This window comes from Anoxybacillus pushchinoensis (genome assembly GCF_900111795.1).
Classification (GTDB): Bacteria; Bacillota; Bacilli; order Bacillales; family Anoxybacillaceae; genus Anoxybacillus; species Anoxybacillus pushchinoensis.
Window position 1 is genome coordinate 1 of sequence record NZ_FOJQ01000004.1, and the last position, 89354, is coordinate 89354.

Sequence of the window (89354 nt, forward strand, 5' to 3'; positions counted from 1 at the left end):
GGAGGACGAAGTCCGTTCGCACTTCTGGGGAGTTGCAAGCCCCCGCTTCAAGCGTTAGCTAAGTGGGGGTAGTTGACTAGCAACGCCTCCCTTATTCAATTAAATGCTCTAATCCATATACGAGCGTTTCTAGTTTCATTACCGTTTCAACAGAAAAGCGAACGCCCGACATGAACGATGCGCGGTTAAACGAATCGTGGCGAATCGTCAACGTTTGGCCATCGCCGCCAAAAATGACTTCTTGATGCGCGACAAGCCCCGGCAAGCGAACGCTATGAATGCGCATACCATCATATAACGCACCGCGGGCCCCCTCGATCGTCTCTTTTTCAGCTGGATGCCCTTGCATAAATGAAGAACGGACTTGTTGAATAAGCTGAGCCGTTTTTAATGCCGTACCTGATGGGGCATCAAGCTTTTGATCGTGGTGAAGTTCAATGATTTCTGCATGTGGAAAATATTTTGCCGCCATTTGCGCGAATTTCATCATTAAAATTGCACCTATGGCAAAGTTTGGGGCAATGATCGCACCTATTTTTTTCTCTTCGGCTATTTGTGTTAACCGTGCTAAATCATCGTCTGTGAAACCTGTCGTGCCAACAACAGGACGAACACCGTAGCGCAGCGCAACTTCCGCATGACGTTTTCCGACTTCCGGCGTCGTTAAATCAATTAGCACATCGGCTTGCACCGTTTGCAAGCATCGTTCTAAATCAGTAAAAATTGGGGATTCAATGGCAGGAAAACCGTCCAGTTCAGCTAACGTTTTTCCTTCATTCACTCGGTCAACGACGGCGACGAGGTTAAAATGTTCTGTACGATGAACAAGGGAGACAGCTTCGCGCCCCATTCGTCCACGTGGTCCTGCGATAACAATTCGAATCATTGTTCCTCTTCCTTTCTTGTCCAACGATCGCGATCTCGCGTTTGAAATTTGTGCATAACCGCATCATGCGCCTCTTGTAAATCGATATGTAATGAATTGGCCATACATATAAGGACAAACAATAAATCTCCTAGTTCTTCTTGAATCGTTTTTTCTCGTTCCGTTTTCTTTTTCGGCTTTTCTCCGTAATAATGGTTTACTTCACGAGCTAATTCACCCAATTCTTCCGTTAAACGAGCAAGCATTGCCAATGGGCTAAAGTATCCTTCTTTAAACTGTCCAATATATGCATCGACCTCTTGTTGCATTTGCCGCATCGATTTATCCATCACTTTCACCTCTTACATTCATGTTAGCTAAAAGTGGGACATTTGACAAATGTTTTTGACGGACATCACAACATTCCTCTATAATAAAAAACGCAGTCATACTCAAGAGGTGAAGTTAATGAAGCTGAAAAATATCGCATTCATTTTGTTAGGTTCGGCTATTTTTGCATTCGGGCTCGTCCACTTTAATATGGAAAATAAATTAGCAGAAGGTGGGTTCACAGGTATCACCCTTCTTTTATACTTTATGTTTGGTATTGATCCTTCTATTTCCAACTTGGTGCTGAACATTCCTCTCTTTTTTATTGGATGGAAATTGCTTGGACGTACGACGTTCTTTTATACTATTCTCGGAACCGTTAGTTTATCTGTATTCCTTTGGATTTTTCAACGATACGGGTTTCATATTCCGCTCAATAACGACTTAACGTTAGCTGCGTTATTTGCGGGAGTTTTTATCGGAGTCGGTCTCGGTATTATTTTTCGATACGGAGGAACAACAGGTGGTGTCGATATTATCGCTCGCCTCGTCTACAAATATAAAGGTGTCAGCATGGGAAAAACTATGTTTCTGTTTGACTCATGCGTTATTTTCCTTTCTTTGCTCACATATTTACCGTACCGTGAAGGGATGTATACACTTGTCGCTGTATTTGTTGGTGCACGCGTCATCGACTTTTTACAAGAAGGAGCGTACGCAGCAAAAGGGGCAACGATTATTTCTGAAAAAAGCGATTTAATTTCAGAAAAAATTATGACAGAGATGGAGCGAGGAGTGACTATTTTAAAAGGAATTGGCTCATATACAAAGCGAGAACGGGATGTGTTATATTGTGTTGTTGCGAAAAACGAATTATCCCGTTTAAAATCGATTATTACGTCTGTCGATCCATATGCGTTCGTTGCGATTAGCGATGTACATGACGTACATGGTGAAGGGTTCACGCTCGATGAAAATAAGCGGCCGCTACATGAATAAAAGCGTCCAACACTGGACGCTTTTATTGTTTATCTCGCACCATTCTTCTTTCCATTTCACCGCGGTATTTCCGCCAACCAACATACGTTAACGTCATAATAATCATTCCACCAATTGACGTCATTACCCACCAAAGCGATGGAAGAGCTCTCTCTTTTTTTTCATCGGCGAATAATGCTTGTAAGTCTTCTTCCATTTGTCGCAACTCTTTCATCCGCTCTGTTGCATGCAATTGGCGAAAAGCAGGGGCTTCTAAAAGCGAAATATGGGCAGATACACGTTGCACTTGTTCACGATCCGCGTTAATTTTTACGCTCGGTTCAATAAGTTGATATCGCTGTAAAAACTGATGGAATGCTTGTTGAAACAATTGCTCGTCTTCCTGTTCCATCGCTTGTTTCATGCTTTCGAAAGCAGACATGACAGCGAACTTCATTTCTTTCCAAAGCGGTTGATGTTTCGCCTGAACTGCATCAACCGCGAGACGAAATTGCGTCAGTTGGTTAACCCGTTGTTCCATTGGCACGCTCGATACACTTACTGCTTTCAATGCTTCTTCATGCGTAGCCGTTAATACATATATGACATCCATCGAATGAATATCTTCACGAAATAACGAAAATTGTTGTTCGAAATATTCCAACAGTTGCTTCGCTTCTTGTAAACGGGCATTTTTTGTTAACTGAAGCGCTTCATCAGAAATTTGATCAAGTTTGTCCCACTCAAGTCCGTTTGCATATACTGTATACGGAAATAAACAAATCATGATAAACATCGCGACGAGTCGAATGCGCATCTCCTTGTCCCTCCTTATGATCTTACTATTAAACATATGATCATAAAAAGGGACATAGACCACGATTTATCGTCGATGCGAAAAAATGTACGCCACCGCAATCGAAGCAATGCTTAACCAAAATGTAAAATAGCCGATTTGTGGCGTATATTGCGCCAACATTTGATATTGTGGCATCATCCCAAACACATAATCAATAACATCGTTATGCAACGTCCAAATGGCTGCCACAACAACATGAATGAAGGACATCCGATAATAAGGAGCATACAACAACGCTTGCACAGCCATTGCACCGTGGGACACAACAAGCATCCATCCTGCCCAACCGAGCTGTCCTGTGATAACAAATACAAGCATATTCATCACAACAGCCCAAATGCCGTATTTGACGAGCGTAACAACTGCTAACGCTTCCATTAGCGGCCAATGTGTATGACGGAGCCATGCCATTAAAACAAAAACAAAAAATAAGCTTGCTGTTGGACTATCAGGGACAAACGGAAGAAAAACTGTTGGTGTTTCCGCTAGTTGCTGTCCATACCATATATACCCGTAAATCGTACCGATGATATTGACAATGAGCAGTAGTGTAAGAAACGAGCGATGCATCAACCATTCACGTATGTATAGCATGATGTTACCCCCCCACATGTACAAAAAAGCCGACTGATGTTCAGTCAGCTTTCACAAATTACTCTGCGTCTAAACCTGCAACGAACTCTGCAAGTTTTTGTAATTCTTCATCTGTTCCTTGGAAAAGACCGCCTGGCATACTTCCTACACCGTTTTTCGCAATATTAGCAACTTCTTCAGGAGATAAGCCTGTGCCAACAAGCGATGGCGCAGCTGGACCGCCTTGTAAATTTTCACCGTGACATGTTAAACATGTGTTCGCTTCTAAAATCTTATACCCCTCTGCATTCGTATCAATCTCTACTTCCGCACGAATTTTTCCTTGTTCAGCTGCTGCCTCCCAGTCATGTGTAACAACTGATTCCCATGTCAAGAAAACGATTGCAGCAAGTGTAAGCAACATCATACCAACGGCAACTGGGCGCTTCGACGGACGACGCTCCGGACCGCGATCTAAAAATGGTGCAAGTAATAACGCTCCAAATGCAAGTCCAGGAATGACAATAGCTCCGATAACAGTATAAGGTCCAGATGCGAACGAATACTTCAACAGCTGGTATAGAAATAAAAAGTACCAGTCTGGAAGCGGAATATAGCTTGTATCTGTCGGATCTGCAACCCGCTCAAGCGGTGAAGGATGCGCAACAGTTAAACTTAAAAAACCGATCAAAAAGACAGCACCGACCATCCATTCTTTTAATAAGAAGTTTGGCCAAAACGCCTCTGTTTTTCCGGGATATTCAGAATAGTCTTTCGGGATGTTCGGCTTACGCACAGCTGGCACGCGCGAGTCACCGACAAATTTCATTCCTTTTCCCCGATGCATAGCATTCCCTCCTTTATACTAAATTTTACAGTGGACCAGAAATTCCTTGTTTCCGAATCATTAAGAAGTGGGCTGCCATTAATCCTAATAATGCTGCTGGCAAGAAAAATACGTGAATAGCAAAGAAACGCGTTAACGTTTGAGCACCGACAATTTCAGGATGACCTGCTAACAACGTTTTAATTGCCGGACCAATGATTGGTGTTGCTTCAGCAATTTGCAATCCTACTTTTGTAGCAAAAAGAGCTTTCATGTCCCATGGTAATAAATAACCTGTGAAGCCAAGTCCCATCATGACCATGAAAATAAGAACACCAACGATCCAGTTTAATTCACGTGGTTTTTTGTAAGCACCTTGGAAAAATACACGCAACGTATGTAGAAACATCATCACGATGACGAGACTAGCTCCCCAGTGATGCATGCCGCGTACAATTTGTCCAAACGCAACTTCATTTTGCAAGTAATAAACGGATTCCCAAGCATTCTTAATATCTGGCACATAATACATTGTTAAAAACATACCAGATAAAATTTGAATAACTGTGACGAAAAACGTTAAGCCGCCGAAGCAGTAAACAAATGCTGAAAAGTGATGCGCAGGGTTTACGTGCTCAGGCACTTCATGATCTGCGATATCGCGCCACAAAGGCGTAATATCTAAACGCTCGTCAATCCAATTATAAATCTTGTTAAGCATGTATTACGCCTCCCCTCGTGGTTTCGCTTTGCCTAAATATAACGTACCGTCTTTTATTTCGTATTCATAACGGTGCAATGGAGATGTCGGTGGCGTATTTGGTACGTTCGTTCCATCCTTCTCATATAACCCATAGTGACATGGACAAAAGAAACGGTTTGGATTGTTTTTGTCGCCGTTCCAGTTCACCGTACAGCCAAGATGGGTACAAATAGGTGATAGGGCAACGATATCCCCATTTTCATCTTTAAACACCCAAGCTGATCTTGGCTCTTCCGACTCGTACCACGCATCTTTTACTTTTACTTTAAAGTCAAAGCGCTGTGGCTCTGTCGTAATGTCTTTCACTTGGGCTACAGCAACCATATCTTGCCCAGTTTCCTCTTTTAAAATCGGATCTAAAGCGAAGCGTACCATTGGTGACAAAATGCCGGCTGCCATAAATCCGCCTACACCTGTTAGCGTGTAGTTTAAAAATTGTCGTCTTGACACGCGATGCTTTTTCTCGCTCATCGTTTTCCCCCCTCTATACGAAGTTAAGTCCATTCGGACGAATTGTTATAACACATATATAAAACTAGGACAACCTAATGATATATCATGTTTCCACCAAGGTCAATATAATGATAGTGTAAACGCTATCTAATTTTTTAACGTCCATTTTGTCACTAATGCATCCATCACTTGCTCAACTTGTTGACGCACAATTTTTTGCTTATACGATTCATCGACATGTTCAAGCGGAAGGGATGGAATATAAATGAACGTCTCGTCTGAAACATCGGCATGTGACGTAAGAAAACATATATGTTGGAACCCGAATGTTTTAAACATGTTTGTCCATTCTCGTACACGCGATTGCACTTGCTCGTGTACGAAGTATGTTAACGGCGGAAATAGCATCACCCTCCCTTTAAATTGCCGTTCCACTTCATTTGCAATAAGCGACACATGCTCGCTCATTTCAGCAAACGCTTTCATGTTTGTGCCGCCAATCGGTATACACGGAATAAGCGCAGTGTCCACGTACTCCTTTGTTTGTTCATACATATCTACATCTTTTGCTGTCCATTTCATTGAAATCACTCCTTATGTTTCCATCTTACACGAAATACGTATGTATTTTTTTGAACATTTTTTGACATTTGTATAAAAACGAAACGTTGCGACACGGAAAAGTTATCGCAACGTTTTTAGCCGCTCCGTCAGCTCGCGAAACTGTTTCTCATCTTGACGGTCGAGAGCATCATCAATGAGACGCATAATTTTTTGTCGCTGAAAGCGATGAATGGCCTCCGCTAATACGTGCTCAGCAACTTGCTCGTCTTGCTTGTTCGTTTTATTAGGCATATACGGATTTTCCTCGAGCACCGCCACGTACTGCGGTGAATGAAATGCTCCACGAAAATTAAGCTGAATGTAAATATCCTCGTCACGATTTAAACGAATATCATGAAATGATTTTTCTGCATCTGTCGTGACAACATTTTGCTTATAAAACCGAAATGGCACATCATCAACGCAATGAGTCGACATCATCATGCCGCGCGGACAATATTCAGCATGTTCTACAAAGTGCACTTTCTCCATGAGCGCATCATGGCTTAATAAATAGTTTAAAATCCAAACACATTCGCGCCGCTTCAATTGATAATTGTTTAAAAACCAGCGAACAAACTCTTTTTTCTCCCGGACAGAAACCATTCCCTTCCCCCCTTGCATCCGAATGACAACTTCATTCAAACTGCAACATCATATGGGCAACCTCTTCGTTCGTCGGATCGAGACGCAATAGTTGTTCAAATATAGCCTTCGCTCTATCTCTTCTTCCCTCCTCAAATAAAAAATAGCCAAAATCATATAAAAAGTTTGGATCTTCTTTAAAAAAAGTATATGCCTCTTCATAATGATTTAATGCCTGATCATATATCTCAAGCTTTTGTTTTGCCTTAGCGAGCTCCCATTCAAATTGCGGATCGTATTCACCTTGATCAATTGCTTGTTGAATCGCGCGAACGACATCTTCGTAACGTTCCTCGTGAAACAGTAAACTCGTTTGAACAAATAGCGCTTCTAAATAACCCGAATCAATATCCAACGCTTGTTCAATGTACTTAAGCGCTTCTTCCCGCTTTCCAAGCTTTAAAGCTATTTTTCCTGCATAAAGAAGCAATTCTTTATTCCATTCATCAATCGTTAATCCTTCTTTTGCTATTTCGTAACTTTGTTGTATATCTCCTTCTTGTTCATACGATTTTGCTAAAAATAAATAAAGTGGTACGTACTCACGATCGAGCGCTTTTAACTCACTTAATTTCGTAATTGCCGTTTTATACGCTCCCGCTTGATATGCAGTAAATCCATATTGAAATAGCGTATGTGCATCGAAACGTTCTTTTAATGCTTGTTCGTAATAAGCTAGCGCTTGCTCAAATTCACCAAGCAGGCTGTATGCTTCCGCGATGCGTTGGGCGATGATTGTACCTGCTATTGTTTTTGTATTGTTTATGATCCGTTCATAATATGGTAAGCTTTTTTGATATTGGCCGGTCGTAAAATATAGCTCAGCTAATGCAAATTGAACAAGTGGTTCGTCAGGCATTTTTTCATGCGCTTTTAACAACTTTCGTTCACTTACTTCATCTAGCCCTTGCATTTGATAAAGGTCGGCCATTAATAAGCATGCTCTTACATAGTAAGGGTCGTCTTCTTCGATATCGATTAACAATTCAAGCGCTTCCTCGTCCTTATCCATTTCTGTATATATTTCTGCTAGAAACAGTTGCAGTTCACGTTCGTCTGGGTAACGTGTAACCAACATATGAACGAGCGACTCCGCCTCTTCTAACAATCCCCACGAAAATAGTTGATCAGCTAACATATATCGTTCTTCATCGCTTCCGTTTTGCTTCACTTGTTCAGCAAGCGCTAGTGCGCGCTCTACATCGCCTTGTTCAACGAGTTGAACAATTTGATTTAATTTTTCCATGAATCTCACCCTTATCATTCATATCATCACGCTTTATCATATCATTGAACGAATAAGCATGCAAAAAAAGAAGCTGATCCTCTTTAGAATCAGCTTTGCAACATGCGAAGATGGTCGAAAAATGTCGGATATGATACTGCAATGGCTTCCGGACGTTGTAAAGTCACATTTCCTTTTGCCACACACGCTGCGATCGCTAACATCATCCCGATGCGATGGTCACCATAGCTATCGACAATAACATCGTTCGCATGAAGTGGTGTTTTCCCGTGAATTATCATTCCGTCTTCCGTCGCCTCGATATGAGCGCCGAGCTTGCGCAATTCGGACACGACCGTCGCAATGCGATCTGTTTCTTTTACTCTTAATTCGCTCGCATCTGTAATCACTGTCGTTCCCTCTGCTTGTGTGGCTAAAAGGGCAATGATAGGAATTTCGTCGATTAATCGTGGAATGATATCACCGCCAATATGCGTTGCTTTTAATGTTGATGTCCGTACGGTCAGATCAGCTACCGGTTCACTGTCTTCGTTACGAACATGTTCAATCGTGATATCGGCTCCCATTTCAATTAATATATCAATAATACCTGTGCGTGTCGGATTAATTCCAACATGCTTCAACGTAATTTCACTATTTGGAACAATCGCGCCCGCTACTAAAAAGAAAGTGGCAGAAGAAATATCGCCTGGCACTTCTACATCGATAGCCTGGAGCGTTTGTCGTCCAATGACTGAAACGGATAGTCCATCAACATGCACATCTGCACCGAATGCCCGCAACATCCGTTCGGTATGATCGCGAGATTGATGCGGCTCAATGACTGTTGTTTTCCCTTCTGCATGTAAACCAGCAAGCAAAATAGCTGATTTCACTTGAGCGCTCGCAACAGGCGAATAATATGTCATCGGCCGCAATTGACCGCCGCGGATCGCTAACGGTGTGTAGCGCCCTTGCTCTCGTCCGTCGATGCGTGCCCCCATTTGCTTAAGCGGCTTCGTCACACGATCCATCGGCCGCCTAGCAATTGAATCGTCTCCTATTAAACAAGCGTGAAACGGGCAGGCCGCTAAAATGCCTAGCAATAAACGGGTAGTCGTCCCTGAATTCCCGACGTTTAATATATGTGTCGGTTCTTTTAAACCTTCAATCCCTTTGCCTTCTACAATCACTTCATTGCCGTTTTGCGTAATAGTCACACCCATTTTACGAAAACAATCAATCGTACTTAAACAATCTTCACCTGTTAAAAAATTCGTTACACGCGTCGTTCCTTTCGCAAGCGCTCCAAACATGACAGCACGGTGAGAAATCGACTTATCTCCCGGAACAGCGATCTCTCCTCGCAATGCATGTACATTTGTTTGCAATTTCACTTTTCCCACCCCTTTTACACAACATGCGTTTCATAGTTCGTGTTCGCTTCTATGCAATGCTTTGCCCTCTGACGATCATCTTCCGTTTGGAAACTTAAACGAAGCACCCCGTAAATATCTTCACGCGTTTCAATAATGCGGATATTTGTAATGCTAATACGCTCTTTTGCTAAATAACCTGTAATTTCAGAAATAACCCCCGGATAGTCTGGCACATCCACGTATAAATCGTAAAAAGAAGGGATCGCTCCTTTTGTACGCACAGGCAAGCCATCCCGGAACTGTTTTGCTTCATGAAAATATTGATAAAGACGCTCGCTATCACCGTCAGCAACGTACGTACGAATTTTTTTCATTTCTTCTAGCCAGCGATCAAACAATTGTAACAATTCTTCTTTATTATGTATGAAAATATCGCGCCACATTTCCGGATTGCTAGAAGCAATACGCGTAATGTCACGGAATCCTCCCGCGGCTAATCGACTGACAAGCTCATCTTCTCGTTCGTACTGCTGTGCTTGATGTACGAGGCTTGCTGCAATGATGTGGGGAAAATGGCTAATGACTCCAGCAATTCGGTCATGCTCTTTCGGTGTTAATGTAACAAAGTGAGCTTTCGTTCCCTCAAGCCACTGTTTTAATCGCGTAACGTCTTCTTCTTTCACATGTTTTGTTGGCGTTAAAATATAAAAGGCATTTTCAAACAAATGCGCACGCGCAGCCGCAACACCGCTCTTATGGGAGCCGGCCATCGGATGCCCACCGATAAACGCGATCCCTTTTTCTAATAGCGGCATCGCTTGCTCGACGATACGCTCTTTCGTGCTTCCTACATCTGTAACGATGACGTGAGGGCGTAAAGAAAGCTCGAGCAGTTCACAAAGCAATTGTTCTGTTTGGACAACCGGGGCGGCAAGCACGATTACATCCGCTTCTTGTGCCGCATGAGCAAACGACGGCACCGCTTCATCAATAACGCCGAGCGAGCGCGCTAAACGCAACGATTCGCTCGACACATCATATCCAAAAATCTTCACATCGTTATGGGCGCGCTTCATCGCAAGCGCGATTGAACCTCCGATTAAACCTAAACCAGCAATTAAAACGTTTCCCCGCAAAAACGCTCCCTTCTTTCTTTCAACATGTTCGTTAAAGCGTGAATAATGATTTCATTTTGTTCTGTCGACCCTACTGTTATGCGCACAGCTGTCGGAAAGCCAAGAGCGCATCCGGAGCGGACGATGATGCCACGCTGAAGCAAGTACGTAAACACTTCATCACCACTAAAGCCAAAATCAATTAGGATGAAATTCCCTTCAGACTTGTAGTAACGCAAACCGTGTTGATCGCAAAAAGAATAAAATTGGTTTAATCCTTGTTTATTTTTTTGGACACATTGCTGAATAAATGGTTGATCATTTAATGCTGCCAAGGCTGCGACTTGCGCAAGACGCGATGTATTAAATGGCTCGCGGGCTGGCTCGATCGCTCGTAAAACATGCTCGTGTGCCACGCCATATCCGATGCGAAGTGCCGCTAGTCCATACGCTTTCGAAAACGTGCGCAAAATCATTATATTTTCATATTGTTGGAGTAAAGCGACCGTATTTGGGTAATCTTCCGCTTGCACGTACTCATAATACGCTTCATCAATAACAACAAGCACATGTTTCGGCACGTTGGCTAAAAACGAGCGCAAAGAAGCGTCATTCACATACGTACCTGTCGGATTGTTTGGACTACAAATCCAAACGACACGCGTATTGTCGTCGATCGCCTCAAGCATCGCTTCAAGATGATGATGTCCGTCTCGCAAAGGAATCTCGCGCACTTCTGCCCCTTCAATGATCGCATTATGGCGATATTGTGGAAACGTCGGTGTAGCCATGACTGTATTCATCCCTTTTTGCAAAAATGCACGACAAATGATTTGAACGACCTCATCTGAGCCGTTCCCGAAAATAAGTTGCTTTCCCTCGACTCCCAAATGGACAGCGAGCGCCTCACGCAGCGACCGACTATATCCGTCAGGATATAAAGCTAGATGATCTAGTTCACTAATGATCGCATCGTGAACAAGCGGTGAGCATCCGTATGGATTTTCATTTGATGCAAGCTTAATAACCGTTTCTAGTCCATATTCCCGTTTCACTTCTTCAATCGGTTTGCCCGGTTGGTACGGTTTTAGTTGTTGTAATTGTTGTTTCACTTTCATTGTTCTCCACCTTCTTCAATGGTTCAATGAGCGCAGCAACATATTGCGAGAAAGCGGTGAGCGCACGTTGACGTGTATCGATATTGATTAATTCGTCTTGAAGCTGTTCGATTTTTTGTACGATCGCGCTCCCGATGACGATGCCATCGCATACATGTTGGAGTTGCTCCACTTGCTGGGCGTTCGAAATGCCGAATCCGACAACGACAGGGACGCGACTATATCGCTTTACTTGTTGTAAAAATTCGTGCAATTGCGTCGGCAATGAATCCCGAATACCGGTTACTCCTAACGATGATACGCAATATAAAAACGATTTTGCTTGTGATGCAATCATTGCAATACGTTCATGCGACGTCGGGGCGACAAGTGAAATGTATGGGATGTCATATGCGTCACCTAACATTCTCATATGTTCGCTTTCTTCAAACGGCAAATCGGGAATAAGTACGCCGTTTGCGCCATTTTGTTGCGCTAAAGCAAAAAAGCGTTCTTCTCCTAATTGTAACACAGGATTATAATACGTAAAGACAATAATCGGAATTTTTACACCTTTTTTTCGCATGCGACCGATGAGTTCAAGCGCTGTCGTCAACGTCATCCCCTGTTTTAACGCCCGGCTCGCCGCTCGCTGAATAATTGGTCCATCTGCAAGCGGATCAGAATAAGGAACGCCGAGTTCTAATATCGTCGCACCTGCTTGTTCAAGAGCAATCGCTAAATCAATCGTTACTTCTTCAGACGGGTCACCCGCAACGATAAACGGAATAAAATGTTTCATCTCGGCTCACTCCCTTCTAAGTAGTTCATTACCGTTTGCACATCTTTATCGCCTCTTCCTGATAAACAAACGAGAATGACTTCATCCGATGAGCGAAGGGGAGCAATTTGAAACGCTTTGGCGAGCGCGTGCGCTGACTCGATGGCAGGGATGATCCCTTCCGCTTCCGCCGTCATTTGCAGCGCGTTGATCGCTTCTTCATCCGTTACACTTTCATAGCGGACACGACCGATTGTAGCTAAATATGCATGCTCCGGTCCGACGCCTGGGTAATCTAGCCCCGCTGAAATAGAGTACGGTTCCGTAATTTGACCGTGTTCATCTTGCAATACGTATGTGAGCGAGCCATGAATGACGCCTTTTGTCCCTTTCGTTATCGTTGCGGCATGTTCAGTCGTATGCACTCCTTTTCCTGCTGCTTCGACGCCGATGCATTCGACGTCATCATCTAAAAACGGATGAAACATGCCGATTGCATTGCTGCCGCCGCCAACACATGCGATAATCACGTCTGGAAGCTTTCCTTCTACTTTCAACATTTGCTCGCGCGCTTCTTCGCCAATAATGCGTTGAAATTCGCGCACCATCATCGGATACGGATGCGGACCCACAACAGATCCAATCATATAAAAATGGTCATCACAATGCTCGACCCAATAGCGAATCGCCTCATTTGTCGCATCTTTTAGCGTTCGATTGCCGCTTGTTACTGGAATGACTTGCGCGCCAAGCAATTTCATGCGAAAGACGTTTAATGCTTGCCGTTTTACGTCTTCTTCGCCCATAAACACTTTACATTCCATGCCGAAACGAGCGGCAACGGTAGCCGCAGCTACGCCGTGCTGTCCTGCACCTGTTTCAGCGATAATTTTTCGTTTTCCCATTCGTTTTGCTAACAACGCTTGCCCGATCGCGTTGTTTATTTTATGGGCACCTGTATGGTTTAAGTCTTCACGTTTAAAGTACATTTTCGCCCCGCCTAATCGTTCTGTCAAGTTTTTTGCAAATGTTAAGGCGGTCGGACGACCTGAATATTCATACAAATGATGCATATATTCCGCATGGAACGAAGGATCAGCCAATGCTTCATGCAATTGGCGCTCTATATCAGCTAACGGACGCATTAATGTTTCTGGAACAAACTTTCCACCAAACATACCAAAGCGACCACGTTCATTTGGCAATGTCAACATATTTTCACCTTCTGTTCAATTTGTTTTATTTTTTGTTCACTTTTATGCTCGTTTTCTTCAATTCCGCTACTAATGTCTATACCAAACGGTTTATAGACTAACAATTGCTCAACATTGTTCGGCGTAATGCCTCCAGCAATGAAGCATGGAACACCTTGGCGGGTCGCTTCTTCCATGTAATACGGAACAACGCTCCAATCAAACGAGATGCCTGTTCCGCCCCACGCTCCTTTCCGACCGCTATCAATAACAAAGCCGTCCGCGATTCCTTTCCAAGCACGCATATATGTCCACGCCTCTGGGGCATGATGAATGACTTTCCAAACAGGAAGTTGAAACGTTTCTTTTAGTTGCTTTACCGTTTGCATCGTCTCCATTCCATGACATTGAATGATCGATAAAGGAACGTGTTCAACAACAGACGCGACAGACACGATCGTTGGATGAACGAAAACGCCAACGATTTTTTTCTCGCCAATTTCAATGCCAGATAGCCATCGTCTCACATTTTCCGGTTCGACTTTCCGCTTGCTTTCAGCAAAAACAAACCCGATATAATCTGCTTGGCTTTTGGCAACACGTTGCACATCTTGCAACGAACGGTTGCCGCAATATTTTAAAACGGTCATACATCTCGCTCCCCAAACAATTCATAAATAGCTGCACGAACATCTTGTTTTCTCATCAACGCTTCACCGACGAGCATCGCATGAGCACCCGCTTGTTGTACTGTCCGAACATCATCGTACGTATGAATGCCACTCTCACTTACAATAATGCAATCCGGTAAAAGCGGAACAATTTGTTTTGTTACATGAAGCGACGTACGAAACGTCGTTAAATCGCGGTTATTAATGCCGATCGCTTTCGGCGTGAACCGCTTTAAAATGTTCTCTACCGTCTGAGGAGCGTGTACTTCCACTAAACATTGCAATCCTATTTCGTGCGCTTCTTCATATAATTCGTGTAAAAAAGACGAATCAAGCGCCTCACCGATGAGCAAAATCGCATCTGCACCAATCCGAACGCTTTCTACAAGCTGTTTGCGGTCGATAATAAAGTCTTTACGTAAAATTGGTATATGAATATGCTTTTTCACTTTCGTCACGTATGATCGATGTCCCTTAAAATATTGTTCATCTGTTAACACCGACACGGCGTCAGCGCCCGCCCGTTCGTACGCACACGCAATATCCACGACGTTCATTTGTTGTCGAATAATTCCTTTCGATGGCGACGCTTTTTTCACTTCCGCAATCAGCCCTAAAAAGCGATGCGGCTTGGCTAAAGCGTCATAAAATGAACGACGAGGAAGGTGTTCGCATACCTCTGGCAATTGTAATGATGACACTTCTTCCCTTTTTGTTTGCAAAATGTGTTCAAGCATACATTTCACCTCTCAAACGTTGTAAGTACGCATGCGCGCAACCTGTTTCAATAGCGCGTTTCGCCACGTTCACTCCATTTGCAATGTCGGGTGCTACACCGGCAACATACAAAGCAACACCTGCATTGAGCAAAACAACATTTGTTGCACTTTCGTTCGCACAATTTGCAAACACACGTTCAATGAGTTGGGCACTCTCGCTTACGCTACCGACGCATATGTCAGATAAGCAACCGCGAGATAACCCGACATCTTCAGGAACAATAACGCGTTGCGACAGCTGTCCATTTTTCAACTCAATTAACAATGTTTCTGAAGCAACGCTACATTCATCTAAACCGTCACTGCTTGTGACAAACACTGTATGTTCTGTTCCGATTCGTTGCAGCGCTTCAGCCATTTTTAACGCATCTTTTGCATGATGCACTCCGATCACCTGTCTTGTTGGCTGAGCAGGATTAACAAGTGGACCGAGCAAATTAAACACGGTGCGCATTTTTAAACTTTGGCGAACAGGAGCTACATGTTTCATAGCCTCGTGGAAAAATGGAGCGAATAAAAAAACGAGACGATAGTTTTGCAACGCTTGTTTTGCCTCTTCCTCTGTTTTTGGCATCGGGATGCGAAAATGTTCAATCACATTGGCGCTCCCGCTCGCAGAAGAAACAGCGCGGTTGCCATGCTTCGCCACCGCAACGCCAAGCGAGGCGATAAGCAAAGCGACAGCTGTCGAAATGTTAAACGTTCCTTTGCCATCTCCTCCTGTTCCGCACGTATCGATTACCGGTTCATCAAAAGAAACGGTGTGCATGCGTTGACGCATCGCTCGAATAAATCCGACAAGCTCATCGACCGTTTCACCGCGAAAACGCAACAAAGCTAGCAAAGCAGCTACTTGTCTTTCATCCGCTTCTCCGCTCATCATTACGTGCATCGCTTCATACGCTTCTCGTTCCGTCAACGTTTGTTGAGAAGCACATTTATGCAACAACTGTTCAAACACGTTGCTCCCCTCCTCGAAATACACGTTCTGCTAGTTGAATCGCGTGAATTAAGGCGCTCGCCTTATTGCGCGTTTCTTTCCATTCCAACGCAGGCAGCGAGTCGGCAACAACTCCCGCCCCCGCTTGTACGTATGCTACCCCTTGTTTTAATACGGCCGTACGAATGGCAATACATGAGTCAATGTTGCCATCAAAGCCGATATATGCAATGGCGCCTGCATAAACGTTGCGCGCTGTCGGCTCTAGTTCTTGAATGATTTGCATCGCCCGAATTTTCGGTGCTCCGCTAACCGTTCCAGCAGGAAAAGCAGCGGTCAACGCATCAAGCGGATGAACATCATCCCGAAGCGTCCCTTTCACTTTAGAAATGAGATGCATGACGTGCGAAAATTTCCCAATTTGCATAAATTGCGTGGTGCGTACCGTCCCATACATAGCGACGCGCCCAATATCGTTGCGAGCTAAATCGACAAGCATATAATGTTCTGCCCGCTCTTTCGGATCATGAAGCAAATCATGCATGAGGGCCTCATCTTCTTGTTCATTTTTCCCGCGTCGACGCGTGCCTGCGATCGGATCGATTTCAAGTTCCCGATTCCGCACTTGAATGAGCTTTTCTGGAGAGCTACCGATGATTTGTTCTTCACCAAACTTTAAATAAAATAAGTAAGGTGATGGATTTAATAAACGCAACAAACGATATAGTTCAAGTCCGTCAATCGACGTTTCAATAGCAAACCGTTGTGATAAAACGACTTGAAAAACATCCCCGCTTGCAATGTATGATTGAATGCGCTCAACCGCTTCGTAAAACGTTTTTTTATTCATATTTGAGCGCACACGATCAAACGAGACAGGGATATGTCGGTCGAACATCATATGCGCCTGTTCATCACAACCGTGAACCATTTTGCGCGCCAACTTATCGATTTTTTGACAAGCAGCTTCGTATTTTTGAATGCACGTTTGCTCATCGTCTTTCTCGGTTAGCCGAACATAATGAATGAGCAGCAATTCCTTTTTTACATGATCGAAAGCAAATAGTGTCTCACAAACGGCAAAATGGATGATTTTCATTTGTAAATCGTTATAGGTATGATACGGAACTTTCTCAATAGAAGAAATAAAATCGTAGCTTATATAACCGACAGCTCCCCCACGAAACGGAACGTCCAGTGCCAACGGCTGAACGTTTACATGTTGTTGCATAAACGCGAACGCTTCTTTCATCGTCGATGTGCATGTAAGTGTGCGCTGCTGTTCTTTAACAAAAAACCGCTTTCCATCATCGCTTTCAATCGATATGAATGGCTGAATACCGATAAACGAATAGCGCGACCAAGGAGACATGTCATCTCCACTTTCAAGCAAAAACGCTGCCTCATCACGTAAAGCCGTAAATAGTTGAATTGGCTGAAACGTGTCGGCAAAAAATCGCCTCACAATCGGAATCGTTCGAAATTGGGAAGCTGCCTGTAAAAATGCAGTTATATTCATGATCGTTCTCCTTTCTTGGAGAATGAACATGAGGGGAAACAAAGAGGAAACAAAAAAGCCTAAAGACGGGCAGTCCTTAGGCGTACGTCACGTAACGATCCTCTGCTCCGCTCTCACTCATTCTCTACTCAACTCTTACTCTACTCAACTAACTTACAAATCATCATATTATATTTCTGACTTTTTTGTCAACTGTAAATCTGGTCGAAGCTGGATTGCATCGCGCAAATATACATGTTGAATGTCTTGCTGTGCCCGCTTCGTATGTACGGTCATCATGACGCGAATACATTTCGGCAATGCTTGTGGCACGTTAATTTCGCGCATGCACATGACGGGGACGTACGTCCAACCGTCAAGATGACGCATCGCTTTGGCGGGAAAGGTAGCGTTTAAATCATCGGTCATTGAAATCAACACGGATACGACATCTTCTGCACGAACATCATTTTGGCGTACCATTTCTACTAACAAACGTTCCGTTTCTGCTATAATTTCTTGCTCGTCATTATCGCTCACCGTCGTTGCTCCGCGAATCGCTCGAATCAACCTTGCCTCCCCCCTTCTTCGACAAACGCATATAGCCATTGCAATAATTCGTCATCACTTATGCGCTCGACGCATACAGTCCCGATCTCTTTCATTAGCACCATGCGCACCGTTTGCTCTTTTGATTTTTTATCTTTTTTCATTTTTGCAAGTAGACGTTCAGGCGATACGTGTGATGGGAGCGATGTCGGAAAACCGTAACGGTGAAATAACGCCCGGAACGACGAATAAAAAAGCGGTTGCTTGTAAAAACGTTCACTCACAAAAATCGCAAATAGCATGCCGAGCGCGACCGCATCTCCGTGCGTCATCACCCCATAACCGAGCTCGCTCTCTAACGCATGGCCGAGCGTGTGGCCGAAGTTTAAGTGCGCGCGAACGCCGTGCTCTTTTTCATCTTGTGCGACAACGGCCGCTTTAATTTCAATTCCTTTTTGGATAGCGTATTGTAGTCGGTCGCCACGCAAATCTGCTAGCTTTTGTATGTTCGCTTGTAACCAACCGAAAAAAGCGCGATCGTATATTAAAGCGTGTTTAATAATTTCTGCAAAACCCGACCGCATTTCCCGTTCTGGTAGTGTATAAAGCAAGGAAATGTCATAGATGACGAGTTCAGGCTGATAAAAAGCACCAATCATATTTTTTCCAAGTGGATGGTTAATCGCTGTTTTTCCACCCACAGCACTATCATGTGCGAGCAATGTCGTCGGCACTTGGACGAACCGAATGCCGCGCATATACGTTGCTGCAACAAAACCAGCTAAGTCTCCGACGACCCCTCCACCAAAGGCAACGATTAACGAATCACGGTCTAAATTGTTCGTTAACGCAGCGGTATGGCACGCATAAAATTGTTCGAATGACTTCGCTTCTTCCCCGCTTGGAATAATATGTGTATACACTCGATCGTACGTTTGACGAAGCGCATGCTGCACATCGGATAAATAAAGCGAAGCGACCGTTTCGTCTGCAACGACAAGCACAGCTGTAACATGTGGACAGACACGATCGATCATACGATCAATCATGTGCAACAGTTCATTTCCAATGACAACGTCGTATCGTTTCGACGGCGTAGCGATATGAATGCGTTTCATCGTTAAAACTCCTTTGCATACCGACGCATATGTTCAACATTTTCAATAATAAGATCAAGACGATCTTGTCCGAATTGTTCGACAATCGCATTTGCAATTTCCCACGCCACAACCGCTTCAGCGACGACGCTCGCTGCCGGAACAGCACAACTATCCGAACGTTCAATGCTTGCTGCAAACGGTTCTTTCGTTTCAATGTCGACGCTCATGAGCGGCTTATATAACGTCGGGATCGGCTTCATCACCCCGCGCACAACAATCGGCATTCCCGTTGTCATTCCACCTTCAAATCCGCCAAGTCGATTCGTTTTACGCGTATATCCTGTTTCTGGACTCCATACAATTTCATCGTGCACGTCACTTCCGAAACGGCGTGCCGCTTCAAAGCCGATACCAAATTCAACCCCTTTAAACGCATTAATACTGACAACAGCAGCGGCAATTTTTGCGTCTAACTTTCGATCGTAATGAACGTAGCTTCCGACACCCGCAGGAACACCTTCAACGATCACTTCAACGACTCCGCCAATCGAGTCACCTTTTTCTTTCGCTTCGTCAATGGCTGCCATCATCTTTTTCTCCGCTTCCGCGTCAAAACAACGGACAGGAGATTGCTCTGTCACTTGCTGCAATTGTTCAAGCGATGTATACGCCGTATGTTCCGCTTTTATCCCTCCAATTTCAACGACATGGCTTGCGACGCGAATGCCCAACTCCGATAAAATGCGTTTCGCTACCGCTCCAGCTGCCACGCGCACGGTCGTTTCACGCGCAGAAGAGCGCTCTAGCACGTTGCGCATATCGCGATGACCATATTTAATCGCCCCGTTTAAATCCGCATGTCCTGGACGTGGACGTGTCACCTTTCGCTTGACTTCCTCTGTTTCATCGCTGAGCGGCTCAACGCCCATAATGTTTATCCAATGTTTCCAATCGCGGTTTTCCACAACGAGTGTAATTGGGGAACCGAGCGTTTTTCCGTGACGAACACCGCTTAAAATTTTCACTTCGTCCTTTTCAATTTGCATTCGTCGTCCGCGACCATATCCTTTTTGACGGCGCGCCAAGTCTTCATTAATATGCTCTGCTAAAAGCGTCAATCCTGCTGGAACACCTTCAATAATTGTTGTTAATTGTGGACCGTGTGATTCACCTGCCGTTAAGTACCGCAATGTTCTCTCTCCCTTCAACTCTTTAAAGCGATTATGTATGAATATAGCACATTTTTCTCACCGACGTAACCCCTGAATTGCACAGAAAGCGACCGTGTTCGGTCACAACTATATTTTTCGATAAAAAAACGTGTCTTCTACTTCAAAGCCGTATGCTGTCGGATTAAAAATTTGTTCTGTGCTGCCGACAAAAAATATCCCTCCCGGACGAAGGGCGCGATTAAATTTGAAATACAACTCGTGTTTCGCCTCTTCCGTAAAATAAATAAGCACGTTGCGGCAAACGATTAAATCGAAATTCGTATCAAACGGATCAGCAAGCAAATTATGTTTTTTAAATGTGACCGTTCGTTTAATATCGCCAATAATTTTGTAATGAGATCCTTCTTTTATAAAAAACTTTTTCTTCACATCTTCTGGAACTTCTTGAAGAGATCGTTCCATATAAATGCCAAGTTTCGCCCGGGCCATCGCATTATCGTCAATATCTGTCGCTAATACAGACACTTGTGATAACGGCATGAACTTGGATAAAATGATTGCTAGCGTATATGGCTCTTCCCCTGTCGAACAAGCCGCGCTCCATACTTTTAGACGCTTGTTTTTCTCAAGCAACTTAGGAATGATTTTTTTCTCGAGCACTTCCCACCGTTTCGCGTTGCGGAAAAATTCAGATACGTTAATCGTCATGCGATCTAAAAACTCATGAAACAATGCTTGGTCATGATTCATCGCCTTGAAAAATTCATCGAAATTGTTAAACCCTTTTTTTTCATAAAGAGAAGTTAATCGGCGCTTCATTTGTGCCTCTTTATATAGCGCCAAATCAATTCCTGTTTTTCGTTTGACGTTCGCAATAAATTGTTGATAATCACTCATAAACAAACTCCTCTTTCCTTTTCTTTCATACATACAGTATAACGAAAATGCGAGAAAACAGAAATAAAAAAATAAAGATAGGCATACGCCTACCTTTATTTATAAAAAGTATACGATTTGCTACTACAGAAAAAAACTGTCTCTAAGCGAAATGGCAGCGCTTTGCGCTTTTTTTAATATACCCACTCGTTTATTAGCTTGTTGTAGGAGACGAGCTCTTCTTCTTTGAAAAACAGCTGAATTTCACGAGCCGCACTTTCTTTTGAGTCGGAACCGTGAATAATATTTTTTCCGACCGTTAAGCCAAAATCACCGCGAATAGTACCCGGCAATGCTTCTTGTGGGTTTGTTTTCCCCATCATTTGACGAGCGGTGGCGATGACGTTTTCGCCTTCCCATACCATCGCAAACACTGGTCCGGACGTAATAAACTCAACGAGCTCACCGAAAAATGGGCGCTCCTTATGCTCTGCGTAATGTTGCTCAGCAAGCTCGCGCGATACTTGCATGAGTTTAGCTCCAACAAGCTGAAATCCTTTACGCTCAAAGCGCGCGACGATGTCACCGATCACACCACGCTGTACCCCATCTGGTTTGACCATTAGAAACGTTCTTTCCATGACGAATTCTCCACCCCTGATACGTTATGTATTGGAAATAACTCCTCCGCAATTATATCATTTGTGCATGCAAATTAGCAACATTCGCCATGAAAACGATTTAATTTTTCTTTTAATATTTCCGCTTTCCAATGTATTTTGCGATGTTATAAAGTGCCGTCCAAGCGCGGTTGCGCGGCAACTTTTGAAGCATATCGAGCGCTTTTTGCAAGTAGCGGTCACCGAGTTCATACGATTTTTCAATGGCGTTTGTTCGTTTAATGCCATCAATGACATGAGCCATCTCACGACTTGTCGTATGTTCGTTTACTTTCATAATTTGCTCTTTTAACGTCCGTTCTTCCATCGCATATAAAACAGGGAGTGTCACATTCCCTTGCGACAAGTCGCTTCCCGCCGGTTTACCGAGCTGTTTTTCCGTCCCGATAAAATCGAGAATATCATCCGTAATTTGAAATGACATCCCGACGTAATAGCCGAACCAATACAACTTTTTATGAACAGCTTCAGGTGCCCCGGCGACGACGGCGCCAAGTTGACAGCTTGCCGCAATGAGTAAAGCTGTCTTTCTTTTAATTCGCTGTAAGTAGCGCCGCAAATTTTGGTCAAATCGATATTTGTCACTAATTTGCTCAATTTCTCCACGACATACTTCAACAATGGTGTTCGCTAAAATTTGATGGGCAATCGGGTCGTTAATTTCGCACATTTGTTCAAGCGCGCGGGCAAATAAGTAATCGCCGACGTACATGGCAAAACGATCTCCCCATCTCGCTTGAATCGTCTCTTTTCCTCGCCGCAATGTCGCCCCATCAATGACATCATCGTGAACGAGCGAAGCCATATGGATAAGCTCAAGAGCGACAGCCACTCGTTTCATCTGCTCAAAATGATATGTGCCAAATTGGCCACCGAGTAAAACGAATACTGGACGAATGCGCTTTCCGCCCGCCTCAAGCAAGTGCAACGACGCTTCATTGACGAGCGGATCGGACGCCTGAACCGTTATTTTTAATTGTTCTTCAATTCGGTTTAAGTCCCCATTTAAAAACGAATACATCGCCTTTAGTTTCATCACTATTCACCTTAATATTCATCAGGTTTATGTCCGAGATGCATCGCCGCTACTCCGAACGTATACGGTTTCACTTGTACGCGCACAAAACCAGCTTCACGAAACATGTCTGCCAGCTCATCCATTCCAGGAAACTCACGTGCTGATTCCTGTAACCATGAGTATTCTTCATAACTTTTTGCAAAAATCTTTCCAAAAAAAGGCATAATATAACGGAAATATGCGTAATACAATTGTCGAAAACCGATCAATGTTGGTTGAGATGTTTCTAAACAGACGACTTTTCCACCTGGCTTGGTAACACGATACATTTCTTTCAGTACAGTCATATAATCAGGGACGTTGCGCAATCCGAAACCGATCGTCACGTAGTCAAACGTGTTGTCAGGAAACGGCAAGCTCATCGCATTGCCGTGGACGAGGGTAACATGCTGGAAGCCACGCTCTCTTACTTTTTCTTCCCCAACTTTTAACATGTTGCGGCTAAAGTCGATCCCGTATACTTCTCCGCTAGGTCCAACAGCTTCTGCTAGCGCAATTGTCCAATCTGCCGTTCCACAACATACATCGAGCGCTTTCGTTCCTTTTTGTACGTTCATTCGTTTCATCGTATCTTTCCGCCATGCGACATGGCGTTTAAAACTAATGACTGAATTCATACGATCGTAATGATCAGAAATTTTTTCAAACACGCGATGGACACGTTCTTCTTTTGACTGGTGCATAAAAATCCCCTTCTTTCAACTGAAATCAAGCGAGGAGATGAGAAAATCGCTCTTTCACTTCTTCATGATGCAAATAAAAAAGGTCTTGTACTTTTCGTTTACAATGATCGGTATAATCGACCATTGCTTTCGATTTTGCCTCTTCGCGTTGAATGCGCTTGAGCGAAAACAAGTAATATGCAAGCTCTCCCCACTCATGAGCATGCACGTGTTCTGAAAGCTTGCGAAGCAATGCTGATTCGATTACACCGATACAATGAAAACGTTCAATGTCATCTGGCGACAGCTGTTGCAAACGAATCTTTTGTATATTGATTTCTTTAATCGCCTCGGCAAAGCGGCGAATAAGTGACACATCATGTCTTTTTGCTAAAAACTCGTAATACAATCCGCTATATAAGTCTCCTGCAAGCACTGTTAATTGCTTTTTTTGCATCATTTGCTGCTTATCTACTTCATCATGGGTATCAAGGGCGAGTTGAATTAACATCATGGCGAATACATAATCGAGCGCGATGCTTGTTTCCACTCGAGTTGAACGTAACATAGAAAGAGCAAACGATATGCGATCTTCGTCTATCGTGCGTGGCTGTATATAGCGATCTACATACGAATGAGCAATTGCGTGCTGAATGCGCGTTCGTACTTGTTCCATTTGCTGTCGTATATCCATGATTTATCACCCTTGCTTCCCAAAAACTCAAGCTTTATTATATCATAAACTACCTTCACGTTAACGATGATTTTTCGCATCAGATTGAATTTCGCCGTGCTGTGTTTGAATGAGCGCTTTTCCGCGCACTTTAATGGCCGATGTATGCTCTGTAAATTGAGCAATGAGCACTTCTCCTTCATCGAGTTTTTCAGAATGATGAAAACGTGTATCTGAACCACGCGTTAATCCAATTACGTTTACTCCATCTTCTAACGCTTTAATGACCACATAATCCCCTTGCATCATAACACCCTCCTACTTTATAAGTGCTAATATTTCAGCGCGCGCTTTTTCATCCTCTGCAAGCGTTCCGCGCACAGCAGTCGTAACTGTTTTCGCTCCTGGCTTTTTCACACCCCGCATCGTCATACACATATGTTCCGCTTCGACAACGACCATGACTCCGTGCGGCTCAAGCGTGTCCATAATCGCATCAGCTACCGTTGCCGTAATTCGCTCTTGTAACTGCGGACGACGTGCCACCGTTTCTACTGTTCGTGCTAATTTACTTAATCCTGTTACTTTGCCACCGCGTGGAATGTATGCGACGTGGGCAACACCAAAAAACGGAACGAGATGATGTTCGCACATCGAATAGAACGGAATGTCTTTGACGAGGACAAGTTCTTCATGGTCTTCACTAAACACCGTTTGCAAGTGCACTTTTGGATCTTCATTTAATCCAGCGAACACCTCAGCATACATTTTTGCCACTCGTTTCGGTGTGTCTAGCAATCCTTCACGATTCGGGTCTTCACCAATCGCCTCTAAAATTAAGCGAACCGCCTGTTCGATTTGTTGCGTATTCATGTACAGCATCCTCCTAACATTCAACTTCACGTAACCCGATTCTAGCATACTAAACGGAAAAAAGGCAAAAAAGAAGAGGCAGCTCGCAATCGGCTACCTCTTTCGCTGTATGTAATTGCTTACTTTACAGCATCCTTTAACGCTTTCCCAGGTTTGAAAGCAGGAACTTTGCTTGCAGCAATTTCGATTTCTTCTCCCGTTTGCGGGTTGCGTCCTTTACGCGCTGCACGCTCACGCACTTCGAAGTTACCAAAACCGATTAATTGCACTTTATCGCCGTTTTTAAGCGCTTCTGTAATTGCGTCAAAAACAGCATCAACTGCTTTAGATGCATCTTTTTTAGAAAGACCGCTTGCTTCAGCGACTGCATTAATTAATTCCGTTTTGTTCATGCCATTCACCTCCTCCCAAAGCGTATGCGCTATACGTTACTTTCAGTTGTTTACACTTTCTATTGTTTCTATACATTAACACGCCTTATATTAACTGATTCTTGCTTATAATTCAACATTTTTCAACAAAATCATGCAATTTGCCTATTATTCTCCAACGAGCCTAACATTTTCTGAATAAAGATTATCATATCGCTCTTTTTGACTGCAAGAGAAATTTTTCATCTAAAACAAAAAAAGACCCCAAATGGAGTCTTTTTATAAGATGATAGCAATTAATCCACCAGAACCTTCATTAATGATGCGCTCTAACGTCTCTTTTAATTTATAGCGCGCGTTTTCTGGCATGAGGGCGAGCTTCGCTTGAATACCTTCGCGAACAATAGAACTAAGTGAACGACCGAAGATGTCAGAATTCCAAATGGAAAGCGGGTCATCCTCAAAATCTTGCATTAAGTAGCGAACGAGCTCTTCGCTCTGTTTTTCCGTTCCGATAATTGGAGCAAACTCCGATTCAACATCGACTTTAATCATATGAATAGACGGTGCCACCGCTTTTAACCGCACACCGAAGCGCGATCCTTGACGAATAATTTCCGGTTCATCTAAGCTCATATCAGAAAGTGAAGGGGCGGCAATGCCGTATCCTGTTTGTTTAACCATGCGAAGCGCATCAGCGATTTGATCGTACTCTGCTTTCGCATAAGCAAAATCTTGCATTAATTGCAACAAATGATCTTTTCCTCGTATTTCGACGCCTACAACTTCTTTTAAAATTTGATCATACAACTCATCTGGAGCATACAAATCAATTTCTGCAATGCCTTGCCCCATTTCAATGCCAGCTAAACGAGCTTCATCAATAAAATCGTATTCGCTAAATTGTTGTACAACTCGATCTACGTCGCGCAATCGTTTAATATCTTTCACTGTATCGCGCACTGCTTCTTGATAGCTTTCACGCAGCCAATGGTTTTCGCGCAACACCATAACCCAGTTCGGCAAATTGACGTTCACCTCTAGCACTGGGAACTCATATAATGCCTCACGAAGCACTTGGTACACGTCTGCTTCACGCATTCCTTCAACGCTTAACGCTAATACTGGAATATCGTATTTTTCACTTAATTGCTGCTTTAGCGTCTCCGTTTCAGGATGTTGCGGACGCACCGTATTAATGATCATAATAAACGGCTTACCTACTTCTTTTAACTCATTGACAACTCGTTCTTCCGCTTCAATATAATTTTCGCGCGGAATTTCTCCAATCGTTCCATCCGTTGTAATGACGACCCCAATCGTCGAATGTTCTTGAATGACTTTTCTCGTGCCGATTTCAGCCGCCTCTTGAAACGGAATTGGCTCTTCATACCACGGGGTATGGATCATGCGCGGACCGTTTTCATCTTCAAACCCTTTTGCCCCTTGCACCGTATAACCGACACAATCGACGAGACGGATGTTCACTTCAAGTCCATCATCAACTTTCACTTTCACAGCTTGATTCGGAACAAACTTCGGCTCTGTCGTCATAATTGTTTTCCCTGCTGCACTTTGCGGCAGTTCATCTTGTGCCCGAGCTTTATCTGCTTCGTTTTGAATATTTGGAATGACAACAAGTTCCATAAACTTTTTAATAAACGTCGATTTTCCTGTTCGAACGGCGCCCACAATTCCTAAATAAATATCTCCGCCTGTTCGCTCAGCAATATCTCTAAAAAGATCGACCTTTTCCAACTGCCTTCCCTCCCTTATATTTAAAACATATGAGGACACTATATGCATATGTTGTTGTCCTATTTGTTTATGACTAAAAAAATCCCTTCTCTAAAATGTATTTGTTTAGAGAAGGAATCATGACTTATTTTAAGAGAAAAATAGGCTCTTTTTTCTTTTCATCAATTGTGTACGGAAGGGAATAAGCTGGTACAAAAAGGGAATGCTTCACAAGCAAGTCGCGAATATCGTCTCCGTAGCGATAATTGTGCGTCTCTGTTTGCAACTTTTCATACAAGTCGATGCGATAATCAATGTAAATTTCCCCTTTGCCGTCAATAATAAGCGGAAGATTTTTCCCTGAAAAAGGGCTGACGACGTGAGGAGGAGCATCTAAACGTAACTTTTTATAATCAAGCGTAAATACTCCTTTAGCAACCATATCTTTAAACGGTGGATAACCATGAGCATCTTGATACATGCGAATGCGCAACTTCAAATCACGAACGGCTTCCGCTAAACGAAGATCTAGCAGTTTCACCGTCGGATTTGTTTCAACATCAACGAGAACATATTGATATACGCCACCGCTTTCAAATGCATTGCCTGGCGGTTCAGCCATATATCTTGGAACGAGCATGTTAAAGTCAATCGGATATTTTTGATAAATCGGCGTCGACATGTCGCGCGTTCGAATAGGCAACAGTCCGCCCGTCGCTTGACGATATTCATTTACCGCTTGTTGAACGCGCTCGACTTGCTCTTTGTATGGAATTTGATTTTGTACTAAACGCTCTTGCGGATATAAGCATCCGGATAACAGCATCACTATACTAACGACCATTGCAGAAAGCAGCCACTTTTTCATTATTCATCCATCCTTTTATTCTTGCACTGGTCCACTAAATACGACAAACACAATAATAAGACCAGCAATTATCATACTTATGTACGCAATCGTCGCTAAAACGATTTTCAACACCTTATTTTTCACTTTATATCGGCTAAAATAAATGGAAAATACAGCTACAAACATTAATCCAATTCCTGTTAAAGAAATCCACATTTTTAATAGACCCGGTGACATCGCTCTCCCTCACTTTCTCCCATATTGATCAATACATAAAAAAGCTGAAGTAAAGCGGGGCTTCTTTACTTCAGACGATGACTAACTTGCACCATCCATTTAAGCCTGAGAATGTTTTCATAGCATTGTATGCAATATTCATAACAACGCACTCTTCACATGCCCATTTCAAACAAAATTATAACGAAATGTTTGCTAAATCTTCAAGTTCTGACGTTTTGCCACGCGCCATGAGGGAATCAACTGCACGCCTCACATCTTTGCCGTTAAATAATACATCGTAAAGCGCATTCGTAATCGGCATATCGACATTCATTTTTTTCGCTAATTGGTAGGCAGCTTTTGTTGTACGTACCCCTTCTACGACCATTCCCATGTTCGCTAACACATCGTCAAGCGCATGTCCTTTACCAAGCAAGTTGCCAGCGCGCCAGTTGCGCGAATGAACGCTTGTACACGTCACAATTAAATCACCGATGCCTGTCAATCCTGCAAATGTGAGCGGATTCGCCCCTAGTCGGCTACCGAGACGCGCCATCTCTGCAAGTCCGCGTGTCATAAGCGCCGCTTTCGCATTATCTCCGTAACCGAGCCCATCCGTAATTCCCGCTGCTAACGCGATAATATTTTTTAAAGCTCCGCCAATTTCTACCCCAATTAAATCCGGGTTTGTATATACGCGAAAATATTGATGGTTCATAAATAAATCTTGAATGCGCTCAGCAGCTTCCATATTTTGCGATGACACCGTCACCGTCGTCGGATGGCGTAAACTCACTTCTTCCGCATGGCTCGGACCTGACAAAACAACGACATCTCGCAACAAATGCGCTGGCATTTCTTCTTCAATAATTTCAGAAATACGTTTATTTGTATCGGGCTCAATTCCTTTGCTGACGGAAACGATGGTAATCGGCTGTTTCGCGCACGTTCGTACGCGCTGTAATACGTCGCGGATCGCTTTCGTCGGTACAGCTAATACGACCGTTTCCACTCCTTCAAGCGCTCGAGCAAGATCAACATAACCGACGATCGCTTTCGGAAGATGAATATTTGGTAAATATTTTTCATTTGTATGTTTTTCATTAATCTCATCAATCTGTTCCTGGCGCTGTCCCCAAAGCCGAACATGATGTCCGTTATCAGCAAGAACGATCGCTAAAGCCGTACCCCAACTACCAGCTCCTAATACAGTAACCATTGAATCCCTCCTTACTTACGCGGTCGTGCAATAATTTTAATTGGCGTTCCTTCAAACCCAAATGTATCACGAATTCGGTTTTCTAAAAACCGTTCATACGAAAAATGCATGAGTTCAGGATCATTGACAAATACGACAAACGTCGGGGGTTTTACTGCTACTTGCGTCATATAGTAAATTTTTAATCTTTGCCCGTTATGTGTCGGTGTCGGATTCATAGCAATCGCATCCATCAATACTTCGTTCAATACGTTCGTTTGGACGCGCATCGCATGATTTTCACTTACCATTTGAATGATCGGCAACAGCTTATGCAACCGTTGCTTCGTTTTTGCCGATACGAATACGATCGGTGCATAATCAAGAAATTGGAAATGGTCACGAATTTTTTTCTCAAATTCGATCATCGTTTTTTCATCTTTTTCAATTGCATCCCATTTGTTTACGACAATGACGACACCTCGACCAGCTTCATGCGCATACCCCGCAATTTTTTTATCTTGTTCAATAATTCCTTCTTCCGCATTAATGACAACAAGGACAACATCAGAACGCTCGATCGCCTTTAGCGCGCGCAACACACTATATTTTTCGGTGCTTTCATATACTTTTCCTCTTTTGCGCATCCCTGCTGTATCAATAATGACATATTCTTGACCATCGCGTTTAAACGTCGTATCGATCGCGTCGCGCGTCGTACCTGCAATATCGCTAACAATGACGCGTTCCTCACCTAAAATTGCATTAACGAGCGATGATTTCCCAACGTTTGGCCGACCAATTAAACAAAATTTAATGACATCGGCATCGTATTCCTTCGTTTCTCGCTTCGGAAAATGGGCGACGACTGCATCTAATAAATCCCCGATCCCTAATCCGTGCGTACCAGAAATCGGGATCGGCTCCCCGAATCCGAGCGTATAAAAATCATAAATGTTTTCACGCATTTCTGGGTTATCAATTTTGTTCACTGCTAGCACAACTGGTTTATTCGAACGGTATAAAATTTTTGCTACTTCTTCATCAGCAGCCGTGACGCCATCTCGACCATTCGTCATAAAAATAATGACGTCCGCTTCATCGATCGCAATTTCTGCTTGTTGACGAATTTGCATTAATAACGGTTCATCTCCGATGTCAATACCACCTGTATCAATAATATTAAACGTTGTATTTAACCATTCTGCACTACTATAAATTCGATCGCGCGTTACTCCTGGTACATCTTCTACAATGGAAATACGTTCTCCGACAATGCGGTTAAAAATCGTCGACTTCCCGACATTTGGGCGACCAACGATAGCTACAACTGGTTTCGTCATACGATCACACTCCTTCATTAAGTTTCGAAACCCGAACAAAAAAGAAGCCCTTCTACTGAAGGGTCTAGCTTTCCCATTTTATCAAAAAAATCAATGTTTCACAATAATGAGCAAATCATCGCTTAGTGCATGAGCGATGCCGTCTAAAATGGCTTCTAAGCTGGCAGCCACTCGTTGCATTTCCTCATTGTTTTCACAAATAAATGTCACGCCACCAGCCACTTTATGAGGTGACGTTGTAATGACGGCTAAAATCATTTTTTCTACAGTCATCGTAACACTCTCCCTGCTTGATTCGTTTTCGATTCCGTTGGCATGCGAATCGCATTTTCTAACGTCGGCACATTCCGAATAATTGCTTTTGCTTTTTCAACATCTTTTTCTTGCGGTAAAATAAAGATGCCAACTCGTCCATCGTCTAAATCCCGCTTGGCGAGGGGAACGAGCGCTGGCGTACCTGAATCACGATATACGCCCAACGCGGTCGAAATATCGTGCAAAATTGCCTGCCGTTGTCCAAGATTGGCAATTGTGGAGCGGGCATCGAAATTTTTTGGTTTCAAAATAAATCCCATGCCATAGCGTAAAATTTCTTCTCTCCTCGCTTCTAGACCGATGTTCATGATGTAAATGTCATCAACATATAATCCGGCTCCCTTAAAGTGAGGTTCCACATACTCCACCTCGACAATGTCGCCAAGCCGGCTGCCAGACATGAATTTACGAGCCATAATAAATGAAAGCGCAGCAGCCACGATCCCAAGCCATACGTTCCAAACTAAATATGCAAACGTACTTAAAAATGACGCAAAAATAACTAAATAATTTCTCCCTTCAAAGACGATGGCAATCCCTTCAATGTACGTCTTACCACGCGGTACAAGTTCATATTGATCGAGCTCATTTAACGTATTTCGCTCCATGTTTCTCACATCACGAAACTGAGAGGCTGCCAATGCTAAAAAGGTAATGGCAGCAAACTCTTTTTCCATAATGGCGGGCACCGCTACAGTTCCGAGGCCTGCCGCAATAAAGCCGAGCGCAATATGAATAATTTTCCCATGCAAATATGTTGGATATTGGCGATAATCTGTTTTTAGTAAATATAATCTCGTTACCACGCCGACAATGACACCAAATAAAATTGGATACGTATATTCGTTCACGTTTTAGCCTCCTTTGTCCGTTTGTAAAATCTTGTATCGATATACAGCGGTAATTGTTCAAGCCACTTCCATATAAATAAACATGCCGTTGCAAACGCCCACTCATCTAAAAATAGCAATGAGCCAACGACGTGAGGAAATGAAAATTGCTTTAACACAAATGCATACAAAAAGTCTCCTTGACAACAACCGACCGTCAAAACGAGCAAACGATCGTGAAATGTTCGATACAATGAAAACGATGCAAGCAAAAGAGCAAATGCGAGCAACCATGTTGCATCTGCAAATACCCAGATCGGATCAAACAATAACAGGAAATGAAAGGAAGCGTATAGCAACGTCATACTTGCACTTGCAAATGCAAAATATATGAACGTCATTCCCGTTTGTTTCATGACGAAAAAATAACTAACAAAAAGCATGAAGACGTATGCAAGTGAGATGTGAAACGAGTGAATTGTCACATTGTGGGCAGACAGTATAATTAACAACAAAGCACATACACAAATCCATAGGCGCGCACGATTTTTTGGGGCGAAGAACGTGTAAATGATCCATAAAAACCAAGAAAGCCAATAAAAATAACCTCCTTCCACCGTAACACCTCCACTCTCCATTATGTCTTATTTTTAAAAATTTAATCTCTGTATGTGAAAAAAAGGAATGGACAAAATAAAAAACAGAGGAGGGATAAACATGGGGAAAGATCGCCAAGAGAAAAAACTGAAACAATCGCGACGCGTTGAGTCCGATCGCGATCCAGCTAAAAATTTTAAAGGAAGTACAAAAACGGAAAAATAAGCGGAAAAGGTGCCCATTTAGGACACCTTTTCTTTATGATCGTCGACTATAATGCGTCGTATCAATGCCTCGCTCACGCAGCCAATGATGTGTTTTCCCTGTAATGACAAGGGGCGCGTTTTGCAAATCGGCAACTGTCGGAGTACCTAGCGCGGTCATAATAAGTGTTAAATCATTATGCAGACGCTCAATTTCCTCAATTAATGCTTCCACCCCTTTCTCGATAAGGAAACGCAACATATAGCCTGCCATTCCTACCGCAGAAGCACCAAGCGCAATACATTTAGCTACATCTAGGGCATGTTGCACGCCGCCGCTGCCAATAATGGACAATCGCTCGGTAGTTGTTGCCACTTCGGCAATCGATACGGTCGTCGTCATTCCCCATTCGTTAAAATAAGTCAATGGTTGTTTACGCCGCTCATTTTCAATTTGCGCAAAATTCGTTCCCCCAAAGCCGCCAACATCAACTGCACATATGCCGATCTGTTCTAACTTCCGCGCCGTCTCTTTGCTCATGCCGAAGCCAACTTCTTTTACAATGACCGGTACATCAACAGCAGAAACAATTTGTTCAATGCGTGAAAGCGCTCCACAAAAATCTCGGTCACCTTCAGGCATAACTAACTCTTGAACAACGTTTAAATGAATTTGGATGGCATTTGCTTCAATCATGTCGATTGCTCGCTTTGCCAGTTCGACTGTCGCTTCGCTACCTAAGTTAGCAAAAACAAGTCCATGTTTATTTACTTTCCGAATCACAGTAAACGACGAGCGTTCTCTCTCATCCTTTAAAGCAGCCATTTGTGAACCAACAGCCATAGCTATACCACACTGTTTAGCGGCGTAAGCAAGCTGTTCGTTAATTTTCGCCGTCTGTTCGCCTCCACCGCCCGTCATTGCATTAATAAAAATCGGCGAACGTAAAGAGAGTTCGCCGATTGTCGTTTGCAAATCAATATGAGCAGTGGAAATATTCGGCAAGCTATTGTGTACAAATGTTACATCTTCAAACCCGTGCAAGCGGTGCTGTCCTGTTGCAAGAGCATATTCAATATGTTGTAATTTCCGTTTTGCACGATCCACTGCAATCACCATTTATTTTAATTTTTTTAGCTGTTCTCCAATCACTTCACCAATTTGAAATCCCGTCGTCGTCTCTGTTGAGGTTGTATATTCACGATAGTCTTCTTGTACGTCATCTTCGAGCAATTCACGAATGCTTAACGATAAGCGTTTTTCTTTTTCGCTTACTGCAAGCACTTTCACTTTTACAACATCGCCTTCTTTTAACACTTCATGCGGTGTCCCGATATGCTTTGTTGAAATTTGCGAAATATGAACAAGACCTTCAACACCTGGTAACACTTCAACGAACGCCCCGAATGGCGCTAAACGTTTTACTGTCCCTTCTAACACATCGCCTTCTTTTATTTTTTGTTCGATATGATCCCACGGAGCTGGCAATGCTTCTTTCACCGATAAAGAAACGCGACCGCTTTGTTCATCAATCGCAAGCACTTTCACTTTTACGACATCGCCTTCTTTCACGACGTCTGACGGATGATCTACACGCGTATGGGCAAGCTGAGAAATATGTACGAGACCATCAATCTCACCAATATTGACGAACACGCCGAAGTTTGTAATGCGCGCGACTGTCCCTTCAAGCACTTGACCGACGTGAAGCGACTGCAATGCCGCCTTCTTTTTCGATGTTTCTTCTTCTTCTACAACAGCCCGATGAGATAGAACGACGCGATTTTTTTCTCGATCAAGTTCAATGACTTTCACAGCTAACGTACGTCCTTTATAGTCTGTGAAGTCCTCGACAAAATCTTTCTCAACAAGCGATGCTGGAATAAAGGCACGGACGCCGACATCAGCCACAAGCCCGCCTTTTACAATATCTTTCACGACTACATCAAACGTCTCGCCGTTTGTAAGTTTTCGCTCAAGATCTTCCCACGCTTGTTCCGCATCTGCAGCTTTCTTCGATAAAATGATTGCTTCATCTTCTACTTTTTTCACTTTTGCGATGACTGCATCCCCAACCGACAGCACATCGCTTGCTTTTTCGATATGAAGGCTTGACAGCTCACTAATTGGGATAATGCCGACAAGCTTGCTTCCTTCTACATCAACAAGCACTTGTTTGTCTTCTACTTTTGTTACTTGACCTTTCACTGTGTCGCCTACTTCATAGACGCGTACATCAACTTGATTCATCTCTTCCATAGCGAATACCTCCTTACACTCCACACCTGCTCGACGACAGAAATATATGTTGAATGGGCGAACAACGATGCGCTCGTCCATTAACCACAAAGAAAAAACTTCCTTTTTTACTAATCTGTATTAAAGTGTTGTTTTTGTCAAGTCATAACTACTGATGTTCATCTAAAAGTTGCTGAATATGCTCCATAATGACGGCTGTGGCCTCGTCAGCGCTCGCTCTTCTTTCCCGCCATGGAGCGAAATCAATTGGGGCACCGTATACGACTTTTAATCGCTTTCCGACACGATAAGGTCCGATGATGGCACACGGCACAACAACAGCATCGCTACGTAACGCAAAGAAACCCGCACCAGCTAACCCTTTTTTCAATTTCCCGTCTTTACTTCGCGTCCCTTCCGGAAATAATCCGAGCACTTTTTTTTCTTTTAATAAAGCTAGCCCTGTCCGCAACGCCTCTCGGTCTCCCATTCCTCGACGAACAGGAAACGCGTGCAGACGAGAAACGAGTTGCTTCACAATAGGTGTGTGAAACAGTTCTTCTTTCGCCATAAAATGAACAGGACGCGGACATGTGATCCCGACAACTGGTGGATCTAAGTTGCTAATATGATTGGCGCAAATGAGGACAGCACCTTCTTTTGGAATATGTTCTACCCCACTTACTTCTATGCGATAAAGCGGAGTAAGTACATGTTTAACAACTGTGCGAGCAAACATGTAAAAGTTCACTGTCCCTCCACCCTTTCATAAACAATGCACATAATACGATCAACGACTTCATCAATCGATAATGACGTCGTATCGATTTCAATGGCGTCTTCCGCTTTTTTCAGCGGAGCTACTGCACGTTGTGAGTCAATTTGATCGCGGCGAGCAATTTCCTCTTTTAGTTGCTCTAAGCTAGACGGAATGCCGCGCGCTATATTTTCTTCGTGACGACGTTTTGCCCGCTCTTCAACAGACGCAAGCAAAAAAATTTTCACTTCCGCATGCGGGAGCACGTTTGTTCCAATATCGCGGCCATCCATGACAACGCCGCCGTGTCGACCTAGCTCACGCTGGCGTTTAACCATTTCTTCGCGAACCGCTGGGTGTTTCGCTACATATGACACGTTGTTTGTCACATCGTTGTTTCGGATTTCTTCTGTAACATTTTCGCCATTTGCAAATACAAGTTGCCCAGCTGGCGAAGGTTTTAATTCAATATATGTATCATTTAGCACGTTCATTAATTGTTTTTCATCATGAACGTCTACACCGCGCCGAAGCGCACAATATGTTAAGGCGCGATACATCGCTCCCGTATCAATATAAACGTAAGACAACGCTTCAGCTAGTCGTTTCGCGACCGTACTTTTGCCAGCAGCTGCTGGTCCATCAATCGCGATCGAAATTTTCTTCTTCATAATGCCTCCTGTCAGTCGTTTTCGTTTCAACAAAAAAGCAGGGACGTTCCTGCTTCTATATTGTATCATACCGTTTATCGTTGGTCGAATGTTTCAATCGTTTTTGTTTCAGAATTTTTCATGACACCTTCGTAACGAATCACTTTCACGACGTAAGGTGCAAATGACGAATGGAAAACGACATATTGAGCGATACATAAAAAAATAAACTGTATAATAGCAAGCTTCCACAACATCCGTTCAATTGTCTTCATTCGCCTCTTCCTCCCTGTCATTTTATTTTTATTATGGGAGAAAATACGTATACTTATGCTTCAAATTGTTCCTTTTTTCTCGCTTCAAGCTGCTTTTCAAAACTATAGCGAATTAATGTGAGGCGATCAACATCGCTCACCTCTAAAAATTGCAAAGATGCTTTCGGGACTCTTTCTTCAAATATACGAACAACGCGCGCGGGAAAGCGTAAATAATGATAGTCCCCTGAACGCATATGAAGCACAAGCCAAATTTCAATTGTCATTCCATGTTTCAATCCCGTTTCATGATGCGGTAGCACAATGGCTGCCCCACCGGCACTCATGTCGCTTGTTACTGTCGTAAATGGAGCAAACTCTTCATTCAACGGATGAACGGCCACGTCCGTAATGGCATCGACACGCACGAATTGCCGACGTTGAATGCGAAGGAGCTGATTGTCTCCAGGATATGACAAAATGAGCAAGGGCACATTGCGTCTCGTTCTTCCTAACACTTCTGTTTCAAACGCATAAACCGCCTCATCTTCCCCGACGAAGCTCGCTTTTAATTGCGTTCCGTCTAACAAAAATGCGGTGCGATTCGTGCTCATATCAATCGGATAATCAATATAAATTTTCCCATCCTCCATCTCTGCGACTTTACATTTGTATTTTTCCATTTGCTCGCTATATTTCGGTTCAAGCGTCAATGGCACCCCGATTTTAATCAACGTATGTTCCCCCTCGCTAAAAACATTTCCTTCTTTACCTTTATTGCATAAAAAATATGCCTCAAAGCATTTTCAATTTGACAATAACATGATACCATCAAAATGAAAATAAAAGAATTGGGAACGAGGAAGAAATTATGTGGGCTATTATTTCTGCAGGGATTGCCCCGGGATTGGCTTTGCTCAGCTACTTTTATTTGAAAGATGAATATGAAACAGAACCGTTATCCCTTGTTTTGCGCATGTTTTTATACGGAACATTTTTAGTGTTTCCGCTTATGTTTATTCAGTACGTATTAAAAGTCGAGGATATGCTGCCAAACCCATTCGTCGAAGCATTTTTAGCGACAAGTTTGCTTGAAGAGTTTTTTAAGTGGTTTGTATTTTACTATGCGATTTATGATCGTTGTGAGTTTAATGAACCTTATGACGGCATCGTTTACGGCGTAAGTGTATCGCTCGGATTCGCTACGCTTGAAAACATTTTATACTTGTTAGCAAACGGGGTCGAGTTTGCTGTTACTCGTGCACTGTTGCCCGTATCAAGCCATGCCCTGTTTGGTGTAATCATGGGCTTTTACCTAGGGAAAGCTAAATTCAGCTTACCTGAAAGGGAAAAAGGGTATATATTGTTATCCTTTCTGCTTCCATTTTTATTTCATGGGATATATAACTATATTTTATTAACACAAGAACAGTGGATATATTATATACTTCCGTTTATGATCTTTTTATGGTGGCTCGCTTTACGGAAAGTAAAACTCGCAAGAATTATGACAATTGATATCACCCAATCATCAAGCCAAGCGTAACGCTTGGTTTCTTTTTTATGTATAAAAACGTTATTGTGACAAAAAATAGCGTCAAAAGGTATTGTTTACACATTCAAGGGAGGAGTCACAATGCGCAAATGGTTTATTTGCTTATTTCTTATCTTTTCGGTCAGTTATACGTCCCAAGCACATGCATTTTCACAACAAGTAATCCAACGTGGAGCGGTAGGTGACGATGTTATTGAGTTACAGGCAAGACTACAATATCTCGGCTTTTACAGGGGGAAGATCGATGGTGTGTTCGGTTGGCAAACATATTGGGCTTTGCGAAACTTTCAATCCAGATTTAAATTACCTGTGGATGGTTTAGCGGGGCCAAAAACAAAGCAAAGACTCGTTCGTGCTTCAAAATATTACAAATCGTTTGTCCATGAAAATTTACGGAAAGGAAACACTTTTACTCATTACGGGGGAGTTCCGCTAAGTAAGCAAGTAAAAGTCCGGCAGACAAGGACAAGCAACCGAACGGCTACTCAAAAAGCAGCCAATACACAACCAAAAAAACGGACTAATCCACAACAAACAGCATCAAGAAATGCAAGAACAGCGGCCGTCAACGTCCCAAATGGATTTTCACAAAATGATTTACAGCTTATGGCCAACGCTGTACACGGAGAGGCTCGCGGTGAACCGTACATCGGACAAGTAGCTGTTGCAGCAGTCATTTTAAACCGCATAAAAAGCCCTTCTTTTCCAAATACAGTGGCTGGCGTCATTTTTGAACCTGGAGCATTTACAGCTGTAGCTGATGGACAAATTTGGCTTACTCCGAACGAAACGTCGCGCAAGGCTGTACTCGATGCATTAAATGGATGGGATCCATCAGGTGGCGCGTTATACTACTTTAACCCGAACACAGCGACAAACGGTTGGATATGGAGCCGTCCACAAATTAAACGAATTGGAAGACACATTTTCTGTAAATAGGAGGGGAGTTTTTTGCTACGTATTTTACTTATTGCAGCACTATCTGTTGGCATCGCCGGAACAGCATATTGGGGATATCGGGAACATCAACAAAAAAACGCGATTTTAATTCACGCAGAAAACAATTATCAACGAGCTTTTCATGATTTAACTTATCAAATCGACTTACTGCACGATCAAATCGGAACAACATTAGCGATGAACTCCCGACAATCGCTATCACCTGCGCTTGTGGAAGTATGGCGCCTTGCTTCCGAAGCGCACGCAACTGTCGGGCAATTACCACTTTCTCTATTGCCGTTCAATAAAACAGAAGAATTTTTATCAAATATCGGTTCATTTAGCTATCGTGCCGCGATTCGCGATTTAGATAAACAACCGTTGAACGCTGAAGAATATAAAGCGTTACAACAACTGTACAAAAAGTCTGCTGACATTCAACAAGAGTTACGAAACGTCCAGCATCTTGTATTAGAAAACAACTTGCGCTGGATGGATGTAGAGTTGGCACTTGCGACAAATAATCGTCCAAACGACAACACCATTATAGATGGATTTAAAACGGTAGAGAAAAATGTTCAATCTTATAATGAAACTGATTTCGGTCCTTCGTTCACAAGCGTAGAAAAAAGAGAAAAAGGATTTGAACATATTTCTGGAAAAAAGATTACGGAAGCAGAAGCAAAACAAATCGCAAAAACGTTTCTCGGTTTAAAAGGGAATGAAAAAATTGAAGTCGTTCATAGCGGAGAAGGGGCAAGCGATGCCTTTTATAGCATAACAATAAAAAACCCAAAAACAAAAAGCGAAACGTATATGGATGTTACTGAAAAAGGCGGATATCCAATTTGGGTCATTGAAAATCGTCCTGTTAATAAACAAAACATCAGTTTAAACGAAGCGACGATGCGCGGGCTTCAGTTTTTAAAGCAACATAAATTCAACAACTTTGAATTATACGAAAGCACTCAATATGATCATGTTGCTGTACTCACATTCGTTACGTCGCAAAATGGAGTTCGTATTTACCCCGAGTCGATTAAAATGAAAATCGCACTAGATGACGGGAACATCATTGGTTTTTCCGCACGTGACTACCTATCATCTAAGCGCGACCGAACGATTCCAAAACCAGCAATTTCAATTGAGCAAGCGCGCAAAAAAATGAGTCCGAATGTTACCATTATGGAAGAAAGAAAGGCGATTATCATGAACAACATGAATGAAGAAGTGCTTTGCTACGAATTTTTAGGAACGCTCGGAGACGACACATATCGCATTTTTATTAATGCGCAAAATGGAATTGAAGAAAAGGTAGAAAAACTTCAAAATCCTGAACCGATATACGGTGAAATATAAGGGGCTGACAATTAGCCCCTTTTTTCTGTTGTTTCAATAATCGCCTCTTTCATAATAGCGACCATCGCCCCTAGTTGCTCAAACGTACTAGCTAACGGTGGCATAAAAACGATCACATCGCCGAGCGGGCGTGTTAACATCCCTTTTTCTCTCATCGTTAATGTCGTTCTATACCCCATCCGTTCCGTCCACGGATACGGTTCGTGTGTACGGCGATCACGCACAAGTTCGATGCCACACATGAGTCCAAGCTGACGTACATCACCGACATGATTAAGTTCATTAAACGATGCAAGCTGTTCAGCGACAAATGTGGCTTTTTGTTCTATTTGTTCTATCAGTCGCTCACGTTCAAAAATTTGTATATTTGCTAAAGCAGCGGCACAACCGAGCTGGTTTCCTGTGTAAGAATGTCCATGGAAAAACGTTTTAAACTCTGTATAGTCGCCATAAAATGCTTCATAAATCGCTTCGGTCGTCAATGTAGCAGCAATCGGCAAATAACCGCCCGTAATGCCTTTTGCCACCGTCATGATGTCAGGTTGCACATCTTCATGCTCGATCGCAAATCGTTTTCCTGTTCGGCCAAAACCGGTAGCTACTTCATCGACAATGAATAAAATGTTATATTGCCGACATAATTGTTCTACCCCTTTTAAATATCCTTTTGGCATGACATGCATACCACCTGCCCCTTGAATCATTCCTTCAACAATCATGGCGGCAATTTCTTCATGATGTTCAGCAAATAACGCTTCTAATGCACCTAACGCCTCATCGCGCACAACGTTCGGATCGTTGCTTGGATGGCGATAGACGAGCGGAAACGGTGCTTTATAGCTCGTAAACATAAGTGGTTCATATACGGTATGAAAAAGATCAATCGCTCCGACGCTAATGGCGCCGACTGTATCTCCGTGGTACCCATTTGTTAATGTGACAAATTTTTGTTTTTTATGTTCTCCGATGTTTCTCCAATATTGAAAGGCAATTTTGAGCGCAATTTCTACAGCTTCTGCTCCGCTGTCTGAATAAAATACGCGCGTTAAATGACTTGGCGTCCATTCGATTAGCTTTTCGGCTAATGCAATGGCAGGAATATTCGCTGCCCCTAACAGCGTTGAATGAGCAATACGTTCAAGCTGAGCACGAATGGCATCATCAATTTCTTTTTTTCGATGTCCATGAACGTTTAACCAAAGAGATGAATATCCGTCATAATATGTTTTTCCGTTTACATCCGTCAAAAAAATGCCTTCCCCGCTTTCGATAACGAGCGGATGTTGTTCATAATCTTTCATTTGTGTAAACGGCAACCATAAATATGTTTTACTTTTTTCAATCCACTCGTTCATTGCCACCATTCCTTTCTCCATACAATTTGTTGATGTGAAAAGTTTGTCATATGCGGAATTTCGCCGATCACCGGAACATGTGTCATCGCTTCAATCATTCGTATGTTTTCTTGTTCAATTTCATTTTTTGGTGTAGAAAAGCCGTTCATAATAATGCCAGCTATTTGTAAACCAAATGCTTTCGCATATTCCACTGTCAGCACCGTATGATTGATCGTTCCAACGCTTGCTCGCGCGACGATGATTAACGGAAGATGTAGCAGTTGAGCTAAATGGGCAATGAGAAACGACTTATCAACGAGTGGAACCGCAATTCCTCCTGCTCCTTCAACAAGCACGAAATCATAAGTTTGTTGCAGTTGATGGACGTGTGCCACAATGTGATCGGGCTCGATTGTCACTCCGTCGATTTTTGCAGCAAGATGCGGCGAACAAGGAGTTTGTAGTAAGTATGTACATCCATCCTCATCAGTCACATCAATCACTTTTCGGTACACGTCGACATCAGGCGCGATCCACTTCCCGTCTTGCCATTGCGCTCCACTTTGCACAGGCTTATAAGCTATCACACGTATACGCTTGTCAACAAGCGTGCGCAACATACAAGCAGTGACAAATGTTTTTCCTACGTCTGTATCTGTCCCTGTAATAAAAAAACCTTTCATTATGCTCCTCTCCCTCTTATTTGTCAACCTATATTTTATTACAGTTAACAATATAAAACAATAAAAAAAGCGCCCGAATTTTATTCGGACACCTTCTTCTCTCTTTTAGCAATGCATGCAGCAATGAGGTCACCGTGAAAACGACCGTTTTCAATGAAAATTTCATTTGCGTTATTTCCGGCCGCAATGACGCCTGCGATGAAAATACCTTCCACATTTGTTTCCATCGTTTCTGGATTGTACATCGGTCGCCCTGTTTCCTCATCAATGTGAACGCCCATGTTTTTTAAAAAATCGTGATCTGGATGATATCCTGTCATCGCAAAAACAAAGTCATTCTTTATTTTCTTTTCCTCGCCGTTCACTGTATAAATGACTGCATCTTCTGTAATTTCTTTCACATGAGCGTTAAATTCCATCGTGATAATTCCTTGACGTACGAGCGAATCAAATTCTGGCAAAATCCATGGTTTAATGCTCGGGGAATATTGTGAACCCCGGTATAAAACGGTGACGCGTGCACCTGCTTTAACGAGTTCTAACGCGGCGTCAACGCTCGAGTTTTTCCCACCGATCACGACACAATCTGTATTGTAGTACGGATGTGCTTCTTTAAAATAATGCGTCACTTTTGGTAAATGTTCCCCAGGCACATGCATATAGTTTGGATTGTCATAATATCCTGTCGCAATAATGACATACGTTGCTTCATACGTACGTTTGCTCGTTTCAACGATGAACATTCCACTCTCTCGTTTCATGACACGTTCGACTTTTTCAAAGGCATGAACACGAATATTTTTGCGCGTTACAACTTCCCGATAATACGCAAGAGCTTGGTTGCGCTTCGGCTTTCGGTTTTCCGTAATAAACGGCACACCGCCAATTTCTAAACGATCACTCGAACTAAAAAACGTTTGATGCGTCGGATAATGATATAATGAATTAACTATATTCCCTTTTTCAATAACGAGCGGAGAAACGTTCGCATGTTGCAACGCAATGGCAGCAGCTAACCCGCAAGGACCTCCACCGACGATAATGACTTTTTCTTTTTCCACTTGACAATCACCTCAGCAAAAAATCTCCTATCATACAATGATAGGAGATTTCGCTTGTTCATGCAAACATTAAATCCAGCCACGGAAACGGCACGCCTCTGCCATTTTGCGTACACCGACCATGTACGCAGCTAAACGCATGTCAACACGGCGTGTTTGCGCTGTTTCGTATACGTTATTGAACGCCTTGACCATCACTTTTTCAAGCTTTTCTTCTACTTCTTCCTCCGTCCAATAATAACCTTGGTTGTTTTGCACCCATTCAAAGTAAGAAACAGTCACCCCACCAGCGCTTGCAAGAACGTCCGGAACGATCAATACGCCTCGCTCTGTTAAAATTTCTGTCGCTTCTATCGTCGTTGGGCCGTTTGCCGCTTCAACGACAATTTTTGCTTTAATGTTATGCGCATTTTCTTCTGTAATTTGATTTTCGATGGCAGCTGGCACTAAAATATCACAATCTAGTTCAAGCAACTCTTTGTTTGTAATTGTATTTTTAAACAGCTTCGTCACCGTACCAAAGCTGTCGCGACGATCTAATAAATAATCAATATCTAAACCGTTCGGATCGTATAAACCGCCATACGCATCGGAAATGCCAATCACCTTCGCCCCTGCATCGTGCATAAACTTCGCTAAATAGCTTCCGGCATTACCGAAACCTTGCACAACAACACGCGCGCCTTTCAAGTCGATGCCGCGCTTTTTTGCCGCTTCACGAATGCAAATGGTAACCCCTTTAGCTGTTGCTGTTTCACGACCGTGTGAACCGCCCAACACTAGCGGTTTTCCTGTAATGAATCCCGGTGAGTTAAATTCGTCAATGCGGCTATATTCATCCATCATCCACGCCATAATTTGTGAGTTTGTAAACACATCAGGCGCAGGGATATCTTTTGTTGGACCAACAATTTGACTAATGGCGCGAACGTAGCCTCGGCTAAGTCTCTCTAACTCACGAAACGACATCGTACGTGGATCGCACACAATTCCACCTTTTCCACCACCGTACGGCAAATCAACAATGCCACATTTTAAACTCATCCAAATAGAAAGTGCTTTCACTTCACGCTCTGTGACGTTCGGATGAAAGCGAATACCCCCTTTAGTTGGACCGACCGCATCATTATGCTGTGCACGGTAGCCAGTGAACACTTTTACTGAGCCATCGTCCATGCGCACCGGAATTTTGACCGTTAACATGCGCAACGGCTCTTTTAACAGCTCATACACCTCTTCAGGATATCCGAGCTTTTCAAGCGCTCTATGTATGACGATTTGCGTCGCTCGTAAAACATCATGTTTTTCATCATTAGTATGCTTTTCGGCTACCATTTGTAAACCTCCCATAACCTTTTGTAAAATATTGTCCGCCTTTCATGTCATAGTATACACCTTCTATGCGCATATGCAAAGAAGTTTTTATCGATTTTTTGTAATCGTTTTCAAAAAAATCGATCATTCACATAAGAAAACGAAAGCGCTATAATGAACGTACGACAGAAAGGGGCGAAAGGGGCGAAAGAGATGAAAAAACGCATTTTATTTTCCTTTGCACATCCTGACGACGAGACGTTTACTGTTGGGGGATTGCTTGCCTCGTTAGCGAAACGAGACGATGTGGAAACGATCGTATATAGCGCGACGCCTGGTGATGCAGGGAAATGTGGAAACCCACCTGTTTGCACAAAAGAACAGCTACCGCAAGTGCGCAAAAAGGAATTAGAGCAAGCAGCGAACATTTTAGGTGTCGATCATCTCATTATTGGTACATATCCCGATGGAAAGTTATCTGAATATGAGGAGCCACTCGTTCGGGACATTTGTCACATCATTGAACGATATAAACCAACTGTTGTCGTTACGTTCCCACCGCACGGTATTTCTGGGCATCGAGACCATCAAGCGATTCAACGGGCGACATATCGAGCGGTGACAGCGATGGATCATATTGTCGAACAATTGTATTACGTAACTGTTGTCGGCCGACCTGATCGCTTTGGCGATCCGATAGAAAACATCGACATCATCTTCACATTCACGGAAGAGGAAGCAAAAAAAGTGCGCCAAGCTTTACTTGCGCACCGAACGCAACATTTATCCGTTGAGCGCGTATTCCCGTCTGTTCATAACGAGTCATTCCATAAGTTTCAAAATCGAGAGTATTTCATTCGTGCATGGTCAAAAGAAAACCACCTATCTTACCCGTTTTAAAAATAAAACCTTCGCCTACTTCGCGAAGGTTATTTTTGAACAAAATATTTATATAGCTCGGCAATCGCTTCATGTGCAATCAATTTTTTGCCGTACTCTTCAACACGATAAATCGTTAATGTAGACGGACTTCCATATTCCGCTAAAATCGCAACAAAGTCGTCCGTTGGAATGATAGATTCAGCGAAATGTAAATAAAAGCGTCCTTCATAACTGTAAAGCGAGCCGCCATGACAACCGAGCGAATAAAGACGCGTAGCTAACTGAATGACGTCTTCAAACGTTTGAAATTCAAAAAATATATCGTCGCTTTCATCTAGCGTGACTTGCATTTCAATATAATCATCGCCAAACTCGTCTTCCTCATCTGTCATCTCACCTTCGCTCGTTACGATCACGACCATGCCCTGTGCCGGTAAAGAGTACACTTCAACAGCGACCGACCCGTTAATTTCAAAGCCGAGCTCCTCACTTGCTTCCTCAATCATATCACGAAATAGTTCATGCACTTTAAACGTATCTTTCCATAAATCTTCCTTCGTTAAACCGCGCTCGACTAAATCGTCAAATGTGAGGAATATTTTAATCTTATTGTAGTTTAAGCGTTCAAGCCGCATAAACATCCCTCCTTACCTACACAGACTTTACTGTTAGCATATGATAAACGTGTAAAAACGTTCATCATATTAATAATGAGTTTACATCGTTTTCCCCCTTTTAGACAAGTATTTTTCATTGGATTTTAACCATTCATCCCATTGTTCTTTTGACTGTCCAAGAAGATGGTCACCATACTTCGTTTTTATTTGTTCATCAACTTCATCAAACGCCCGTCCTCCAACTCCAATACGAATATGAGGGCATGTTTGTTTCAATTCATCAACAAGTTGTAATGTCGCTGCGACATTTTGCTGCAACGTGCAAGACAAAAAGATGCAAGCAGGCTTCACTTCGTTAATAACGATCGGTAAATCGCGCTGGTCAACACCAGCTCCTAAATAAATCGTTTCGTATCCCTTTCTCCGTAAATATAATGTAAAAATAAATAATCCGATCTCGTGCCATTCGTTCGGTCCGCATACCGAAATCGTTTTCGGTAACAATCGATTAATTGGAAGCATAGAAAACGCCATACCGAGACGTGAACGCAAAAAAGCGGTGGCGAAGTGTTCGTGTGCGCTCGTAATTTTACCATGTTTCCATAAGTCCCCGATTCGCACAAGAAGCGGGGTTAATAAGTCGAGCGCAACTTTTTCAACCGTATATAAACTAAATGCCTCATTTAGCAATTCATGTGCCGTCCATTCTTGAAACGATAAAAGCGCCTGCAACAATCGTTCACGAAGAGCGGCGACGTGATCTTTCGCCTCGACGTGCACATCTGTATGGCGTTGTTCTATAAGGGAAATCGCCTGACTAATCGTGAACCCTTGATTCACTTTATCAACGAGCCATTTTAATATTTGCACTTGTTCCTCTGTATATAATCGGTGGCCAGCTTCATTGCGCGGTGGCGCGATAATTTGGTAACGGCGTTCCCACGCACGCAACGTCCCAGGTTGCACCCCTAACATATTCGATACGGCTTTTACATTATATTTTCCTTCTTGCGCTGACATAAAAAATCCTCCATATCTCGCGTCATTCTGTCAACATTATAGCGAATATGAAGGAGGTGTGTAAAATTTGTATAAGTTTTGCTTAACTTTTTTTATGTTTTAGCTCGATTACGTGTGTTTCTGCTCGCGCTCCTAAACGAAGGGGAAGCGTCGTTGTTCCGTATCCATTGCTAACTAGCAACATCGTGCCGTTTACGTTTTGTAAACGTCCTTTTTCATATAAACCGAATGGACCGAAACGAATTTGCCCGCCGTGTGTATGCCCGCTTAAAACGAGGGCAATGTGATGTTCTGGTGCTATTTTTTGAATGATTCGCGGATCGTGACTGACAACGATGCGAAAATTCGCATCTCCTGCGTCTTCTAAAGCAAGATCAAGACGCTCCCTTTCTTGATTCATATCGTCTACCCCAAGCAAAGCAATCCGATCACCTTGTTCACTTTCAAATATGACTGCTGTATTATCTAATATTTTCACACCGCTTTCAAGCAATAGCGCATCTAATTCATGGTAGTCTACTTCATAATCATTGTTTCCCCAAACAAAGTAAACAGGGCCAAGCTGCTTGAACAACTCAATATTTCGTTTGACGCGTGAAAACGGGACTCCTTTTTCTGTTAAATCGCCACCAATGATGACGAGATCCACTTTTCCTTTCAATGAGTCAATGAATGTTTCGGATACGCGACGACGATGAATATCAGAGATAAAAAAGATTCGCAGGCGAGAAAAGCTTTTTGGAAACGTGGGAAACGGTAACGAATGAAAAATAACACGATTGCGATGCGCTTCAATCCACATATATATAATGACCCCGACAAACGCTACTACAACATATACCATCTCAAATTTCCCTTTCTTTATATGCACTCATGGCCATCATACCATATAAAAAAGAAAAGAGGAAAAAGATTGCTGTTTTTTTCACATCAATCATTGCTAATACAATAAATATGAGCAACACACCGTATGACAAAAATTGTTCTTTTCGACCCGTTGCTTCTTTTCGCCATGCTTGCCACGTATGCCAAACGGCAGTGCGAATTAACACACCGTTAGCGATAAAACCGATAAAAAAGCTAACGAGCGCAAAAAATGTTTTTAACGGATCAAAGATCATATCCGTTAAAAACACTTCAAACACGAACGGTTCCACCATCGGCGTCCAAGCAATCATAAAATATCCACATACGAACCCGATTAATAAAAAAAGCCACATTTTATACTCCCTCCCGCCATTAGCATATGAAATGAGCGAGAGTGTGTTCACTTGTTTTCATGATAAAGTTGAATATCGTACGTTTCCTTCATCCACGTAAAAAGGAGATGTCGTTTTTTCCACGCCTCTTCTTGAAGCAATTCGCTACTTTTTTGAATAAATTCGCAACGAAGAGCATGAAAATCTTGTTCTGCTTTTTCGCTTTTCTTTTTATAAAAAGAAACAAGCCACCCAACCGAACTAACAAATGCGACAAACGAAAGCATGCGTTCATCACGAATGATTGCCCCAATCATTCGTTGTATCGATGTATGGTTCGGAATAAAAATAGTTTGATATGTATATAATCCGAACAAAATAAGAGAAAACAAAAACAAAATAAGTGCCCATTTCATTCTTTTTTCCATATCGCTCCATTCTTTTTTATGAGCAATTATGCGCTGTAAAATAACCTTCGTCACTTCATCTAAATCTATCGGGAAAATCATAGCCACCCCTACCGATCACGTTTTATTACGATTGTATGTCCATCGGTAGGGTCGTATACCTATTTTCCATTCATATTCGGGATTTTTAACACTTGGCCTTTTTGCAGCTTCGTACTCGTTAAATTGTTCCATTCTTTAATAAGATCCATCCCTTTTTCATTTCCATAATATTTCATCGCAATGCTGTATAGCGTCTCGTTTTCTTGTACGGTGTGATAAGTAAATGCCGACTCCGCTTCATCCGGCGCACGCTCCTCCTCTTTCGCTTCATTTTCAAGCGGCTTTCGTGGCGGAGCTTTTTCTTTTTGTTGATCGACATCGACCGTTTCGTAGCTTTCGCCATCAATCGTAACTACTTGAATCGGTCGTTTATCAACTAGGTGATACATGCTATAAATCGCAATAGGTAACAAAATGAAAAAAAGAGCAAGTATGCGAACGAGCGGATGTTTGATTTTCCATTTTGTTTTCTTCTTTTTATTATGCACTTGGCTACGCGGTGGCAAATGAAGTTCATCGCTCTCTTGTTGATCACTTATATTCTCCATTTTTTTACGTAAATTTTCTGCTTGATCTTCACGCATCGCCTTTCACCTCTTTCACACGATACCGGATGTGTAACGCTAAAATAAAATCAATGAGAAAGTGGGCAAAAATCGTCACCCATAAGTTGTTTGTCCACTCATATACGAATCCAATCCAAAAACTTAAACTAACGACAGCAATAAGAAGAAGCCACTTCCGCCAATAGCGAATATGCAACAAACCAAAAATAGCACTCGCGAAAAACAAGCCAGCATGCGTCTGAATGACACCGCGAAACAGCAGTTCTTCACAAAACGCAATGACCGCGGTCATCATAAAAATATGTGGGACTGAGCGAGAACGGAATAATTTTTCATTAATTCCCCCATCATCATACCAATGTTCAGGAGCATAGCGAATAAGTAAAAAATCGACAAAAAGAACGAGTGCGGCGCATCCACCACCATATAATAATATTTCCCGAACATCCCATTGCCATATCGCCATGAATGTATCTCGTGTAAATAAATATGAACCTAATGCTAATGCAATAAGAAAAATAAGCGCTTGTGTGATATATAAATGGTATACAATTTCTCGCTCGCTTATTTGACTAGCCATATCCATTTGTTTTTTAATCATTCCGTCTCCACCTTTATCGCAAACATTGAACGAAGCTCTTCGCGCCATGGACGCAACTGGATAGGTTGAATATGTGTTGTGGGAGCATTTACGTATATATGGGCGCCGCATCGGTCACAACAACGTTCATTCGGAAGTGGTTGTTGTCCAAAATAGGAAAGCATCGCACGTCGACGACATGTTTGTTCGTTCACCCATTGTTGCATAAATATCCATTTGTTCATTTTCTCTTTTTTTCTTTGTTCGATATGAACGTACAGTTGCTTTGCTAATATGTTCACATCTTCTTGAGTATCCATTTGTTCTAGCCAGTATAAAAGGAGACGTTGTTGTACGTCTGTTAATCCCGTCTCTTTTTGTTCACTTCGTAAAGCGTGCAACGCATATACAATTTGCTCTATCGTTGGGAATTCTATGTCGATCATCGCTTGTCCGAGTTGTTCATCACCTGGGGCATATAACAATACGGCTATGCTTTCGTTTCCATCTCGCCCAGCGCGTCCGATTTCTTGCCAATATGCTTCCGGCTGTGTCGGTAAATGAAAATGTATAACGAAGCGAACGTTAGATTTATTAATGCCCATGCCAAAAGCATTTGTGCAACAAATAACATCTAGCTGATCGTAAACGAACTGCTGTTGGATGAGGAGGCGCTGTTCACCATCCATTCCACCGTGATAATAACTTACACGGTACTCTCCGTGTAACGTTTGCGCTAACGCTTCTGCCCATTGACGACTCGATACGTACACAATGCCCGGCTTAGGCAACGAGGCAATGAGCTCTTTCAGCGCCTCGATTTTCTCTTCAACAGTATGAACGTATTGGACGTATAAACAAATATTTGGACGATCGAGCGGATATATATGATGTTTTACATGCTTAAGGTTTAACGTCTTCACAATATCTTCAACGACTTGACGGGTAGCTGTTGCTGTTAATGCTAAGCAAGGAGGATCGCCGAACATCTCCCGAAGAAGACCGAGCTTTAAAAAATCAGGGCGAAAATCGTGCCCCCATTGCGAAATACAATGCGCCTCATCTACAACAAACAACGAAATACGTATACGCGCTAACGCTTCAATAAGCATCGGGGACTGTAAAATTTCTGGGGAAGCGTAAATAAAACGGTACGATGCTAATTCGCGCAATACGTCTTGTTTTTCGCGATAAGAAAGAAACCGATTGAGCGCCACCACCCGTTTTTCACCACGGTTTCGCAACTGCTGCACTTGGTCTTCCATAAGTGACACAAGCGGAGAAATAATTAACACGCTACCTTCTAATATGTAGCCAGGGAGCTGATAACAAAGCGATTTCCCTCCCCCAGTCGGGAGCATAGCAACACAATCCCATCCGTTAAGCACATCTTCAATAATTTCTTTCTGTCCTGTACGAAATGAATCGTAACCGAATCGCTCCTTTAATACGTCAAACATCTTCCTTCTCCCATCTTGCTAATGCGAGGCGAATTTCAAAATAAGACACATCAGGAAGCGCCTCTTTTATCGCCCGCAATTTGTTTGTTTGTAATTGATATGCTTGCTGAATAATGCGTTTACGTTTATTTTCTTCCAAAAAAGGCGTTGTAACGAAAGATGGAACATATGTCGCGATTTCTACAATATGATCTTCGATTGTTCCTTTTTTCAATCGGCGTAGCTGCGCAATTTGTTCCAGACCATACCCTTTTTTTAATAAGTCCCATGTTTTTTTAGCTGACGTTGTCAATGGTATCTGTTTTTGTTCACGCAAGGAATATAAAAGCGGAAACGTTTCCTTTTCTTTTTCTATCGTCCCAAGTATAAAATGCAAAACGTTTTGAAACGATAGCCATACGGCTACATCTTCTTCTTTTATAGCGTAAGCAATTTGTTCGTTCGTCCATCCGATGCGGTCACGGGTCGTCAAACGCCAAACAAAAATATTTGCTTCTTTCTCTTCTACACGGCTAAGTAGCCCATACATTTCTTCATATAACGACCGAACGAGCGCCTGCATATGTTTATGTTGAAATAGCCAGCGCTTCACAAATGATTGAATGCGCTCATCGCGATGTACAGGCTCAAACGGCGTGCGATAAATAACGTTTGTGACCGTTTGAATAAGTAAAGAAAATCGCTTCCAAAATAAAGAAGACTCGTTCATATATTTCCATCCGTCCACGTGAGGAGGGAAGACAAAATAACGAAGCTCCTCTTTTCCACTTGAGGTTATGCAATATATATGCTCGTCCACTTCGTGAATCCATCCGTTCGCTTTTAATTGACGCGCAATATGAAGCAAACGAGAACGATCAATCGGCACTGTTCCAAACAGCCGGCTAACGTTGTACCACTTACTATCTTGTAACGTTTGCGCTGTTTTTTTTCCATTGAGCAAATGATCAATCGCGGCAATAGACCGCTCGCCGCGAAAACGATCGATACAAAATAAAACGATATGTTGCAACATGAAACATTCACTCCATTTTCTCTTTCATTTTACCAGATTAAGCGAGAAGGTGTGAGGGGAAACTATGTACTGATAAGCATTTTCAATGGAGTTTTTTATTGAAAAGTTACCGAAACACATTTATTATAAAAGTGTGAGGAATACGTTTCCAACGTTTCATACGAAGCGATTGGTTCCATATAATTAAGGAGGGTCATTGTATGCCAAAGTACACAATTGTTGACAAAGAAACATGTATCGCCTGTGGTGCTTGTGGGGCAGCTGCACCAGACATTTATGACTACGATGATGAAGGTATTGCGTACGTCACATTAGACGACAACCAAGGAATCGTTGAAGTGCCGGACGTCCTCATTGATGATATGATGGACGCGTTTGAAGGCTGTCCAACAGACTCAATCAAAGTTGCGGACGAGCCATTTGACGGCGATCCAAATAAGTTCGAATAAAAACAACGAGGGGCAAACTTCATGTGAAGCTTGCCCTTTTCTTTTCCTCTATCGTTGTCACAACTTGTCCAATCGACTATAATAAATAAAGTATACATAATTGAAAAAGGAGGAATTTGACATGGCGTTTGAAAATAAAGCTGTTGAAGCGTTTATTGAAATTCCAACAGGAAGCCAAAACAAATACGAATATGACAAAGAGCGCGGTGTATTTAAGCTTGATCGCGTGTTATATTCGCCAATGTTTTATCCTGCGGAATATGGTTATTTAGAAAATACGCTTGCATTAGATGGCGATCCGCTTGATATTTTAGTTATCGTAACAAATCCAACATTCCCTGGTTGCGTCATCGAAACGCGTGTGCTCGGTTACTTAAACATGGTTGACGGCGGCGAAGAAGATGCGAAATTAATCGGCGTTCCTGTTGATGATCCTCGCTTCGCTGATGTGCGCAGTCTCGAAGATCTTCCACAGCATAAACTGAAAGAAATTGCTCATTTCTTCGAACGCTACAAAGACTTAGAAGGAAAGAAAACAGAAATCGGCACGTGGGAAGGTGCGGAAGCTGCTGCGAAGCTTATTGACGAATGCATCGCACGTTACAACGAGCAAAATAAATAATTTTCATTTTCTAAGCTGGCCATATGCCAGCTTTTTGTCTTTTTTCCGAACGTTTATATATAAAAACGCTTTCATTTGTATGACCTTTCCGAAAGTTATTGACACGTGTATATCGTTATGTTAAATTATCAGAAATTTAAAAACTTGTTATTTGAAAGGAGCGAATATTTGTGGTGCGCATTTTAGTATCAGATGCAATGAGCGAAGAAGGTCTCGCGCCTCTCCTTGCTGATCCAACTATTGAAGTAGTGCAAAAAAAGGTAAACGAAGTAGAAGAAGAACTTCATCAATTTGATGCCTTGCTCGTTCGTAGCGCAACGAAAGTAACAGAACAGTTACTTCAAAAAATGCCGAATTTAAAAATTGTTGGGCGTGCCGGAGTCGGGGTTGACAACATTGATGTCGATGCAGCGACACGATACGGCGTCGTCGTTATTAACGCTCCAAACGGCAATACAATTTCTACAGCGGAACATACATTTGCGATGATGGCTTCGTTAGTGCGTCGCATTCCACAAGCGCACATCTCCGTGAAATCACGCGAATGGAATCGTTCCGCTTTCGTCGGTGTCGAGTTGTTCGGAAAACATTTAGGCATTATCGGCTTTGGGCGCATCGGTTCAGAAGTGGCGAAACGGGCTCGTGCGTTTGGTATGCACGTCCACGTCTACGATCCATTTTTAACGAAGGCACGGGCAGAAAAAATTGGTGTGGATGTGTGTACGCTCGATGAGCTACTTGCACAGGCGGATATCATTACTGTACATACGCCGCTGACAAAAGAAACGAAAGGACTTCTCGGTCCAAAAAATTTAGCAAAAACAAAAAAAGGGGTATACTTAATTAACTGCGCCCGCGGGGGAATCATTGATGAACAGGCGCTCATCCCGTTTTTAGAAAATAAACATGTGGCCGGGGTGGCCCTCGACGTATTTGAACAAGAACCACCGGGGGATCATCCGCTTCTTTCGTTCGATAACGTCATTGTCACTCCGCACCTTGGAGCGTCTACTGTGGAGGCGCAAGTAAACGTAGCAACACAAGTTGCTGAAGAAGTATTGAAATTTTTACAAGGTAAGCCCGTTACGTCATCTATTAACTTACCGACACTTTCAAAAGATGTGTATGAAAAAATTCAAGCGTTTTACACACTTGCCCGAAAAATGGGCATACTTGCGTCGCAATATATGGGTGAACCTGTTCAAGAAATTGCTATTACGTATTCCGGATCCGTTGCTGATTTAGAAACGACATTTATTACGCGCAGCTTACTTGCTGGATTTTTAAAACCGCGCGTAGCTTCAACGGTCAATGAAGTAAACGCTGCGATGATTGCAAAAGAACGAGGCATTGCTTTTAGCGAAAAATTTTCAGCAAACGGAAACGACTATAACAATAGTATTGCGTTGACAGTATATGGTGAGAACAAAACGTTTACGATGAAAGGAACACATATCGTCCATTATGGAGATCGTATCGTCCATTTTAACGGTTTTGCGATCGACTTTGCCCCAGAAGGACATTTATTGTACATTCAACATCACGACAAGCCCGGAATGATCGGAAAAGTCGGAAATATTTTAGGTGACCACCAAGTGAACATCGCTACGATGCAAGTTGGTCGTCAAGAAGCAGGAGGAAAAGCGATTATGATGCTTTCGCTCGATAAACCGCTCGATGATGCACTCGTTGACACACTTGAAAGCATTGAAGATATTGATGTTGTAAAAAGATTGGAAGTATAAAAGGTTCAGCTATCAGGCTGAACCTTTTTTATCCAAGCGGAACGGCTTTCCGTTCCCCTTTCGAAAATGTCATAATTTCGGTATAACCGACCTTTTTAGCAAGGGCAACCGCTTTGTCATAATCAGCGCCGACATCTTGCGGAACGTGTGCATCAGAAGATAGGACAATCGGAATACCTTTGTCGTAGCACATTTGCAACAGGCGCGGATCAGGATACAGTTCCCCGACAGGTTTCCGCAATCCTGCCGTACTAATTTCCACGCACGTTTTACAGTTTGCTAGAGCTGTTGTTGCACGATCGTATTGTTCAAGCAAAAACTCCTCATCTTCCGGTACATATTTAAAAATTTTCACTAAATCTAAATGACCTATAATGTCAAATAAATTAGATTCGGCTAGCGTAACAACTTGATCAAAATATTTTCGATATGTATCGTATATATCACGACGATCCCATTCTTTTCGAAACTCGGCTAAATCAATACCGAAGTCATCAACCCAATGGATTGAACCAATGACATAATCAAAATCGTAAGCGCGAATAAATTGCGCCATTTCGTCATGCTTCCCCGGCGTGTAGTCCATTTCAATCGACATTTTTACATCTATTCCCGCATTCCACGCTTCGTGAAACAGCCGAACATAATCAGCCATATCATAATAGCGGCGCTCTTCAATCCACGGGTTAGATAAAATGTTTTTCGTCTGATAAAAATGATACGCATGCTCGGAAATGCCGAAATGCTCAATGCCTTTTCGCGCTGCTTCGTCCGTAAATTGCTTTAAATAATCGAGCGTCAACGTCCCACGCTCTAAATGATTATGGTAATCTGTTAACATTTCTCTCTCCCCCTCTCTCGTATTGTTCTACATTATATAGCACATTGCTCTCTTTTTCTAGTTGTTTAAACCAACGAGAAACAATAAATGAATACAAGCTGCCATACCAACAACAACAAGCACACGCTTCAACATATCTTCCATCGTACATTCCCTCCCGTTCACGATAACCATATATGTTGTATGCGAAAATATGAACGGTTAGAACAACGGGAAGCGATAGTTTACAATTTATTTACAATTGGATAAAAAAGCGTTTGGGCGATTGACCGCAACAACGACTCTTGTTTGCGATCATAACTGATTAATACACATGTCGCTGGACCAGCAGACGCATGGAGCGGTAAAGAACAATGAATAGGACGATCGCCGCAAACGAGTTTCCATTCATAGTAGATCCCCTTTGAACCGATTGGGACGATTTCATACACGCCATCTAATTGTAAAAGTTCGCGAAAAAGCGAAAGCGGCAGCATACGATTTTTTCTTTTCATAACGTCTTCGCCAACGAGCGGCTCACCGACGACCGCCCAACAAGCATCACGTGGCGTTACACCTATTTTTTTACGATCTATTGTTACCGTTCCAGCAACGACAAAGCCAACAGCCGATTGCATAAGCAGCATATTCGATTCACTACTTCCTACGATCGGTAGAGACAATTGCAGTTCCCTCATCGCTTGTTCAATTCCTGAAGTGAGCGCGGCCCATACATCGTCAGACACAAAATTTTGCATAATGAACGCTTTCGGGATCGCACCGATACTCATGAGCTCCATGAGCGCTACACGAGCACCATGATAACCGACAACATCGTACGGTACTCGAACAACATCATGTTGTTTTAAGCCAATTCCCCCGGAACAATCCGCTGCAAAAACAAGCTCCATCTTTTCGTCAAGCGGCACACATAATACGTCACGCATGCCGCTCCCCCCATACACGTTGCAACGCTTTTGAAACAACGACAGCAATCGCTAAATTGACTGCAGTAGCGAATGCGAGCGACGGAAAGATAGACAATACAAACGCCGGGCTAATGATCCATACGAAAGGTAAAGGGGCGATACATGCGTTCCCTACAAAAAAGCATATATAGCTGCGAACGAGCCAACCTTTTTTAATGAGCAAACCGACGATATATAGAAGGGCGGCCATTTCGCACGCGATAAGCAAATGAAAAGGTCCGAGTGGAAATCCGCCAAATAGCGCAGATACAATATGACCAATACACGCTACGAGCGCGGCTGCTGTTGGGCCAAGTAAAAATGCAGCAACAACGGCAGGCGCACTATCTAACGCGATGCTTCCGATCGTAAACGGGATTTTAATGAGCGAACCAATAACGGATAAACTAACAAACATAACAAGAAAGGTAAGACGACGCATCATCATTCCCCTTTCTTCTCCTCTTTGTCACGAAACACAATGGCGCTTCGTTCATATTCTACGTCCTTTACATGTAAACGGGCGTTCACGACGCGTGCAACAGCGAATAAATAGTCCGATAGACGATTCATATATTGCAAAACGACGTCGTTCGTTTTTTCTTGCTTCATAAGCGCGACAACGCAACGTTCCGCCCGTCTCGTCACCGTACGCGCCATATGCAGCGCCGCAGCTTGTGGGGATCCCCCTGGCAAAATAAATCGTTCAAGCGGCGGTGCTTGCTGAATATATACATCGATACGTCCCTCTAAAAACGCGACCATATCGGGCTTTACTTTGTATGGCATTTTCTCGCCAACGATGGCTAAATCGCCGCCACAATCAAACAATTCATGTTGAATGCGCTGTAATTCTTGATAAATATCGCGAAACTGTTCATCTTGTAATAATGTCATCGCCCAACCGATGACCGAATTTGCTTCGTCAATCGTTCCATACGCCTCGACACGCACATGATTTTTATCGACTCTCCCACCAACTAAACTTGTTTGCCCTTGATCTCCTGTTTTTGTGTACAATTTCATATGAACCACCCCTATTTTATTTGTTCATTTATCCCACACCATACGTAATCAACACGGCTGCATATGCGCGCCAATTGTTGATACGACCAACCGACCGCATCTCGCCACGCTCGTTCATGTGCCTCAATCGGGACGATCCCTTGTCCGATATCGCATCCGATCCAAACGACCGTCCGCTCCCCTTCTTTTTCCCATTGCTCCCATGCGTGCACATACGACATCATCGCTTTTTTTTGCTCATCTGTGTAAGGAAGAAACCTTTCGCGAATCCATTGTTCTATTCCTTCTAGCACAACAACAGATGCCGTTTTTTCATCATGGGGAGGCGGAAGTGGTCGCTCATATGCGCAATGCCAAATATGCGGGGTATGCGTGAGTGAATAATATGCGTTTACCCATTTTCGCTTTCCTTGAAACGCACCGCCGCTAACGAAATGCATCGTTTTCTCTCCTTCCATCGCTCGTTCGTATTGTAAAGTGCTACTCCTTCATCAAACGGAACGTGCCATTCCCAAAACGGACGTGTTTTAGGAGCGTACTGCGACAATAAGTAACGTATGACTCCCCCATGCGTCACAACGACAATATGAGAAGCCGAGCGGCTAATGAGATCATCGATCGCTCGTTCGATACGCCCTTGAAAATGGCGAAACGATTCGCCATTTGGTGGTGAATGGTGAATGGGATCATCTATCCATCGCCGATATGACTCGACCGTCTGTAACTCGGCGTACGTTTTTCCTTCAAAATCGCCAAAATTCAATTCGCGCCAACGATACGAACATTCGATTAAAGCATGAGGAAAAAGAAGATGCGCTGTTTGTCGACAACGAAGCAAGTCGCTTGTAATCACGACATCGGCGTGTAACGAGTGCGACACATTCGGCTTTTTCACAATCGGTACATTCGTCCATCCGATATATCGTTTCTCCTCATTTTCCTTCGTTACAAAATGGCGAATGCATGTAATAGCCAAATGACGAACCATAAAAACGTTTCGCTCCCTTCAATAAACGCTCCTAACACATCGCCAGTTACTCCACCGAAATGTTTTGCGACAAACGCTTTCGCTATCACATAAAACAACATAAGCGCCAAAAACAAAACGAGCGTCTCACGCGAAAATAAGCAAACACCCCCATACATAGCAACAAACGGCACAAAGCGACGGTCAACATGTTGACGAAAAGATGATGCCATTCCGGTTTGTTTCGCGAGCGGCGCAGTCAATAAAAGCAACGTCATCCCGAGACGCGAAAGGAACGGAAGGCAAAAAAGAGAAAATAGCGAGAGATGTGCGATCGTTTCAAACATAAAAATGAAACGAAAGCCGAGCAAAAAGAAAAGCGAGAGCACCGCAAACGCCCCAACGCGCGAGTCGCTCATAATTTCGAGGCGTCGTTGTTGATCGCGATACGAAAAATATGCATCGCTACAATCCATCCAGCCGTCCGCATGCAATCCACCTGAAAAAAAGATAGATGAAAATAATAGTAAAAATGATAAGACGAGCAAAGAAACGTGACCGAGTAATAACGCATGTTGGGCAACGAGAAGCGCCCCAATGATTGCACCGACGAGCGGAAACGACAACACAGCTATGCGCCCTGTTCGTTCATTCCAGTCCACTTGCATTCGTAGCGGGAGAACAGTTAAAAACTGTACCGCTAATATAACTCCACGCCACATAGCCATCTTCCTTTCTTTACGATCGGCAAACCGTATTTCATCAATATAGCCACATCGCTCCATGCCGCAATATGTTGATGAAGCAAACCGAGTCCATGCATATATGCATACGTCCCTCGCTCACACGGCACACCACCGCAAAATAGTTCGTTGCTCACAACAATGAGCGCTTGCACTTTTTCGCCTAATTGTTTTATTTGCTGGGCGATGCGCGGCACTTTTACATGTACGTTCCATTCGTCATCGCGAAACAACTCATTTGCCCATAAATTCGTTAAACAATCAAGCAAAACGACATGACGCTCAGAAAAAATAGGAAGGAGCACATCGAGATCATACGGTTGTTCCCACGTTTGCCATCGATCGTATTGCCGCTCGTGTTGATGATGAGCAATGCGTGCTTCCATTTCCTTATCGGTACGCATCGCTGTCGCGATATAATGAAGTGAGCATGTTTCTTGTGCGATCGTTTTGGCACATTGTTCCGCAAAGGAAGATTTACCGCTACGCACCCCACCGCTAATAAATACGATCACATATTCCACCTTCTTAAATAAGAAAGTAAGCGGTCATTTTCTTCTTTCGTTCGAACGGCGAGACGAATATATTTCCCGGCAAGCCCGCGAAAGTTCAACGTATGACGCGCAACAATGCCATGTTGTAAAAGAAATGGAAAAAGCGTCATCGTCTCATCTTGCAATATGTAAAAGTTTACAACAGACGAAGAATGAATGTATCCAAGTTTAGCAAATTGCGTAAATAGCCGATCTCGTTCCGATGCGATATGCACTTTTGTTCGGCGCACAAACTCATCATCTCGCAACAGTCGTTCGCCTAGTTGTTGCGCGACCGTATTGACGCTCCACGGCGGCTGCTTTTCCATCATCTTTTTTATGACATATTCATGTGCGAGCACATAACCGAGCCGTACACCTGGCAATCGATACATTTTCGTTAACGAGCGCAATACAATTAAGCGGTCAAACATAGGCAAATCAGACGAAACGGAATAGCCATCAAGCCAAAAATCGTAAAAAGCTTCATCGACAATGACAAATACTTTTTCATCGTGTGCGGCTTTCAACAAAGCATGCATCGTTTCTTTTGGCCAGACCGTCCCCGTCGGGTTGTTCGGATGACAAAGAAATAGTGCGTGTAAAAACGATAAACGCTCAATGATTTGATCAATTGGCGGTTGTCCATGTTCATCTAACAAAAACGAATGGATTGTACAACCGTACGTCTCGCATGCGCGCTCATATTCTGAAAACGTCGGCTCAATGATGCCGATATGTTTTTTTGCAAACTGTTGAGCAAGCAAATAAATGCATTCTGCAGCACCATTGCCGACAAATACGTTGGAGCGCGTTACATGTTCTCGTTCGGCAATGATTGCTCGAAGCGTTTCGCTTCGCTCTTCAGGGTATACGCTCATCCAGCGAACCCATTGTTGTTCGGTTGGCATATATTCGTCTGGAAGCGGAAACGGATTCACATTTACGCTAAAATCGATATACGAACTTGGCATATCCATGTTCATCGCTTCGTATAAACGACGCGGATTAGCCCCATGTGCAGGCAACTGCAAGCAAACTCCCCCCGATCGTAAAAGCTATTGTTGTACGTCTCATTATCGCCACTGCTTGCTTAATATGCTCATGTTTCAACGGAACGGATGCATCGCCAATCGTTGGACGAACGGATATGACCCCGTTGTATGTATTCACCCCTCCGAGTTGAACACCTAATAGGGCAGCCATCGCTGCCTCACACCATCCGCTATTTGGGCTTGGATGGTTGCGAGCATCACGAAATAATAGTTTCCACATGCGTATATTTGCGCGATGAATAAGCAACATCACACACGCTGTCAGTCGCGCAGGAACGTAATTGAACGCGTCGTCTAAACGGGCTGAAGCCCAGCCAAATTGGGCATACCGTGCATTTTTATATCCGAGCATTGAATCGCACGTATTTACTGCCCGATACAACATTGCGAAAGCTCCGCCGCCAATGAACGCGTAAAACAATGGTGCTGTCACTCCGTCACTCGTATTTTCTGCAACTGTCTCAACACATGCTCGCACAATTTCTTCTTCTTGTAGCGCCTCGGTGTCGCGTCCAACGATCATTCCTACTTTTTTTCTTGCTTCGTTTATGTCTCCCTTTTCTAATGGACGGAGCACATCATATGCCGCTTTTGCTAAGCTTGTCGGGGCAATAGAAGTAAAAATGATAAGCGCTTCAATGAAAACGCCAAATATTGTCGACAGTCGATACGAAATAACGATAACTGCATAGCTAACGATAAACGTCAACGCACAAACGATAAATGATGCCCCTACTCCCTTCCATTTGCGACATCTTCCTTTATTCCAATGGCGATCAATATAAGCAATCCACCATCCAATCCAACATACCGGATGAAAACGATGAGGGTCAGCAAATCGCCGATCAAGAAAAAGGGCCATGATCACAGCCCATACGTGCGTCATCGGCTTTCCCCCTTTCGCTTTCGATAGCGGTCAATAGCTGTTTGCGTCGCTTCATATACTGCACGTGCAAGCTGTTTACCAACCGGTGTAATCGTTCCAGCGTATGCATAACATGTTCCTTGTTGAGAAGCGGCGATGGCAATAGAATCGGTTGATGTTCCTGTAGCGATTGTATTCGTTTGTGGATCGACGACTTGTTTATCACACAACGCTTTTGCTTTTGCTTCTGTTGCAGTCATTAGCGCTTGCACGAACGCAGCTTCTGATAAATGACCATCGATAAAAACGAACGTATTAATCGTCCCTGGAGAAGCGACTACATCTGTACGCCGCCAAGCATTTGCACTATCTACCGCATTTCCAACTCCAGCGGTCACCGCAACAAACAACCGAATATCTTCATCAACAAATGAAAACGCCACATCTTTCACATCGACAGCGGTCATCATTCCGACCGTCCATTGCTCATCAAAACCGTGTTGCCTCAAAAATTGAATCATCTCCTGCTCGGCATCGTCACAACGATAATCAAGCGGAACATGCCGATTGACGAACGTCGTTGCCCAACGTATACCGCCGCCAACAAGGGCAGATGAAAGCACTTTAAACGGCTTAGCTGTCTCTACGACGAGCATCGTTTCGTGTTCTTTGACGTGCCACAATCCCTCGTCTATATGCGGCATAGAAAATGGAATGAATGTGACGAGCGGCTTCGGTAAAACCGGGTGTTCGTGACGTTTCATTTTTGTTTCAAATACGCACTCAATCATTGATTCGCTCAACAATTCCCGCGGCGTTCCGCATGCAACAGCTTTTCCATCTTTCAATAAAAGAAGTCGGTCGCAATAAAGCGAGGCAATATTTATATCATGAAAAATAGCTACAACGGTAAGCCCTGATTGTTTTAATAAATTGAGCAACTTAAACTGCTGCGCCACATCCATATGGTTCGTCGGTTCATCTAAAAGCAATACGCGTGGTTGTTGCGCTAACGACCGTGCGAGTGCAGCGCGTTGCCGTTCCCCTCCACTTAATTGTTCTAACCGTACATGTTGTTTATGCGTCAATGTAACGGAATGAATCGCTTCAGTAACAGTTTGTTCATCCTCGTTTGTCCAGCGCGGCAAAAGCGATGACTGATAAGGATAACGACCGAGTTCAGCCATTTCTTTTACTGTATAACCAAACGAAATATCTGTATGTTGAGGTAACGTCGCAACGAGCTTTGCATATTGTCTCGGTTTATACGTCTGAATCGGTTGACCGTAAACAAATATATCCCCTTGTTGCAAAGGAAGTTCACGGCTCATCAGTTTCATTAGCGTCGTTTTCCCGCTTCCGTTCGGTCCTAACATACCGAAAAACTCCCCTTCATAAACGGTAAACGAAACATCTTCCAACACTTTTTTTTCCCCATATTGATACGAAACGTGCTTTACATCTATCATATCGATCACGTCTTCCGTCTTAAACTTTTAAATAACAATATTGCAAACAATGGTGCGCCAATAAATGATGTGATGACCCCAATCGGCAACTCCCGCGGGGCAACGATCGTTCGCGCAACTAAATCTGCTAATACGAGAAACGTTCCCCCATACAAAAAAGAAAGCGGCAATAATCTTTTATGATTAGCTCCACAAATGAGACGCGTCATATGAGGGATGACAAGACCAACAAACCCGATCGTTCCTGATACTGCCACAGCTGCTCCTGTAAGTAGCGATGCACTCAACAAAATAAATAGTTTGCGCTGTAACACATGCACGCCAATGCTTGCAGCTGCTTGTTCCCCAAACGAAAATGCGTTTAGCTCGCGAATATGAACAAATAGACCGATAGAACCGATCACGAAAAACGGAAAAAACAAGGAAACGTACGACCAACCGCGCATCGCTACACTCCCCATAAGCCAGCCAATGACTTGACGTAGCTCTTCTCCACTTAGGGCAACCATAAGCGAAATGAGCGAACCGAAAAAAGCGTTCATCATAATACCAATTAAAACAATCGTCTCCATTGCCATATTTCGCTCGGCAAGACGAGCGAACAACAAAACGAACAACAATGTGATGAGTGCAAATATAATGCTAACAATCGGCAACGTAAAACGCCCAAGAAACGGCAGATAAAGGTGAAAGAAAAAAACGATGACCGCTCCGACAGCTGCCCCAGATGAGACACCGATCGTGTACGGGTCAGCCAAAACGTTTTTCAATAGTCCTTGAAAAGCAACGCCCGCCATAGCTAAAGCTGCTCCGATGAGAAAAGCGAGCACAACCCTCGGTAGACGAATCGAAACAATGATTTGCGAATCGGTGGCAGGCACTGTCGGTGTATGAATCAATGTCCCCCATATAGAAGAAAAGGGAATCGATTGTGATCCAATCGATATCCCTAGCAATATTGTAGTTATGGCAATGATTAATGCAACGATGTAATTATTGAAAAATGTCTGGATAAACGGCTTTGGCAATTTCTTCGACTCCTTCAGCTAAACGTGGTCCTGGACGAGAAACTAAATCCGAATTGACGTCATATACGCGTTTATTTTTAATGGCAGGGACGTCTCTCCATGCTGGGCGAGCGAGCACTTGCTCAACTGCGTTCGGCGTGTAATAACCGTACGTCGTAATAATGACATCCGGGTTTAACGCCACTGCATCTTCTTCCGTAAACATCGGCCATCCTTCTTGATCACCTGCCGCATTTTTCGCATGAATGATCGTTAACATTTCATCCATAAATGTTCCTTTTCCAGCTGTATAAATTTCTGGTGCAGGCGAGACTTCGACCCAAACGGTTGCTTCTTCTTTCACCTCTTTTGCTTTTTCAGCAATGGCATCGATTTTTTGCTTCATTTGTTTCACAACGTCCGATGCTTCTTTCGTTTTCCCTGTCGCTTTACCGATTAATTCAATGGAAGCATACACGTCATTCAACGATGTAGCATTTGGCACAACAATGACTGTAATGCCCGCATCTTTCAATTGTTTTAATCCTTCTTCAGAGTTATGTGCACTTGACGCGTGTGCAAGCACAACGTCCGGCTGAAGCGCGATAATTTTTTCAACATTAAACTCCATGCCGCCGATTTTTTCTTTATTTTTCACATCTTCCGGATAGTTATCAAAATCGCTTACACCAACGATTTTGTCACCAAGTCCTAATGCGTACGCAATTTCTGTATTGCTCGGGATAAGCGAAACGATCTTCGCTGGCTCCTTTTCAATCGTCACGTCACCAAACGCATCTTTTACTGTGACAGGGAATGCGGCCTCCGCTACTTTCTCCTCTTGCTTTATCTCTTTTGCCGGCTCTGCGTTATTCGCGCACGCCGCTAATCCGAGCGTCAGCACGAGCACCAAAAGCCATACATACTGTTTCCATTTTTTCATCGTTTTTCCCCCTCTTTGTATATAAAAATAAAAAGCTCACCCCGAATGGAATGAGCTGGAAACAACAAAAGACAACCGTCACCTTTGTCGTTTCGACGTCTCACTCCCCGAAGACGCGAATGACGATGCAAAAAGGCAGGTCTACTGACTTATGCGTCATCCTACTTTGAAGCCTTCCCGTACAAATTGTACAGTGGCGTCCTTCATTTCGTCAGCATTTACAGTTGCGGGGACAGTTCTGGACTTGCACCAGATTCCCTATTAAGTCTACTAGGTTTCCCATTCGACACCTTTTTGCAACGAACGTATACAATTGTCGAACAATTTTTACGTTTCTATCATAGCCGAAAACGTCGCCTATGACAACAAAAATTTTCTATTTCAATGGAAGTGTAAACGTAAACGTCGTTCCTTCGCCGAGCTTACTATGAACAGCGATCGTTCCTTTATGCGCATCAACGATATTTTTCGCAATCGCAAGACCTAATCCCGTACCCGATCGGCCGCGCGTTCGTGCTTTGTCCGCTTTATAAAAACGTTCAAATACAAACGGTAAGTCTTCTTCTGGAATGCCTGAACCAGAATCTTGTACAGAAATGCGTACTACTTCTTCGTCTGTATCGACAATGACACGCACTTCCCCGCCTTCATCTGTATGACGAAGAGCGTTATCAATTAAGTTCGTCAACACTTGTTCAATGCGATCAGGGTCGAATGAAACGATGAGCTCATCGTTCATTTCAACAAGCAAATGAACTCCTTTTTCTTTCGCTAACGCTTGAAACTTATGAATAATGCGCTCTATATATGGTTTGAGCGGTACTTGCTCGTGATGAAGCGTTAAATGCCCCGCTTCCATGCGCGCTAAATCAAGCAAGTCGTTAACGAGCCGACCTATGCGCAACGATTCATCGTAAATGACTTTTGCCAATTCTTTTTTCTCTTCATCTGTTGCAGCAACATCATCGACGATCGCTTCGCTATATCCTTGCAACATCGCAATCGGCGTGCGCAACTCATGCGAGACGTTTGCGATAAAATCTTTACGTAGCTTATCTAATCGTCGTTCTTCTGTCATGTCACGAAGCACCGCAACAGCTCCACGAATCATTTTGCCGTTGTATAGCGGAGTCATAACAATGCCCCAATTACGACCTTGTAAAGCAATTTCTATCGCTTGTTCTTTTTCTTCCGTTACCGCTTTTTTGAACAATTCATTTACTTGCGGAGGGAGGGGTAATAAATCGTCGCTCTGCCCTTGTTCATAATACCAAGCTTGTAAAAAACGGTCGGCAGGCGGATTCGTAACAAGCACTTCGCCATTTCGATTAAGCGTAATCACCCCGTCTGCCATGCTACTTAAAATGCTCGCTAGTTGCTCTTTTTCTTGATTTAACGCATTAATGTGAAATTGCAATTGCCGACCCATCTGGTTAAACGCCATAGCCAGTTCCCCAATTTCATCATGGGTGACGATCGGCACTTTGGAATCGAATTTCCCGCGCGCCATTTCAAACGCGACTTGTCTCATTTTTCTAAGCGGTGCCGTAATCCTTGTTGATAGGAAAAAGGCAAATACCGTCGTTAACACAATAGCAATAAATGCAGCAAGAAAAATAAACTTCGTCGTTTGTTTTGTCGTTTCTTCTACAGCTTTTAGCGATTGATATACAAACACAGCACCGTTTCCATCAGATGTGCGAAGCGGCACACCAACAATAAACAACTCGTTATAAACCCGATTTCGCATCGTTTCGTTTGGCATCATCGCCCGTTTCACTACTGTCTCCCCATTAAATACGCGCGACAACTGCTTATCTTGTTGAACAAACGAAAGCGGCAAATCAACGAGCTGTTCATTTGGTGAGTACCAATAATGACGATCGTCAATAATAATCATTAGTTTGGATACATCATCAACCATCGTCCATGCAATTGAGCGAGCAAACTGCTCATCATGCTCGGCGACGACGCGGGCAACTTTTACTGCTTGTTGAGTGAGTTGCTCTCCCGTTTTTTCCAAATAATATTTTTCAAAAAAACTTAGCAACAAAACGGTTAAAATAAAGAGGACGAAAGCAACAAGCAATAAAATTGTCATCCATAATTTGCCAACTACACTACGCCATAGTGCCATCATTCATTCACGACCTCAAATTTGTACCCAACGCCCCAAACGGTGACGATCATTTTCGCTGCTGCTGGCGATACTTTATTTAACTTTTCGCGCAACCGTTTGACATGCGTATCAACTGTTCGTAAATCACCAAAAAATTCGTAATGCCATACTTCTTTTAACAATTGCTCACGATCAAACACTTTATCTGGTGACTTCGCTAAAAAATGAAGCAACTCGTACTCTTTCGGAGTTAAGCTGACTTCATGCCCATCTGCTGTCACCCGATGTGCATCATGGTCAATTGTTAAATGAGGAAATACGAGTACATCTCGTGCTGTCGTATCCGTTGTTACATATGGAGAGTTCGCTGTACGGCGAAGCAACGCTTTCACGCGGAGCACCACTTCACGCGGGCTAAACGGCTTAACGATATAATCGTCCGTTCCTGCTTCAAACCCTTGCACGCGATTAGCTTCCTCTCCCTTCGCTGTTAACATAATGACGGGTGTCGCTTTTTTCTCACGCAACTGTTTGCACACTTCAATACCGTCTTTTCCAGGTAACATAAGGTCAAGCAAAATCAAGTCATAATCATTGTCAAGCGCTAATGCTAGCGCTTCTTCACCGTTTTCCGCCTCATCGATCATATATTGCTCACGTTCTAAATACATACGAAGCAAACGACGAATGCGCTCTTCGTCATCGACAACTAAAATTTTAATTTCCTTCTCCATGATGTCATTCCCTCCTCGTTCACTATTGTACAAAACTGCCATACTTTTTTCTACTCCCCATAAAAAGAAACGCCTTCTTTATGAAGGCGTTAAGACGCAGCATAAGAGTGTAGGCCGGCAATAACTAAATTTACTACTACTAAGTTAAACATAATGATAGCAAAACCGATGACTGCAAGCCAAGCAGAACGTTCACCGTGCCAACCTTTTGACAATCGTAAATGTAGAAACGCTGCATAAAACAGCCATGTGATGAGCGCCCATACTTCTTTCGGATCCCAGCCCCAAAAGCGCGTCCATGCAATTTGTGCCCAAATCATCGCAAAAATAAGCGCACCGAGTGTAAATATCGGAAACCCAATCGCTACAGAACGATAGCTGATTTCGTCAACAACATCTAAATTCACGTTTTTCACAAGTGGTTGCAAAGCTGCTGCAATACGTTTGCGTAAGAAAAGGCGAAGCAATCCATATAATACACCACCTGCAAACAATGACCAAATCACTGTATTTAATTTGCGAGCATTAATAATTGCAGGCATATCAACGAACGGTTCCATCCGTCCTTCCGTTTTTAACACCCCTTCATGCGGGCCGACAAGCGCTGGCATGTGGTATACCATTTCACTTTGCTGTCCATTTTTGTCAATCCATTCAAACGTAGCTTCATAACCAGCCACACGAAACGATGTAGTTACGATAACAAAACCGAGCGTGCTAATTAAGAAAAATAACACAAACTCTAGCCAAAACGTACGTTGACTCGCTTTCGACTGATCGACTACTCGAATTAAATAAATGAGCGCCGCTGCAAAGCTAATAGCTAAAATGGCCTCGCCAACTGCTGCGGTTATGACATGAATATGCAACCAATCGCTTTGTAAAGCTGGGATGAGCGGAGAAATTTCCCTTGGAAACATGCTTGCATACGCAATCACTAAAATGGCTATTGGCAAAGCAAATAAGCCGAGTAAACTCGTTTTATAAATAAAATAAATGACAATAAACGCGCCAACAATCATCATGCCAAAAAACGTCGTAAATTCGAATAAGTTGCTGACAGGTGCATGTCCGGCTGCGATCCAGCGCGTGATGAAATAACCAAGCTGAGCGAGAAACCCAACGATCGTTACAAAAATTCCGAGCGTTGCCCAACGGTTTACTCCTTCTCTCTTTTTAGGACGAATCGCGCCCCCAAAGAAGAATGTTGCGACTAAATAAAGAACAAATGCAACGTACAGTAACGTGCTACTTAACTGAACCACGATGTTCCCCCCTTATGACCGCTTGTCCAATTGATCGATTGGCATGACAAACGGTGTATCGTTAAATATTCTTTCAAGCTCCTTTTTTAATCCAAACCAGTTTTTGTTTGTATGTGCTGCAATAAGCACATCTTCGTTGATCCGCTGAATCCATACACGCCGGTGGTTCCAATACATTCCTTGTATAAGGCCAATCATAAAAATGGTGCCCCCGATACCTAAAATCCAAAGCGTGAAATCACGACGAACCGTTAACGCCGATACGTGTCGTGTGTCAGCACCAGCAAACGCCATTTTATACTTGTTATCACCGAACGGTTCGATTGTTTGACGAATGGCAGTAAAGCTCACTTCCCCTTTTGGACGGTCTGGGGCAAACATTTTAAATACGAACGCTGGATTGTTCGGTACTTTCGAACGCGTATTTGGATTGCCGTTTTCATCAAAATAAAAATCTGGAAAATAGCTTAATAGTTGTACTTTATAACCGTTGCCAAGATCATATTCTTTCTCGGGTTGGATTAAATCAACTGTAATCGTACCAAAAGACTTATCCGTTTGCTTATCTGTCAAATGAAATGACATACTTTTTAGCTCATTCAATTTAAAGTCCACTTGGTACAATGCATAATGGTCGTGTTTAAGCGGCTCATTGACCCGAATGGAAAAGCTTTTTACTTCTTTCAATTTCGGCTCTTCACCAGCAACAATTGAACCAACACGTTCATATAACACTACATCTGTTTGATAGTTTTTCGCCATCATTCCGCTACCGACACGGTCAATGGCAGCTTGAAACGCTTCTTTTTCCTTTTCTTTCTCGTATACTTCAAAAATAAACGTTTTGTTTTCTAAAAAATATTTCCCGTTCGTTCCCGGAATTTCTTTTATCTCACCTTCACGAATCCACATGCTTTCATCGACATACATTCCTGGAACAAAGCGAAGCATCGCGCCAATTAAAAAAACGATAAGCCCAATATGGTTGACGTACGGTCCCCAACGAGAGAAACGGCCTTTTTCGGCCAAAATATTTCCGTTCTCTTCACGAATACGATAGCCCCGTTTCGTTAACCGATCGACCACGCGAGGTAAAGCATTTTCGTAGTCTTTCACTTGTGAACGGCTAAATAGACGTTGGCGTTGTAAAAATTGTTCATTTCTCGTCACCCGCTGATTGTTTAACGCCCGATATAGTGGCACGACACGGTCTAAACTACAAATGACGAGCGATACACCAATGAGCGCTATAAGCAACATATACCACCATGAGCTATACAAATCGTGAAATCCTAGCGCGTAATACCATTTCCCGAGCCAACCGTACTGCTCCTCATAATATTCAGCTGGCGACACGGTCGGTGGAATGTACATCTGTTGTGGATAAATTGTGCCGATGGCCGAAGCGACTAACGTAATAACGATAAGCCAAACCCCAACTTTAACAGACGAAAAGAAGTTCCATATTTTATCAACAATCGTTTGGTTGTACGTTTGCGAACGGCGAGCGCTTCCTTCATAACGCATGTCCAATAACATTGGCACTTCTTCTAACGGTTTACCACATGCTTCACAAAGAACTGTACCAATCGGATTCACGTGCCCGCATTCACACTTTACTTGTTCCATGTCAAAAACCCCTTATGGCTGAATTCGCTCCATATATTTTTTTACATCCTCTTCCGTCATCATCCCTGTAATGATATCTACAATTTTGCCTTCTTTGTCAATTAAAAATGTCGCTGGCAACGGACCGATATTGTATGCATTCATGACTTGATCTTGCTGATCGATGACGACTGGAAACGTCAGTTGAAAGCGATCAACGAACGTTTGTACTGTTACTTTCGCTTCCCCTGCGTTAACCGCAATCACTTCTACTCCTTCATTTTTGTATACATTGTATTGGCTATTGATATACGGCATTTCTTTTTCACACGGTTTACACCACGTTCCCCAAAAGTTTAAAAACACACCTTTTCCACGGTAATCAGATAATTGAATTTTGTTGCCGTTTAAGTCGGTAAGTACGAAGTCTGGCGCCGAATCGCCCACTTGAATCGTCTTCTTCTCGACAAAAACGTTCGAATAAATCGTATAACCAATAGCCGCGAGCATGATGGCTAAAATGACTGTTCGAAGCCAAAATCGCTTTTCTTTCATCGCCAACTCTCCTATAAACCGTTTTCATCAACCTCATTATACAAGTTATCACTATATAAGTAATGAAAATTATTTGAACAAAATGTGACAAAATTATAATACGTACGGCGAACCAGCTAATGCAAGCGCACGCAATTGCTTCACTTCATGCGGCGACAGTTCTCGATAATCTCCCGGATTCATCCCTTTCAAGTCTAAAAACGCATAACGTTCCCGCTTTAACTTTAAAACAGGATGTCCAATCGCTTCGAACATGCGGCGCACTTGACGATTTCTCCCTTCATGAATGCGAAGTTCAACGATCGCTGTCTGTTTCCGTTTGTCAATTGACAATACTTTCGCTTTCGCTGGCGCTGTTACCCCATCTTCTAGCACAACACCTTTCTCAAGCTGTTTCACTTTTTCGCGTGCTGGGATGCCTTTTACTTTTGCAATGTACACTTTTTCAATTTCATAGCGCGGGTGCATTAATAAATTAGCAAACTCCCCATCGTTTGTCAGCAGCAACAATCCAGACGTATCGTAATCTAACCGTCCGATCGGATAAATGCGCTTGTTTACATGTTTAAAAAAGTCGGTCACTACTTTTCTTCCCTTCTCATCTTTTACGCTAGAAATTACACCGCGCGGCTTGTATAATAAATAATATACCGGCTCTTCGCGTTCGAGCGGAATGCCATCCACTTCAATGCGATCTTGTGGACTCACTTTCACCCCAAGTTCCGTCACAACTTTTCCATTTACTTTCACTTTTCCTTCGACGATCAATTGCTCTGCTTTTCTTCGCGATGCGATGCCAGCATGGGCAATCACTTTTTGTAATCGTTCCATTTCATTCACCTCACTATATAGTTTTACCATATTCGGTACAGGAGTTCAAAAATAAGAAAAAGCGATCGCAATGGACCGCTTCACTTTCCAAACATCCATAATACAACAACAAATGATACGATAAAGCTAACAAAGTCAGCAAGCAGGCCGACTTTTAATGCATCGCCCATTTTGCGTATGCCGACAGCACCGAAGTAAACGGTGAGCACGTATAACGTCGTTTCTGTACTTCCTTGAATCGTAGAGGCTAATCGCCCGATAAATGAGTCTGGACCATACGTCGCGATTAAATCAGTAACGATTCCGAGCGAAGCGGTGCCTGAGATCGGACGGATGATCGCAAGCGGAACGACTTCAGACGGCAGTCCGAGCGGGACGATGAACGGTTTTATATATGAAATAAAAAAATCAAGCGCACCGGAAGCGCGAAAAACAGAAACAGCAACGAGCATACCAACTAAATACGGAATGAGAGAAAAGGCGATTTGAATCCCTTCCTTTCCCCCTTCAACAAACGCTTCATAAGTCGGTACACGTTTGTACGTTCCGTGCAACAAAATGCACGCAATTAACGTTGGAATGAGCCAAAGCGATAAAAATTGAATAACGTGCATCACAGTCCTCCTTTTTTCCGCCTCCGTATGTAAAATGCACGGTCGATCATAATGGCTGATATAGTTGCAATAAGCGAGGCAACAAACGTTGTGCCGATAATTTCCCCGGGAGAAGCGGATTGATATGTCATTCGAATCGATATGACCGTTGCCGGAATAAGTGTAATGCTTGCCGTATTTAAAGCGACAAACGTGATCATCGAACGGCTCGGTTCGTCTGTTTGACCGTTTAATTGCTTCAATTGCTCCATCGCTTTAATGCCAAGGGGAGTCGCAGCATTGCCGAGCCCAAACATATTTGCGATCATGTTCGATAATATATACCCGAGCGCAGGGTGGTCAGGCGGCACTTCCGGAAAAATTTTTTTGGCAATTGGTCGAAACAAACGGGCAAAAAACGAAAGTAGCCCAGACTGTTCGGCAATTTTCATTAAACCGAGCCAAAAAACGAGCACGCTAATAAGCCCAATGCTAATTGTCACCGCTTCTTTCGCCCCTTGAAACATCGCCTCATTCACATCTTTGATCGTGCCGTTTATCGTAGCAAATACGAGCCCAATAATTAAAAGCGCAACCCAAATGAGATTAACCATCGCTGCCCACCCCTAACAGCCAATCAAAAAAAGAACGCTTTTTCTTTTCCTGCTTATAAAAAATAGGGGTGTCGTCAACTTTTTCGTTTCCGATGTATAGCTCAGCCCTTCCAACGACAGACGGCACGCCTGTCTCTTTCCAGCTCTCTTGTGGACGAAGCAATTTTCGCTCTAAACGAATTAACGACTCTTCTTTTTTTGTGACCGGATATATAAAATCGCGTGCAACAAACAAATGATGATCATAAAAAGGATCGTCCATATCTTTCACAATCGTATCTGCTTTAATCGTCACAAGTTCATAATTCGCAAATCCGTGCTCATACATAGCAATATGATCGTTCCAATCGTCCCCTGCGTTAATGGTGACTGCAATCAGTTCAAGACCATCTTTTGAAGCAGTTGTCACTAATGTGCGCTTCGCCCGCTTCGTATAGCCTGTTTTTCCACCTGTACAATATTCATATAAATGCGTCAATAACTTATTTTTGTTACGCCAAACCCGATCCCAATCTTCCGTCGGATTTGGGGCACGATACAATTTCGTTCCCGACACTTTGCGAAATTGTTCATTTTGCATTGCATATCGCATAAGTAGCGCCATATCATACGCAGTGGAATAATGGTTTTCGGCATCGTCTAACCCGTGCGGATTCGCAAATTGTGTATTTGTCATCCCGATTTCCGCTGCTTTTTCGTTCATTAAAAAGACAAACCCTTCAACGCTGCCACCCACGTGTTCAGCGATTGCCACCGCTGCATCATTTCCAGAACGAAGCATGAGCCCATATACTAAATGTTTGAGCGCAATTTTCTCCCCTTGTTTCAAATAAATAGAGGACCCTTCTGTGCGAACCGCCCGTTCACTTACTGTCACAATCTCTTCCCATTTTCCTGATTCAATCGCTAAAATGGCGGTCATAATTTTTGTAATGCTCGCAATGCGTCGTTTCGTATGGGCATCTTTTTCAAATAGCACTCGTCCTGTCGTTTGTTCCATTAAAATCGCGCTTTTCGCACTAACCGACATCGCCTTCGCTTCATTCGGAAAAAGCGAACAAAAAAAACAAAGCACGATCATCCATATGAACCATTGCCGTCGCATACACTCTCATCCCTTTGTCCGTTTTGTACAAGTGTATGCGCCAGTCAATGATGTATGACAAAAAGACCGCTACATGACGCGGTCTTTTGCTTTTACAAATCGTCGCGCGACATCTCCCCGTTCCGAGTTCCACCTTTAATTCGTCAACCACCTCTTCCTCTACAAATGACTTTACACGCTCAAGCCACGCTTACACGTTATGAATATATTGTTGCATACTCCCACCTCCCTCGGCATCATATGCAACAAAAAAAAGAAGCTGACACACGCAGCTTCTTATTGCGATTGAATCATTTTTGTTCGGTAGTCTGTTTCATAAAATTCGAGTTCTTCCCGCATCGTTTGAAAATCAGCCTCAATCGCATGGAGCAATTGTTGTAACGATGGAGGAGCAGGTTGTCTCAATTTAATTGAATGTCTTCCTGTATACGCTGAGCGACTATCTTCATACCATAAATCGCGTTTTGGCGTAAAAAATTCCGCCACACATGAATGATAAATTTTGTATAACGCTTGTTCCGCGGCAGCTTTTCGAAACGGCTCTTCTTGAAGGACGATGCGACATGCGTCAATTCCCTCTTCACCATATACGGCTAAACGGCGTAAATCCGAAAGCACCCCTTCATAATAGTGACGATCGCCCGCACATTCCGCCTGCATTCGTTCAATCGTCGTTTCGTTTAAATAACGAGTAATTTGCTCGACAATGCGACTCAACAATTGCTCGACTTGCTTCGTTTGATTCAAAACAATAGTGTTGCCCATATGCATCCTCCCTTTTTTACGGTTGTGCAATAAATAAAAGCGGTGATTTCACATCGTACGCTTGTTGCTTCGCAAGCGACTCAAAAACTTCCGGCAGTTTGGCGAAGTCGATCGATGAAAAATAGCGACGAAGCTCTTCTTCCTCACTTACATATACACGTTTTCGCGTCCGAAGTGATGGATCGACGAGCAAACAGACGAGCGCGACAATGTCTTTAAAATATACGTCTTTCCCACTTGCTTGAAATACAGGATCTTGTTCATAAGGCGTCCATTCAAAAAAACGTTCATCAAAATAACGAACATATAGCACATGCAACGTTCGCTCTGTTCCATCGTCGTCAACAAACGTCACTTCCGAACGGTTAAAAAAATCTTCCGACGTATTCGGCTGTGCTTTTTGCAGTTCATAGCCATGACAAGAAATAATTTTCACAAACAATACACCCCTTTTTCCAACAACGAAGCTACATTTATTTTACCATAAATTATGAATCATGCGAAAAATTTTATCATTCCTATAAAAAAAGAAAAAACAGGCACACAAAGATACCTGTTTTTTCAGGCTCAGTCACCGCTGTTCGCCCGCTTCTTGCAGTTGTTCGTTTAGACGTTCGAAAAATAAGTCGGCTTCGCGTTCTTCCTCTTGCTCGTCCCATTCTGGGAGAGGTGGAAGTTCGTCTAATGTTTTTAAACCAAAATAATCTAAAAACTCTTTCGTTGTCCCGTATAAAATTGGACGACCTGTTCCTTCTGCACGACCGACTTCTTTAATTAACGCTTTTCCTAATAGGGTTTGAAGCGGTTTGTCGCTTTTCACGCCGCGAATTTGTTCAATTTCTGCGCGCGTAATCGGTTGGCGATAGGCGATGATCGCTAACGTTTCAAGCGCAGCTTGTGACAACGATGATGTCGTTGGTGACTCGACAAGCTTTTGTAAATACGGCGCACATTGTTTTTTCGTTGCAAGCTGAAGCGTCCCTGCCATTTCCACGATCATAATCCCGCGCTCATCTACATCATACATGTCTTTCGCTCGTTGAATAAGCTCATATACTCGCTCTTCCTCTACATCGAGTACATCAGCTAATTGCTTATACGTCAATCCTTCTTCACCTGCCGCGAACAATAACGCCTCAATTACTGCGAATTCATTCATCTCAATCACCTTTTCGTCGAATGTATAAATCAGCAAAATTGCTTTCTTGCTCGACAATGATTTCGTTTCGTTTCATCAGTTCAAGCAACGCTAAAAACGTCACGACAATTTGCTCGCGATCGTCATACGGAAATAAATCGTAAAAGTTCATTCGTTCCCCGCTTTTTAATATATATATAATTTCTTCCATCCGCTGTCCGATCGGAATTTCTTGACGTGCTACTTTCGTATGAAGCGGCTTTTGTAACTTTTTGCGCCGCAACAACTTCGCCAACGCCCCAAGCATATCGTATACATCGACATCGAGAGCAAGCGGCGCACCGTTTTTCGCATAAGCGGTTAAATCGCTTGGCGGCTTCGTAAATAAAAGCGCGCGCTCTTCTTCTCGCTCGCGCAACTGTTTCGCCGCTTCTTTAAACTTTTTATACTCAATTAACTGTTGCATTAATTGTTCACGTGGATCTTCTTCTGGAATAAATATGTCGTCTTCCAGTGTATCTTCATGTTTCGGCAACAACATTTTGCTTTTCATTTCAATGAGTGTTGCTGCCATCACTAAATACTCGCTCGCTACATCGAGCTGCAATTCTTGCATCGCATGAATATAAGCCATATACTGCTCCGTAATTTGTGCAACAGGAATATCATAAATATCAATTTCATACCGATGAATTAAATGGAGCAATAAATCAAGCGGCCCTTCAAATTGATCTAATTTCACATGATAGTGCACATCAATCCCACCTTTATTCATAACTAATAGTATAATACAGATAAGCATACGAAAAAAAGGGGGCATTATATTGTATCCGAAGGCATATATCGACTATTTACTTCACTTTCACGCGACGCGCGATTATTTTGAATGCCATGAAGTGTTAGAAGAACATTGGAAACGAACGAATGAACAGGTATGGATCGGGCTTATTCAGCTCGCTGTCGGAATGTACCATTATCGCCGAGGAAATATCGCTGGAGCAAGACGAATGTTAACGAAAGCGGTAAACGCATGTGAAAAAGAAAAGCAGGCGTACGAATCGCTAGGCATTCATGCTGAGCAACTGCTAGCTCTCATTCATACATATATAAGACGAATGGATAATAGGGAGACGTATGAAAGTGCTTGTTTACCTATTGTCGATCGTTCGCTCTTACATATATGCCAACGACAATGCGAACAAAAAGGGCTAATATGGGGAAAAAAAAGCGACATGTCAAACGAATATATCATTCATAAACATATGTTGCGCGACCGAAGCGACGTCATCGCTGAGCGAGAACGGCAAAAACAAAAAAGACAGGGACGTTGATCCCTGTCATTATTCACATTTATCCAAAAATGGAGCGGTCATGTCATTGGCACATAACGTCTGATTTGGATACAATTCTTTTAACGCTTTCACCATTTGCTTCCCAATTCCTTGATGGCGATGGGACGGATTAACGCTAATATGTTGCACTTCAACCGCATGTTCGCGCACAATCGCACCAATAATGCCGATAAAATCTTCTCCTTCTTTCCATAGAAACAGCTGCCAATCGTCGTTTGTCTCATAATTTTTCATCGTTTGTTGAAGCTGCTTTAAGTCTTTTTCGTTTGGCATAAACGACAAAAGACCCATGGCAATTTTCTCATAGTTTTTTCGATAGCGAACTAGCATATGAATCCCTCATTATCGACAAGACTTATTGTTTACTCGCTATTGCTATTATAAACGGTCTTGTCGCTTTTTTAAACCTTTTTTATCGCGATCATATATTGACTATTTACTTACTTAAGAAAATGTACGCATCACATTCGCCATTTCGATGGCGCTTAATGCTGCCTCCCATCCTTTATTTCCTGCTTTCGTCCCAGCCCGTTCAATTGCCTGTTCAATCGTATCTGTCGTCAGCACCCCAAAAATGACCGGTACACCTGAAGAAAGGGCAGCATGGGACGTTCCTTTCGCCACTTCATTACATACGTAATCGTAATGGCTCGTTGCCCCGCGAATAACTGCACCAAGTGTAATCACTGCATCATATTTTTTCGACTCTGCCATTTTTTTCGCTACAAGCGGAATTTCAAACGCACCTGGCACCCAAGCGACGTCGATATCATGTTCCGCTACCCCGTGACGTTTCAAGCCATCGAGCGCACCACCGAGCAACTTGCTTGTAATAAACTCATTAAATCTCGCAACGACAATTCCGACTTTTAACCCTGTTCCAACTAAATTTCCTTCATATACGTTCATGCCATTCTCCTCCTTAAAGATGCAACATATGTCCTAGTTTTTCGTATTTTGTCCGCAAATAGCGCTCGTTATGGCGCTTCGCTGGCATTTGTAGCGGAACACGCTCAACAACTTCTAATCCGTATCCTTTTAACCCAGTAATTTTGCGCGGATTGTTCGTCAATAAGCGCATTTTTGTCACACCTAAATCTTTTAAAATTTGCGCGCCAATTCCATAGTCGCGCAAGTCTGGGGCGAAGCCGAGCTTTTCGTTTGCCTCGACCGTATCATAGCCTTGCTCTTGCAACTTATATGCGCGCAATTTGTTTAACAAGCCGATACCGCGACCTTCTTGGCGCATATATAACAACACTCCACGACCTTCTTCTTCAATTTGCGCTAACGCTGCATGAAGTTGAGGACCACAATCGCAACGATGCGAACCGAACACGTCCCCTGTTAAGCATTCCGAATGGACGCGCACGAGCACTGGCTCATCTGGAATGATTTCTCCCTTCACAATTGCGATATGTTCCTTACCGTCTAACGTGTTGGAATATCCAATCACTTTGAACTCGCCAAAATCGGTCGGCAACGAAATTTCCACTTCACGTTTAATCAATTTTTCTTTCCGATTGCGATATGCGATTAAATCTTTAATCGTAATCATTTTCATATCAAATGTTTCCGCTATTTGTTTTAAATCAGGCACACGCGCCATCGTCCCATCATCTTTTATAATTTCACAAATGACTCCTGCTGGCTTTGCCCCACAAAGACGAGCTAAGTCTACAGCGGCTTCCGTATGACCTGCCCGCCGCAACACGCCACCTTTTTTCGCCACAAGCGGAAAAATATGCCCTGGTCTTTTAAAATCGCTTGCTTTCGCTTCTGGATTTAACATTTCTTGAATCGTCAACGAGCGCTCAAACGCGCTAATGCCCGTCGTCGTTGCTTTATGGTCGATGCTGACGGTAAACGCTGTGCCGTGCGCATCTGTATTATGATTGACCATCGGTGCTAAATCGAGCCGATCGGCCAATTCTTCTGTAATCGGCACACAAACGAGACCGCGACCGTGCGTAATCATAAAGTTGATTACTTCCGGCGTTGCTTTTTCTGCAAGCGCCACAAAATCGCCTTCGTTTTCACGATCTTCATCATCACAAACGATAATAATTTTTCCTTGCATTAAATCATAAATCGCCTCTTCAATTGTATGAAACATTTCGCTCACTCCTTATATCCGTGCTCTTGCAAAAATTGCAACGTCAACCCGTCATGCTTACCGGCAACGAACTGTTCTACATACTTACCAATGATGTCACATTCAATATTGACGATATCGCCAACCTTTTTTGCCCCTAAAATCGTCGCTTCTTGCGTATGCGGAATGAGTGAAATCGTAAACGTTCGATCCGTTAAACCGAAAATCGTTAAACTTGTGCCGTCAACCGCAACAGAACCTTTTAAAATCATGTATTTGCGCAAATGACCCGGCACTTCAATGTCATAATACACCGCGTTAGCGACAGGTTGTTTGCGAACGATACGTCCAACACCATCGACATGCCCAGAAACGAAGTGACCGCCAAAACGACCGTTCGCCGCCATCGCCCGTTCTAAATTGACTTTCGCTCCTACCGTCAGCGTTTTTAATGACGTTGCACGCACCGTCTCCGGCATGACATCAACTGTAAAGAAGCGATTTGTAAACGATGTGACAGTTAAACAAACACCGTTCACTGCAATGCTGTCACCGAGCTGCACATCTTGTAGCACTTTATGCGCTCCGATCGTAAAAACGATCGCATCACCTGTTTGTTTCATTTGTTGAATGGTTCCTATTTCTTCAATAATTCCTGTAAACATGGCGATCATCCTTTAGCAACGATTTTAATATCCGATCCGATCATCTCAACATGTTTCACTTGCAAGCGAAGCGCATCCATCATTCGACCAAAACCTTCCCCACCGATTGCTGAAGGGGCTTCGTTGCCACCGATCAACGTCGGGGCGACATAAGCGATGACTTGTTGAACAGAGCAAGAAGATAAAAAGCTTCCATGCACATGCGCTCCACCTTCAACGAATATGGACATGACGTTGCGCTTACCAAGTTCACGTAAAAGAGATGGAATATGAATCGTATGTTCATTCATACGAATGAATTGTACTCCCGTTTGTTCATACGGCTTCATTTGGTCTTCCGTCACATGATGCCCGACGACAATCCATGTTGGCGCCATGTTGTCTGTTACGATGTTCGCTTGAAGCGGTGTGCGCAAATGTGTATCGAGCACAACTCGAATCGGCTGTTTTCCTTCGTGACCAAATCGAACGGTTAAGCTCGGATTATCTGCTAAAATGGTGCCGACGCCGACAACGATCGCGTCGTGCTGCTTTCGCTCACGATGCACATCGCGACGCGCCTCTTCAGACGTAATCCACTTGCTTTCTCCCGTTTTCGTGGCAATTTTCCCATCTAAACTCATCGCATATTTTAATGTCACATACGGGGTTTTCGTTGAGATATAGTGAAAAAACATTTCGTTTAACACATCCGCTTCTTCTTTCAACACCCCGACGGTCACATCAATTCCCGCTCGCCTTAATTTTTCAATACCTTTTCCCGCGACGAGTGGATTCGGATCTGTTGTCGCCACGACAACGCGCTTCACCTTTTTTTCAATTAACAAATCGGCACATGGTGGCGTTCTCCCATAATGACTGCACGGCTCAAGCGTCACATAAACAGTTGCACCTTCCGCTTTCGCGCCTGCCATACGCAGCGCATGCACTTCCGCATGTGGCTCTCCTGCTTTCAAATGCGCTCCAAAACCGACAACTTCGCCATCTTTTACAACGACCGCACCGACAAGTGGGTTTGGAGACGTTTGACCACGCGCTGTTTCAGCTAGCTGTAATGCTAAGCGCATATATCGTTCGTCCATTTTGCACCACCTTTCCTGTATAACATAAAAACCCTAGGAACAACGTCCTAGGGCAAGATGTATATAAAAGATCGCCTTTTTCGCATAGAAAAATAACCCATCGCCGACCGTTATTTTCCAAATAAGTGGAATAAGTGGCGTGAGTTTTCGGCAATCCTTCTCCCATCCAGACTATACTGTCGGCTCCGGAATCGCACCGGATCATGCCTTAACGGCTCGCGGGCTGAGAAACGTACGTTTCATTACCGCCGGTCGGGAATTTCACCCTGCCCCGAAGGATGCGTATATTCCATTTTTATTCATTATAGCACAATAAAACGAAATGTCTATTATTTTGCAATAAACAGCCAATACGCCGCTCCCCAAACGAAGCTAACGAGCAAAAGGAGGAAAAACAATAACCAATTTTTTTTCATCTCCCATCCTTCCTTTTCACTATTGTTCGTCCCACACTTTTACTTCTTTCATCACATCACCATTTTTCATCGCTTTGACAACGTCCATTCCACTAGTCACTTGTCCGAACACTGTATGTACACCGTCTAAATGTGGTTGCGGCTCGTGACAAATGAAAAATTGACAGCTTCCCGTATCTCGACCACGGTGCGCCATCGACATCGCCCCTTCAATATGTTTATGCGGATTGTTGTCCGTTTCACACGGGATGGTGTATCCTGCATCGCCTGTTCCGTTTCCAATCGGGCAGCCACCTTGGCTCACAAACCGTTTAATGACACGATGAAATGTCAATCCGTTATAAAACCCTTCATTCGCTAGTTTTTCAAAGTTCGCTACCGTCTTTGGCGCTTCGTTTGGAAATAGTTCAAACTCCACCTTTCCACCGTTCTCCATCATGATATAACCTTTTTTCTTCATTGAAACTTTCGCCACCTTTCTATCGTAAAAACAAATGTAGCTTCATTTTACTATATTTCGCTTCTATGTTCACGCAAATATTTGTACAATAGTACAGTACAGAGGAAAAAAGAAGGAGGCTTTCATGGTGAAAAAGTGGTTTACGATATTTACTCTATTGTTGTTTATTATTCCATCGATTACTTTCGCTGATGCGATTGAAGGGGATGTCATCATTACGCTTGGTGAAAACTTAACAGAGCAGCAAAAACAACAAATATTGAAAGAAATGAATGCACCAGACAGCGCTGAAATCATTACAGTTACAAATGCGGAAGAGCATAAATATCTCGGCGGCATCATTCCGAAAGGACAAATTGGAACAAAAGCCATTTCATCATCTAAAATTACTATTGGCGCGCCCGGCTCAGGGCTACAAGTCGAGACGAACAACATTAACTGGGTAACAAAAGAAATGTATATGAACGCGCTCATTACGGCGGGGGTGAAAGATGCGGTCATTTACATTACCGCACCATTTCCTGTATCAGGAACGGCTGCGCTGACAGGATTAATGAAAGCGTATGAACTTTCTTCAAACGAAGTCATTCCTGATGAAGTGAAAAAAGTGGCGAATGAAGAAATGGTGAAAACGGCGCAACTCGGTGAATCAATCGGCAACGACAAAGCGGTAGCGTTGCTTGCAAAGATTAAAGAAGAAATTGCGAAAAATCCCCCAAAAACTGATGCCGACATGCGTGCGCTTATTGAACGAATCGCTCAACAGCTTGGCATTACGTTAACGGAAGACGAAATCAATAGCTTACTTTCTTTATTTAACAAAATGAAAAACATCAACATCGATTGGAATCAAGTAAATGAACAGTTGGCCCAAGCAAAAGACAAGCTATCAGCCTTTTTGCAAACTGAAGAAGGTCGAACGTTCATTCAACGCATCGTTGACATTTTACGTGAAATATGGAATGCGCTCCGCGGCGCATTTGGAGCATAAAAATAACCGAGGCAACCGCCTCGGTTATTTTTTCACCCTCGCTTTTAGCGGCAAGTCGAGTCGAATTAAATCTTCGTACGTTTCACGTCTCACGACAAGCTCTGCCTCACCGTCTTCAACAAATACGACCGCTGGCCGCGGGATGCGGTTGTAGTTATTGGCCATCGCATATCCGTAAGCACCGGTACAAAAAACAGCTAAGTAGTCTCCTGGTTGCGCCTTTGGGAGCGGTAAATCCCAAATGAGCATATCACCTGATTCGCAACATTTCCCAGCTATCGCGACCAATTCTTCACAATGATCGTACATACGGTTAGCTAGCACCGCCTCATATTTTGCCTCATATAGCGCCGGGCGAATGTTATCGCTCATTCCTCCATCGACTGCGACGTATTGACGGACGTTTGGCACTTCTTTCCGAGAGCCGATCGTATATATCGTCGTTCCAGCATCCCCCACGAGCGAACGCCCCGGCTCAATCCAAATTTCTGGAAACGGAAGTTGGAAACGAGCAACGTTTCGCTTCACTTCTTCAATAATTTGCTCGACATATTGTTCTGGCGCAAGCGGGTCATCATCTTTCGTATAACGAATACCAAAACCGCCCCCGAGATTGACAACTTGAGCAGTAAAATCGTATGCATCACGCCATGAGGAAAGTTTTTCAAACAACTTTTTCGCTGCAAGTACAAAGCCTGTCGCATCAAAAATTTGCGAACCGATATGACAATGAATACCGAGCACATGAAGATGAGAAGAAGCGAGAGCGCGCTGCAACGCTTTATCCGCTTGTCCATTATGCAAATCAAAACCGAACTTTGAATCTTCTTGACCTGTTAAAATATAGTCGTGGGTATGCGCCTCAATTCCCGGTGTGACGCGCAATAAAATAGGCATCGTATATTCATGAGCAGAACAAAGTTGTTGCAGTAGCTCTAATTCGTAAAAGTTATCGACAACAATGCAACCAATTTTCGCCTCAATCGCCATTTGTAACTCTTCTTTACTTTTATTGTTCCCATGAAAATGAATACGTTCAACAGGGAAGCTGGCTGCTAAAGCAGTGTACAACTCGCCACCCGAAACTACATCAAGCGACAATCCTTCCTCTGCCATCAGCTGTACGATCGCTATCGTCGAAAACGCTTTGCTTGCGTACGCTACTTGCGCACGCACCCCATGTTTATGAAACATTCGTTTAAACGCCCGCGCCCGCTCACGAATAAGCGCAACATCGTAAATGTAAAGCGGTGTCCCATACGTGCGAGCAAGTTCAATCGCATCGACACCTCCAATTTGTAAATGACCACGTTCATTTATTTGCATCGTTCCATGCATAATTATACAATCCCCCTGATGATTCCGAAATAATTAAAGAAAACGTACCATAATTTTTGGTACGTTTCAACCTTTTTATGTCGGTTGTTTTTGCTTGTTTTGTGGATGAACGATACTCGGTCGAATGGAAGAACCAGCAACGGATCGTCGAACGATAATTTGCATAAACGCCCCCGGATCGAACGGAATAAATGGCCATAAATATGGTGTATTTAACGAGCGAATGTTGGCGAGAAATAGTAAAAATACGGTCACACCAATCATAAATCCAGGTATACCAAACAAAGCAATAACAACTAAAAATAAGAGACGGAAAATTTTATTTGCAATACTTAATTCATAACTCGGTGTAGCAAAAGAACCGATCGCAGCAATCGATACGTACAAAATGACTTCCGGCACAAACAGCCCAACATCAATAGCAATTTGCCCGATTAATGCGGCTGCAATTAAGCCCATCGCTGTCGATAATGGCGTTGGCGTATGAATAGCAGCCATTCGTAAAAATTCGATACCGATATCCGCAATCAAAAGTTGCACAAAAACAGGGATGTTCGTTTTTTCATTCGGACCAATATATGACAACTTTTCTGGCAACAATGACGGATCGAGTACGAATAAAAACCAAAGTGGTAACAAAAAGAGCGATGCGAAAATGCCTAAAAAACGCACCCAGCGTACGAACGTTCCGACCGCTGGGGATTGCCGATATTCTTCGGCATGTTGAACGTGGTGAAAATACGTTGTTGGCGTAATAATGACGCTTGGCGATGTATCGACCATAATAATAACGTGCCCTTCTAATAAATGGGTAGCAGCTACATCGGGCCGCTCTGTATACCGCACGAGCGGATACGGATTGTATCCTTGTTTCACTAAAAATTCTTCAATCGTTTTGTCTGCCATCGTCAACCCGTCAATTTTAATTTCATTTAACTCTTGTTTAATTAATTCAACAAGACCCGGGTCAGCTACGTCTTGAATGTATGCAATACAAATATCTGTTTTCGAGCGCTCACCAACTTGTATCATCTCGAAGCGAAGCCTTTCGTCACGAATGCGGCGCCGAGTTAACGCTGTATTGACAACAATGTTCTCAACATAGCCGTCACGCGCGCCACGCACAACTTTTTCCGTATCGGGCTCCTCAGGCGAGCGACCCGGATAACTTCGCACATCGACAGCAAACGCCTTCGTTTCCCCATCAATAAATAGTAAAATGAGACCAGTTAATAAAAAATCAACCGCTTCGTCTAAGCTTTTTACAAGGTTTACTTGCTGATGAACGAGACGATTTTCAATGATTTCGGGCAGCTTTACCGATTGTCGCTCACGATCGTTTACTTGAACGAGCATTTCGAGCAGTTCGATGATGTATTGCGTATCACAAAGACCGTTACAATAATATAGATGCACATCTGTTTTTAAAATGTGCAATTTACGCACACCTAAGTCGAAGCTCGTTCCGACCCCAATCGCATCTTTAAAAAACTGCTCATTTTCATTCAACTTCGGAGAAATCGGTATGCAACTTTCTATTTTCATCACGCCTACTCCTTTCAAGAATATATTCAATTGCTTTTCTCGTAATCGGACAACCGTTGCGAATATCGTCGCGACGTCTCATTTTTCCAATGTCCCCAATACCAACGACGATCGGAATCGATAATTCATCTAAGCAATATACAGTATCGCCATTGATTCGACCGACTTCCCACTCACAAATGCCTTCTTTATCTACACCGTACATGGTGAAATTCCCATCGTAATCGATGCAAACATGTACTTTTGTCCATTCTTGATTGTTCGTATCAGATGCTACTGCAATTGCACCTAACACATCGATTTGTTTATGCGTCGCGACATAGCGAAGCGCCTGTTCCCCTGCCCCTTCACCAATAATACCGCTATCGTCAAACATAACAAAGACAGGATCATACGGCGTCTGTAAAATAAAATCGACGAGCTGTTTACCTGTTAAACGTGATGGATTTCCTTGCGACTGGCTAATGCAGCGACCGCCGAGTTGCTTTGCTAACCATTCAAGCGCACGTTGCACATGCTGATCTCCATCTGTTACTAAAATCACTTTTCTTTTTTTCATTCCATCCTTCCTCTCGGCTTACAGACGAACGCGGTTACCCATGCAACAGCAATCGGAAAAGAAAGAAAAAAGACGACATTTGTAAAGTCCCCCGTTTTTACCGCTTGTATGCAAGAAGCTCCCATATGAACAAGCGTCGTTTCCACACCTGCATGCGCTAACGACTGAAACGAAGTGTACCATCCGACCACTTCTATGACCATACCGAGCAATATAAGTATCGTCATCGTACGGACGAACGACCATTTCACCAGTAATAATTGCCCAATAAACGATAATACTCCACCAACAACAAACGCATATACGTACGTTTCCATCCTTACTTATATCACCGCTTCGATTGAGATGGCATGAGCGATCGCTGGAATCGTTTGTCTTTGCTTCACCATCGTGCTATTGAACAATGCACCTGTCGCCACAACGAGCATTGTATTTATTTTTTTCTCTTTCATTTGCCGAAGAAAATAGCTATATGTGACGACCGCACAGCACGCGCAGCCACTACCGCCTGCAAACGCTTGTTGTTCTGCATCATAAATAAGCACACCGCAGTCTGTGTATCGGTCGCCTATGTTCATGTTCGCATCATCACATAACGACTTGAACTCGTTACTTCCTACTTTTCCTAAGTCTCCTGTCACAATGACATCATAAGATTGTAGAGAAAGGCCACAATCGACCAAATGTTGCTTTATCGTCGTAAACGCTGCTGGTGCCATCGCTCGTCCCATATCGAGCGGATCGGTCACACCGCTATCGACGACGCGACCGATCGTTGCCGAACGAATACGAAATGGCGAACGAGTCGTACTTAACAACGCAGCCGCCCCCCCTGTCACTGTCCATGATGCGCTTTCCCCTTTTTGCACACCGATTGTCGTCGGAAAACGAAACTGACGCTCAGCTGCCCCGTAGTGACTACTTGTAGCAACTAATACGCGCCGAGCAAACGTCCCATCAATAAATGTAGCAGCAACGAGCATCGCTTCCGTTATCGTTGAACAAGCGCTAAATACCCCTAAAAATGGAACGTTTAGTTCGCTTGCTACATAGTTGGCAGTAACAGTTTGATTCAGTAAATCTCCTGCAATAAATAAATCGACATCTTGAACGGATACGCCTCCATTTTCTAAACAAATCGTAATCGCTTCTTTCATAAGCCGCCGCTCTGCTAGTTCCCAACTTTGTTCCTCGCAATATAAATCACCGTATGCCCGATCAAATGATGAACCGAGCGGACCTTGACGTTCTTTTGGTCCTACAACCGTACCGACCGATTCAACGTAAATGTCGTTATCAAAAACGATTGTTTGTTCTCCCACTTTTTTCATCATCTTTGGCGAGGAGACCCCGACTTCTAAGCGAGAGCGAAAGTCGGGGAGGAATCGCCCTTCCTCCTTTCTTTTGTATATGATAG

105 protein-coding genes and 2 riboswitches are annotated in these 89354 nt (G+C 43.2%); of the genes, 11 read left to right on the forward strand and 94 right to left on the reverse strand.

What is annotated here, in order from left to right:
- Nucleotides 1–91 precede the first annotated feature (91 nt).
- Nucleotides 92–886 carry a 4-hydroxy-tetrahydrodipicolinate reductase gene (dapB, locus tag BM213_RS01920; protein ID WP_091700337.1) on the reverse strand — a complete coding sequence of 265 codons (795 nt, stop codon included), beginning with the start codon at nucleotides 884–886 and terminating at the stop codon, nucleotides 92–94.
- Nucleotides 883–1215: a nucleotide pyrophosphohydrolase gene (locus BM213_RS01925; RefSeq protein ID WP_091700339.1), complete on the reverse strand. Its 333-nt coding sequence runs from the start codon at nucleotides 1213–1215 to the stop codon at nucleotides 883–885. The genes dapB and BM213_RS01925 overlap by 4 nt, the downstream gene beginning before the upstream one ends.
- Before the next feature lie 118 nt (nucleotides 1216–1333).
- On the opposite strand from BM213_RS01925, the gene BM213_RS01930 reads away from it, so the two are divergent.
- Entirely contained in the window at nucleotides 1334–2194 is an 861-nt protein-coding gene (locus tag BM213_RS01930; protein WP_091700341.1) for a YitT family protein, read from the forward strand.
- Nucleotides 2195–2216: 22 nt separating this feature from the next.
- On the opposite strand, the gene ypjB is transcribed toward BM213_RS01930, so the two are convergent.
- The 36 genes from ypjB to BM213_RS02110 form a co-directional block, all read right to left on the reverse strand.
- Nucleotides 2217–2990 carry a sporulation protein YpjB gene (ypjB, locus tag BM213_RS01935; RefSeq protein WP_091700343.1) on the reverse strand — a complete coding sequence of 258 codons (774 nt, stop codon included), beginning with the start codon at nucleotides 2988–2990 and terminating at the stop codon, nucleotides 2217–2219.
- A 66-nt stretch (nucleotides 2991–3056) separates the two neighbouring features.
- Complete coding sequence (lhaT, locus tag BM213_RS01940; RefSeq protein ID WP_091700345.1) at nucleotides 3057–3626, reverse strand: lipoprotein heptaprenylglyceryl N-acetyltransferase LhaT; 570 nt, start codon at nucleotides 3624–3626, stop codon at nucleotides 3057–3059.
- Nucleotides 3627–3684: 58 nt separating this feature from the next.
- Complete coding sequence (locus BM213_RS01945; RefSeq protein WP_091700347.1) at nucleotides 3685–4452, reverse strand: menaquinol-cytochrome c reductase cytochrome b/c subunit; 768 nt, start codon at nucleotides 4450–4452, stop codon at nucleotides 3685–3687.
- Between the two features lie 25 nt (nucleotides 4453–4477).
- The gene (qcrB, locus tag BM213_RS01950; RefSeq protein ID WP_091700349.1) at nucleotides 4478–5152 is read right to left on the reverse strand and encodes a menaquinol-cytochrome c reductase cytochrome b subunit; all 675 of its coding nucleotides are present in this window, start codon (nucleotides 5150–5152) and stop codon (nucleotides 4478–4480) included.
- 3 nt (nucleotides 5153–5155) lie between these two features.
- Entirely contained in the window at nucleotides 5156–5665 is a 510-nt protein-coding gene (locus BM213_RS01955; protein WP_091700351.1) for a Rieske (2Fe-2S) protein, read from the reverse strand.
- 129 nt (nucleotides 5666–5794) lie between these two features.
- Nucleotides 5795–6229, reverse strand: a complete 435-nt coding sequence (locus tag BM213_RS01960; RefSeq protein WP_091700353.1) for a YpiF family protein — start codon at nucleotides 6227–6229, stop codon at nucleotides 5795–5797.
- 102 nt (nucleotides 6230–6331) lie between these two features.
- Nucleotides 6332–6856 carry a ReoY family proteolytic degradation factor gene (locus BM213_RS01965; protein WP_091700355.1) on the reverse strand — a complete coding sequence of 175 codons (525 nt, stop codon included), beginning with the start codon at nucleotides 6854–6856 and terminating at the stop codon, nucleotides 6332–6334.
- Nucleotides 6857–6887: 31 nt separating this feature from the next.
- Complete coding sequence (locus BM213_RS01970) at nucleotides 6888–8141, reverse strand: tetratricopeptide repeat protein (RefSeq protein WP_091700356.1); 1254 nt, start codon at nucleotides 8139–8141, stop codon at nucleotides 6888–6890.
- A gap of 89 nt (nucleotides 8142–8230) precedes the next feature.
- A complete protein-coding gene (gene aroA / locus BM213_RS01975; protein ID WP_091700358.1) occupies nucleotides 8231–9517 on the reverse strand; it encodes a 3-phosphoshikimate 1-carboxyvinyltransferase in 1287 nt (428 codons plus the stop codon).
- A gap of 14 nt (nucleotides 9518–9531) precedes the next feature.
- Nucleotides 9532–10635, reverse strand: a complete 1104-nt coding sequence (locus BM213_RS01980) for a prephenate dehydrogenase (protein WP_091700360.1) — start codon at nucleotides 10633–10635, stop codon at nucleotides 9532–9534.
- Entirely contained in the window at nucleotides 10617–11732 is a 1116-nt protein-coding gene (gene hisC, locus BM213_RS01985) for a histidinol-phosphate transaminase (protein WP_091700362.1), read from the reverse strand. The genes BM213_RS01980 and hisC overlap by 19 nt, the downstream gene beginning before the upstream one ends.
- Nucleotides 11674–12513: a tryptophan synthase subunit alpha gene (trpA, locus tag BM213_RS01990; RefSeq protein WP_091700364.1), complete on the reverse strand. Its 840-nt coding sequence runs from the start codon at nucleotides 12511–12513 to the stop codon at nucleotides 11674–11676. Before trpA ends, hisC begins: the two co-directional genes overlap by 59 nt.
- The gene (gene trpB / locus BM213_RS01995; protein WP_091700366.1) at nucleotides 12510–13706 is read right to left on the reverse strand and encodes a tryptophan synthase subunit beta; all 1197 of its coding nucleotides are present in this window, start codon (nucleotides 13704–13706) and stop codon (nucleotides 12510–12512) included. The genes trpA and trpB overlap by 4 nt, the downstream gene beginning before the upstream one ends.
- Entirely contained in the window at nucleotides 13700–14335 is a 636-nt protein-coding gene (locus BM213_RS02000; protein WP_091700368.1) for a phosphoribosylanthranilate isomerase, read from the reverse strand. The genes trpB and BM213_RS02000 overlap by 7 nt, the downstream gene beginning before the upstream one ends.
- The gene (gene trpC / locus BM213_RS02005; protein ID WP_091700370.1) at nucleotides 14332–15093 is read right to left on the reverse strand and encodes an indole-3-glycerol phosphate synthase TrpC; all 762 of its coding nucleotides are present in this window, start codon (nucleotides 15091–15093) and stop codon (nucleotides 14332–14334) included. The genes BM213_RS02000 and trpC overlap by 4 nt, the downstream gene beginning before the upstream one ends.
- Nucleotides 15086–16096: an anthranilate phosphoribosyltransferase gene (gene trpD, locus BM213_RS02010; protein ID WP_091700372.1), complete on the reverse strand. Its 1011-nt coding sequence runs from the start codon at nucleotides 16094–16096 to the stop codon at nucleotides 15086–15088. Before trpD ends, trpC begins: the two co-directional genes overlap by 8 nt.
- Nucleotides 16089–17594, reverse strand: coding sequence for an anthranilate synthase component I (trpE, locus tag BM213_RS02015; RefSeq protein ID WP_091700375.1), 1506 nt, complete (start codon nucleotides 17592–17594; stop codon nucleotides 16089–16091). The genes trpD and trpE overlap by 8 nt, the downstream gene beginning before the upstream one ends.
- 168 nt (nucleotides 17595–17762) lie before the next feature.
- The gene (aroH, locus tag BM213_RS02020; RefSeq protein ID WP_091700377.1) at nucleotides 17763–18143 is read right to left on the reverse strand and encodes a chorismate mutase; all 381 of its coding nucleotides are present in this window, start codon (nucleotides 18141–18143) and stop codon (nucleotides 17763–17765) included.
- Nucleotides 18140–19240 carry a 3-dehydroquinate synthase gene (gene aroB / locus BM213_RS02025; protein ID WP_091700379.1) on the reverse strand — a complete coding sequence of 367 codons (1101 nt, stop codon included), beginning with the start codon at nucleotides 19238–19240 and terminating at the stop codon, nucleotides 18140–18142. Before aroB ends, aroH begins: the two co-directional genes overlap by 4 nt.
- Before the next feature lie 2 nt (nucleotides 19241–19242).
- Complete coding sequence (gene aroC, locus BM213_RS02030; protein ID WP_091700381.1) at nucleotides 19243–20412, reverse strand: chorismate synthase; 1170 nt, start codon at nucleotides 20410–20412, stop codon at nucleotides 19243–19245.
- A 108-nt stretch (nucleotides 20413–20520) separates the two neighbouring features.
- Nucleotides 20521–21291 (reverse strand): CheR family methyltransferase, encoded by a 771-nt coding sequence (locus tag BM213_RS02035; protein WP_091700383.1) that lies wholly within the window; start codon nucleotides 21289–21291, stop codon nucleotides 20521–20523.
- Between the two features lie 173 nt (nucleotides 21292–21464).
- Complete coding sequence (gene ndk, locus BM213_RS02040) at nucleotides 21465–21911, reverse strand: nucleoside-diphosphate kinase (RefSeq protein WP_003394530.1); 447 nt, start codon at nucleotides 21909–21911, stop codon at nucleotides 21465–21467.
- A gap of 112 nt (nucleotides 21912–22023) precedes the next feature.
- Nucleotides 22024–22986, reverse strand: a complete 963-nt coding sequence (hepT, locus tag BM213_RS02045) for a heptaprenyl diphosphate synthase component II (protein ID WP_091700385.1) — start codon at nucleotides 22984–22986, stop codon at nucleotides 22024–22026.
- 11 nt (nucleotides 22987–22997) lie between these two features.
- Nucleotides 22998–23711, reverse strand: a complete 714-nt coding sequence (locus BM213_RS02050; protein WP_091700388.1) for a demethylmenaquinone methyltransferase — start codon at nucleotides 23709–23711, stop codon at nucleotides 22998–23000.
- A 25-nt stretch (nucleotides 23712–23736) separates the two neighbouring features.
- Complete coding sequence (locus BM213_RS02055) at nucleotides 23737–24384, reverse strand: heptaprenyl diphosphate synthase component 1 (protein WP_091700390.1); 648 nt, start codon at nucleotides 24382–24384, stop codon at nucleotides 23737–23739.
- A gap of 60 nt (nucleotides 24385–24444) precedes the next feature.
- Nucleotides 24445–24672, reverse strand: coding sequence for a trp RNA-binding attenuation protein MtrB (gene mtrB / locus BM213_RS02060; RefSeq protein ID WP_091700392.1), 228 nt, complete (start codon nucleotides 24670–24672; stop codon nucleotides 24445–24447).
- A gap of 9 nt (nucleotides 24673–24681) precedes the next feature.
- Nucleotides 24682–25245 carry a GTP cyclohydrolase I FolE gene (folE, locus tag BM213_RS02065; RefSeq protein ID WP_091700394.1) on the reverse strand — a complete coding sequence of 188 codons (564 nt, stop codon included), beginning with the start codon at nucleotides 25243–25245 and terminating at the stop codon, nucleotides 24682–24684.
- Between the two features lie 110 nt (nucleotides 25246–25355).
- Entirely contained in the window at nucleotides 25356–25628 is a 273-nt protein-coding gene (locus tag BM213_RS02070) for an HU family DNA-binding protein (protein WP_003394524.1), read from the reverse strand.
- 258 nt (nucleotides 25629–25886) lie between these two features.
- Nucleotides 25887–27365: a stage IV sporulation protein A gene (spoIVA, locus tag BM213_RS02075; RefSeq protein ID WP_091700399.1), complete on the reverse strand. Its 1479-nt coding sequence runs from the start codon at nucleotides 27363–27365 to the stop codon at nucleotides 25887–25889.
- 124 nt (nucleotides 27366–27489) lie between these two features.
- A complete protein-coding gene (locus BM213_RS02080; RefSeq protein ID WP_091700401.1) occupies nucleotides 27490–28212 on the reverse strand; it encodes a hypothetical protein in 723 nt (240 codons plus the stop codon).
- A gap of 15 nt (nucleotides 28213–28227) precedes the next feature.
- A complete protein-coding gene (locus BM213_RS02085) occupies nucleotides 28228–28431 on the reverse strand; it encodes a DUF2768 domain-containing protein (RefSeq protein ID WP_091700403.1) in 204 nt (67 codons plus the stop codon).
- A gap of 178 nt (nucleotides 28432–28609) precedes the next feature.
- Nucleotides 28610–29632, reverse strand: a complete 1023-nt coding sequence (locus BM213_RS02090) for an NAD(P)H-dependent glycerol-3-phosphate dehydrogenase (protein WP_091700405.1) — start codon at nucleotides 29630–29632, stop codon at nucleotides 28610–28612.
- An 11-nt stretch (nucleotides 29633–29643) separates the two neighbouring features.
- Nucleotides 29644–30954 (reverse strand): ribosome biogenesis GTPase Der, encoded by a 1311-nt coding sequence (gene der / locus BM213_RS02095; protein WP_091700407.1) that lies wholly within the window; start codon nucleotides 30952–30954, stop codon nucleotides 29644–29646.
- Between the two features lie 90 nt (nucleotides 30955–31044).
- Nucleotides 31045–31227: a capping complex subunit for YIEGIA gene (locus tag BM213_RS02100; protein ID WP_091700409.1), complete on the reverse strand. Its 183-nt coding sequence runs from the start codon at nucleotides 31225–31227 to the stop codon at nucleotides 31045–31047.
- Entirely contained in the window at nucleotides 31224–32120 is an 897-nt protein-coding gene (locus BM213_RS02105) for a YIEGIA family protein (protein ID WP_091700411.1), read from the reverse strand. Before BM213_RS02105 ends, BM213_RS02100 begins: the two co-directional genes overlap by 4 nt.
- Nucleotides 32117–32716, reverse strand: coding sequence for a YphA family membrane protein (locus BM213_RS02110; RefSeq protein WP_091700413.1), 600 nt, complete (start codon nucleotides 32714–32716; stop codon nucleotides 32117–32119). Before BM213_RS02110 ends, BM213_RS02105 begins: the two co-directional genes overlap by 4 nt.
- Before the next feature lie 100 nt (nucleotides 32717–32816).
- On the opposite strand from BM213_RS02110, the gene BM213_RS02115 reads away from it, so the two are divergent.
- The gene (locus BM213_RS02115; RefSeq protein ID WP_091700416.1) at nucleotides 32817–32921 is read left to right on the forward strand and encodes a YpzI family protein; all 105 of its coding nucleotides are present in this window, start codon (nucleotides 32817–32819) and stop codon (nucleotides 32919–32921) included.
- Nucleotides 32922–32954: 33 nt separating this feature from the next.
- On the opposite strand, the gene fni is transcribed toward BM213_RS02115, so the two are convergent.
- The 6 genes from fni to BM213_RS02145 all read right to left on the reverse strand — a co-directional run bounded on the left by fni (nucleotide 32955) and on the right by BM213_RS02145 (nucleotide 37533).
- A complete protein-coding gene (gene fni, locus BM213_RS02120) occupies nucleotides 32955–34019 on the reverse strand; it encodes a type 2 isopentenyl-diphosphate Delta-isomerase (protein WP_091700418.1) in 1065 nt (354 codons plus the stop codon).
- Entirely contained in the window at nucleotides 34020–35159 is a 1140-nt protein-coding gene (rpsA, locus tag BM213_RS02125; protein WP_091700420.1) for a 30S ribosomal protein S1, read from the reverse strand.
- 148 nt (nucleotides 35160–35307) lie between these two features.
- A complete protein-coding gene (locus BM213_RS02130) occupies nucleotides 35308–35889 on the reverse strand; it encodes a lysophospholipid acyltransferase family protein (protein ID WP_091700422.1) in 582 nt (193 codons plus the stop codon).
- Nucleotides 35886–36566, reverse strand: coding sequence for a (d)CMP kinase (gene cmk, locus BM213_RS02135; RefSeq protein WP_091700424.1), 681 nt, complete (start codon nucleotides 36564–36566; stop codon nucleotides 35886–35888). Before cmk ends, BM213_RS02130 begins: the two co-directional genes overlap by 4 nt.
- Before the next feature lie 74 nt (nucleotides 36567–36640).
- Entirely contained in the window at nucleotides 36641–36820 is a 180-nt protein-coding gene (locus BM213_RS02140) for a YpfB family protein (protein WP_003394493.1), read from the reverse strand.
- A gap of 53 nt (nucleotides 36821–36873) precedes the next feature.
- Entirely contained in the window at nucleotides 36874–37533 is a 660-nt protein-coding gene (locus BM213_RS02145) for a flagellar brake protein (RefSeq protein WP_091700426.1), read from the reverse strand.
- 137 nt (nucleotides 37534–37670) lie between these two features.
- Here BM213_RS02145 and prsW point away from each other — a divergent pair, with 137 nt between their 5' ends.
- The 3 genes from prsW to ypeB all read left to right on the forward strand — a co-directional run bounded on the left by prsW (nucleotide 37671) and on the right by ypeB (nucleotide 40652).
- The gene (prsW, locus tag BM213_RS02150) at nucleotides 37671–38345 is read left to right on the forward strand and encodes a glutamic-type intramembrane protease PrsW (protein WP_091700428.1); all 675 of its coding nucleotides are present in this window, start codon (nucleotides 37671–37673) and stop codon (nucleotides 38343–38345) included.
- A 90-nt stretch (nucleotides 38346–38435) separates the two neighbouring features.
- Nucleotides 38436–39293 (forward strand): spore cortex-lytic enzyme, encoded by an 858-nt coding sequence (gene sleB / locus BM213_RS02155; RefSeq protein ID WP_091700431.1) that lies wholly within the window; start codon nucleotides 38436–38438, stop codon nucleotides 39291–39293.
- Nucleotides 39294–39305: 12 nt separating this feature from the next.
- A complete protein-coding gene (gene ypeB / locus BM213_RS02160; RefSeq protein WP_091700433.1) occupies nucleotides 39306–40652 on the forward strand; it encodes a germination protein YpeB in 1347 nt (448 codons plus the stop codon).
- A gap of 11 nt (nucleotides 40653–40663) precedes the next feature.
- On the opposite strand, the gene bioA is transcribed toward ypeB, so the two are convergent.
- From bioA to BM213_RS02180, 4 genes are all read right to left on the reverse strand, one after another.
- Nucleotides 40664–42028, reverse strand: coding sequence for an adenosylmethionine--8-amino-7-oxononanoate transaminase (gene bioA / locus BM213_RS02165; RefSeq protein ID WP_091700435.1), 1365 nt, complete (start codon nucleotides 42026–42028; stop codon nucleotides 40664–40666).
- The gene (gene bioD / locus BM213_RS02170) at nucleotides 42004–42672 is read right to left on the reverse strand and encodes a dethiobiotin synthase (RefSeq protein WP_077428630.1); all 669 of its coding nucleotides are present in this window, start codon (nucleotides 42670–42672) and stop codon (nucleotides 42004–42006) included. The genes bioA and bioD overlap by 25 nt, the downstream gene beginning before the upstream one ends.
- Nucleotides 42673–42752: 80 nt before the next feature.
- On the reverse strand, nucleotides 42753–43733 hold the full coding sequence (locus tag BM213_RS02175) for a YpdA family putative bacillithiol disulfide reductase (protein WP_091700437.1): 981 nt from the start codon (nucleotides 43731–43733) through the stop codon (nucleotides 42753–42755).
- 69 nt (nucleotides 43734–43802) lie between these two features.
- Nucleotides 43803–45068 (reverse strand): Glu/Leu/Phe/Val family dehydrogenase, encoded by a 1266-nt coding sequence (locus tag BM213_RS02180; RefSeq protein ID WP_091700439.1) that lies wholly within the window; start codon nucleotides 45066–45068, stop codon nucleotides 43803–43805.
- A gap of 153 nt (nucleotides 45069–45221) precedes the next feature.
- Between BM213_RS02180 and BM213_RS02185 the strand changes: the two genes are divergently transcribed.
- Nucleotides 45222–45947: a PIG-L deacetylase family protein gene (locus BM213_RS02185; protein WP_091700441.1), complete on the forward strand. Its 726-nt coding sequence runs from the start codon at nucleotides 45222–45224 to the stop codon at nucleotides 45945–45947.
- Between the two features lie 29 nt (nucleotides 45948–45976).
- Here BM213_RS02185 and BM213_RS02190 read toward each other — a convergent pair whose 3' ends face one another.
- From BM213_RS02190 to BM213_RS02230, 9 genes are all read right to left on the reverse strand, one after another.
- Nucleotides 45977–46564 (reverse strand): genetic competence negative regulator, encoded by a 588-nt coding sequence (locus BM213_RS02190; protein ID WP_091700443.1) that lies wholly within the window; start codon nucleotides 46562–46564, stop codon nucleotides 45977–45979.
- Between the two features lie 81 nt (nucleotides 46565–46645).
- Nucleotides 46646–47566, reverse strand: a complete 921-nt coding sequence (locus BM213_RS02195; RefSeq protein ID WP_091700445.1) for a MerR family transcriptional regulator — start codon at nucleotides 47564–47566, stop codon at nucleotides 46646–46648.
- 82 nt (nucleotides 47567–47648) lie between these two features.
- The gene (locus BM213_RS02200; protein WP_091700447.1) at nucleotides 47649–48410 is read right to left on the reverse strand and encodes a metallophosphoesterase; all 762 of its coding nucleotides are present in this window, start codon (nucleotides 48408–48410) and stop codon (nucleotides 47649–47651) included.
- Between the two features lies 1 nt (nucleotide 48411).
- The gene (locus tag BM213_RS02205; RefSeq protein WP_003394465.1) at nucleotides 48412–48786 is read right to left on the reverse strand and encodes a hypothetical protein; all 375 of its coding nucleotides are present in this window, start codon (nucleotides 48784–48786) and stop codon (nucleotides 48412–48414) included.
- 47 nt (nucleotides 48787–48833) lie between these two features.
- Nucleotides 48834–49274 carry a YpbF family protein gene (locus tag BM213_RS02210; protein WP_091700448.1) on the reverse strand — a complete coding sequence of 147 codons (441 nt, stop codon included), beginning with the start codon at nucleotides 49272–49274 and terminating at the stop codon, nucleotides 48834–48836.
- A 59-nt stretch (nucleotides 49275–49333) separates the two neighbouring features.
- A complete protein-coding gene (locus tag BM213_RS02215) occupies nucleotides 49334–49858 on the reverse strand; it encodes a LysM peptidoglycan-binding domain-containing protein (RefSeq protein ID WP_091700450.1) in 525 nt (174 codons plus the stop codon).
- Nucleotides 49851–50441 (reverse strand): CPBP family intramembrane glutamic endopeptidase, encoded by a 591-nt coding sequence (locus BM213_RS02220; protein WP_091700452.1) that lies wholly within the window; start codon nucleotides 50439–50441, stop codon nucleotides 49851–49853. Before BM213_RS02220 ends, BM213_RS02215 begins: the two co-directional genes overlap by 8 nt.
- Nucleotides 50438–51880, reverse strand: a complete 1443-nt coding sequence (locus tag BM213_RS02225) for a RecQ family ATP-dependent DNA helicase (RefSeq protein ID WP_091700454.1) — start codon at nucleotides 51878–51880, stop codon at nucleotides 50438–50440. The genes BM213_RS02220 and BM213_RS02225 overlap by 4 nt, the downstream gene beginning before the upstream one ends.
- Nucleotides 51873–52895, reverse strand: a complete 1023-nt coding sequence (locus BM213_RS02230) for a YpbB family protein (protein ID WP_091700456.1) — start codon at nucleotides 52893–52895, stop codon at nucleotides 51873–51875. The genes BM213_RS02225 and BM213_RS02230 overlap by 8 nt, the downstream gene beginning before the upstream one ends.
- Before the next feature lie 200 nt (nucleotides 52896–53095).
- Between BM213_RS02230 and BM213_RS02235 the strand changes: the two genes are divergently transcribed.
- From BM213_RS02235 to serA, 3 genes are all read left to right on the forward strand, one after another.
- Nucleotides 53096–53344, forward strand: a complete 249-nt coding sequence (locus BM213_RS02235; RefSeq protein WP_003394452.1) for a ferredoxin — start codon at nucleotides 53096–53098, stop codon at nucleotides 53342–53344.
- Nucleotides 53345–53465: 121 nt separating this feature from the next.
- Nucleotides 53466–53966 carry an inorganic diphosphatase gene (locus tag BM213_RS02240; RefSeq protein WP_091700458.1) on the forward strand — a complete coding sequence of 167 codons (501 nt, stop codon included), beginning with the start codon at nucleotides 53466–53468 and terminating at the stop codon, nucleotides 53964–53966.
- Between the two features lie 170 nt (nucleotides 53967–54136).
- A complete protein-coding gene (serA, locus tag BM213_RS02245) occupies nucleotides 54137–55711 on the forward strand; it encodes a phosphoglycerate dehydrogenase (RefSeq protein WP_091700460.1) in 1575 nt (524 codons plus the stop codon).
- Nucleotides 55712–55739: 28 nt separating this feature from the next.
- Here serA and BM213_RS02250 read toward each other — a convergent pair whose 3' ends face one another.
- The 26 genes from BM213_RS02250 to BM213_RS02380 all read right to left on the reverse strand — a co-directional run bounded on the left by BM213_RS02250 (nucleotide 55740) and on the right by BM213_RS02380 (nucleotide 78188).
- Nucleotides 55740–56552, reverse strand: a complete 813-nt coding sequence (locus BM213_RS02250) for a histidinol-phosphatase (protein WP_091700462.1) — start codon at nucleotides 56550–56552, stop codon at nucleotides 55740–55742.
- Between the two features lie 224 nt (nucleotides 56553–56776).
- A complete protein-coding gene (locus BM213_RS02260; RefSeq protein WP_091700466.1) occupies nucleotides 56777–57478 on the reverse strand; it encodes a type 1 periplasmic-binding domain-containing protein in 702 nt (233 codons plus the stop codon).
- Nucleotides 57471–57941 (reverse strand): ECF transporter S component, encoded by a 471-nt coding sequence (locus BM213_RS02265; protein ID WP_091700534.1) that lies wholly within the window; start codon nucleotides 57939–57941, stop codon nucleotides 57471–57473. Before BM213_RS02265 ends, BM213_RS02260 begins: the two co-directional genes overlap by 8 nt.
- A 2-nt stretch (nucleotides 57942–57943) precedes the next feature.
- Entirely contained in the window at nucleotides 57944–58525 is a 582-nt protein-coding gene (locus BM213_RS02270; protein ID WP_091700469.1) for a cob(I)yrinic acid a,c-diamide adenosyltransferase, read from the reverse strand.
- A gap of 11 nt (nucleotides 58526–58536) precedes the next feature.
- A complete protein-coding gene (locus tag BM213_RS02275; RefSeq protein ID WP_091700471.1) occupies nucleotides 58537–58965 on the reverse strand; it encodes a bifunctional adenosylcobinamide kinase/adenosylcobinamide-phosphate guanylyltransferase in 429 nt (142 codons plus the stop codon).
- Entirely contained in the window at nucleotides 58917–59513 is a 597-nt protein-coding gene (locus tag BM213_RS02280; protein WP_091700473.1) for a histidine phosphatase family protein, read from the reverse strand. The genes BM213_RS02275 and BM213_RS02280 overlap by 49 nt, the downstream gene beginning before the upstream one ends.
- Nucleotides 59471–60220: an adenosylcobinamide-GDP ribazoletransferase gene (locus tag BM213_RS02285; RefSeq protein WP_091700475.1), complete on the reverse strand. Its 750-nt coding sequence runs from the start codon at nucleotides 60218–60220 to the stop codon at nucleotides 59471–59473. Before BM213_RS02285 ends, BM213_RS02280 begins: the two co-directional genes overlap by 43 nt.
- Nucleotides 60193–60750, reverse strand: a complete 558-nt coding sequence (locus tag BM213_RS02290; protein ID WP_091700477.1) for a bifunctional adenosylcobinamide kinase/adenosylcobinamide-phosphate guanylyltransferase — start codon at nucleotides 60748–60750, stop codon at nucleotides 60193–60195. Before BM213_RS02290 ends, BM213_RS02285 begins: the two co-directional genes overlap by 28 nt.
- Nucleotides 60747–61802 (reverse strand): threonine-phosphate decarboxylase CobD, encoded by a 1056-nt coding sequence (gene cobD, locus BM213_RS02295; protein WP_091700480.1) that lies wholly within the window; start codon nucleotides 61800–61802, stop codon nucleotides 60747–60749. Before cobD ends, BM213_RS02290 begins: the two co-directional genes overlap by 4 nt.
- Entirely contained in the window at nucleotides 61777–62709 is a 933-nt protein-coding gene (gene cbiB, locus BM213_RS02300; RefSeq protein WP_091700482.1) for an adenosylcobinamide-phosphate synthase CbiB, read from the reverse strand. Before cbiB ends, cobD begins: the two co-directional genes overlap by 26 nt.
- Nucleotides 62706–64157 (reverse strand): adenosylcobinamide amidohydrolase, encoded by a 1452-nt coding sequence (locus tag BM213_RS02305; protein WP_091700536.1) that lies wholly within the window; start codon nucleotides 64155–64157, stop codon nucleotides 62706–62708. The genes cbiB and BM213_RS02305 overlap by 4 nt, the downstream gene beginning before the upstream one ends.
- A gap of 5 nt (nucleotides 64158–64162) precedes the next feature.
- Nucleotides 64163–65185: a FecCD family ABC transporter permease gene (locus tag BM213_RS02310; protein ID WP_091700484.1), complete on the reverse strand. Its 1023-nt coding sequence runs from the start codon at nucleotides 65183–65185 to the stop codon at nucleotides 64163–64165.
- Nucleotides 65151–66107, reverse strand: coding sequence for an ABC transporter substrate-binding protein (locus tag BM213_RS02315; protein ID WP_091700486.1), 957 nt, complete (start codon nucleotides 66105–66107; stop codon nucleotides 65151–65153). The genes BM213_RS02310 and BM213_RS02315 overlap by 35 nt, the downstream gene beginning before the upstream one ends.
- 117 nt (nucleotides 66108–66224) lie before the next feature.
- Nucleotides 66225–66416: riboswitch (cobalamin riboswitch) on the reverse strand.
- A 67-nt stretch (nucleotides 66417–66483) separates the two neighbouring features.
- Nucleotides 66484–68247: an ATP-binding protein gene (locus tag BM213_RS02320; protein WP_091700488.1), complete on the reverse strand. Its 1764-nt coding sequence runs from the start codon at nucleotides 68245–68247 to the stop codon at nucleotides 66484–66486.
- Nucleotides 68244–68960 carry a response regulator transcription factor gene (locus BM213_RS02325; protein ID WP_003394425.1) on the reverse strand — a complete coding sequence of 239 codons (717 nt, stop codon included), beginning with the start codon at nucleotides 68958–68960 and terminating at the stop codon, nucleotides 68244–68246. The genes BM213_RS02320 and BM213_RS02325 overlap by 4 nt, the downstream gene beginning before the upstream one ends.
- An 89-nt stretch (nucleotides 68961–69049) precedes the next feature.
- Nucleotides 69050–70225: a c-type cytochrome biogenesis protein CcsB gene (ccsB, locus tag BM213_RS02330; RefSeq protein ID WP_091700489.1), complete on the reverse strand. Its 1176-nt coding sequence runs from the start codon at nucleotides 70223–70225 to the stop codon at nucleotides 69050–69052.
- 12 nt (nucleotides 70226–70237) lie between these two features.
- Nucleotides 70238–71854 carry a cytochrome c biogenesis protein ResB gene (gene resB, locus BM213_RS02335; RefSeq protein ID WP_091700491.1) on the reverse strand — a complete coding sequence of 539 codons (1617 nt, stop codon included), beginning with the start codon at nucleotides 71852–71854 and terminating at the stop codon, nucleotides 70238–70240.
- Between the two features lie 12 nt (nucleotides 71855–71866).
- Complete coding sequence (resA, locus tag BM213_RS02340) at nucleotides 71867–72388, reverse strand: thiol-disulfide oxidoreductase ResA (RefSeq protein ID WP_091700493.1); 522 nt, start codon at nucleotides 72386–72388, stop codon at nucleotides 71867–71869.
- A 93-nt stretch (nucleotides 72389–72481) separates the two neighbouring features.
- Nucleotides 72482–73219, reverse strand: a complete 738-nt coding sequence (gene rluB, locus BM213_RS02345; RefSeq protein ID WP_091700495.1) for a 23S rRNA pseudouridine(2605) synthase RluB — start codon at nucleotides 73217–73219, stop codon at nucleotides 72482–72484.
- An 80-nt stretch (nucleotides 73220–73299) separates the two neighbouring features.
- Entirely contained in the window at nucleotides 73300–73833 is a 534-nt protein-coding gene (locus BM213_RS02350) for a spore maturation protein (protein ID WP_091700498.1), read from the reverse strand.
- Nucleotides 73833–74426, reverse strand: a complete 594-nt coding sequence (locus tag BM213_RS02355; RefSeq protein WP_003394414.1) for a nucleoside recognition domain-containing protein — start codon at nucleotides 74424–74426, stop codon at nucleotides 73833–73835. Before BM213_RS02355 ends, BM213_RS02350 begins: the two co-directional genes overlap by 1 nt.
- Nucleotides 74419–75531, reverse strand: a complete 1113-nt coding sequence (locus BM213_RS02360; RefSeq protein ID WP_091700501.1) for a D-alanyl-D-alanine carboxypeptidase family protein — start codon at nucleotides 75529–75531, stop codon at nucleotides 74419–74421. The genes BM213_RS02355 and BM213_RS02360 overlap by 8 nt, the downstream gene beginning before the upstream one ends.
- Nucleotides 75532–75807: 276 nt before the next feature.
- A complete protein-coding gene (locus BM213_RS02365; protein WP_208601853.1) occupies nucleotides 75808–76296 on the reverse strand; it encodes a YpuI family protein in 489 nt (162 codons plus the stop codon).
- A gap of 16 nt (nucleotides 76297–76312) precedes the next feature.
- Entirely contained in the window at nucleotides 76313–76732 is a 420-nt protein-coding gene (locus tag BM213_RS02370) for a hypothetical protein (RefSeq protein ID WP_091700504.1), read from the reverse strand.
- Nucleotides 76733–76867: 135 nt separating this feature from the next.
- Nucleotides 76868–77455 (reverse strand): SMC-Scp complex subunit ScpB, encoded by a 588-nt coding sequence (gene scpB, locus BM213_RS02375; protein WP_091700506.1) that lies wholly within the window; start codon nucleotides 77453–77455, stop codon nucleotides 76868–76870.
- A 1-nt stretch (nucleotide 77456) separates the two neighbouring features.
- Nucleotides 77457–78188 (reverse strand): segregation/condensation protein A, encoded by a 732-nt coding sequence (locus BM213_RS02380; protein ID WP_244149163.1) that lies wholly within the window; start codon nucleotides 78186–78188, stop codon nucleotides 77457–77459.
- A 70-nt stretch (nucleotides 78189–78258) separates the two neighbouring features.
- On the opposite strand from BM213_RS02380, the gene BM213_RS02385 reads away from it, so the two are divergent.
- Nucleotides 78259–78765 (forward strand): DUF309 domain-containing protein, encoded by a 507-nt coding sequence (locus BM213_RS02385; RefSeq protein WP_091700508.1) that lies wholly within the window; start codon nucleotides 78259–78261, stop codon nucleotides 78763–78765.
- Nucleotides 78766–78774: 9 nt separating this feature from the next.
- Here the strand turns inward: BM213_RS02385 and BM213_RS02390 are convergent, their stop codons facing one another.
- The 6 genes from BM213_RS02390 to BM213_RS02415 form a co-directional block, all read right to left on the reverse strand.
- A complete protein-coding gene (locus BM213_RS02390) occupies nucleotides 78775–79116 on the reverse strand; it encodes a GNAT family N-acetyltransferase (protein WP_091700510.1) in 342 nt (113 codons plus the stop codon).
- 114 nt (nucleotides 79117–79230) lie between these two features.
- Nucleotides 79231–79695 carry a 6,7-dimethyl-8-ribityllumazine synthase gene (gene ribH / locus BM213_RS02395; protein ID WP_091700512.1) on the reverse strand — a complete coding sequence of 155 codons (465 nt, stop codon included), beginning with the start codon at nucleotides 79693–79695 and terminating at the stop codon, nucleotides 79231–79233.
- Between the two features lie 13 nt (nucleotides 79696–79708).
- Nucleotides 79709–80902, reverse strand: a complete 1194-nt coding sequence (locus tag BM213_RS02400) for a bifunctional 3,4-dihydroxy-2-butanone-4-phosphate synthase/GTP cyclohydrolase II (RefSeq protein ID WP_091700514.1) — start codon at nucleotides 80900–80902, stop codon at nucleotides 79709–79711.
- A 5-nt stretch (nucleotides 80903–80907) separates the two neighbouring features.
- Complete coding sequence (gene ribE / locus BM213_RS02405) at nucleotides 80908–81546, reverse strand: riboflavin synthase (RefSeq protein ID WP_091700516.1); 639 nt, start codon at nucleotides 81544–81546, stop codon at nucleotides 80908–80910.
- Between the two features lie 5 nt (nucleotides 81547–81551).
- On the reverse strand, nucleotides 81552–82628 hold the full coding sequence (gene ribD / locus BM213_RS02410) for a bifunctional diaminohydroxyphosphoribosylaminopyrimidine deaminase/5-amino-6-(5-phosphoribosylamino)uracil reductase RibD (RefSeq protein WP_091700518.1): 1077 nt from the start codon (nucleotides 82626–82628) through the stop codon (nucleotides 81552–81554).
- 150 nt (nucleotides 82629–82778) lie between these two features.
- Nucleotides 82779–82911: riboswitch (FMN riboswitch) on the reverse strand.
- A gap of 152 nt (nucleotides 82912–83063) precedes the next feature.
- Nucleotides 83064–83504, reverse strand: coding sequence for a peptidylprolyl isomerase (locus BM213_RS02415; protein WP_091700522.1), 441 nt, complete (start codon nucleotides 83502–83504; stop codon nucleotides 83064–83066).
- 124 nt (nucleotides 83505–83628) lie between these two features.
- Here BM213_RS02415 and BM213_RS02420 point away from each other — a divergent pair, with 124 nt between their 5' ends.
- Nucleotides 83629–84495, forward strand: a complete 867-nt coding sequence (locus tag BM213_RS02420; protein ID WP_091700524.1) for a DUF1002 domain-containing protein — start codon at nucleotides 83629–83631, stop codon at nucleotides 84493–84495.
- A 24-nt stretch (nucleotides 84496–84519) separates the two neighbouring features.
- Here BM213_RS02420 and lysA read toward each other — a convergent pair whose 3' ends face one another.
- From lysA to spoVAD, 5 genes are all read right to left on the reverse strand, one after another.
- Nucleotides 84520–85839: a diaminopimelate decarboxylase gene (gene lysA, locus BM213_RS02425; RefSeq protein WP_091700526.1), complete on the reverse strand. Its 1320-nt coding sequence runs from the start codon at nucleotides 85837–85839 to the stop codon at nucleotides 84520–84522.
- A 69-nt stretch (nucleotides 85840–85908) separates the two neighbouring features.
- Nucleotides 85909–87378 carry a spore germination protein gene (locus BM213_RS02430; RefSeq protein WP_091700528.1) on the reverse strand — a complete coding sequence of 490 codons (1470 nt, stop codon included), beginning with the start codon at nucleotides 87376–87378 and terminating at the stop codon, nucleotides 85909–85911.
- On the reverse strand, nucleotides 87335–87937 hold the full coding sequence (gene spoVAEA, locus BM213_RS02435; RefSeq protein ID WP_091700530.1) for a stage V sporulation protein SpoVABEA: 603 nt from the start codon (nucleotides 87935–87937) through the stop codon (nucleotides 87335–87337). Before spoVAEA ends, BM213_RS02430 begins: the two co-directional genes overlap by 44 nt.
- The gene (locus BM213_RS02440; protein WP_091700532.1) at nucleotides 87934–88254 is read right to left on the reverse strand and encodes a SpoVA/SpoVAEb family sporulation membrane protein; all 321 of its coding nucleotides are present in this window, start codon (nucleotides 88252–88254) and stop codon (nucleotides 87934–87936) included. The genes spoVAEA and BM213_RS02440 overlap by 4 nt, the downstream gene beginning before the upstream one ends.
- Before the next feature lie 6 nt (nucleotides 88255–88260).
- Complete coding sequence (gene spoVAD / locus BM213_RS02445; RefSeq protein WP_091700541.1) at nucleotides 88261–89268, reverse strand: stage V sporulation protein AD; 1008 nt, start codon at nucleotides 89266–89268, stop codon at nucleotides 88261–88263.
- Nucleotides 89269–89354: the final 86 nt, after the last annotated feature.

Bases quoted from the DNA above. Each gene is read 5' to 3' on its own strand.
- dapB (WP_091700337.1), bottom strand. From the start codon at position 886: ATGATTCGAATTGTTATCGCAGGACCACGTGGACGAATGGGGCGCGAA.
- BM213_RS01925 (WP_091700339.1), bottom strand. From the start codon at position 1,215: ATGGATAAATCGATGCGGCAAATGCAACAAGAGGTCGATGCATATATT.
- BM213_RS01930 (WP_091700341.1), top strand. From the start codon at position 1,334: ATGAAGCTGAAAAATATCGCATTCATTTTGTTAGGTTCGGCTATTTTT.
- ypjB (WP_091700343.1), bottom strand. From the start codon at position 2,990: ATGCGCATTCGACTCGTCGCGATGTTTATCATGATTTGTTTATTTCCG.
- lhaT (WP_091700345.1), bottom strand. From the start codon at position 3,626: ATGCTATACATACGTGAATGGTTGATGCATCGCTCGTTTCTTACACTA.
- BM213_RS01945 (WP_091700347.1), bottom strand. From the start codon at position 4,452: ATGCATCGGGGAAAAGGAATGAAATTTGTCGGTGACTCGCGCGTGCCA.
- qcrB (WP_091700349.1), bottom strand. From the start codon at position 5,152: ATGCTTAACAAGATTTATAATTGGATTGACGAGCGTTTAGATATTACG.
- BM213_RS01955 (WP_091700351.1), bottom strand. From the start codon at position 5,665: ATGAGCGAGAAAAAGCATCGCGTGTCAAGACGACAATTTTTAAACTAC.
- BM213_RS01960 (WP_091700353.1), bottom strand. From the start codon at position 6,229: ATGAAATGGACAGCAAAAGATGTAGATATGTATGAACAAACAAAGGAG.
- BM213_RS01965 (WP_091700355.1), bottom strand. From the start codon at position 6,856: ATGGTTTCTGTCCGGGAGAAAAAAGAGTTTGTTCGCTGGTTTTTAAAC.
- BM213_RS01970 (WP_091700356.1), bottom strand. From the start codon at position 8,141: ATGGAAAAATTAAATCAAATTGTTCAACTCGTTGAACAAGGCGATGTA.
- hisC (WP_091700362.1), bottom strand. From the start codon at position 11,732: ATGAAAGTGAAACAACAATTACAACAACTAAAACCGTACCAACCGGGC.
- trpA (WP_091700364.1), bottom strand. From the start codon at position 12,513: ATGAAACATTTTATTCCGTTTATCGTTGCGGGTGACCCGTCTGAAGAA.
- trpB (WP_091700366.1), bottom strand. From the start codon at position 13,706: ATGTTGACATTGCCAAATGAACGTGGTCGCTTTGGTATGTTTGGTGGA.
- BM213_RS02000 (WP_091700368.1), bottom strand. From the start codon at position 14,335: ATGACCGTTTTAAAATATTGCGGCAACCGTTCGTTGCAAGATGTGCAA.
- trpC (WP_091700370.1), bottom strand. From the start codon at position 15,093: ATGCTTGAACACATTTTGCAAACAAAAAGGGAAGAAGTGTCATCATTA.
- trpE (WP_091700375.1), bottom strand. From the start codon at position 17,594: ATGAATATAACTGCATTTTTACAGGCAGCTTCCCAATTTCGAACGATT.
- aroB (WP_091700379.1), bottom strand. From the start codon at position 19,240: ATGAAACGCATTCATATCGCTACGCCGTCGAAACGATACGACGTTGTC.
- BM213_RS02035 (WP_091700383.1), bottom strand. From the start codon at position 21,291: ATGAGTGATTATCAACAATTTATTGCGAACGTCAAACGAAAAACAGGA.
- ndk (WP_003394530.1), bottom strand. From the start codon at position 21,911: ATGGAAAGAACGTTTCTAATGGTCAAACCAGATGGGGTACAGCGTGGT.
- hepT (WP_091700385.1), bottom strand. From the start codon at position 22,986: ATGAAACTAAAGGCGATGTATTCGTTTTTAAATGGGGACTTAAACCGA.
- BM213_RS02050 (WP_091700388.1), bottom strand. From the start codon at position 23,711: ATGCACCAGTCAAAAGAAGAACGTGTCCATCGCGTGTTTGAAAAAATT.
- BM213_RS02055 (WP_091700390.1), bottom strand. From the start codon at position 24,384: ATGGATATACGACAGCAAATGGAACAAGTACGAACGCGCATTCAGCAC.
- mtrB (WP_091700392.1), bottom strand. From the start codon at position 24,672: ATGATGCAAGGGGATTATGTGGTCATTAAAGCGTTAGAAGATGGAGTA.
- folE (WP_091700394.1), bottom strand. From the start codon at position 25,245: ATGCTGTACATGAATACGCAACAAATCGAACAGGCGGTTCGCTTAATT.
- BM213_RS02070 (WP_003394524.1), bottom strand. From the start codon at position 25,628: ATGAACAAAACGGAATTAATTAATGCAGTCGCTGAAGCAAGCGGTCTT.
- BM213_RS02080 (WP_091700401.1), bottom strand. From the start codon at position 28,212: ATGAAAAAGTGGCTGCTTTCTGCAATGGTCGTTAGTATAGTGATGCTG.
- BM213_RS02085 (WP_091700403.1), bottom strand. From the start codon at position 28,431: ATGTCACCGGGTCTATTAAAAATGTGGATTTCTTTAACAGGAATTGGA.
- BM213_RS02090 (WP_091700405.1), bottom strand. From the start codon at position 29,632: ATGGTTACTGTATTAGGAGCTGGTAGTTGGGGTACGGCTTTAGCGATC.
- der (WP_091700407.1), bottom strand. From the start codon at position 30,954: ATGACGAAACCAGTTGTAGCTATCGTTGGTCGCCCAAATGTCGGGAAG.
- BM213_RS02100 (WP_091700409.1), bottom strand. From the start codon at position 31,227: ATGACTGTAGAAAAAATGATTTTAGCCGTCATTACAACGTCACCTCAT.
- BM213_RS02115 (WP_091700416.1), top strand. From the start codon at position 32,817: ATGGGGAAAGATCGCCAAGAGAAAAAACTGAAACAATCGCGACGCGTT.
- fni (WP_091700418.1), bottom strand. From the start codon at position 34,019: ATGGTGATTGCAGTGGATCGTGCAAAACGGAAATTACAACATATTGAA.
- rpsA (WP_091700420.1), bottom strand. From the start codon at position 35,159: ATGGAAGAGATGAATCAAGTTGATGTACGCGTCTATGAAGTAGGCGAC.
- cmk (WP_091700424.1), bottom strand. From the start codon at position 36,566: ATGAAGAAGAAAATTTCGATCGCGATTGATGGACCAGCAGCTGCTGGC.
- BM213_RS02140 (WP_003394493.1), bottom strand. From the start codon at position 36,820: ATGAAGACAATTGAACGGATGTTGTGGAAGCTTGCTATTATACAGTTT.
- prsW (WP_091700428.1), top strand. From the start codon at position 37,671: ATGTGGGCTATTATTTCTGCAGGGATTGCCCCGGGATTGGCTTTGCTC.
- sleB (WP_091700431.1), top strand. From the start codon at position 38,436: ATGCGCAAATGGTTTATTTGCTTATTTCTTATCTTTTCGGTCAGTTAT.
- bioA (WP_091700435.1), bottom strand. From the start codon at position 42,028: ATGGAGAAAGGAATGGTGGCAATGAACGAGTGGATTGAAAAAAGTAAA.
- bioD (WP_077428630.1), bottom strand. From the start codon at position 42,672: ATGAAAGGTTTTTTTATTACAGGGACAGATACAGACGTAGGAAAAACA.
- BM213_RS02180 (WP_091700439.1), bottom strand. From the start codon at position 45,068: ATGGTAGCCGAAAAGCATACTAATGATGAAAAACATGATGTTTTACGA.
- BM213_RS02185 (WP_091700441.1), top strand. From the start codon at position 45,222: ATGAACGTACGACAGAAAGGGGCGAAAGGGGCGAAAGAGATGAAAAAA.
- BM213_RS02190 (WP_091700443.1), bottom strand. From the start codon at position 46,564: ATGCGGCTTGAACGCTTAAACTACAATAAGATTAAAATATTCCTCACA.
- BM213_RS02195 (WP_091700445.1), bottom strand. From the start codon at position 47,566: ATGTCAGCGCAAGAAGGAAAATATAATGTAAAAGCCGTATCGAATATG.
- BM213_RS02200 (WP_091700447.1), bottom strand. From the start codon at position 48,410: ATGGTATATGTTGTAGTAGCGTTTGTCGGGGTCATTATATATATGTGG.
- BM213_RS02205 (WP_003394465.1), bottom strand. From the start codon at position 48,786: ATGTGGCTTTTTTTATTAATCGGGTTCGTATGTGGATATTTTATGATT.
- BM213_RS02210 (WP_091700448.1), bottom strand. From the start codon at position 49,274: ATGATTTTCCCGATAGATTTAGATGAAGTGACGAAGGTTATTTTACAG.
- BM213_RS02215 (WP_091700450.1), bottom strand. From the start codon at position 49,858: ATGCGTGAAGATCAAGCAGAAAATTTACGTAAAAAAATGGAGAATATA.
- BM213_RS02220 (WP_091700452.1), bottom strand. From the start codon at position 50,441: ATGATTAAAAAACAAATGGATATGGCTAGTCAAATAAGCGAGCGAGAA.
- BM213_RS02225 (WP_091700454.1), bottom strand. From the start codon at position 51,880: ATGTTTGACGTATTAAAGGAGCGATTCGGTTACGATTCATTTCGTACA.
- BM213_RS02230 (WP_091700456.1), bottom strand. From the start codon at position 52,895: ATGTTGCAACATATCGTTTTATTTTGTATCGATCGTTTTCGCGGCGAG.
- BM213_RS02235 (WP_003394452.1), top strand. From the start codon at position 53,096: ATGCCAAAGTACACAATTGTTGACAAAGAAACATGTATCGCCTGTGGT.
- BM213_RS02240 (WP_091700458.1), top strand. From the start codon at position 53,466: ATGGCGTTTGAAAATAAAGCTGTTGAAGCGTTTATTGAAATTCCAACA.
- BM213_RS02250 (WP_091700462.1), bottom strand. From the start codon at position 56,552: ATGTTAACAGATTACCATAATCATTTAGAGCGTGGGACGTTGACGCTC.
- BM213_RS02260 (WP_091700466.1), bottom strand. From the start codon at position 57,478: ATGCGTGACGTATTATGTGTGCCGCTTGACGAAAAGATGGAGCTTGTT.
- BM213_RS02265 (WP_091700534.1), bottom strand. From the start codon at position 57,941: ATGCGTCGTCTTACCTTTCTTGTTATGTTTGTTAGTTTATCCGTTATT.
- BM213_RS02270 (WP_091700469.1), bottom strand. From the start codon at position 58,525: ATGAAATTGTACACAAAAACAGGAGATCAAGGGCAAACAAGTTTAGTT.
- BM213_RS02275 (WP_091700471.1), bottom strand. From the start codon at position 58,965: ATGCATTTCGTTAGCGGCGGTGCGTTTCAAGGAAAGCGAAAATGGGTA.
- BM213_RS02280 (WP_091700473.1), bottom strand. From the start codon at position 59,513: ATGGTTCGTCATTTGGCTATTACATGCATTCGCCATTTTGTAACGAAG.
- BM213_RS02285 (WP_091700475.1), bottom strand. From the start codon at position 60,220: ATGGCTATGTGGCGTGGAGTTATATTAGCGGTACAGTTTTTAACTGTT.
- cbiB (WP_091700482.1), bottom strand. From the start codon at position 62,709: ATGACGCACGTATGGGCTGTGATCATGGCCCTTTTTCTTGATCGGCGA.
- BM213_RS02305 (WP_091700536.1), bottom strand. From the start codon at position 64,157: ATGATAGATGTAAAGCACGTTTCGTATCAATATGGGGAAAAAAAAGTG.
- BM213_RS02315 (WP_091700486.1), bottom strand. From the start codon at position 66,107: ATGAAAAAATGGAAACAGTATGTATGGCTTTTGGTGCTCGTGCTGACG.
- BM213_RS02320 (WP_091700488.1), bottom strand. From the start codon at position 68,247: ATGATGGCACTATGGCGTAGTGTAGTTGGCAAATTATGGATGACAATT.
- BM213_RS02325 (WP_003394425.1), bottom strand. From the start codon at position 68,960: ATGGAGAAGGAAATTAAAATTTTAGTTGTCGATGACGAAGAGCGCATT.
- resB (WP_091700491.1), bottom strand. From the start codon at position 71,854: ATGGAACAAGTAAAGTGTGAATGCGGGCACGTGAATCCGATTGGTACA.
- resA (WP_091700493.1), bottom strand. From the start codon at position 72,388: ATGAAAGAAAAGCGATTTTGGCTTCGAACAGTCATTTTAGCCATCATG.
- rluB (WP_091700495.1), bottom strand. From the start codon at position 73,219: ATGGAACGATTACAAAAAGTGATTGCCCATGCTGGCATCGCATCGCGA.
- BM213_RS02350 (WP_091700498.1), bottom strand. From the start codon at position 73,833: ATGCACGTTATTCAATTTTTATCGCTTTGGCTCATTCCAACGTTAATT.
- BM213_RS02355 (WP_003394414.1), bottom strand. From the start codon at position 74,426: ATGGTTAATCTCATTTGGGTTGCGCTTTTAATTATTGGGCTCGTATTT.
- BM213_RS02360 (WP_091700501.1), bottom strand. From the start codon at position 75,531: ATGCGACGGCAATGGTTCATATGGATGATCGTGCTTTGTTTTTTTTGT.
- BM213_RS02365 (WP_208601853.1), bottom strand. From the start codon at position 76,296: ATGGGCAACACTATTGTTTTGAATCAAACGAAGCAAGTCGAGCAATTG.
- scpB (WP_091700506.1), bottom strand. From the start codon at position 77,455: ATGAATGAATTCGCAGTAATTGAGGCGTTATTGTTCGCGGCAGGTGAA.
- BM213_RS02390 (WP_091700510.1), bottom strand. From the start codon at position 79,116: ATGCTAGTTCGCTATCGAAAAAACTATGAGAAAATTGCCATGGGTCTT.
- ribH (WP_091700512.1), bottom strand. From the start codon at position 79,695: ATGAACGTATATGAAGGAAATTTAGTTGGAACAGGGTTAAAAGTCGGA.
- BM213_RS02400 (WP_091700514.1), bottom strand. From the start codon at position 80,902: ATGTTTCATACAATTGAAGAGGCGATTTATGATTTAATGCAAGGAAAA.
- ribE (WP_091700516.1), bottom strand. From the start codon at position 81,546: ATGTTTACAGGAATTATTGAAGAAATAGGAACCATTCAACAAATGAAA.
- ribD (WP_091700518.1), bottom strand. From the start codon at position 82,628: ATGGACGAACGATATATGCGCTTAGCATTACAGCTAGCTGAAACAGCG.
- BM213_RS02415 (WP_091700522.1), bottom strand. From the start codon at position 83,504: ATGAAGAAAAAAGGTTATATCATGATGGAGAACGGTGGAAAGGTGGAG.
- BM213_RS02420 (WP_091700524.1), top strand. From the start codon at position 83,629: ATGGTGAAAAAGTGGTTTACGATATTTACTCTATTGTTGTTTATTATT.
- BM213_RS02430 (WP_091700528.1), bottom strand. From the start codon at position 87,378: ATGAAAATAGAAAGTTGCATACCGATTTCTCCGAAGTTGAATGAAAAT.
- spoVAEA (WP_091700530.1), bottom strand. From the start codon at position 87,937: ATGAAAAAAAGAAAAGTGATTTTAGTAACAGATGGAGATCAGCATGTG.
- BM213_RS02440 (WP_091700532.1), bottom strand. From the start codon at position 88,254: ATGGAAACGTACGTATATGCGTTTGTTGTTGGTGGAGTATTATCGTTT.
- spoVAD (WP_091700541.1), bottom strand. From the start codon at position 89,268: ATGAAAAAAGTGGGAGAACAAACAATCGTTTTTGATAACGACATTTAC.